Raw genomic sequence first — 115,343 nt, forward strand, 5'->3', positions numbered from 1 at the left:
TCGTCGCGCGCGGCGACGACATGATCAAGACGTCCGGCTATCGCGTGAGCCCGACCGAAGTCGAGGACGTGCTGTTCGCACTGCCCCATATCCGCGAGGCGGCCGTGTTCGGCGTGCCGCATGCATCGCTCGGCGAGGCGATCGCCGCATGCGTCGTGTCGACGCTCGATGCCGAAGCATGCCGCGCCGACATCGCGCGCGCCTGCCGCGACGCGTTGCCGACCTACATGAGCCCGCTCGTCGTCGAGCCGCTGCCGGCGTTGCCGCGCAACCCGAACGGCAAGATCGACCGCCCCGCGCTGAAAAACCAGTATCGCGATGCGTTCGCGCCCACGAACGAGGAGACCGCCGCATGACCCTGTCGACGCTCGATGAAACCTGCCTCGGCGCGCGCCGCATCGCCGAGCCCGGCACGCTGGCCCTGTCGGGCGGCGTCGTGGTGCTGCCGCCCGCCGTCGTGTTCAGCGCGATCCAGGCGCAGGAACGCCATCCCGGCTACCGGCACCTGCTGCTGCCGCAGGCGCGCTTCGCGCGGCCGCGCGGAATGGGCGCACTGACGCCCGACGAAGGCACGCGCCTCGCGCCGGGCGGCCGGCCCACGCTGCGGGTCGCGCCGCCCGGGCGCAGCCTCGCCGATCTCGCCGCCGACGCGGCGCTCGACCTTCGCGACCAGCTCGGCTCCGGGCAACTGGCCCGCACGACCCACGTGATCGTCGCGAGCTGCGCGCTCAACGAAGGGATCGGCGATTCGGTCGTCGGCCGCATGCAGTACGAGCTCGGGCTGCAGCGCGTGACGCCGTTCGCGCTCGGCCAGAACGGCACGCTCGGCTGGTATTCGGCGCTGATGCTGCTCGACGGGCTGCTCGACGAAGGCGACCAGGCGCTCGTGATCCTCAGCGACAAGTGGCTCTACCCGTTCTTCCGCCAGTTCGGCGACCTGGTCGGCTACGGCGACGCGGCCGCCGCGCTGCTCGTGTCGCGCGCCGGCCCGGCGCCCGAGCCGGCCGACTGGGGCGGCGTGCGGTCCGTCGCGATGGAATTCGGGCCGTCGATCGCCGATCCGTGGGCCGACGCGCCCGGCACATTGCGCGACGCGCTCGCGCCGGTCGCCGCGCGTGCGATCCGCCGCGCGCTCGACCTGGCCGGGCTGCGCGCCGGCGAGATCGACTGGTGCGTGCCGCCCGGCTTCGATCCGGGCTTCGCGGCGCGCGTGGCCGACGCCGCGTCGATCCCGGTCGCCGCCCGCATCCAGCATGAAGCGGCCGGCCACCTGTCGTCGGCCGAATCGGCCGCTGCGCTGATCCGGCTCGCCGGCGCACTCGACGAAGGCGAGCGCCGCACGGTGCTCGTGTGGGATGCGGCGCTGCATGGCGCGGCGGCGGCAGCCGTCGTCGACCTCGCCGGCGGCCTCGATGCCGCGCTCGATATCGAAGGAGACGCGTGATGAGCGCCTACAAGGTGAGCCTGCGCGAGCTGCGCTTCTTTCTGTGGGAACTGTTCGAAGCCGACAAGCGGTTCCTCGCGGAACACGGCCTGTACGGCACGCACGACCGCGCATCGATCGACGCGCTGCTCGAACGCGCACGCGATTTCGCGCTCGACCTCGGGCGCAGCTACCAGCAGGCGGACGTCGAGGGCTGCACGCTGCTCGACGACGGCCAGGTGCGCATTCCGTCGCATTTCCACGCGCTGTGGGCGCGCTTTCGCGACGAATGGTCGAACACGCTGTTCGGCACCGCGCACGGGCTGCCGCCGATCGTCACGCAGATGATCTACGAGATGTTCATGGGCGCGAACCCGTCGTTCATGACGTACGGCGGCTTCACGCGCCCCGCGATCAAGCTGCTGCAGATGCACGGCACGCCGCATCAGAAGGCGCTGATCGCACCGCTCGAGGCGTACCGCTGGGATGCCTGCTTCTGCGCGACCGAACCGCAGGCCGGCACCGACCTCACCGCGGTCGCGCTGCGCGCGACGCCGCTCGAACGCGACCTCTACGCGATCGACGGCGAGAAGGTCTACATCTCGGCCGGCATGCACGAGCTGACCGAGAACACGCTGTATTTCGTGCTCGGCCGCATCGACACCGCGTCGCCGGACTCGTTCTCGCTGTCGTGCCTCGTCGTGCCGCGCTTCTGGCCGGACGAGGAGACGGGCGAGCTGCAGTCGAACCATGTCGACTGCATCGGGCTGCCGCGCAAGATGGGGCTCAAGGGCTGCGCGAACACGCACCTCGTATTCGGTTCGAACGGCACGACCAAAGGCTGGCTGCTCGGCGGCCGGCGCAACGTCGGCCTGTTGCAGTTGATGCCGCTGATGAACCAGGCACGGATGAGCACCGGGATGTTCGGCGTCGGCGTCGCGTCGAGCGCGTACCTGCATGCGGTCGAGTATGCGGGCCGCCGGCTGCAGGGCCGGCCGATCGAACGCGCGTCGAACACCCACGCGGCGCGCGTGGCGATCGTCGAGCACGCGGACGTGCAGCGCATGCTGGTCGACATGAAGAGCCGCGTCGACGGCTGCCGCGGCCTGCTCGGCAAGCTCGCCGCGACCGCCACGCGCGCGGCGATGCTCGAAGCGACGCCCGACGCCGACCCGGCCGAGATCGAGCGCCACCGCAAGCTGCAGCTGCTGCTGACGCCGATCTGCAAGGCGTTCATCTCCGACCAGGCATGGCGGATCTGCGAAACCGCGATCCAGGTGCACGGCGGGCTCGGCTATACCGATGCGAGCCCCGTCGAACAGAACGCGCGCGACGTGAAGATCCTGTCGATCTGGGAAGGCACGAACTACATCCAGGCACAGGACCTCGTGCGCGACAAGCTCGGCTTCGGCCGCCATTCGCGGCTGATCCAGTACTACCGCGACGAACTCGACGTGTTCCTCGCGCGCCAGCATCACACCGGCACGCATGCGGAGCTGCGCCCGCTGTTCGATACGCTGCGCACGGGCGCCGACCGGATCGCCACCGCGCTCGACGACATCGCGCGCGACGTGCAGGACGGTCACACGCACCGCAGCAGCCAGTTCTACACGCGCTTTCTCGAGATGTTCGGCGTCGTCACGTCGGCGTGGGTGCTGCTCGAATCGGCGACGATCGCCGCGCGCCGGCTCGACGCGCCGGACACCGCCGACACGCCGGCCGAACTCGCGTTCTATCGCGGCAAGCTGAAAAGCGCGCGCTATTACTTCGCGAACGTGCTGCCCGTGGTGGACCAGCACGCAGCCGTGATCGCTGCGATGGCGCATGCGGCGATCAGCGTCAGCAGCGACGAACTCGCGCAGGTGGAATGACATGGAGACGACGCTCGATTCCGGTACGACCGCTTCGACTGCCGCAACCACCTCGGCGGGCGAAGCGCCACGCAACCTGCTCGGCCGCCCCGCGACGCGCCATCGCGGCACCGACATCGACGGCGCGACGCTCGAACCTGAAGCGCTGCGCGTGCGCGATCTCGACCTGAACGCGCTGATCGGCGGGACGACGTTCGAAGGCGCGCTCGCGCACCTGTGGTTCGACGTCGCGCCCGGCAGCGCCGCGCATCGCGCACACGAAGCGGCAATCGGCACGCGGCTCGCGGCGTTCGCCGATGCACTGGCACCCGGGAGTGCCGCGCAATCCGTCGCCGCGGATCTCGGCGCGGCGGGTGTCGCGCCGGTGTTTGCCACGGCGTCCGGCCTGCTGCGCGGCTTCGACGACGTGACGGCCCGCATGCATGGCGACGCGCCGGACGACGCCGATCTCGACACGATGCTGCTGTGCGCGGCCGCCGCGCCGTTCCTGCTGCACGCGGCGATCGAAGGCCGCCCGTTCGCCGCACGCCATGAAGCAGCCTGTGGATCTTTGGACGGTGCGACGACACAAGCCCAACGCATGCTCATGCTGACCGGCGCGACGCGCAACGACGCAGCGGCTCAAGCGGCGATGGACATGCTGCTCGTCGCGTGGCACGCCGGCTTCGGCTACATCACGCCGACCGTGCTCGCGCCGCGGATCGCGATCGGCACCGGCGTCACGCTCACGCAGGCGATCGCGTCCGGTTTCCTCGCGAGCGGGCCGTCGCACGTCGGCGCGGCGCTCGAAGCGATGCAGTGGCTCGCCGCGCTCGTGCAGTCGGTGCCGGGCGGCACCGGCGCACCGCCTGCCGCGCTCGACGCAACCGGGCGCGCGGCGATCGACGCCACGCTCGACGCGAAACGCACGCTGTACGGCTTCGGCCATCCGCTGTTCGTCGCGGATCCGCGTCCGCCGCACATGCGCGCGCGGTTCGCGGCGCAAGGCTTCGATGGCGCCTACATGACGCTGTTCGACGCGTGCTGCGCGCAAGCCGACGCCCGCCGCGCGTTGCGCCCGAACATCGATTTCCTGACGGCCGCGACGCTGCTCGAACTCGGTGTCGCCGCGCCGTCATGGGGCGTCGGCGTCGGGCTCGGCGCGCGCATCGCGGCGATGGCCGCGCATGCGGTCGAGCGGCGTCGCCGCCCGTCTTTCGGCGTCAACAGCGCGACCGCGCGACGGCTGCTGGCCGCCGTGCCGGTCGGCTGGCTGTGAACCCTCATCCCTCCGCACTCCGCAAAAGGACCGTCATGCTGCTCAAGAACCTGCGCCCGGCGAACGACTACGATCGCTTCGCCACCGAAACGCTCGAACCGTGGGACCTGCTGTTCATCAGCCGCATCCGCCAGCTCGCCCGCGGAATGACGCCCGGCGTGATCGCCGACATCGGCACGGCCACCGGCGTCGTGCCGGTGCGGCTCGCGACCGACCCGGCGATGCGCGGCTGGCGCTACGTCGGCATCGACCTCGATCCGGCGATGCTCGACGAAGGCCGCCCGCGCATCCACGAACTCGATCTCGACGACACGATCGAGATGCGCGTCGGCGATGCGCTGGCACTCCCGTTCGACGACGGCACGCTGACGATGGCCGTCGGCCGCGCGACGCTGCACCACCTGCCGGACAAGGCATTGAGCCTCACCGAGATGTATCGCGTGCTGGAACCGGGCGGCATCGCGCTCGTGCACGACATGCGCCGCGACGCGCCGCAGCACCTGCTCGACCGCTTCACCGAGATGCGCGCCGCCGCCGACTATCCGCCGACCCACGTCGAGGAAAAGATCACGCTCGACGAAGCGCATGCGCTCGTCGCCGAAGCCGGTCTCGCGGCAGTCGCGTCGATCTACAGCCCGAGCGCCGGGCTCGGCGCGCTCGGCTTCGAGATCCTGCTGAAGAAACCGGCGCTGGCCTGAGTGATGACCGACCTCGCCTTCCTCGCCGCGCACGCCGCCGTGCGGCTCGGTGCCGACGACGTGCACTGCGCGGCGGTCGCGCCCGGCGCGACGCTGCCGCTGTGCGTGACGCCGCGCAGCGCCGAACTCGCGACCTCGCCGGAGATGTTCGTCGCGTGGTACCGCTCGCGGCTCGACACGATCGACACGCTGCTCGACGCGTGCGGCGCGCTGCTGTGGCGCGGCTTCGCGGTGCCCGACACCGCCGCGTTCGGCCAGCTCGGTGCGCTGTATCCACCGCACGCGAACGGCTATACGGCCGGCGCCGCGCCGCGCAAGCAGATCGACGGCCAGGTGTACGAGTCGACCCGCATGCCGCCGCCGTTCAAGATCGGGCTGCACCAGGAGATGGCCTACATGCCCGCGTTTCCGCGCCTCGTCGCGTTCTATTGCCGGCAGCCGGCCGACGCGGGCGGCGAGACGCCGATCTGCGACATGCGCCGCGTGACGGCGCGCGTGCCGGCCGCACTGCGCGAACGGTTCGCCGAACGCGGCGTGATGTACCTGCGCAATTTCGCGGCGCCCGGCGCGCGCGCGGACAGCCTCGCCGCCCATCCGGGCATGCCGTTCGCCGAATACCACCGGCCGTGGGACGACGCGTTCGGCACGACCGAGCGCGACGAGGTCGAGCGGCTGTGCGCGGAGCGCGGCGTCGGCTGCCGCTGGCTCGACGACGGCAGCGTGACGGTGTCGCACGTCGGCAGCGCGCTGCGCACGCATCCGCGCACCGGCGAAACCGTGTGGTTCAACCAGGCGAGCGCGCAGCACCCGAACCCGCGCTCGATGGGCGAGCTCAGCTACCGCTACCTGCAGCGCATGTACGCCGGGCGCGCGGCGTTCCCGTACGAGATCCGCTATGGCGACGGGTCGCCGATGCCGTTCGACGATCTCGTCGCGATCTACGACGCGTTCGACGACGAGGAGCGCGCGTTCCCGTGGCAGGCCGGCGACGTGCTCGTCGTCGACAACATGCTGGTCGCGCACGGCCGCAACCCGTACCGGGGCGCGCGCGACACGCAGGTCATGCTGTTCGACTGACAGGAAGCCGACGATGAGCGATTCGTTCCTCGCCTCCGTGCGCGCGCTGTTCGGCCCGCACACCGCGTTCGACCGGCCGCTGCGTGCCGGCACGCAGCCGCTGCCCGATGCGCACTCGCCGGGTGCTGCGCTCGGCGCGCGCGCGATCGACGTCGCGGCCGGCGATTTTCATTTCTCCGCACGGCATGTGCGATTCCGGCTCGGTGCAATCACCGCGATCGTCGGGCCGAACGGCTCCGGCAAGACCACGCTGCTCGAAACGCTGCTCGGCTTCCGGCGCGGCGGCACCGACGTGCGCGTGCTCGACGTGCCGGCCGCGCGCTTCATGCGCGATACGCCGTCGTTGCGGCGCATCGGCGCGCAATTGCAGAAGGTCGAGTATCCCGACCATCTCCGCGTGTCGGAGATCGTCGCGCTACACCGCGCGATGTACGTGCGTGCGGACGCCGCGGTCACGGATGCGCTCGGCATCGCCGAACTCCTCGACAAGCCGTGCCGCGCGCTGTCGAAGGGGCAGCGCCAGCGCATCGATCTCTACGTCGCGCTCGCGCACCGGCCCGAGCTGGCCGTGCTCGATGAACCGTTCACGGGCCTCGACCGTCGTTACGCGGGCGTCGTGATCGACCTGCTGCGCCACCGTGCACGCGGCACGAGCGTCGCGATGATCTGCCACGCCGAGGAAGAGCTGGCCGTCGTCGACGATCTCGTGTGGGTGCGCGACGGCGGCGTGCGCTACCAGGGCGACAGGGACACGCTGCGCGCCGAGCTCGTCGGCGAGGCGCGCGCGGTCCTGCACTGCCGCGACGAAGCCGACGCACGCGCGCTACGCAAGCGGCTCGCGGCGCTGCCGGGCGTGACCGGCGTGCGCGTGTCGGCCGCGCATGTCGTCGAGGTGTTCGGCGATGCGACGCTGCATCCGAACGTGCACCGCATCGTCGGCGAACAGGGCATCCAGCACCTCGCGCTCGCGCCGAGCACGCCGGGCGACCTGCTGCGCCTCTGTACCGAGGGCCCCATCCATGACTAAGGTGTTCCTGATTCTCGTGCGCAACGAGCTGCTCGGCTATCTGCGCAGCCGCTCGTCGCTGTTCTGGACACTCGTGTTCCCGGTGTTCCTGCTGAGCGTGATGCTGTTCGCGTTCGGCGGCTCGGGTTCGCTCGGCACCGCGGACATCGCGTTCGTCGTCCCCGGCGGCGCGACCCCGTACAGCCGCGCCTGCGAAGCGCAGATCGTCGACAGCCTCACACACAGCGACACGGTGAAGGCGACCTTCGACGGCCGCGGCGCGGCGGCCGACCGCGTGACCGTCGTGCTCGGCCACGACGAGCGCACGCCGGCCACGATCCGCTACGACTTCAACGGCTCGCTCGCGGTCAAGGCCGCATCGCGCGTCGTCGAGATCGCGCTCGCGCGCTGCGCCGCGCAGCGGCTCGGGCTGCCCGCCGCGCAGGCGCGCTTCGAGAACGCGGCACCCGCGCGCCGCCCGTTCGACTATGGCGCGTTCTTCGCGACCGGCATTCTCGTGATGGCGTTCATGGCGATCGGCCTCAACTCGACGACGACCGCGATCGCGTCGCTGCGCGAACGCAATACGTTCAAGCTGTACGTGTGCTTCCCGGTCTCGCGTGGCGTGTTCCTCGCCGCGCTGATCGTCGCGCGGATGATCATGATGGCGCTGTCGGCGCTCGTGCTGCTGACCGTCGCGCGCGTCGCGTTCGGCATCGCACTGCCGATCGCGACGCCGGACGGGCTGCGCGCGCTGCCGATCGTGCTGCTCGGCGCGGCGATGGTGCTCAGCATCGGCGTACTGCTCGCGAGCCGCGCCAAATCGCTGGCTGCCGCCGAACTCGCGTGCAACGTCACCTACTACCCGCTGCTGTTTTTCAGCGACCTGACGATCCCGATGCACGACGCGCCGGCCTGGCTGAAGGCGGTGCTCGCGTTCCTACCGACCAACCAGTTCGCGGTCGCGCTGCGCGGCGCGCTGGTCGACGGCGCCCCGTATGCGCAGCTCGCGCCGCAACTGCTCGGCATGACCGCGAGCACCGCGCTGTTCCTGTTCGCCGCCGCGCGGCTGTTCCGCTGGCACGACGCGTGACGCGTCGCCCGCTGTTTCACTGTTTCGATGTTTCGACGAAGGAGAATCCCCCGATGAAATCGAGCAATCCCATCACCGACTACCTGCTGCACGCGAGCAACTTCCTGCCGGCGATCGTGTTCCTGTTCTACGGCCGGCTCGGCCCCGAGCAGCCGGACGTGCGCTGGACGCATGCGTTCCTGATCGGCGGCGTGCTCGCGCTCGTGCATGGTGCGTGGCTGATCCGCCGCGCGGACCGCAACAGCATCGCGATCGGCGTCGACCTGTTCCTCGTGATCGGCGCGGTGCTCGCGCTCGTGTCGCCGACAGGTAGCCGTTTGTGGGGCGAGGAGCTCGGGCCGGCCGCGATGCTCGTCTGCGTGCTGGTCGTCGGCATCGTGCATACCGCGTGGTCGGACGGCGGGTTCGTCGACGGCACGTTCGTCGACCATGCACGCGCACGCTCGCTGTCGATCGTGCTGCTCGCAGTGACCGTCGTCGCGCTCGCGGTGTCGATCGCGATGCGCCACAGCCCGCTGTGGGGCGGCGTCGTGCCGCTGATCGCGCTGGTCGTCGTGCGCGGCCGGCTGCGCAAGCAGCTCGTGCGGGCCGGCTGACGATGAGCGCGCTGCCCGACCGCGCCGCGCAGCGGCACGCGCTCGCCGCGACGCTCGGTGACGGCTGGCTCGACGGGGCATCTTCCGACGAGTGTTCATCGTATGTAACGGACGTGACGCTCCACGGCGGTATCGCGCTCGGCGTCGCACGGCCGGGCTCGACCGCCGACACGAGCGCGCTCGCCCGAGTCGCCGTCGCGCACCGCATCGCGTTGATCGCGCAGGGTGCGCGCACCGGGCTCGTCGGCGCCGCCGTGCCCGATCGCAGCGGTACGCAATGCGTGGTGTCGTTCGACCGGATGCGCGCGGTACGTGCGTTCGACGCGGCGAATCGCAGCATCACGGTCGAGGCCGGCGTGCGGCTGTCCGACATCAACCGCGTGGCGGCCGAAGCCGGCCTCTGCCTGCCGATCGATCTCGGCAGCGATCCCACGGCCGGCGGCCTCGTCGGCGCGAACGCGGGCGGCAGCCGCCTGATCAAGTACGGCGACGTGCGCCGCAACGTACTCGGCGTCGAAGTTGTGCTCGCCGACGCGGCGGGCACCGTGATCGACGCGCTTGCGCCGCTACGCAAGCGCAACGCGGGCTTCGACGTCACGCAGTGCTTCATCGGTGCGAACGGCGCCAACGGGCTCGTGACGGCCGTGTCGTTCGCGCTCGCGCCTGTAGAACGATCGTCGTGCGCGGCGTTCGTCGCGTTCGCGTCGTACGACGCGGCGCTCGCCGGCCTGCTCGCGTTCGAGCGTGCATTCGGCGAGATGCTGTCGGCATTCGAATTCATGTCGGCTGCCGCCGTCGGCTGTGTCGCTACCGCGTTTCCGGCGGCACGCATTCCGTTCGAAGCCGACGCTGCCGCGTGCTATGCGCTCGTCGAGATCGCGACCGGCATGCCGGGGCTCGATGCGCTGCTCGAGGAACGCACGATCGCGACACTCGACGCGCTCGCGGGCGAACACGTGGTGCTCGACGCGGCCTGCGCGCCGGCCGAACGGTTCTGGCGGATCCGCGACGCACTGCCTGCCGCGGTGGCGCAGGACGGCATCCCGCTGTCGTTCGACGTGTCGTTTCCGCGCGGTGCGCTGGCCGCGTTCGTTGCCGACGCCGAGCAGTGGATCGCGACCGCGCACCCGTCGCTGCGCTGTCACACGTTCGGGCATTTCGGCGACGGCGGCTGCCATCTCGTCGTGTCGATCCCGCACGCCTGCGCGGAGCGCTACGGGCCGCTGCAGCAGGTGGCGCTGCGCGGCGCGCTGTACGACCGCGTCGTGCGGGCCGGCGGCTGCTTCAGCGCCGAGCATGGCGTCGGGCCGGTCAACGTCGCGTACTACCGCAAGCATGTGCCGGCCGCTCAACGGCAAGTCGCTGCCGCCGTCCAGCACGCCGTCGACCCGCTGGGTCTGATCGGGCGTGTCCGCTATTGATGCGCCGTCAAGCGGCGCCACGGAGAATTCGCATGATCCTTCGACATCCGCCCGGCCCGGGTACCGATTCCGAACCGGATGACGAACCGACGTTCGCCGGCATCCCGGCCACGCTGCCCGACTCGGGGGTCGTGGTCAACGTGCGAGGGGTGGCGTACGTGATCCAGCTGCCGCCGCGCGATCATGCGCGCCCGGCGCTGTGGCGCGAGCTGGCGGATTGGCGCGACGACCGGTCGGCGGGCAGCAACGGCGAGCCGGAGGCGCGGCAGGATTGAGCGTCGATGTGCGTTCCGGTGCCTTGAAAGGCCACCGCAGAAACGACCGCGGCGCCGGACAACCTCGGTCGTCCGGCGCCGCGTCGGGCGAAGCACGCGATTCGAAAATCAGAACACCGCGTGCCCGCTGATCAGGCTCGGCAGCCACGTCGAGAAGAACGGCAGGTACGTGACGATGTTGATCGCACTGAAGATCGCGAGGTAGTACGGCCACGCCATCTTCGTGGTCTCGCCGATCGACACGTTGCCGATCGCGCAGCCGACGAACTGCACCGAGCCGATCGGCGGATGCACGAGGCCGAGCGAGCAGTTCAGCAGCAGCATGATCCCGAACTGCACCGGCCCGACGCCGCACGCCATCGCGATCGGCAGGAACAGCGGCGTCGTGATCAGGATGTGCGCGGCCATGTCGACGAACGTGCCGAGGAACACCTGGATGATGTTGATGTACAGCAGCATCAGCCACGGCGCGGCGGTCGACTGCTTCAGCAGCCCTTCGATCGCATCCGGGATCTCCAGGTACGACATCTGGAAGCGCAGCATGTTGGACACCGCGATCAGCAGCAGCACGACGCCCGTCGTGCGCGCCGCATGCGACAGCGCGCGACGCAGCTTCTCCGCCGTCAGCGTCCGGTAGACCACCGCGGTCAGCACGAGCGAGTACACGACGGCGATCGCGGCCGCTTCGGTCGCGGTGGCAATCCCCTTCGCGACGCACACGAGGATGATCGCGATCACCATCAGCCCGGGCACCGCGCCGACGAAGCTGCGCAGCACCGCATACCAGCCGGGGAACGCGGGCAGCGCGGACGAACCGTCTTCACGGCGCGGATAGCCGTGACGCACGGCCTGCCAGTATGCGGCGGCCAGCACGAAGCCCATCACCCACAACACCGGCAGCAGCCCCGAGAACAGCAGGTCGCCGATCGACACGCCGCTCACCGGCTGGCCGTGCAGCATCCCGGTGATGCCCTGCGCGGCGAACGCGTAGATGATCATGTTGGTCGACGTCGGCATCAGCGCGCCGGCGAGCGACGCATGCGTCGTCACGTTCACCGCGTACGCGGCGCTGTAGCCTTCGCGCTTCATCAGCGGAATCACCACGCCGCCCATCGCCGACGTATCGGCGGTCGGCGAGCCCGACACGCCGCCGAACAGCGTACAGGCGACGACGTTCGCCATCCCGAGGCCGCCGCGGAAGTGGCCGACCGTCGCCTGCGCGAAGCGCAGGATCCGGTCCGCGATGCCGCCATGCAGCATCAGTTCGCCGGAGAAGATGAAGAACGGCACCGCGAGAAACGAGAACGCATTCATTCCCGAGATCATGGCCTGCATCGCGGTCGCGATCGGCAAGCCTTCGACCAGATAGGTCAGCACGCAGGCGATGCCGAGCGCGAACGACACGGGCACGCCCAGCACGAGGAAAATCAGAAAGCTGACGGACAGGATCGCGAGTTCCATGGCGTTATTGTCCCGGCGTAGAACGACGAAGCGCGAGCAGGTGCTCGAGCGAGAAGAGGATGATGGCGATCGCCGCGGGCATCGCGATCAGGTAGCGCACGCCTTCGGGCAGCCCGATGATCGGGATGCGGTCGCCCATCGTCTCGGCGGCCATGCTGCCGCAGCCGATCATGATCATGATCGCGAACGCGATCAGGCTCAGGTGCTGGATCGCGATGACGACCGTGCGCGCCTTCGGCGACAGCCGGCGCACGAGCGAATCGAGGCCGATATGGCCACCGTCGCGCACCTTCATCGCCGCCCCGAACATCGCGATCACGATCACGAGCAGCAGCGCGATCGGCTCCACGAAATCGGGCGCGTTCTCGAACACGTAGCGCATCACGACCGCGTAGAACACCAGCACCGTCAGCACCGCGAGACACGCCGACGCGATCACGGCCAGCACGCGGAACAGCACGTCGTTCACGCAGCGCAACAGCGGCGCGGCATGCGGGCGTGGCGCTGTTGCGCCGTCCGGGGCGGCGGCCCCGCTGCCCGAGGCGGTTGCGCCGTTCAGGGAAGTGCGACGTGTCACTTGGTGGCCTCGATCTCGTCGACGATCTGCTTCATCTGCGGCGTCTTTTCATACTTCGTCCACAGCGGCTGCATCGCCTTCACGAACGCCGCGCGGTCGATCTGCGCGGCCGGCAGGATCTTCGCGCCGCCCTTCGTCACCAGCTGCTGCGCGGACGCTTCGCGTGCCGTCCAAAGCTTCTGGTAATACGGCACCGAATCGGCCGCCGCCTTCCTGATCGCCGCCTGCTCCTGCGGCGACAGCGTGTCCCAAACCTTCTTCGAGAACACCAGCACTTCCGGCGTCATCGCGTGCTGCGTCTCCGAGTAGTCGGGCGCCACTTCGTAGTGCTTGGTTTCCTCGTACGACGGCAGGTTGTTTTCGGCTGCGTCGACGAGGCCCGTCTTCAGGCCCGTGTACACCTCGGCGAACGGCATCGGCGTCGGCGTGCCGCCCATCGCCTTGATCTCGTCGACCATCAGGTCCGACGGTTGCACGCGCACCTTCAGCCCCTTCATGTCCGCCGGCGAGCGCACCGGGCGCTTCGCGTAGATCGAGCGCGCGCCGCTCTCGTAGAACGTCAGCGCGATCATCCCCTTCGCGGTGAACGCGTCGAGGATCTTCTGGCCGGCCGGGCCGTACATCGCCTTGCGGAAATGATCGACGTCGCGGAACAGGAACGGGAACGACGGGATCAGCGATTCCGGCACGATCTCGTTGAACGACGCGCCGTTCACGCGTGCCATGTCGATCGCGCCGATCCGCACCTGGTCGACCGTGTCCTTCTCCGAGCCGAGCGCGCTGTTGCCGAACACCTTGATCGAATCCTTGCCGCCCGTCTGCTTCGACAGCTCGTCGCCCATGAACTTCACGGCCATGTTGGTCGGGAAGTTGTCGCCGTGCACGTCCGCCGAGCGGAACACGCGCGCCTGCGCAGACATCGCGAAGCCGGCCATCAGCGCGACGGCCAGGGCGATACGGGAGCGGTTGAATCGGTGCTTCATCGTCAGTCTCCTTGATGGTTGTGCTCGTTGTTGCGCGGCGATCCGCCGGCATGCGCATTCTTCGGCGCCGTGCTCGCTGACCGCAGAGTCATACGTCGTATGACGTGTTGACGCGAATGTACGTCGGTTAATCGTTTAACTCACTTGGTGCATACCCGTAGAGCGGCTGTCGTGGCGGGGTTGGGGTGCATTTCAGGGAATCGTTTTCTCTGTTTAGGCGAGTTTGGGCGAAACGTTTTCTGGGAAGGGGTTTGTGTTCAAGCCGGGCGACCGACCGGCCACTTCCATCGGAACCGGAAAACAAACTTTCGCTTCGCTTTCCGTTGTCGTAGGATGACTGATCACAATTGCGACCGGTCGGCACGATGTGAGGAGCGCATGCCGGCCATGCACCGCCGCGCACGTCACGACCAGGAAGGAACACACAGAATCCGGGTACCGGCTGGCGCCTACGCCTACCCCGCCGTAGGGCGCCAGAGTACGTGCGACTGGCGCCACGGTGTTGCGACTCAGCGTGACCAAGTAACTGCGACCGCTCTACGCATTGCCGACAACACCCCGTGATGTCGCCGCCCGGACTCATACCGCATAAGTCGCATGTTCGCGTAGGGCGCACGGCTGGCACCATGCTTGTCGGACTTTCGACCAAGTCGATGTAACCGGCTTGGCTCGGAACTCCAACGGCGGCTCCGGGCCACGAGCAGTCGCTCGACGCTGCAGCCCAGATCACCGACAATTGGATGTCGATAGTCCACTCGAACGTTGCTATGAACGCCAGGAGTTCCCGCTTCTTTGTCGCTGGTTGTATTGAGGAGCCTGTTTTTGTCCTGGATGGGGTCGCTTCGGAATGGTTGTTCGTTTCAAAATTCTGGCAAAGGGCAAACACCTTGCTCGGGACAATGTTCGATCAGTTCGAAGAGGAAGTGGCCGAGCCCGCGATACTTGGCCAAATCGCATGTGAGCTGGCACATCAAATTTGCGAACTTGTGGAGCGGGAAGACGAGACTATTAGCTTCGTCTACAGATGGACCCCACAAGGGGACGTCCATGTTCTGGAGACGCGTCGAGCGACCCTTATCTCGCAGTTAGAAGCAGTCCGTGACTTCCTTCTCCTGGCGGCCAAAAATGATGAAGCACTCGAGTTGAGCCTTTAGGTAGATCAACAATCAGATGGCTTGCCTCTCCGGATGCAGCAAAATTTCTTGGTGTCGGAGTGACCGAAGTTGGGCGGTGGAATTGTCCGCTGCGGGTCGACTGCTGTCGACTCATACTGGGGAAGTGGCAATTCATGCACAATGTCGAACCGTCGCCCTTTTGGCGGGAGTCGGCGTTCAAACAGCGTGAGGTCCGCACACCATGGTGCGTTCGTTCACACTTTCGCACGGACGGACTGCCCCAACCGAGCTGCGACCCAGCGATAGCGCTACCACTTTTGCTACACGCTCCTCACGTGCGTGGGAACCGCGTACAAGCCCTTCAACTCATGTGAACGTTCTTGTCATGCCAGAAGATTTCGAAGTTCACGGCCCGCACGATCATGCAGTAGAGCACCCCGCGGCGCATGAAGAAAGCCACGGAGCGGCGCGCATCGCCGTGATGACTGCTGTCCTCGCCTGTGTCGGCGCGATTTCCGCATACCAGAGCGGTGCGGAAGAGAATTTCGCGTTGCTGCACAAGAACGAGGCCGCGATCCAGAAAACCGAGGCGGCTAACCTGTGGGCCTATTACCAGGCAAAGGGCGAGAAGCAGAATCTAGCCGAGCTCGGTGCAGCGTTGAGCCAGGAAGCATTGCCGCAAAGAAAGCGTTTCGAAGCAGACGCGGCGCGGTATCGCGAAGAGAAGGAGCCGATCCGCAAGCGCGCCGAAGCGCTCGAGCAAGAGGTTGTGAAGAGCAATGCTGCAAGCGAGGAGCGGCTACACCGGCATCATCGTTGGGCGCAGGCCACTACCATCATCCAGATCTCGATCGCACTTGCTGCGATCACGATCCTCACGCGGCGGAAATGGATGCAACACCTGTCGATGGGTGCTGCCGCGATCGGCGTCGTACTGGCAGGGCTGGCGCTCTTTGGTGTGTAGCGGCCCGACGAGCGGGCACTTGTGGGCCAAGAGCGGTCGTCGACACCACGGAGGTCGCAGGGGAGCGGAAAGACCTATCCTGCACAACTTCCATGGGCTAAACCTGACACGTCATGAACGCAAATCTAGGTATTGTTCTTCATAAAAGCGAACGGGAATCGACGCTACGACAATTGCCTCCCGAGACAAGATCCTGGGGCGATGAGGTCGTGGAGGTTGACGCACCCAATCGCTATGCATTTCCAGGCCTTGATGGCGTCGAATTTCATATTTATCCAGTCACCGACTTCATTCGGAGCCGGTTGCCAGCAAGTGAAAGGTCTGCAAGCCTGGAGTATGCCTGGATGACCGGCGCTGCCTTGAGCAGTTACGCATCTTGGAGCCAGACACACCACGACGAAGCGGCATTCGTCCCGCTCGAACTCGGTTTCGTCACGTTGCTACGTCAACTTTGTTTTTGGGCCGTATTGTTTGCCCCCGAAGGGGAAAGGGTTGGCGAGATTGCCGCCCTTAGCGCGGAAGATACGGTGCGCCTTCTGAGGCATGGTGTGCAGAGCATAGCTGAATGCCCAGGGTTTTTAGCGCTGAGCGAATAGCCTGTCAGCGTTGCCGAATGGACGTCCGCTTTGGGTCAGCTGCAGTCACCTGAGTACAACGAAATGCCACTACGTTGGCGCCGCAGTAAGCCAATCGCACGACCTCCGACGCACCGCCCCAGCACCGGTGGCGCGACTAGACGTAAGTCGCCGATTTTCTGCGCACGCCGTTGCCGATACCCTGGCCCCCTACGCCCACGCTTGCCCCACCCCGCCCCCTCACGTCTGCATAACCAGCGACGTCAACTGCGCCGCCCGCCCCACCGCCGTCTTCGCATAGATCGACTTGATCTGCGTGCGGATCGTGCCGATCGACACGCCGCGCAACCCGGCGCATTCCTGCGGCGACAACCCGTCGCAACACAGCAGCACCGCAAGATCAGCCTCGGCCGACGACAGCCCGTAAAACACGCGCAGCCGCTGCGCACGGGCCGACGGCGAACGCAGGTCGGCGGCCGTCATCAGCGTCGCGACGCCCGGCCGCTCGCGCATCAGCCGCGACTGCTCGGGCACCGGCATCAGCGCCAGCGGCAACGGTTCGCCCGTTGTGCGCCGTAGCAACAGCCCGCCGCGCGCGTACGCGTGCCGCCATTGCGCATCGTCGACGCAGCCTTCCGGCGCGAATCGCCCGTTCACGACCCGCAGCGCCGGTTCCGCCGCGATCAGCTGATCGGCCGCGCGATTTGTGTAGCGCAACTCACGCTGCGCGCCGAGCAGGAAGACCGGCACCGGAAGCGCATCGAGCGCCGATTCGGCGGCGGCCACGCGCGCCTCGAGCTCGCCGATCCGCGCCTGGATCTGCAGCGCACGGCTGATGTGCATCCCCATGTTTTCGATCGCGTGGCGCTGATCGTCGGACAGCCCCTGCGATTCGAGGCCGCCCTGGACGCTGAGGAATGCGCCCGAGCCCTCGCTGCGATGGATGTACAGGCCCGAAATGCTGCCGAGCCCGAAAGGGTGAAGGAATTCCTGATAGAACGCGCTGTGCGCGCGCTGGTGCGCGGACAGGTGCTTGACGTCCTCGAACCAGCGGCCCGCCGGCCAGTCGGCGGCGACCGGCACGACCGGGTCGTACCGATAGAACTCGGTGTTGTAGGTGTGATAACACGCGGCGACCCATGACGCGTCGTCACCCGCCGCCTGCTCGATCGCCGGCACCCGCGCCGCATCGTCGAATGACAGCAGCGTGACCATGCGCACGCCGACGCACGATCGCAGCCCGTCCAACACCGTTTCCCATCGCTGATCGCCCAGCGCCGCAGCGTAGACGTCATCGATCCATGCGGATGGAATCAACCCGTTCATTTGCATCTGGCCACCCCGCGCCGTGCGTTTTTGTCGAACGTCTTCTGCGCATCTTAGTCAATCGGCGCCCGCGTTTAAATCACTCGTTCGCGTTTGATCGAAATACCACGTTTGTTACCGTCTATCGTCAGACGTAATGGCCGTTATTCCGGCCCGCACGGTGCCGGCCGCTTTTCATCCGGATCACGGTATGCCATGATGCAGCGCATGACGATTCGAAACACCACGCTCTCGCTGCACCATCACCACGGACGCACGCTGTTGCGCCGTGGCTCGTTTCGCATCTAGCAATTGCATCGGGTGAATGCCCGATCAAGACGACAACCAAGGCGCCTCCGGCGCCTTTTTTGTTTTTTGCCGCCTTGAAAGCGGACCGCGCCGATCAATCGAACCCGTATGGAGTGTTTTCAATGCAACAGCCCTGGAAAGACATCGCCTTGTCGGATTTACCGCTTCGCGAGGATCTCAAGTTGCGGCACGCGTACGGGGCGCCGCAACTCGCTGTGCCGGTCTGCCTGAACGTCAACGAGAACCCCTATCCGCCGTCGCCCGCGCTCGTCGAGCGCATCGCGACCGCGGTGGCCGACGCCGCGCGCGCGGCGAACCGCTATCCCGACCGCGACTTTGCCGAGCTGCGCGCGCATCTGGCGGCGTATCTGATGCACGACACCGGCGTGGCGGTCGACGCATCGAGCGTCTGGGCGGCCAACGGCTCGAATGAAGTGATCCAGCAGATCCTGCAGGCATTCGGCGGCCCCGGGAGATCGGCGCTGGCCTTTACGCCCGCGTATCCCATGTATGACGAATACTGCCGCACGACTTTCACGCGCCTGCATACCTTGCCGCGCACCCGGGATTTCGCGCTGGATCTGGATCAGGCCCTCGACAGCATCCGCGAGCACCAGCCGAGCGTCATCCTGCTGACGTCGCCGAACAACCCGACCGGCACCGCGCTGCCGGTCGACGATATCCGCGCGATACTCGACGTCGCGCCGGGCGTGGTGGTCGTCGACGAGGCCTATGCGGAATTCCGGCGTCACGGCGTCCCCAGCGCGGTGACGCTGCTGCCGGAGCATCCCCGGCTCATCGTCACCCGCACGCTGAGCAAGGCGTTCAAGTTCGCGGGCGGCCGCGTCGGGTATTGCGCGTGTGCGCCTGCGATCGTCGAAGGTCTGAAGCGGGTTCGATTGCCCTACCACCTGTCCGCGTTCACCCAGGCGGCGGCCTGTGCGGCGCTGGTCGCGCGCGACGAGATGCTGTCGCAAGTCGAGGCGATCAAGGCCGAGCGCGATTCGACCGTCGACTGGCTGCGTGGCCTGGGCCTCACGGTGGCCGATTCCGATGCCAACTTCGTGATGTTCGGCGAGTTTGCGGATCGGCACCGGATCTGGAGCGGCCTCCTGCGTCACGGGGTCCTGATTCGGGAGTCCGGCCCGCCGGCGTATCTTCGCGTGTCGATCGGCACCGGCGCGGAGATGGCCGCGTTTCGTGCGGCGCTGCTCGACGTGATGGCGCTCGAATAAGCGACCGGCCATCCGGTCGACGACACGATGAAGCGCATGCCCGCGCCGTATCCGACGATGTGCTTACTTCATCGTCGAAAACCGCATTTCCATCGCGTTGATCTTCGCGAGCACCGCTTCGCTGAGCGTTCTGACGTGGCGCGGCACGTCGGGTGCCGACAGCAGCTCCTCGATTCGCCCGCGCCAGTAGCTCGGATGCCGCACGCGCCCCGCACCCGACATCGACACATCGTCAGCGTTCGTCTCGCTGTCCAGGAGAGCCACCATTCTCTGAATGTGAGAAAGCTCTCGTTCCGCATAGTCTCGTGCCAGCATATTGATTGAAATTCCCCGAAATACGACAGCAGGCCTTCCGTCATCAACGCGCCATCGTGTTGCGGTGTAAAGCATTCACCGCACACGTCTGTCGCCATCGTACGCAGGCGCTGTGTCAGTAAACCGCATGGGCATTTGCTGATTTCGATACGGAATGGGGAGCCTGTCCGATTGTTCCGACGACTTCCGGCCCCGATGCCCTGTGGTCAATCGTAGGCTGACTGTTGGGCGATGACATCTCCCAAAGTGGGGATGCGGGGCGATATTGGCGGGGCGGTATTTTCCGGAATTGTCAGGTCGTCGGGCGGTGCGCGGAAGGCATGCGGTTGCCGCCTGAAGCTTCGCGAGATCCTCCTCGACGAGCAGCCTGTCGAAGTCCCTTGGCGGCAATTGCTTGCTTTGCTTTCCGTATCGCCGGCGCGTGCTTTCACCGGCAGGCGCGTCGTGCGTCGAGTATGGGAATGTTTCGCGCAACTACACACTCACGAGACATGGTCCGCTGAAGTCAGATACCGACATCGCCCTGCTTCAGCCCGAAAACGAAATCGACTTCCACCGACGCCCCTTTGGGCAATTGCAGCACGCCGACCGACGTACGCGTATGAACGCCTGCGTCGCCAAGCACCGCGTACAGCATGTCGGATGCGCCGTCGGCGACTTCGCTTTGCATCGTGAAGCCGGGTGCGCTTCGCACATACACGGTGATGCGCGGCACGGTTGCTATCGCGTCGAGCGTGCCGCGGTGCTTCCTGATCAGCGACAGCGCACGCAGCACCGATACGCCGGCGGCCCGGCGACCTTCGTCGAGCGAAACGGATTCCCCCACTACGCCCACGAAATGCACCACGTCGCCGATCCGCGGAATCTGGCCGGCAATGTAGGCCGTGTTCCCGTCCACCAGAATGGGCGTGTACTTTCCGCCGATCCTGATTTCCTCGTCCGGATTGAAGCCGAATTCGGCCGCGACCTGCATCAGCTTATCGTCTCTGTTCATTGGTGAATTCCCCGATACTTCAGAAAAATGTAAAGAATAATTAAGTCTCGTCCGCTTGTCTCGACGAAAAAATCCCGCCGCGTCCGATCAAAGCGACGTGCCGCCGCCGTTAAAAGTTTCCGGGTAATCCTCTACGCTTTCTCATACATGACACACTTTTCAGGTGTTCGAAGCAGTCCTGCATTGCTTTATCGATGACAAATCTCGTAGTCGAAGAGAATTTCCTCAAAACTTTCCGCTGAAACCGCTATCATATGTGTACTCAACCTGAAGAGTGATACATGGCAACGTACAAGGAACTGAAAGCCCAAATGGAAGCTTTGGCCGAGAAAGCCGAAGCTGCACGTGCCGCGGAATTCCAGGCGATCGTCGACGACATCCGCACCAAAGTTGCGGAATTCGGCATTACCGAGAAAGACATTTTCGGTACGCGTCGTGGTCGACCGGCCAAGCAAGCGGCCGCCCCCGTGCAGGCAAAGTATCGCGACCCGAAGACCGGGGCAACCTGGTCGGGCCGCGGTCGCGCGCCCGCATGGATCAAGGACGCGAAGAATCGCAATCGATTCCTGATCCAGGAATAAGATTCTCGACGCGCACCGGCGCGCGCACGAGCGCGCCGTCCTGCTATTTGGGCATCGATACCGGCGGTATTTAAAAGCCGTTCCGGTGTGGTGAAGATTTGCGCCATCCGGCGCGTGGTTGCACGCTACGCGCCGGATTTCGTGTCGCCCAAACTTTCCTGATTCAAGGTTCGTAATAAATCGCAAGCCAGACGGATTGCGTTGCTTCGTGCGTCCATGCAACGCGATGTCGGCAATGCGGCTCGATCAGCACGTAGTCTCCGGGATGCATTTCATGGCGCGTCGGGCCTTCTTCGAATTCGAGTACGGCTGCGCCCGACAGCAATACGACCCATTCGGCGCGTGAGTCGTCATACCAAAAGCCATCGGGGCTCGTGTGCCCCATCGACACGATTCGCTCTACGTTCAGACGCTGCCCGGTGACGAGGCGGTCGATTTGTTCATCGTTGCCGCGCTGGCCATCGGTGGTGAAAAGATTGCCGGTTTGAAGTTGCATGGGGTGGCCTCGTCGATGATCGTCGGGGAAAGAATCGTGCGTTGAGTGACGCAGACTTTCACCTCCGTCTAACGATCACCATTGACGCTGACTCGTTTCATCGGAAACAGCATCATAGCGTTCCACATGCCTGAAATCGGCCGTGGATTCAACCCGTCGACACATCGAATTGATGAACGCGCTCAGCAGATGTATCGAAGTCCCGTATCGCTCGCGGACGTTCACACGCGATCCAGCGGAACGGTAAGCAGGTCGATCACCGCTTGCGTCTCGGGGCGCACGCCGCGCCACCACGCAAAGGCTTCCGCCGCCTGCTCCACCAGCATGCCAACACCATCGGCTACACCGGCGACCCCGGCATTGCGCGCCAGTCGCAAGAACGGTGTGAGGTGCTTGCCATAGGCCAGTTCATAGGCTGTACCACGCGGGCTGAATACGCCGGGCGGCACGGGCGGCAAATCGCCGGTAAGACTCGCGGACGTCGCGTTGACCACCAGATCGAAGCGCCCCATGCGATCGAGTTCCCCGTAAGCGCACGCCGTGATCGGCCCATACGAAGCCAATTGCGATGCCAGCGCTTGCGCTTTCTCGACATGACGATTAGCCACCACCAGTTGTGCGGGGCGCGCGCCCAGGAAGGGAAGCAACGCGCCGCGGGCCGCGCCGCCGGCGCCCAGCAGCAACACACGCTTGCCCGCGAACGGCGTGTGAAGATTCACCTCGATATCACGCAGCAGACCGATGCCGTCGAAGTTGTCTGCGAGAATCCGGCCGCCCTCGAACTTGAACGCATTCGCCGCGCCTGCAAGCGTCGCGCGCTCGCTGCGCTCATCGGCCATGTCGAATGCCGCAAGCTTGAACGGCGCCGTGATGTTCATGCCCTTGCCGCCGGCCGCGATAAATGTCCGCACCGTTGCCGCGAACGCGTCATCCGGTTCGCACGGCCCCTCGATAGCCGTGTAGTGCATCGCCTGTTGCGTCGCTTCGGCGAAAAGACCATGAATCAGCGGGGATTTCGTATGGCCGATCGGATTGCCGATCACCGCATAGGTATCGCTCATCGTCGCCTCACTTGTCGAACAGCACGCCGTCGGTTTGCATCGCATCGATCTCGGCGGGCGTGAAACCCAACGATTGCGCGACTTCGCTATTGTGCTGCCCCAGATCGGGGGCAACCTCGCGGATCGTGGTATCGCACGCGGAAAACCGGAACGGCAGATTCGGCAGGCGCAGCGTGCCGTAACGCGGATGCTCCTGCTCGACGATCATGCCGCGTGCCTGGATTTGCGGATCGGCGATCACTTCGTCGATACGTTGCACCTTCGCGCACGGCACATCGATGCCGTCGAGCAGTTCGAGAATCTGCGTCACCGTGCGCGCGGCGACCCACGGCTCGACCACGCCGAGAATGTCCAGCCGATGAGTATTACGACCCACGCTATGGTGAAACCGCTCGTCGCTGCCGAAGCCGCGCGGCCCGCCGCTCGCTTCGATCAGCGACGCGAAGCGCTTCCACGCATCGTCCACCTGCGCGGCGATCACCAGATCGCCATCGATCGCGCGAAACACCCCATACAGCGTCGAGCCGGGCATGTCGTGCCCGGTCTGTTCGGGCAGCACATCGGCAAGCGTGTAGCACTGGACCGCATATTCGTGCATCGAGACGAGCGTGTCGTAAAGCGCCATGTCGATGTGCTGCCCTCGCCCGCTTTTCACGCGGCCGAGCAGCGCCGCATTGATGGCCGCGACCGCATGAATGCCCGTGTACATATCCCCGAGCGAAATACGCAGCAGCGGTGGACGGTCTCCCGGCGTGCCGACCATCTGCATGATGCCGCTCTTGGCCTCGGCGATCAGGCCGAAACCCGCGCGATGCGCGTCCGGCCCCGTGTGGCCATACGCGGAAATGGAGCAGTACACCAGCCCTGGATTGCGCGCGGAAAGCGCTTCGTAGCCGAGCCCGAGTTTGTCGAGCGCGCTGGGCCGGTAATTCTCCACGAATACGTCGGCCGAATCGCAGAGCCGCTCCATGAAGGCCTTTCCGCGCGGGTCCTTCATGTTCACGCTGACACCGCGCTTGCCCATATTGAGCTGCAGAAAATAGCCGCTCGAGCGATCGTCAAGCACGGTCGCGTGCTGGCGTCCCGCGTCGCCGCTGCCGGGTCGCTCGACCTTGATCACTTCCGCACCCAGCGCCGCGAGGCAACGCCCCACATACGGACCCGCGAGAAAGTGGCTGTAGTCGACGACACGAATCCCTTCCAGTGGACGCGCCTGTTTCATCGTTCGGCTCCCGGCCGGCGCGGCACCATCAGACGATGCTCGCCTCGCTGCACGACTTCGCCGTGCTGATTGATCAGCTCCGAAGGAAGCGTCACGATGCCCCAATCCGGGCGGCTCTTGCTCGGGCGCATCGCGCCGATGCGAAACTTCACATGCAACACGTCATCGACCTTGATCGGCAGAACGAAGTCCCAGCTCCAGCCCAGCGACATGCCCGGCACAAAGCGATAATCGCTGCGGGTCTTCAGACCATCGGCAATCGAAAGACCAAACAATCCATGCGCGACGAGGCAGCCAAAGTGGCTCGCGTTCGCATACGCTTCATCGACGTGCACAGGAGTGTGATCGCCGGTGAGATCGGCATACGCGAGAATACGTTCCTTCGTGACGATGTAGTTCGGGCTCACGCATTCGTCGCCTTCGCGTGCGTCGTCCCAGTATTTTTCGACGATGGTCATGTCATGCCTCCGCGCGCGGATCGATGGCGAGCGCCTGCTCCACGCAGTGCGCGGGTTTCGCCTGAATGAATTCGATGGCGAGACCATCGGGCAAACGCAGCCAGTTCGCACCTTGCGGCATGGGCTGCACGTCGTGGCGTCGGGCGGCGGCGAGCGACGCTTCGACGTCCTCGCACATGATGCCGAGATGGCCGAGCCTTCCTTCGGGGCCCGAAAAATCCGGCTGGTGAATGAACTGCATGCCGCCGAGCGTCCAGTACTGGCGCGGCGCTTCGGTCGTGCCGTCGACCTCGCGCATCGTCATGCCGAACACGTCCTCGAAAAAACGGATGTGCCAGTGGATGTCGCGCACGAAGATGGCGACGTGTTCGAGATAGGCTTTCGGTTGGCTCATGCTGGCGCCTCCGCTTTCCGGCGGTCGACCATCGCGCGCTCGATGCCCTTGATGCACGCAACCAGCGTGGCGTTGACCGGCGTCGGCACACCGTAACGCGCGCCCCAGCGCACGACCGAGCCGTTGATGAAGTCGATTTCGGTCATGGACCCTTTTTCGAGGCTTTGCAGCATCGACGTCTTGAACGCAGCGGGCAAGCCCTCGGCGGCAAGCGACCACGCCTGCTCCGGATCGGTCATCGACAGGGTGACGCCTGCCGCCTTCGCGGCCGCGATTGCTTCCGCGACGGCCGCCAGCGAAGTGGCCTTGAGCAGCGGCTCGTCATAAAGCTGGCCGTAAGTCAGCGACGTGATGCCGGTCAGCGCGCCCGTCGCGACGTTCACGAGCAGCTTGTCCCACATGGTGCCGACGATGTTGTCGCTGACCTGCGTGTCGAGGCCCGCGTGGCTGAATGCGTCGGCAATACGTCGAACGCGATCCGTCACGCGTCCGTCCAGTTCGCCGATGATGGTGTGCTTGCCCACGACGCCCGACTCGATATGCCCGATGCCGCGCAGTACGCCGCCCACATAGGTCTTGCCCGCGAGCACGCGTTCGCGGCCCACGGCGTCGGCAAGAATGTCTTCGTGACCGAGGCCGTTTTGCAGTGACAGCACCTGTGTTTCCGGTCCCACCAGCGCTTGCGCGCCGCGAATCGCCGCATCGGTGTGGAACGATTTGACGAGCACGATCACGACCTCGGCCACCCCTGCTTCGTCCGGCCGGGTGGTCGCGCGGACTTGCACCTGGCGCGTGCCGCTTGCGTCATCGACGCGCAGGCCGTGGGCCCGCATCGCATCGACATGCTCGGGCGAGCGGTCGATCAGCCAGGTCTCGTGGCCGCCTTCGGTGAGCGTCGCGCCAATCGCGCAGCCCAGCGCGCCGGCACCCAGAATGGCAATTTTCAAGTGCGTCTCCTTAACGTGTGACGTCACGATAGGAGCCGCCGCATCATGTCGCAATACAATGGATACAATGACATCATTGCCATACGCAATATCGTTGACCTGCGATGATTCCGACCGATCTGCCCGACCTCAAGCTGCTGCAGTTGTTCGACCTGCTCTACGACACGCGCAGCGTCACGCGCGTGGCCGAGCAACTCGGTCAGAGCCAGCCGACCGTCAGCATCTGGCTCGCGCGGTTGCGCGAGCATTTGCACGATCCCCTTTTTATCCGGACGCCCGGCGGCATGGCGCCCACACCGCAAGCGGATGCGCTGATCGGCCCATGTCGGGAGATTCTCGAATCGTTGCGGCGCTTCTCGGCCTGGGAAATCGCCTTCGATCCGGCGACCGCGCAGAGACGTTTTCGCATCTGCATGACCGATGCGAGTCACGTGACGCTGCTGCCGCGTCTGCTCGCCTATGTCCGCGCGCAAGCGCCTCGCGTGCGCCTGGAAGCCGCGCGGATCGACGGCCACACGGAACGCGCGCTCGAATCGGGCGAGGCCGATCTTGCGATCGGATACGTGCCGTGGCTGAGCGGCGGCATCTATCAGCAACAGCTATACGAGCAGGATTGGGTGTGCCTGGCGAATCGCCATCATCCGCGTATTCACAAGCGGCTCGGCGTCAAGGCCTATCGCACCGAAGGCCATGTGGCGATCACGGGGGGAACGGGCACGGCGCTGCTCGAGCAGGCGCTCGTGCGGGAACGCATTGAACGGCAGGTGGTGCTTGAATTGCCCGGTTTTCTGGGGCTCGGCGCCATTGTGCAGACCACCGATCTGATCACGACCTTGCCGCGCCATATCGGCGAGACGCTGGCCCAGGCCAGCGATCTTTCGGTACATCCCTGCCCCATTCCCGTCGAGAGCTTTGCCGTTCGGCAACACTGGCACGCGCGCTACCACCAGGAGGCCGGCAATCGCTGGCTGCGTTCGGTCGTCGCCCGGCTGTTCAGCATGTCTGGAGCGGACGTTACAGGCTGACGGCGTTACCGTTTCGGCATCGATGTCTGCGGGTCCGTCGCAACGATCGCGCGCACGGTCGCGGCAGGATGGGCGCCGTGACGGAAAGCGACCGTTGGCATGGCCGTCGAACATCGGTGATGGCCGCGCCGAAACAAGCCGCCCCTCATGCGTTTCGGGTATTGCGGCCGATGCAATGCCGCCAAGAACACCCGATACCTTTCAAGGCATTTCGATTGCCTTCCACACGAAAAGCATCGCGATCGATCCGCACCGCGGGAATAAAACCATCCCGGCTCCGGTATATCGGGGCGTCAGGCCGCTCACCACGCCGAACGAGCCGGTGCACGACGCCCAACCGAAACGGAGAGACCGCAATGTCACACCCCAACCACGCCGCCTACACACGCTTCGCGATCGCCATGCACTGGTCGATCGCCATCTCGATCCTGTTGAACCTGATGATCGGGATCTACATGGATACCTTTCCGCACAACTCGTCTCAGTTCAACGGCATCCTGTTCTATCACGCATCGATCGGCAGCCTGATCTTCATGCTGACCGTGCCGCGCCTCGCGTGGCGTGCGACACATACGCCGCCGCCGCTGCCGGCCAGTGTTCCGGCATGGCAGGCCCGGATCGCCGGTGCACTGCACGGCGTGCTGTACCTGCTGCTGTGTCTCGTGCCGCTGACCGGCTACGTGCACCGCCTCGCTGGCGCCCATCCGGTCAGTTTCTTCGGCATCACGGAATTGCCGGTGCTGATTGGCCGCGACGAACCGCTGCGACTCCTGACCGATTCGCTGCATCGCGCGCTGGTGCTGACGCTGGGCTTGCTGCTGGTCATGCACGTCGCGGCCGGGCTGAAACACAAGTTCGTCGATCGGGACGGTGTCGCGGAGCGGATGGGAATCTGAGCGCGACCTGGCGGTTGATGTCCGCCGGAAGCGGGTCCTCGATCATTGGAAACGCCAGCAACCGCCTTTCACCGCTGAACGCAATGCGGATGCGGATGCGGATGCGGATGCGGGATCATCGTCCCGCCATGCAGCGACTTCGTCACTGTCTGCAGAACGAACGACCGATAAGGGGAATTTTCAGCTCCCGACACCCGCTCGAGGGGGGTCGCTGCCAAAGGAATGCTGCTTTGCCGGAGTAGTGCAGCCACTACTCCGGACTTCCACGCCGACGATCAGAAGCCGTGGTACATACCGATGTTGACTTGAACCTGGTTGCCGCCCGATGCGGTGTTGCCAAAGTCCGCAACGGAAGCCTGAGCGCCCTTGGCATGAACGTACCCGCCCATCGCGTACAGCGCGGTGCTCTTCGACAGCGAGTACGTCGCACCCAGCGACACCTGGTTGATCGACGCCATCGTGCGGCCTTCGGCAGCCAGCGCAGGCGTGGCCGCGGAGCCGTACACATACGTGTATCCGGTCGCCAGCGACAGCGCCGGGTTGACCTGGTACTGCAGAAGGGCACCCAGCACGTTAAAGTGGATCGACGGTTGGCCGGCGTTGCCCTGGTACTGGGCGTTCGAGTAGCGCAAGCCCGCCGTGTAAGGACCAATCTGGTACTGAGTCGCGACTTGCGCGATGCCCGCGCTCTTGAATGCATTGCCGCCGTTGTAACCCGAACTCGGATAGCCCAGCGCACCGCCGAAACTGGGTTGCGCCGTGGCGTTCGTCCACCCGTTCGCACCCTGGTTGACAGCACGGAAGTAGCCGCCGGCGACCGTCAGACCACCCTGAGCGTAGTTCGCGGCCACCGACCACGACTGACCCGAACCCGTCGAACCGGCCACGCCGCCGAACGAGTACGCGCCTTCAGCCTGGAAGCCGTGGTAAAGCGGTGAAATGTACTTCACGGCGCTGTTCTGGTTCGTCGTGTTGTCGTTGTTGTCCACGTCGCCCGGGGTCGAGAACGTCGACGCCGAAATGGCGTCGCCCGTCAGGACCTGAACCATTTCCGTCACGGCGTCGAGCTGGCGCCCCAACCGCACGGTACCGTACTGATCGGAAGAGAGGCCCACGTAGGCCTGGCGGTTGAACAACGAACGCGTGGAGCCGATGGGCCCCTGGCCGCCTATGCCGCCCGTACCAATGTTGAAGCCGTTTTCGATCTTGAAGATCGCCTTGAGGCCGCCACCGAGATCTTCCGTCCCCCTGAGGCCCCACTTGTTCGAACCTGCGGCACCACCATCGAGGCCGAACCGCTTGTGGCCATTGATGTTCGACGTGTAGCCGATACCTGCATCGAGCATGCCGTACAGGGTGATCGACGACTGCGCCATTGCTGCCGACGACGCTGCGAAGGCGGCAACAGCGATAACGCTGACCTTGATTTTCTTGTTGTTCATCTGTATTTCACTGTCAGGAGTGGTTGCGGGATTGTTTGAAACGGGTTTTGTTGTATTCGAATGCAGATGACGGCGCACGGCCCGCGCGTCGTCTCAGGTTGCAACAGCCGGCTTCATGTTCTCCAGATCGGCATATTCGACTCGATCATTTCGTTATCCTCAAAATTTCATGCAGGAAGGCGCCTCGCATCTCGACCTGTCCGGCATGCCCTCGATTGGAACCATCGCGGCGTCCCGCCTGGACGAAAGCCGCTGCCTTGCTTCCGTTGCCGCTCCAGCTGCTATCGAATTCGCCGTCCGGACGAACAGACGTGCCGAATCCGCGAAGCCGAAAAACTCGAGCGGATCACCGCGCGGAACCGAAGGTTTCTTCGATGGCAATTCGAAGAAACGCTGCATCGTCACGTGCCACACTCGCGCCATCCCCACGAGCGAGGTCGGCGAAGACGAAACCGGGCCACGCTCCACCCGCGACAACAAGCGGGTTGGGAATGCCGACCGCCGTCGCAGGCTGATCGAGCGTCCGGTTCAGCCGCTGGCGAAGCACGCGAACTTTTCGCCGAGCGCCAACGCAACCGGGACGCGCTTTGCAGGTGCGAAAAACCATATCAGGAACATAAATCGTCGTCAAAATTTGTTTGATATAAGTTAATCGCGTTTGATACCCTTGCGGACTACCGGGATTTCCCTGATAGGAATTGGCACCGGGATGAAGTGATGGAAAAACCGAGCCGTCGGACAAAGGTCTCGTGCGAAACGGGCGCGCCAGGCGGGAGTGGCAGACGTTCTCTACCGTGATATCGCGTCGCTCCTGAAATGGCCGCGGGACATCGCCATTCAGGTGGGCATCGCGCGGATACGCGTCTTCTACGCCGGGCGCCGGCCGGACGCAACGCTCGAAGCGGCCTCGGCGAAACGGTTCGCATCGCTGATCGAAGCGAATTAATTACTGAATGCATTGCAGTTATTCGGGTCACGGGATTGCCCAATGCAATGCGGGATACAGGACGCTGGCACGCCCCCTATCTAATTCGGAACGTTGGCTATTCAACGTCGACGCAATGTCATTGCCTGGATCGCCACGTGCAAGGGTCAGCGTTCACGCGCCATTCCGGGATGCGCCCACGCCCCGTCAGCTGCGTTGCGGATGACGCCCTCGACAGGTTGTTCAAAACGGGGGAATGGAGATGGGGCGTCGCAAATGATGAGACCACCATCCTGCAACCGTCGATCGTGTCGAACATGAAACGTAGCGGCCGCCCAATCCATGCGGCGGCCGCGGAAGCGACGTTGCCTACTTCTTGACCACCGGAACGGTGAGCGAACTGACGAGTGCCGTCACCGGTGCCAGCAGACCGCCACCCGTCACAGCGCCGCCCCCTTGCCCGGAATTGCCGTTCAGCGAGACAGCCAGTGCCGGGACTACGCCGGCCACCGAGCCGACTGCCGAACCGACAGAATGCACCGCCGCGTTGACGATCGTCGCGCCGCCGGAGACAAGCGTGCCGACTGCGTTGGTCGCACCGCCGACTGCACCGGCTGCCGTGCCGCCGTTGAGTGCGACACTCAGTGCCGGCAACGTGCCTGCGATCGCGCCGGTCGTACCGGTTACGGTGTTCGCCAGCGTGCCCGCGAGGCCGGTCGTCACCGTCGCGAGGGATCCGGCTGCACCGCTTGCGCCATTGATGACGCCGGTTCCGGAACCGACGATGCCGCCGACACCGCTCGTTGCAGGTCCGATCAGCGACGTAACGGCCGATGCGATCGGCGTGATCGCCGCCGTGCCGCTGCCGGCGATTCCGGTTACCGCGCCGGACGCCGCACCGATTGCACCGTTGGCGGCACCGATCGGCAGCGATCCGCCGAGGGTGCCGAGGGTGCCGACGATGCTGGTGATCGGCGTGATCAGCGCGCCGCCAGTGCCCGCGACACCGGTGACGGCGTTGACGACTCCCGTGCCGGTGTTGGCGACCGTGCCCACGACGCCGCCCAGGCCGCCGATCGCACCCCCGCTGCCGCCAACCCCGCCCAGTGCCCCCGTCAACGTGCCGACTGCTCCGGTTGCCGTGTTGGCTACCGTGCCAACGACGCCACCCAGGCCGCCTGCCCCGCCACCAGTCCCGCCGATGCCGCCCAAGGTGCCCGTTACGGTACCGATCGCGCCGGTCGCCGTATTGGCTACCGTGCCGACGACACCGCCCAGGCCACCCGTCGCACCACCCGTCCCGCCGATGCCACCCAGGGCTCCCGTCAACGTACCGACTGCACCGGTTGCCGTGTTGGCTACTGTGCCGACGACTCCGTCCAGGCCGCCTACCGCACCACCACTGCCGCCCACGCCACCCAGGGCACCCGTCAACGTGCCGATCGCACTGGTCGCCGTATTGGCTACCGTGCCAACGACGCCGCCCAGGCCACCCGTCGCACCACCCGTCCCGCCGATGCCGCCCGAGGCTCCCGTCAACGTACCGACTGCACCGGTCGCCGTATTGGCTACGGTGCCAATGACGCCACCCAGACCACCCGTCCCGCCGATGCCGCCCAAGGCGCCCGTCACCGTGCCAACCACACCACCGAGACCACCAGTCGATCCACCGCTGCCACCCAGCGCGCCAGTGACCGTGCCAACCGCACCGGTTGCCGCATTGGCTACCGTGCCAACGACACCGCCCAGACCACCCGTTGCGCCACCAGTCCCGCCAATGCCACCCAAAGCTCCCGTCACCGTGCCGACCACACCGCCGAGGCCGCCGGTCGATCCACCGCTGCCGCCGACGCCTCCCAGCGCACCCGTCACCGTGCCGACGGCACCGGTCGCCGTATTGGCTACGGTGCCAATGACGCTACCCAGACCACCTGTTGCGCCGCCCGTCCCGCCAATGCCGCCCAAAGCTCCCGTCACCGTGCCAACCACGTCACCGAGACCACCAGTCGAACCGCCGCTGCCACCCACGCCACCCAGCGCACCCGTCAACGTGCCGACTGCACCAGTTGCCGTATTGGCTACCGTGCCAACGACACCGCCCAGACCACCCATTGCGCCACCAGTCCCGCCGATGCCGCCCAACGCGCCAGTCACCGTGCCAACCACGCCACCGAGACCACCAGCCGGATCACCACCGCCCACGCCACCCAGCGCACCGGTGACCGTGCCAACCGCACCAGTTGCCGCATTGGCTACGGTGCCAACGACGCCACCCAGACCACCCGTTGCGCCACCAGTCCCGCCAATGCCACCCAAAGCTCCCGTCACCGTGCCAACCACGCCACCGAGACCACCCGTCGATCCACCGCTGCCGCCCACGCCACCCAGCGCACCCGTCAACGTGCCGACCGCGCCGGTTGCCGCGTTAGCTACCGTGCCAACCACGCCACCGAGCCCACCAGTCGAACCACCGCTTCCACCCACGCCACCCAACGCGCCAGTGACCGTGCCAACCGCACCGGTCGCCGCGTTGGCTACCGTGCCAACGACACCACCCAGGCCGCCCGTTGCACCACCGGTCCCGCCAATACCACCCAACGCGCCAGTCACCGTGCCGACCACACCGCCGAGCCCACCAGTCGGATCGCCGCTGCCGCCAACGCCACCTAACGCTCCTGTCACCGTGCCAACCACGCCGCCGAGACTACCAGTCGAACCACCGCTGCCACCCACGCCACCCAGCGCGCCAGTGACCGCACCAACCGCACCAGTCGCCGCATTGGCTACCGTGCCAACGACCCCGCCCAGACCACCCGTCGCACCACCCGTCCCGCCGATGCCGCCCAAGGCGCCCGTCACCGTGCCAACCACGCCGCCGAGACCACCCGTCGATCCACCGCTTCCACCCACGCCACCCAGCGCGCCAGTGACCGTACCGAGCACGCCCCCGATACCGCCCGTAGCGCCACCGCCACCGCCACCAATCCCGCCGAGTGCCCCCGTCAAGGAACCGGCCACGCCCGCGACCGGCGTGAGCAATCCGTCACCCAGATTGATGGCCGCACTCCCCGCCGCCGACCCTGCCGCCCCGATCGCGATACCGCCGGCATTCGTCGGGCTGCCAACCGAGACGATCGCGTTCCCCCATCCCGTCACGGTGCCGACGAGCCCCCCGGCCGCCGACGAACCGCCGCCGATGATCACACCATCGGCATTGCTCAGGCTTCCCGGCACGGACGTCACGACCACCGCCTCCGACGCGCTGGCGGCCACGCTGAACAAAGCCGCGACCGACAAGGCGATGCCCGTCAATTTCACGTTCATTTTCGTTTTCATGAAGACCCTCATTTCGGTTGAACAACCGCGGAACAGCTCGAACGACGACGCCTGGACCTGCCGCCCGAAGGTGGCGCGAATCGTTTGCGGATCGCCCGATACGACACGTGTTGAAACGGGTTTGAACAGGCCGGTGCAGCGGAATGGCAAACATCGCGACAAACACTTCATGCCAATTGATCTGCATCACGAAACATCAGTCATGCGAATTGAATCACCAACCATGAAACCATCGATCAACCATCGGCCGCTCACGACGACGACATCGCGAGCGGCCTCCCCCTTAAAACTTCCACAGCAGATTGCCGTACAGCGCGTGGTCGCTGAAGCTTCCACCGATCTGGCCGCTATACGACAACCCCAGCGACAGGTTCTTCGTGACGGCCGCATCGACCCCGACCTCGAGCACCGCGGCATCGCGCGCGACCGGCACGCCGACCACGCTGAACGGTGAACCGCCGCTCGCGAACGCCAGCGTCGAACCCGGCTGCGTATTGCCGAACGCATGCCGCCAGCCGACGGTGCCGAACGCGGTGACCTTGCCCTTCGTCGTGACCGCGAGATCGGTCGAGGCCCGCACGCCGAGCGTCGAGAAGCCGAGGCCGGTCGTGCTGGAATCGCCCTGCAGGGCAGCCGCGCCACCGTTCTCCCTGAAGCTGCCGGTATGCAGGCTCGCATACGCGAGTCCGACGAACGGTTCGAGTGCGACGTTGCGGATGGCGGTCGAGTAACCGATCTCGGTGAACACCTGCGTCGCGTTCGCGTCGTAGCTGGCGGTGTCGTGGTCGGAGAAGCCGCCGAACGACGGATTGCGCTCGCTATGCACGCGGTACCACGACTGCGCGAGGCCGCCGCGCACGTTCCACGCGTCGTACCGGCCGCTGGCGTACAGCGCGATCGTCTCGCCGTTCACCTTCGCCGACTGGTTCTGGTCGGCATTGAGCAGGGTGCGCGACGCGCCGCCCGCGATACCGACGCGCCAGTGGCTGCTGACCTCCGCATCCGTCCCGACAACGAAGCCATACAGGTTGCGATCGACCGACGCGACGCCGTCGCCGTCGAACCGGCTATGCGAGCCGTACAGCCGGCCCCACACCGCCGGCTTGAACGACTTGGCCGGTGTACAGCCGTTCTCCGACGCCAGGCGCCGGTCGAGCGACGCCGCGTGATCGTCCGCCGACACCGGCGCCTCGCAGCCGCACAATGCGCCGCCGGGCTGCGAGCCGAGACGCGCGCGATCGAGCACCGCGTCGCGCACGTAGCGGCTGTCGGACAGCAGCACGCTTCTCGTGCTCGGATGCAGATCGCCGTCAAGCTGCGCGAACGCGCGGTTGGCAGTCGGCGCATCCGACGTCAGCACGGTGTCGAACAGCGGATTGCCGGCGCCGAGCGTGCCGATCGCACCGGCCACCGACTGTCCGTCCGGCGTCGTCGCCACCGACGAGAACGGCGTGCCGTTCGGTGTCAGCGACATCAGCACCTGCGCCGGGTTGTACGTGAGCGTCGGCGTGAGGAACGCATACGTCGAGTTCACCGCGCTGAACTGCCCTTGCACGCCCGCACCGGCATTCACGATGGTGTAGAGCTTGCCCGGCTGGTACTGCCCGGTCGCCGCGACGACCTGCACCGACCCGCCGTTGAGCGTCGTGGTGCCGGTGACGTCGAGGCCGCCGCTCTGCTGCGGCGTGGCGCCGACCTGCAGCGTCGAACCGGGCTGGAACGTCGCATTGCCCGCCACCTTCAGCGGCTGCCCGAGCTGCATGACCGACGCGGTCCCGCCGCCCGACACGACGAGGCCGCCGATCGTGCCGGTCCCGGTGACGGTCGCGCCGTTGCCGACGGTCACCGGCGAGCTGGCCAGCGAACCGGTGATGGCGAGCGTGCCGCCGGCCACGGTCGTCGGCCCGGACAACGTGTTCGTGCCGCTCAGCAGTTGCGCGCCCGTGCCGGCCAGCGTCAGCGGCCCGGTGCCCGACAGCGTGCCCGCGAACGTGCTGGTGCCCGCGGTGTTGACCGTCAGCGGCGTATTGCCGAGGTTCACGTTCGAGCCCGTCGCCCCCGACAGCGTGCCGATCGACTGCGGCACGGCCGAGCCCGCCAGGTTCAGCGTCGCGCCGCTGCCCGCGAGGATCATCGGGCTGGTCGGCGCAAGGCTGCCGGCCCCGGTGAGCGCCAGCGTGCTGCCGCTGCCGATCGTCGTGCCGCCCGTGTAAGTATTGGCGCCGCTCAGCGTCTGCGTGCCGCCGCCCTGCACCGCGAAGCCGCCGGTGCCCGCGATCGTGCCGCCGAAGGCGCCGCCTGCCGGGCCGGCCACCGTGAGCGTGTTGCCGCCGAGATTCACGGTCGAACCCGCCGTGCCCGACAAGGCACTTGTCGTCTGCGGGCTGCTCGCGTGAGCCACGTCGAGCGTCGCGCCGGTGCCGACCAGCGTCACCGCGCTGCCGGACGACAGCCCGCCGATGCCGCCGACCGCCAGCGTGCTGCCGCTGCCGATCGTCGTGCCGCCCGTGTAGGTGTTGGCACCGGTGAGCGTCGTCGTCGACGGGCCGCTGACCGCCAGGTTGCCGCCGCCCGAAATCGGCCCGCTCAAGCCGAGGTTGTTGGCGCCGCCGACCGTCAGCGTCGAACCCGTGCCGAGATTCACCGCGTTGCCGAGCGTCGTGCCGGCCACACTGGTGCCGAGCGTGCCGCCGTTGCCGCCGACGCTCAGCGAGCCGCTGCCGAGTGCCGTCGGCGTGCCGGCGACCAGCGTGCCGCCGCCCGTGACGCTGGTCCCGCCGGTGTAGGTGTTGGCACCCGACAGCGTCGTCGTCGCCGGGCCCGTGACCGACAGATTGCCGTTACCGGAAATCGCGCCGGTCAGGCCGAGGCTGTTCGGGCCGCTTACCGTCAGCGTGGAACCCGTCCCGAGGTTCACCGCATTGGCCAGCGTCGTGCCCGGCGTGCCGGCTGCCAGCGTGCCGCCTGCGCCGCCGGTGTTCAACGCACCGGTCCCGAGCGCCGTATTGCTGCCCGCGACCAGCGTGCCGCCACCGGTCAGGTTCGTGCCGCCCGAATACGTGTTCGAACCGGTCAGCGTCTCGGTGCCCGTGCCGCCCAGCGTCAGGCTGCCGCCCGTGCCGGCGATCGTGCCGCCGTACGTGCCGCTGCCCGACCCGCCGAGCGTCAGGTTGTTGCCGCCGAGGTTCACCGTCGAACCGGCCACGCCCGACAGCGCGCTCGTCGTTTGCGGCGTCGTCGCGCCGCTGACGTCGAAGGTTGCGCCCGCACCGGTCAGGCTCAGCGGACTGCTCGCCGACAGGCTGCCGCCTGCGCCGATCGCCAGCGTGCCGCTGTTGATCGTCGTCGCACCGGTGTACGTGTTGCTGCCCGTCAGCGTTTCCGTCCCCGTGCCGGCCATCGTCAACCCGCCCGTCCCGCCGACCGTCCCACCGAACGTGCCGCTGCCCGAACCGCCAAGCGTCAGCGTATTGCCGCCGAGGTTCACCGCCGACCCCGCGACGCCCGACAACGTGCCGGTCGACTGCGGCGTCGTGGCCGCGCTCAGATCGAGCGTCGCGCCCGTGCCGGACAGATCGACTGCGCTGCCCGACGCCAGGCTGCCGCCAGCGCCCACCGCCAGCGTGCTGCCGTTGCCGATCGTCGTGTTGCCCGTGTAGGTGCTCGTACCGGAGAGCGTCGTCGTCGACGGGCCGGTCACGACCAGGTTGCCGCTACCCGAGATCGCGCCGGCGAGGCCCAGATTGTTCGCACCGCCAACCGTCAGCGTCGAACCCGTGCCGAGGTTGAGCGCGTTCGTCAGTGTCGTGCCCGCGACGCTCGTGCCGAGCGTGCCGCCCGCGCCGCTCGTGTTCAGCGCCCCCGTGCCGAGTGCCGAACCGTTGCCGGCGAGCAGCGTGCCGCCACCGGTCAGGTTCGTGCCGCCCGTGTAGGTGTTCGTCCCCGTCAGCGTTTCGGTGCCCGTGCCCGACAACGTGAGGCTGCCGCCCGCACCGGCGATCGTGCCGCCATACGTGCCGCTGCCCGGGCCGCCGAGCGTCAGCGCATTGCCGCCGAGGTTCACCGTCGAACCCGCTACGCCCGACAACGCGCCCGTCGACTGCGGTGCCGTAGCCGCGCTCAGGTCCAGCGTGGCCCCCGCCCCCGCCAGATCGACCGCGCTGCCCGACGACAGGCTGCCGCCCGCGCCCACGGCCAGCGTGCTGCCGTTGCCGATCGTCGTGCCGCCCGTGTACGAGCTCGCGCCGGTGAGCGTCGTCGTCGACGGGCCGGTCACGGCGAGATTGCCGCTGCCCGAGATCGCGCCGCCGAGGCCCAGGTTGTTCGCCCCGCCGACCGTCAGCGTCGAACCCGCACCGAGATTCACCGCATTGCCGAGCGTCGTGCCGGCCACGCTGGTGGCGAGCGTGCCGCCCGCGCCGCTCGTGTTCAGCGCTCCCGTGCCGAGTGCCGAACCGCTGCCGGCGATCAGCGTGCCGCCACCGGTCAGGTTCGTGCCGCCCGAATACGTGTTGTTGCCCGTCAGCGTTTCGGTGCCCGTGCCGCCGAGTGTCAGGCTGCCGCCGTTTCCGGCGATCGTGCCGCTGTAAGTGCCGCTGCCCGACCCGCCCAGCGTCAAGTTGTTGGCACCGAGGTTCACCGTCGAACCCGCCACGCCCGACAACGTGCCGGTCGTTTGCGGCGTGGTCGCGCCGCTCAGGTCGAAGGTTGCGCCCGCACCCGTCAGGCTCACCGGCGTCGTCGCCGACAGGCTGCCGCCCGCGCCGATCGCCAGCGTGCCGCTGTTGATCGTCGTCGCGCCGGTATACGTGTTGGCCCCCGTCAGCGTTTCGGTGCCCGTGCCGGTCATCGTCACGCCGCCCGTGCCGGCGATGTTGCCCGCATAGGTGCCGCTGCCCGTGCCGCCGAGCGTCAAGTCGTTGGCGCCAAGGTTCACCGTCGAACCCGCCACGCCCGAGATCGCGCCAGTCGATTGCGGCGACGTGGCGCCGCTCAGGTCGAGCGTCGCGCCGGACGTCGTCAGGCTGACCGGGCTGCTCGACGACAGGCTGCCGTTACCGCTGATCGCCAGCGTGCCGCTGTTGATCGTCGTCGCCCCCGTGTACGTGTTGCTGCCCGTCAGCGTTTCGGTGCCGGTGCCCGACAGCGTCAGTCCACCCGTGCCGCCGATTACACCCGCATACGTGCCGCTGCCCGACCCGCCGAGCGTCAGCGTATTGCCGCCGAGGTTCACGTTCGTGCCCGTTCCGCCGGACAGCGCGCCCGTCGTCTGCGGCGAGGTTGCCGCGCTCAGGTCCAGCGTCGCCCCGGTGCCCGACAGGTCGATCGCGCTGCCCGACGACAGGTTGCCGCCCGCGCCCACCGCCAGCGTGCTGCCGCCGCCGATCGTCGTGCCGCCCGTGTAGGTGTTCGCACCGGACAGCGTCGTCGTCGACGGGCCCGTGACCGCCAGGTTGCCGCTGCCCGAGATCGCACCGCCCAGGTCGAGACCGTTCGCGCCGCCGACCGTCAGCGTCGAACCCGCGCCCAGGTTCACCGTGTTGCCCAGCGTCGTGCCGGGCGTGCCCGCCGTCAGCGTGCCGCCCGCACCGCTCGTGTTCAGCGCGCCCGTGCCGAGTGCCGTGTTGCTGCCCGCGACCAGCGTGCCGCCGCCGGTCAGGCTCGTGCCGCCCGTGTACGTGTTGTTGCCCGTCAGCGTCTCGGTGCCGCTGCCCGACAGCGTCAGGCTGCCGCCCGCGCCGGTGATCGCGCCGCCGTACGTGCCGTTGCCGGTGCCACCGAGCGTGAGGTTGTTGCCGCCGAGGTTCACCGTCGAACCGGCCACGCCCGACAGCGTGCCCGTCGTCTGCGGGGTCGTCGCGCCGCTCACGTCGAACGTGGCGCCCGCACCGGTCAGGTTGACCGGGCTGCTCGCCGACAGGCTGCCGCCCGCGCCGATCGCCAGCGTGCTGCCGCCGCCGATCGTCGTTGCGCCCGTGTACGTGCTGTGGCCGGTCAGCGTTTCGGTGCCCGTGCCCGACAACGTCAGCCCGCCCGTGCCGCCCACGGTGCCGCCGAACGTGCCGTTGCCCGAACCATTCAGCGTCAGCGTGTTGCCGCCGAGGTTCACCGTCGTGCCCGAGACGCCCGACAGCGTGCCCGTCGTCTGCGGCGTCGTGGCCGCGCTGACGTCGAGCGTCGCCCCCGTGCCCGACAGGTTGACCGCGCTGCCCCCCGACAGGCTGCCGCCCGCGCCCACCGCAAGCGTGCTGCCGCTGCCGATCGTCGTGTTGCCCGTGTACGTGCCGGTACCGGTGAGCGTCGTCGTTGCCGGGCCGGTCACCGACAGGTTGCCGCTGCCGGCAATCGCGCCGCCGAGGCCGAGATTGTTCGCACCGCCAACCGTCAGCGTCGAGCCGGTGCCGAGATTGATCGCGTTGGTGATTGTCGTGCCGGCCACGCTGGTGCCGAGCGTGCCGCCCGCGCCGCTCGTGTTCAATGCGCCCGTGCCGAGCGCCGAGCTGCTGCCCGCGAGCAGCGTGCCGCCGCCGGTCAGGTTCGTGCCGCCCGAATACGTGTTGTTGCCCGTCAGCGTCTCGGTGCCCGTGCCGCCCAGCGTAAGGCTGCCGCCCGCACCGGCGATCGTGCCGCCGTACGTGCCGTTGCCCGTGCCGCCCAGCGTCAGGTTGTTGCCGCCGAGGTTCACCGTCGAACCGGCCACGCCCGACAGCGTGCCGGTCGTCTGCGGCGTGGTCGCGCCGCTCACGTCGAACGTGGCGCCCGCACCGGCCAGGTTGACCGGGCTGCTCGCCGACAGGCTGCCGCCTGCGCCGATCGCCAGCGTGCCGCTGTTGATTGTCGTCGCACCGGTGTACGTGTTGGTGCCGGTCAACGTTTCGGTGCCCGAACCGGACATCGTCAGCCCGCCGGACCCGCCGATCGTGCCGGCATAGTTGCCGTTGCCGGCACCGGCGAGCGTCAACGTATTGCCGCCGAGATTGACGTTCGTGCCGGCGACGCCCGACAGCATCCCGCTCGTCTGCGGCGAGGTCGCCGCGCTCAGGTCCAGCGTCGCGCCCGAGCCGGAGAGGTTGAGCGCGCTGCCCGCGGACAGGCCACCGCCCGCGCCCACCGCCAGTGTGCTGCCGCCGCCGATCGTCGTGTTCCCCGTGTACGTGTTCGAACCCGTGAGCGTCGTCGTTGACGGGCCGCTCACCGACAAGCCACCGCTGCCGGAAATCGCACCGCCGAGGCCAAGATCGTTCGCACCGCCAACCGTCAGCGTCGCACCCGCGCCGAGATTCACCGTGTTGCCGAGCGTCGTGCCCGCCACGTTCGTGCCGAGCGAGCCGCCCGCACCCGAGACGTTCAACGCGCCCGTACCCAGTGCGCCGCCGTTGCCGGCAATGAGCCCGCCGCCGCTCAGCGTCGTGCCGCCCGTATACGTGTTCGGGCCCGTCAGCGTCGTCGTGCCCGAGCCGGTTTGCGCGAGGCTGCCGTCGCCGGCAATCGTGCCGCTCAGGCCGAGGTTGTTCGCGCCGTTCAGGCCGAGCGTCGCACCCGCGCCGAGATTCACCGCGTTGCCGAGCGTCGTGCCGCTCACGCTGGCGTTCAGCGTGCCGTTGCCGGTCACGTTCAGCGCGCCGGTGCCGAGCGCCGTATTGCTGCCCACACTCAGCCCGCCGCTGTTCAGCGTCGTGCCGCCGCTGTAGGTGTTCGAGCCGCCGAGCGTGGTCGTGCCCGTGCCCGACTGCGCCACGCCGCCCGCACCGGAAATGATGCCGCTGAGGCCGAAGTCGTTGATACCGCCGAGGTTCAGGGTCGAACCGCCGCCGAGGTCGAACCCGTTGGCGAGCAGGATGTTGGCCGTGCTCGCGTTGAGCGCGCCGCCGGTGCCGCTCACGTGGACCGTGCCCGTGCCGAGCGCCGTGCTGCTGCCGACGGACAACCCGCCACCGCTCAGCGTCGTGCCGCCCGTATAGGTGTTGGCGCCGGTGAGCGTCGTCGTCCCGCTGCCGGTTTGCGCGAGACTGCCGCCGCCGGAGATGAGCCCGCCGAGGCTCAGGTCGGCCGCACCGTTCAGGCCCAGCGTCGCGCCTGCGCCGAGATTCACCGCATTGCCAAGCACCGTGCCGGCGACGTTCGCCGCCAGCGAGCCGCCCGCTCCGGCGAGGTTCAGCGCACCGGTGCCGAGCGCCGTGTTGCTGCCCGCGATCAGCGTGCCGCCGCCGGTCAGGTTCGTCCCGCCTGAATAAGTGTTGTTGCCCGTCAGCGTCTCCGCGCCCGTACCGCCCAGCGTCAGGCTGCCGCCTGCGCCGGCGATCGTGCCGCCGAACGTCGCGTTGCCCGAGCCACCGAGCGTCAGCCCGTTGCCGCCGAGGTTCACCGTCGAACCGGCCACGCCCGACAGCGCGCCTGTCACCTGCGGCAACGTCGCGCCGCTGAGGTCGAACGTCGCGCCCGCGCCGGCCAGATTCACCGCGCCACCCGCCGACAGGCTGCCGCCCGCGCCGATCGCCAGCGTGCCGCTGTTGATCGTCGTCGCGCCGGTGTAGGTATTGACACCCGTCAGCGTCTCGGTGCCGGTGCCGGACAGCGCCAGCCCGCCCGTGCCGCCGATCGTGCCGCCGAAGGTGGTGTTGCCCGCGCCGCCCAGCGTCAACGTGTTGCCGCCGAGGTTCACCGCCGAGCCGGCCACGCCGGCCAGCCCGCCCGTCGCCTGCGGCGACGTGGCCGTGCTCAGGTCGAGCGTCGCGCCCGCGCCGGCCAGGTCGAACAGACTGGCCGCCGACAGGCCGCCGCCCGCGCCCACCGCGAGCGTGCTGCCATTGCCGATCGTCGTGCTGCCGGTGTACGAGCCGAGCCCCGTGAGCGTCGTCGTTGCCGGGCCGTTCACGGCCAGGTTGCCGCCGCCGGAGATCGCGCCGCCCAGCCCGAGATTGTTCGTACCACCAACGGTCAGCGTCGCGCCCGTGCCGAGATTCACTGCGTTGCCGAGCACGGTGCCACCAACGTTCGTGCCGAGCGTGCCGCCCGCGCCCGCCACGTTCAGCGCCCCCGTGCCGAGCGCCGCGCCGTTGCCGGCGATCAGCCCGCCGCCGCTCAGCGTCGTGCCGCCCGAGAACGTATTCGCACCGAGCAGCGTCGTCGTGCCGCTGCCGGTTTGCGCGATCCCGCCGTTGCCGTCGATCACGCCGCCCAGGCTCAGATCCGCCGAGCCGTTCAGGCCGAGCGTCGCGCCCGCGCCGAGATTCACGGCATTGCCGAGCAAAGTGCCGGCGACGTTCGTCGCCAGCGTGCCGCCCGCGCCCGCCACGTTCAGCGCACCCGTGCCCAGCGCCGCGCCGTTGCCCGCGATGAGCCCGCCGGCGCTCAGCGTCGTGCCGCCCGAGAACGTGTTCGTGCCGGTGAGCGTCGTCGTGCCCGTGCCGGTTTGCGCAAGGCTGCCGTTCCCGGCGATCGTGCCGCCCAGGCCCAGGTCGGTCGCGCCGTTCAGCCCCAGCGTGACGCCGGTGCCGAGATTGACTGCATTGCCGAGCGTCACGCCCGGCACGCTCGCGCCGAGCGACGCCGTGCCGTTGACGTCGAGGGCGCCCAGGCCGAGCGCCGTGGCGCTGCCGACCACCAGGCTGCCGCCGGTCAGCGCCGTGCCGCCCGTGAACGTGTTGTTGCCGGTTAGTGCTTGCGAGCCGGTACCCGACAGCGTCAGCCCGCCCGCGCCGCCGATGTTGCCGGCGAAGACGCCGCTGCCGCTGCCGGCCAGCGTCAGGTGGTTCGCCCCGAGATCGATCGCCGCCCCCGCGACGCCCGACAGCGTGCCGATCGACTGCGGCGTGGTCGCACCGGCCACGCTGAAGTGCGCGCCCGCGCCGGTCAGGTTGACCGGGCTCGACGCGGCAAGGCTGCCGCCCGCGCCGATTGCCAGCGTGCCGCTGCCGATCGTGGTGCCGCCCGTGAACGTCTCGGCCGCGGTCAGCGTCGTCGTGCCCGGGCCGCTGACATTGAGGCCACCGGTGCCCGAGATGATCCCGCCCAGCCCGAGGTCGTTCACGCCGCCCACCGTCAGTGCGGCGCCCGCGCCGAGCTGGATTGCATTGCCCAGCACCGTGCCGCCGACCGTCGCGCCGAGCGAGCCGCCCGCACCCGTCACGTTCAGCGCGCCCGTCCCCAGCGCGCCGCCATTGCCGGCGAGGAGCCCGCCGCCACTCAGCGTCGTACCGCCCGAGAACGTATTGGCACCGAGCAGCGTCGTCGTTCCGCTGCCGGTTTGCGCGATCCCGCCGTTGCCGGCGATCACGCCGCTCAGGCCGAGATCGTTCGCACCACTCAGCGCCAGCGTCGCGCCCGCGCCGAGGTTCACCGCGTTGCCCAATACCGTGCCGTTCACGCTCGCGCCGAGCGCACCGCCCGTGCCCGCGACATTCAGCGCACCGGTGCCGAGCGCCGCGTTGTTGCCGGCGAGCAGCGTGCCGGCGCTCAGCGTCGTGCCGCCGCCGAAGGTGTTCGCGCCGGACAGCGTGGTCGTTCCGGTGCCGCTCAGCACGAGCCCGCCGGTGCCGTTGATCGTGCCGTTCAGGCCGAGGTCGTGCGCGCCATTCAGCGTCAGCGACGCGCCGTTCAGGTTGATCGTGTTCGCGAGTGCCGCGCCGGCGGCCAGGTCCGCGCTCAGCGAGCCGCCGAGGCCGCTCACGTTCAGCGCGCCGCCGATGCCGAGCGCCGTGTTGCCTTCGACGATCAGGCTGCCGCCGCCCGTCAGGCTCGCGCCGCCGGTGAACGTGTTCGCGCCGGACAGCGTCGTGGCGCCCGCGCCGCCGAGCGCCAGGCCGCCGGCACCGGCGATCGTGCCGCTCAGGCCCAGATCGGCCGCGCCGTTCAGGCCGAGGGTCGCGCCCGCGCCGAGGTTCACCGCATTGCCGAGCACCGTGCCGCTCGCGTTGGTCGCGAGCGAACCGCCCGTGCCGGTCACGTTCAGCGCACCCGTGCCCAATGCCGCGCCGTTGCCGGCGACGAGCCCGCCCGCGCCGAGCGTCGTGCCGCCTGTGAACGTGTTCGTGCCGAGCAGCGTCGTCGTGCCCGCGCCGGTTTGCGCGAGACTGCCGCTGCCGCCGATCGTGCCGCCGAGGCTCAGGTCGGCCGCGCCGTTCAGGCCGAGCGTCGCGCCCGCGCCGAGATTCACCGCATTGCCGAGCAGCGTGCCGCTCGCGTTGGTCGCGAGCGAACCGCCCGTGCCGGTCACGTTCAGCGCACCCGTGCCCAATGCCGCGCCGTTGCCGGCGACGAGACCGCCCGCGCCCAGCGTCGTGCCGCCGGTGAACGTGTTCGCGCCGAGCAGCGTCGTCGTGCCCGAGCCGGTTTGCGCGAGGCTGCCGCCGCCACCGATCACGCCGCCGAGGCTCAAGTTGGCCGCGCCGTTCAGGCCGAGCGCCGCGCCGGCGTCGAGGTTCACCGCGTTGCCCAGCAGCGTGCCGCCGACGCTCGTGCCGAGCGAGCCGCCCGCGCCGCTCACATGCAGCGCGCCGGTGCCGAGCGCGGCACCGTTGCCCGCGATCAGCCCACCGCCGCTCAGCGTCGTGCCGCCCCCAAACGTGTTGAGGCCAAGCAGCGTCGTGGTGCCCGAGCCGGTTTGCGCGAGGCTGCCGCTGCCGCCGATCGCGCCGCCCAGGCCGAGGTTGGCGGAACCGTTCAGGCCCAGCGTAACGCCGGTATCCAGATTCACCGCATTGCCGAGCACCGTGCCGCCGACGCTCGTGCCGAGCGTGCCGCCCGCGCCCGTCACGTTCAGCGTGCCGGTGCCGAGCGCCGTGCCGGTGCCGACGACGATCCCGCCGCCGCCCGTCAGATTCGTTCCGCCGGTGAATGAATTGGCGCCGTTCAGCGTCAGCGTGCCGGTGCCGCTCGCGTTCAGCGCACCGCCGCCGCTCAGCGCACCCGACAGCGCGAGGCCCGTCGCGCCGTCGACCGTCAACGCGGTGCCGAGCGCCACGTTGTTGAGCAGGTTCACGCCGGCCGCGCCGGCCTCGAGGGTGCCGCCGCCGGCGACGATCGTTCCCGTCCCCAGCCCGCCGCTATTGTTGAGGATCGCGGTGCCGCCGGTCAGCGACGCGTCCGACGCGGTCGATGCGCCGTTGATGTGCCACGTGCCGCCCTGGACCCCGAGATGGGTGAAATTGCCGAACGTATCGACCGCGACGGTGCCGTTCGCCGCGCTGCCGGTAGCCGTGTTCAGCTGCAGGTTGAGCGTGTTGTTGCCGCCGAGGCCCGCATCGACACCGAGGCCGACCGACGATCCGGTCAGCGCATTGAACGTATTCGACGTACCGACGGCCGCGCCGAGCGACACGTTCCCCGTGACGGTTCCCGCGTTGGTGAACGTATTGCCGGTGCCGGCCAGTCCGCTCGGGGCCAGCACCACGGAGCCATTGATCGCGCCGCCGCTCGCGTTGGTGAAATTGACCTGCGCGCCCCCCGATGCCGTAACCACCTGCGCGGCCGGGCCCGCGGTGAAGCCGAGAATGCCGGTCGTGCCGATCGTGCCGGCATTCGTGATGTTCGTCGTCCCGCCGATGCCGTTGTAGACGGTCAATGCCGGCCCGTTGCCCAGCAACCCGCTGGTCGAGCCCATCATCACGCCGGTGCTCGCGTTCGTGACGTTGACCGTGCTCGGGGACAGCACATTGCCGACGACCGTGCCGTTCGACACGACGCTCAGGCCGGCCAGCGAAGGGTCGATCGTTCCGTTGTTGGTCAGCGTGACGCCGCTGCCCGTCAGCGACATCGCGGTCCCGCCGAACAACGGCACCACCGAAACGGTCGCGCCTTGGGCGACCGTGACGTTGAGGCCGTTCGTGCCGTTCGCGTAACTCGAGGTCGCGCCGGTACAGGTGACGGTGGGTGTTCCGGTGCAGGCGGCCAATGCTTCTGCGGGAATGACCCCGGCGCCGACCAGCGCGACCAGCATGCCGGTCGGAACGAGGAATTTCGGACGTGCATCCGCGCGCTTTTTATTCGAACCCATGCGCATACGCATAATCACACCTTCCCATAAAGAGAATCGACGACCCGAATCCTTCCCGCCATTGGGAATACGGAAAGAAAATACCGGAATGCGTTATTCGATTTTTCTGGATAAATGCCGCCCCGTCATCAAACCAAAACGGATGACCGGATTGACAACTGGCGAGAATTAATCAACTGGTATTATTTAATCAGCATTTTTTACTTTTAATCCCCCTGACCGGCAAATCTTCCACTTATTAGAAATCGCTGTTTCCCGCAGATCAAAACGTGACCGGAGAACCCGCGCTGATTACGCGCCTCTATATCCAGGTCAAACGGCAGACGCAGCCAAAGTTCCTGCGCGGCAAGCCTTGCGCCACGAAAACAAACGCCGGAATCTCCCTCCGGCATTCAATCGGGGAACTGTTGTTTCATATATGGAATCACCTGTCTCCACCGTTCGATTCGCACTCCCCGCCTTGATCGCGAGTCCAATATAGGCTCGACTCGCAAACGTTTTCCATGGGGCCAGCGAGTTTTTGTCAAAACTCAACATTCTTTCTGAGACATTCGCACATTCGTATACTGTTTGTAAATTTTATATTTTAACTAATTAGCCTGAATTATTAAGAAAGGCAAAAAAAGCCGATTTTCGAGATGCTGATTTTTTCTCGAATCTGCTTTAATTGGTTCACATCCGTCGCATTGCGGTTTTGTCTCGCGAACGATAACGCGGTGTCCAAGGGAGGACTTCACGATGGTGACGTTGAACATCAACAACCGGGCGGCGGACATCGATGCCGATCCGTCGACGCCGATGCTCTGGGTGCTGCGCGACAACCTCGGCCTGACCGGCACCAAGTTCGGCTGCGGCACCGGCGACTGCGGCGCGTGCACCGTGCACGTCGACGGTCGGGCCGTGCGTAGCTGCACGCTCGCGCTGTCGTCGGTAGGAAGTGCGCGCATCACGACGTCCGAACACCTCGCCGACGATGCGATCGGCAAGGCCGTCCTCGACGCGTGGGTCCGCCACGACGTCGCCCAATGCGGCTATTGCCAGAGCGGCCAGATGATGAGTGCGGCAGGGCTGCTGCGCGGCAACAAGGCGCCGACTGATGCCGACATCGATCGCGCGATGGCCGGCAACCTGTGCCGTTGCGCCACCTACCAGCGCATCCGCGCCGCGATTCACGACGCGGCCAGCGCGCTTGCCTGAGACCGCCGGGAGACTGTGACCATGCGTATCCGCACTGCCGGGCGCCCGGCGAACACCCCCGCCCCCGCCGCTGCCTCCGACGCTTCGACCGTCACCGGAGCCGGTGCTCCGATGCTCGGCCGGCGCGACTTCCTGAAACTCACGATGGCGGCGAGCGGCTGTCTCGCGCTCGGCATCAAGCCGACGCGCGCCCGCGCCGAAGCCGGCATGACCCTTCGGACCTCGCCGCCTCAAGCATTCCTGATCATCGCACCGGACAACACGGTGACGGTGGCCGTCAACCGGACCGAGTCCGGCCAGGGCGTCAGCACCGCGCTGCCGATGGCGCTGGCCGACGAACTCGATGCCGACTGGCGCAACGTGCGCACCGTACTCGCGCCGGCGGGCGAACCGTACAAGGATCCGGTGACCGGGATCCAGATGACGGGCGGCTCGACGTCGATCAACCATTCGTTTACGCAATACCGCGAACTCGGCGCGTCCGCGCGCGCGATGCTCGTCGCCGCGGCCGCCCGGCGCTGGAACGTCGATCCGGCCACGTGCCGGACCGCGCAGGGCATCGTGACGTCCGGCAGCCACACCGCGACCTACGGCGAACTCGCGGCGGACGCGATGGCGATGCCGGTGCCGCAGCACGTGCCGCTGAAGTCGCCCGACCAGTTCCGCATCATCGGCAAGCCGACCCCGCGCGTCGATTCGCGCGCCGTGCTCGACGGAACGCTCAAGTACGGAATGGACTGGCGCCTGCCGGACATGATGGTGGCCGTGGTCGCGCGCCCGCCGCGCTTCGGCGGACAGGTGGCAAGCTACAACGCGGTGGCGGCCCGGGCCGTCAAGGGGGTGGTCGAGGTCGTCGAAATCCCGACCGATCGCGGCGGCACCGGCGTGGCCGTGATCGCGAACGGCTACTGGCCTGCCAGGCTCGGTCGCGACGCGCTGCAGGTCACGTGGAAGGACACCGGTTCGACCGTCACGTCCGCCGAACAGATGCAGGCATACAAGCAGCTCGCCGGCACGCCCGGCACCGTGGTGCGCACGGCCGATGCCGGCAACGCGCCGCCGGCGGCCACGCGCATCCGGCAGGACTACGAATTTCCGTACCTGGCTCATGCGCCGATGGAACCGCTCAGTTGCACGGTCGACGTCGGCCCGCCGAGCTGCGCGTGCGGGATCAAGATCTGGGGCGGTTCGTCGATGCAGACGACCGATCGCGCCGCGGTCGCGAAGGCACTCGGTGTCGCGCCCGAGAAAGTCCAGATCTTCACGATGATGTCGGGCGGTGACTACGGCCGGCGCTCGACGCCCACGTCGGACTACGTGATCGAAGCCGCCCATGTGTCCGCCGCGTACCTGGCAGCCGGCCACCTGGGCCCGGTCAAGACCATCTGGACGCGCGAGGACGACCTGCGCGGCGGCTATTACCGCCCGATGGTGCTGCATCGGGTCGACATCGGCGTCGACGGCAGCGGCGCGGTGCGGGACTGGCAGCACGTCGTCGTCGGCCAGTCGGTGCTGAAGGGTTCGCCGCTCGAGCGCACGACGATTCGCAAAAGCGGCACCGATCCCGACCTCACCGAAGGCGTGGCGAACAGCCCGTACGGTTTCCCGATGCAGGTCTCGGTCCATCAGCCGGACGTCGACGTGCCGGTCCAGTCATGGCGCTCGGGCGGCAATACGCACACGGCGTTCGTGATGGAGACGCTCGTCGACGAACTCGCGCACGCGGCCCGCCAGGATCCGGTCGCGTACCGGATGGCGCGGCTGTCCGGCCCCGAGCACACGCGCCATCGCCAGGCGCTCGCGCTGGCCGTCGACAAGTCGGGCTACGGCGCGCGCACGCTGCCCGCCGGGCATGCGTGGGGCGTCGCGATGCACGAAACCGCCGGCACGGTCGTCGCGTATGTCACCGAGGTGTCGATCGAAGCCCAGCAACCGCGCGTGCACCGCGTGACGGCCGGCGTGCATGCCGGCCGCATCGTGAACCCGACCGGCGCGGAAGCGCAGATCCAGGGCGGTGCGCTGTTCGGCCTCGCGACGACCAAGCCGGGTTTCGCGATCGACGTCGAGCATGGTGCGGCCCGCAACGCCGGCTTCGCCGACTACTCGCCGGTGCGGATGCAGGAAGCGGCGCCGGTGGACGTGTTCTTCGTCCCGTCGGACGCGCACCCGACCGGGTTGAGCGAGGCCGGCGTGCCGCCGATCGCACCGGCGGTCGCCAACGGCGCGTTCGTCCTGACCGGCGAGCGGATGCGCGCGTTGCCGTTCGCGCCGATGCTGGTCGCGTCGACCGCGCCCGTGATGCCGGCGGCGGCGGCGCCAGTGGAAGACGATCCGTACGCCGACCTGCCGGCCGGCGGTTGCCGGATGCCGCACAAGGCGAAGACGGCCACCGTGAAGCCGAAGGTCATTCAAAGCCAGGCTGGCGTCGGGCAAGGCAGCTCGGTGCCCAGGTTTCTCCGTCCCAAGCGGAAGGCAGGCATCCCGTGCCTCGACGATCTCAAGAAGCCGACGACGACCTGATGCCCGTGATCGGTTTGGCGAGCCGAATGCCGGAATGGGAGGAGGCGTGCGCGCGGCCGCGTTCATCGGATAGGTCACTGACGTTGAGGGCTCGCCCCGCGAGCCCGAATCCCGCGCGCCGCCGCCTGCCCCAGATTCCGCCAGGCCATCACCGCACCCGCCACCAGCAACAGAACCGAAACGATCAACGCCCGCTCCATCCCAAGGACAAACGCCACACCCCCTGCCTCACGAACGAAGAAGCCGAACAACGCGACGCCCATCACGCCGCCCACCTGTCGCGCCGTATTCAGCAACCCCGACACCACGCCTGACCGCGCGCCGCTCACGGCAGCGAGCGCCGCGTCCGTGATGGTCGGTATCGTCAACGCGATGCCGCTGCCTGCCAGCAGCATCGGTATCGCGAGCAACCCGTTGGATTGCGCGGCGATCGCCGGCCACATCGCCAGATAACCGAACGCTGAAATCGACAACCCGGCCGTCGCCAGCGTGCGCGCGCCCAGCCTGCCGGTCAGTCGTCCGGCGACGATGCTCATGACCATCAGCACTCCCATCATCGGCAGAAACGCGACACCCGCGCGCACGGGCGTCATATGCCAGACCGACTGAAACAGCAGGCTCAACGTAAAGACGATGCCGTAGAAAACCAGGTTCGCGATCGCACCGATCACGATCGAGCTGCGGACGATCCGGTCCTGCCACAACCCGGCCGGCAGCATCGCGTGCGGATTGCGCGCTTCCAGCCGGACGAACGCGATGCCCAATGCAACGCACGACGCGAACGCACTCACGATGACCGGACTGCGCCATCCCAGCGCACTGATCTCCGTCGACGCGAACGTGAGCGCCGCCAGCGCAAACGCACCGGTCAGTTGCGCGGGGAGATCGAGACGCCTGCCGCCCTGCGCTTGCGTGTCGGGCGCGAACCGCCACGTCATCCAGATACCGGCGATGCCGACCGGCACGTTGACCAGGAAAATGCTACGCCAGCCGACTGCGGCGATGAGCAACCCGCCGGCCAGCGGCCCCGCAGCCAGCGCGATGCCGCCGCCGGCGCCCCACCAGCCGATCGCGCGGCTACGCGCTGCCGCGTCGTCGAAGGCGAGACGCAGCACGGCCAGCGAGTTCGGCACCAGCAGCGCAGCGCCGATCCCCTGAACGAGACGCCAGGCGATCAACGCGCCGATGGCATGCGCGGTGCCGCACCCGATCGACGACAGCGCGAAGATCGCGTAACCGGCAATGAACACGCGCTTTGCCCCCAGCCGGTCGCCGAGCGCGCCCGCCATCAGCAGGGTCGCCGCGAACACGAGCGCATACGCGTTGACGACCCATTGCAGGTCGGTGAGCGCGGCGCCAAACGCCGTTCGCAACGCATCGAGCGCAACGTTGACGACGCTGACGTCGATCAGGACGACCGCATAACCGAGGCACGCCGCGGTTTGAACCCGCCGCGGATGAGGGGTGGATGAGGTCTGCATCGGCAATCCTTCGCATTCGGAGGATTGAAGCGTAGAGGATCGCCTTCTGTGCGAATATTCCGCAAAACAGCACAGCAGCCTGGAGAAAATGCACCGATGTTCGACTGGGAAAACCTGCGTTACTTCGTTGCCGTCGCTCAAGCGGGGAGTCTTTCCGCCGCCGCCCGGCGATTGAACGTCGACCACGCGACAGTCAGCCGTCGCCTGGCCGCACTCGAATCGGAATTGAAGATGCGCGTGATCGACAGGTTGCCGCGCGCGTGCCGGCCGACTGCCGCCGGCCGGCAGATCCTCGAATTCGCCGGGAAAATGGAGGAGCACGCGTTTGCAATCGAGCGCCTCGCGCTCACGGAACACCTGCCGATGCACGGCACCGTGACGATCAGCGTGCCGCCCGTGCTCGCCAACAATTTCTACGCGAATCATCTGTATGCGTTCGCGCAAATGCATCCGGGCATTCGGCTGTCGATGGCCAGCCAGGCGCAAAGCGTATCGCTCGCCCGTCGTGAAGCGGATATCGCCGTGCGCCTGTTCCGCCCCGAGGAGCCGCAAAACGTGACGCGCAAGCTGGGCGAGATGGCTTTCGGGCTCTATGCGAGTCGCGACTACGCGCACGCGTCGACGCCTGACGATTGGGCGTTCATCTGCTACGACGCGCAATTCGCGGAAATGCCGCATCACAAGTGGCTCGAGTCGATCGCTCGAGGTCGCCGCATCGCGTGCGAAGTCAGCGATATCACGACGCAGCAGGTCGCGGCCCGCACGGGCATCGGCGTAGCGGGCCTGCCCGTGTTCATGGGTGATGACGATCCGGGGTTGCAGCGCTTGCCGTTCGACGGGGAACCGTACGCCCGCGACATCTGGCTGGTCGTGCATGCCGATCTCCGGCATTCGCCGTCGATTCGCGCGGCGATCGACTTCATCGCTGACGTGACGGGCAGGACCTTCGCGCCGGATTCGAGGCAGTAGCGACTGCGTATCGCCGTGGCGTGCGATACCGGGCGATGGGATCGATCGCGATGCCTGCGCCGAGCCTCACCACGCCCCTTCCTGCGGGCGCGCGGCGTCAACCCTATCTGCACACACACGCGCCATCAAACCACCGCCCTCAACCACCCCAGCACCTCCGCCTGCGCACTCCCCGCCGCCACCGGTTCCGGCGTCAACAAGCAGTAATCCGAACCATCCTCGACGAACCCCATCGGCGCGACGAGCACACCGCTTTCGATGTCATCGCGAACGAGGTGCCACGGGCCGATCGCGACACCGAGCCCCGCAACCGCCGCCTGCAGACTGAAATAGAAATGGTCGAACGTCTGCCCGCGCCCGCCCGCGGCCGGCTGGTTCGCCGCCACCGCCCATTCCTTCCACGCGTCCGGCCGTGTCCGCGTGTGCAGTCGCGGAACATCCGCCTTCAACGATCGACTGCCACGACGCGCGGAAAACCATGCATCGACCTTATCCGGCCGGCAGACCGGCCCCACCTGCTCCGCGAACAGCCGCTCCGCGTGATAACCCGCCGGCCACGCAAAGTCATTGCGTCGAATCGCCATGTCGATGCCGCTGTCGAATGAGAACGGACCGCCTGCGGCAGCCAGGTGAATGTCGACGCCCGCATGCCGCGCCTGAAAATCCGGCCAGCGCGGAATCAGCCAGCGCATCAGGAGCGTCGGTTCGCACGACAGCACCCAGCGCCGCGCCCGGGCAGCCTCGGTACGCAATGCCTGCGCGGCGTGACGCATCAGCCCCAGCCCGTCATGGACGGCCTGCGCCAGCTTGCGGCCCGCATCGGTCAGGAACACGCGACGGCTGCGCCGCTGGAACAGCGCGACGCCCAGGTCGTCCTCGAGCAATCGCACCGCGCGGCTGACCGCGCCATGGGTCAGGCACAGCTCGTCGGCCGCACGACTGAAATTCTCATGACGCGCCGCCGCCTCGAAGCAACGCAGCGCCATCAGCGATGGCAGGTTCGTGCGAACGGACTGTGAGTCAATCTCACCATGCTGGTCAGAAATCATCGCTTTTCCCGATGGAACATGACCCATAAGATTGCGCCATCAAGCCATCAATCGCAAGGACAAGACGATGACCGAACTGATAGTTGTAGTCACCATCACGCTGCTGGCCGTGATCAGCCCGGGGCCGGACTTCGCGATGGTCACGCGCAACAGCCTGATGCTGTCGCGCCGCTCGGGCGTGCTCACCGCGCTGGGTATCGGGCTCGGCGTGACGGTTCACGTGAGCTACACGCTGCTGGGCGTCGGCCTGCTGATCCGCCAGTCGCTGTGGCTCTTCAATGCGGTCAAGCTGGTCGGCGCGATCTACCTGGTCTACCTCGGCGTGAAGATGCTCATGACGAAGGCCGGCAACGGGCAGGCGGATGCACCGGCCGCACCGTTGTCCGACCTGGCCGCGCTGCGCACCGGCTTCCTGACCAATGCGCTGAACCCCAAGACCACGGTGTTCATCGTCAGCCTGTTCATGCAGGCCGTGCGGCCCGACACGCCGTTGATCGTGCAGATCGGCTACGGCGCGTTCATCGCCGTCGCGCATGCCGGCTGGTTCAGCCTGGTGGCCCTGTGCTTCTCCGCGACGGCCGTCCGCGATCGCCTGCTGGCGCTGCGGCACTGGATCGACCGCACCTTCGGCTGCCTGCTCGTGGGCTTCGGCGTCGCGCTCGCCATCGCGCGCGGCGGGCGCTGACTCGACACGGCGCGCCACGCGCCGATGCAACCGACCGGCGCGCTTCGCGGGCGCGCCTGCGCGCCGGATGCGCCACTCGGTCGCTTTAGAACGTCCGCGCGATCGTGCGGGCTTCGTCGATCGCACGACTGCGATCGACCGCGCCGTCTGGACCGGACAAGGTGCGCTCGACGACGATCCCGGTGACGTCCTTCACGCCCACGAACTTGAGCCAGGTCTCCATGTACGGGCGCTGAAGATCGAATTCGGCCGCCGGCGTAAATGAGCCCGGCGACTGATAACCGAGCCCACGCGCGTAGACCACCGCCGCCTTTTTCCCGGCCAGCTTGCCGGCGAAACCTGTGCCGTCGAACGTGAACAGCACATCCTTCTGCGAGATCGCATCGATCAGGTGCTTGAGTTTGTACGGAATACTGAAATTCCACAGCGGCACGCCGAACAGGAGCTTGTCCGCCTCGTGGAACGGCGCCGCGAGCTGCTCGATCCGTTGCCATGCCGCCGCCTGAGCCGGCGTCAACGCGTTGCCGCTCAGTCCTGCATATTTCGCGGCCAGCGCGGCTTCGTCGAATTCGGGTATCGCCAGATTCCAGATGTCGAGCTTCTGTATCTCGTGATCGGGATGCGTGTGGCGGTACGCATCGAGAAAGGCATTGCACACGTCGATGGACGCCGAATAGTCCTTGTTAGGTGAGCCTTCGATATAGAGCACGCGTGTCATGAAACCGGTCCTTGCCGAAAGTGACAGCGACGCGCGGGATGCGCGATCGCCCACTGCCCTTCGCAGCCTATCGGATCGACCTATAATCCGGAAACGATATGAATTGATCGAATTAACCCGAATTGGTGATCAATGAACCCGCCGCTCGACACCTCACTGCTTCATACGTTCGTCGCCATCGCCGACGTGCGGAGCTTTACCGGCGCAGGTCGCAGGCTGCATCTCAGCCAGTCCGCGGTCAGCGCGCAGATCGCTCGCCTCGAGGAACAGGTCGGCCGGGCGCTGCTCGCCCGCAATACGCGCAGCGTGACGCTCACCGAGCATGGCCGGATGCTGCTCGGCTACGCGCGCGCGATGCTCAACCTGAGCGAGGAAGCGCGGACGAAACTGGGCAGCGGCAACGCAGTCGATGTCACGCTGCGCATCGGCGCATCGGAGGATGTGGCGGGAGGCTGGCTGCCCGACGTGATGCGCCGTCATGGCGCCGCGCGGCGCGGCTTGCGGCTGAATCTGACGGTCGACATCGGCGACAGCCTGTTTCAACGGCACGCCAACCGCGAATTCGATCTCGTGATCGGCAGCCGATGCGCGCACACGGGCCAGGGCGCGACGTTGTGGCGCGAGCCGCTCGTCTGGGCGTTCGCGCGCCACGAGCCGCTGCCGGAAGGCGATGTGCCGCTCGCGTGCTTCCCCGATCCGTGCCCGTACCGGGGCGCGGCCGTCAAGGCGCTCGCGCTGGCCGGCATGCCCTATTTCATCGCGTGCGAAAGCCCGAGCGTCACGGGCATCCGCGCGTTCGCGCGCGCCGGCATCGCGATTGCGCCGGTGCCGCGCAGCGCGATCGACGACACGCTCCGCGAGCTGGGCGTGCCAGAAGGCTTGCCGGCGCTGCCGGACATGGAATTCGTGATGATGCATGACGCGGGAATGCCGGCCGCCGCCGAATTCGCCGCGACGCTTGTCGATGAAACCGCCATTCGCAACGGGGCCGGCGCGCGCAACCGGCCCTAGCGGGCAGTTCGGTCACGGCCGAGGTTCGATCACAGGCACTTACCGACCCATGCACGTTCGACCACAACGGCGCGCTGTGTGCGAAGCGGCCGCGCGCCGGTCGCGGTGCGTCGCCGGCCTCAGCGCTTCGCGCTCAATCCCGCCCGCGCGCCCGCCGGTTCCCGGCTGCGCCCGAGCAGCGCCGCCAGCGACAGATCCGCGAGCTTGCCGAACGGCGCACGCAGCAGGCTCGGCAGGTTCCAGCGCCCCAGCACGAACACGCCCTTCGCATGGCTCATCGCGCGGAATCCCTCGATGCCGTGATACGCGCCCATCCCGCTCGGACCGACGCCGCCGAACGGCAAGTCTTCCTGCGCGACATGCAGGAGCGTGTTGTTGATGCCGACATTGCCCGACGTGGTGCGCTTGAGCAACGACTCGCAGTCGCTGTCTCGCGCGCCGAAGTAATACAGCGCAAGCGGCCGCGGACGCGCATTCACGTAGTCGACGACTTCGTCGATCGTGCGATACGTGCGCACCGGCAGGATCGGCCCGAAGATTTCTTCCTGCATGACGGTCGTATCGTCGCCGGCGCCGACGATCAGCGTGGGCGCGAGCGTGCGCTTGCGGGTGGCCGCCTGCTGCGGATTCACGCCCGCCTCGATCACGCGCGCGCCCTTGCTGCGCGCTTCGTCGACGAGGCGCTTCAGGCGATCGAAATGCCGGTCGCTGACGATCGACGTGTAGTCGGGGCTGGTCGGCCCGCCCGGATAGAAGCGCGCGACTGCCGCATCGTATTGCGCGACGAACGCGTCGAGGTCGTCTTCATGTACCAGCGCATAGTCGGGCGCGACGCAGGTCTGCCCGCCGTTCGACAGCTTGCCGAACACGATGCTGGACATCGTCCGGCCGTCGACGTGCCCTCTCGCGACGATCGCCGGGCTCTTGCCGCCGAGCTCGAGCGTCACCGGCACCAGGTTGTCGCTGGCCGCCTTCATGACCTTGCGGCCCACCTGCGTGCTGCCGGTGAACAGCAGATGATCGAACGGCAAGCCGCTGAAGGCGGCGCCGACTTCCGGGCCGCCGAGCACGACCGCGACTTCCTCGCTCGGGAAAGTTTCCGCGAGCATCCGGCGCATCACCTCGCTGGTGCGCGGCGTCAGTTCCGACGGCTTGAGCATCGCGCGGTTGCCCGCGGCCAGCGCGGTGGCCAGCGGAATGAACGTGAGCGCGAACGGGTAATTCCACGGCGCCATCACGCCGATGACACCCAGCGGCTGGTATTCGACGTGCGCCTGCCCGGCCCGGTAAAAGATCCCGACGTGCCGGCGCTGCGGCTTCATGAAGCGACGCAGGTTGCGCGTCAGGTAGTCGATCGCCTGGATCACGCCGACCAGTTCCATGATCGCGGTCTCGTGTCGCGAGCGATGCCCGAAATCGGCGCTGACCGCCTCCTCCACTTCGCTGCGATACGCGAGCACCACCGCACGCAGCCGCGCGAGCCGCGCCTTGCGCTGCGGCACGCTCGGCGGCCCCTCGCTGACGAATGCGTTGCGCTGGCGAGCCAGCAACGCCGCCGGGTCGAAGCTCGAGCTGGATTCTGCGGAAACGGCCATGGTGCACCTCACGAGGTTGCGTCGATGTGGACACTGTCAACTTGCATGCGGCGGATCATAGGCTCACAATGTGTTCCCTGTCAACATGGGAGCAACGCGATGTCGTCGGATGAGGCTGCGGACGCCGGGCAAAAGGCTTATCACCACGGGGATCTGCGGCGCGCGATCATCGACACGGCGCTCGACACGCTGCAGGAGCAACAGGGCTGGCAGTTCACGCTGCGCGAAATCGCGCGGCGCGCGAACGTCAGCCACTCGGCGCCGTACCGGCATTTCCCGGACAAGGCCGCGTTGCTGCACGAGCTCGCGCTGATCGGCTTCGATCGGCTGAACGCAGACCTCGCCGCGTCCGTCGATCCCGCGGCGGATGCACCTGACGTGCTGCGCGCGCTCGCTTACGCCCATCTCGCGTTCGGGCAGCGCAACCCGGATCTCTATCGACTGATGTTTGCCGCGGATGCCGGCGAGCCCACGGACATCCATCTCGATCCGCGCGTGCAGGCGCCGTTCCTGCTGGTCGTCGAGATCCTGGAACACGGCCAGCGCGCCGGCACGATCCGCCCGCGCCCGGCGCTCGGCCAGGCGACCGCCTGCTGGGCGCATCTGCATGGGCTGACGATGCTGGCGATCGACGGGCGGCTGGTGCGCGAGAAGGTCGGCGATCACGCGATCGAAGATGCGCTGACCACCTTGCTGGACGGTCTCATGCTGCCCGTCAGCCCCGCGCGGTCCGCGAAGACGAAAAGGCCTTGACCTTCAACTTCGCTTAAAGGTTATGGTTTGCGTCGGCAGCGTATCGAGGCCATGAGTATGGGTACTGCCATCCGACAATCCGGCGGCGCGTCGACGACGTCCGCCCGTGGCCGATGAAAGGGAACCGCATCATGAGCAAGCGCATCCTTCACGTGGTCAGCAATGTCGCGCACTACGCCGATCCGTCGCAACCGACCGGCCTGTGGCTGTCCGAGCTGACCCATGCCCATCACATCTTCGCGGCGAAAGGCTATGAGCAGCGGCTGGTGAGCCCCAAGGGCGGCGTGTCGCCGCTGGAGCCGCGCTCGCTCAAATGGCCGCACGCCGACGCCGCCGCGAAAGCGTGGCGCGCCGATAAGGCCAATGAAGCGCTGCTCGCCACCACCGCGCGCCCCGACGAGATCGATCCGGCCGATTTCGATGCGATCTACTTCACCGGCGGCCATGCGGTGATGTGGGACTACCCGGACGACGCGGGGCTGCAGCGGCTCACGCGCGAGATCTACGAGCGCGGCGGTGTCGTGTCGTCGGTCTGTCACGGCTACTGCGGACTGCTGAACACGACGCTGTCGGACGGCTCGCTGCTGGTGGCCGGACGCCGGATCACCGGCTATTCATGGGTCGAGGAAATCCTGGCCGGCGTCGCGAAGAAGGTGCCCTACAACGTCGAGGAGCAGATGCAGCAGCGTGGCGCACGCTACGAGAAGGCGCTGCTGCCGTTCACGTCGAACGTCGTCGTCGACGGCCGGCTCGTGACCGGCCAGAATCCGCAATCGGCGAAGGCGACCGCGGAACAGGTCGTCGCGTTGCTGTGATGGGATGCGCCGGCGCAATGCCGCTAGGCGCGGGGCGACCGGCGGCGCACGACCGCATCATCGCGATCGGCGGCGGCAGTCGCAGCCTCGCCGTCACTGCCCTCCGCCGCATGCCCCGGCGGGACGCGCGACAGCAATTGCTTCGCATGGGTTGCACAATCGACCGACTCCGGTTTCGCGGCGATGGCGGCGATCAGCGACACGATCTGCGCCTTGCTTTGCGCGAGCCGCGCCTCCAGCGCCTCGATGTCCCGCACCTTGCCGCACAGCGCATCCAGTAACGAAGCGCAGGGCCACTGCGCGAGGTCGGCCGGCATCAGCGTGCGAATCTCGTCGAGACTGAAATCCGCCTTCTGCGCGGCCGTGATCAGGTCGAGCACCGTCACCGCTTCCTGCGGATAGGTGCGATAGCCGTTCGCTTCGCGCTCGACGAGCGTCAACAGACCGATGCGTTCGTAAAAGCGGATGCGCGAAGGGGTCAGGCCGGTGCGTTCCGCCAGTTCCCCGATCTTCATGTTCCGATACTCCCCGGCCGGATCGCATCCGGCCATCTGTCCCGTCGTGACTGTCCGTTGTCTCCCGATGTTGTTTCGCAATCCGATCTTTATCGGCTTCCTGTCGAATGGCGAGCGAACGGCGCGCGCTCAAATCACTTCGAAATGCAGGCCCGCGTGGTGAACCAGACGCTCGATATAGCGCGCGTCGAAGATCGTCGCGGGCGTCCAGAAACCGCCGCCGCGGCCGGTCTTGACGCCGTCGCCAACGCAATCCAGCGCGAGACTGATCGCGGCCTGGCCGAGCATCTTGCCAGTGGAGCCGTAGCCCGGATCGCGGTCGCCGGTGACTTTCACGCGCAGGGTCTTCCCGTCGTCGGTACGGCCGAAGAAACGCAGATCGTAGCGGCCGGCCAGTTGCGCCGCGGCGCTCGGCCCCTCGCCGGGTTTCGGCAGCAGGAAGCGCTCCATCAGGCCGCGCACCGGCTTGATGATGACACCCACCATGAACGCGCCGAGACCGGCCACCATCGTCACCGCGGTCAGTCGGCCCTTGAGGCCCGTACCCGTCATCACCGCTTCGTCATACGTGAAGCGGCTGCCGTACGCGTTGCCGGCGAGCGCATTGGAGCGATGCACGACACGCTCGTTGATCGCCGCCATCACGAACGGGGCGATCCACGCGTCGAAGTCGCGATCGAATGCGGCGGATCGCACCGCATGCTGGCGGGCCGTGAAGCCATGCCCCTTCGGGCACAGCGAATACGGATCGAGCAGTTCCCGGCGCAACGCGGGATCGGCCGCCGCTTCCCGGACGACGTTGATCACGCTCGCCACCGTGCCGCCCGACGCGCCGCCCTTCAGCGTTTTCACCCGCATCTTCACCTGCGCGGCCGGCACGCCCCACTTCTGTTGCGCCTGCTGCTGCAGGAAGAACACGCCCATGTCCGACGGCACCGAATCGAAACCGCAGCAATGGACGATGCGCGCGCCGGATTGCCGGGCCGCGGGCTCGTACCTGTCGATCATCCGCTTGATCCATTGCGTCTCGCCGGTGAGGTCGCAGTAGTCGGTGCCGGTTTCCGCGCAGACCCTGACCAGCGGCTCCCCGTAAAGCGCATAGGGGCCGACGGTGGACACGACCACCCGCGTCTGCGCGCAGAGCGCGCGAAGCTGCGCTTCGTCGGCCGCGTCGGCGACGATGATCGGCACCGACTGCCCCGCCGCGCCCAGCGTATCCCTGACCCGCCTGAGCTTCGCTTCGGAACGGCCGGCGATGGCCCAGCGCAGCGTTTCGCCGCTGCCTGACAGGTACTCGGACAGGTAGCGGGCGAGGATCTGCCCGACGAAACTGGTGGCGCCAAATACGACGAGATCGTGGGTCGGACGGGTCATGGGCGATTCCTTCGGCGCGGGCGTGCCGCGAAGTGGCGTGGCGTCAGCGTGGTTTTCCGGGTTCATCGAAGGCCTTCAACGGGGTCGGCAGGTTCAGCACCAGCTGCGCGTCCTTCACCACGTCGAGACGCAGGAGGGTGGACGCGCCCAGCCCGTCGAGCAGCTGGCTCAGCGGGCCGCCGTGCCGCACGAGCTCGACGTTGCGCGGCAGCGGGCGCTGGGCGAACGATAGCGCATTCGTCTGCACGAATGTCTGGTGCCATTCGCCGTCGATGCGGTTGATCATCGTCGACGTGCCCATGTGCGACTGCGACGCGACGTTCGTCAGCTCGGGCATCGGCACGCTCAGGCTCAGGTCCGGCCGGCCGCCGGGGCCGGCAATGCGGGCGGTGGCGGTGGCACCGAGGCTCACGTCGATAGCGGCGAGCCACTTGGGCAGTTGATAGCCGTGCACGCCGCGCACCCGCGCGATTTCCGTGGTGACCGGCAGCGCGAGCACGTGCGCGAAGAAGCTCCGGCGCCGCATCGAGTCGATCAGCTCGAGCGCGTGCGACCCGGTCGCGCCGGGCCGGCGGATCACCACCGCGACCGACACTTCGTCATACGGATCGTTGTCGCACACCGAATACGAGAAGAAGGTCAGCGCGACCAGCCCGTACCCGGGGAGCGCGCGCAGCGGCTCGAGCGGCACCGGCAGCGTGGTCCGCAGGCGTTCGAGCGGGGCAAGGAACAGCAGCTGAATGCTGCTGGAACGGTAGTAGAAATTCGGCGCCCAGGTCGGGCCAACCCGCGACGCGACCTGACGCTTCGGAATCCGACGGAAAAAGTCGATGTCCCCCGCCGCGGGATCGCGCGCCACCTCGTCGAGGTCAGGATTCATCCGGAACCGGTCGTAGTACCCGCCTTCGGGCACGTCGACCTTGTGTGGGCCGAATTCGGCCTGTGTAAACCGCCTGTCCATGTTCGTTGCCTCTCGTCGATGATCGACCGTGGCAGGCAACGCCCGATGCCCGCTGACTCACTGCCGTCAGCAAGCACTCTAAGATTTAAGTCAACTTTAAGGTCAAGGCCCCGAGTAGAGGGGCACGTCGGATTGCGTTTGAGCGACTGGCCGGCGGGCGTCCCGCGGGAGCCCAATCACTTGGCGCCCATGCGACGGCGCTTGCCGCGTATCGATAGCTCGCGTGGCTTACGCAACCGCACCCATCACCCGGCGTGTGCACGCCCGGCCATCCTTCCGCTCGAATCGCAGACTGAAGGTCGTCCACTCCGCAAGGCCGGAGGCCGGACGGTGCTAGTCGAGCCCGCGAAGAAAATCGGGAACCGCTTCATCGATCGAGGCAAGATAGCCGGCCATCGCGCCGGCGACCTTGCGCACGGCAGGGCGTGCCGTCATCCGCTCACGCCACACGAGCAGGCGGGGCGTTTCGTCCGTCATCGGTGCGCCCTTGCGCGCGCCGAACAACTGCGCCATGTAGAACGCGATGTCGGCATAGGAATACGTTCCGGCCAGAAACGCGCGATCCGCCAGCACGTGCTCCATACGCCGATAGTATTGCGCCGCCGCGGCGCGTGCAGCCTGTGCGGCCGGATCGTCCGGTGTCTCCTCCAGCCCCATCAGCCGGACGACATGCGGAAAATAGATTTCGTCGCTGCAGTGTTCGAGCTGACGCGCGATCGCGCGCGCCGCCGGATGCGCCGGCCATAGCGCGGGATCGGGCTTCAGATCTTCGAGATACTCGAAGATCTGCGTGGAATCGAAGAGTTCCAGATCGCCGTCGATCAGCACCGGCACCTGCCGCTTCGGGTTGATCCGCAACACGTCCGGATGTTTGGGATCGTAGCCGCGACGCTGGCTGAACGGCACCATCACCAACTCGAAGTCGATGCCCTTCTCGTGCGCGGCCATCTCGACCTTCGCGCCAAACATGCTCAGCGGCCCGGAAATGATCTTCATCGTTTGATCCTCTGTGGTGTCCTGATGCGCAACCCGCGTCGATGCAACAGATCGGGAATGCGGAAAAGCATAAGCCCGAAAACACGACACCTCATGTCACGTATTTGCGGTAACGTGTCGTTCATGAAAGCGAGCCGCCTGTTGTCGATCATGATGATGCTGCAAGCGCGCGGCCGGATAACCGCACCGGCGCTCGCCGAAGCATTGGAAGTATCCGAGCGCACGATCCTGCGCGACATCGACCAGCTCTCCACGGCCGGCGTGCCGATCTGGGGCGATCGCGGCCGCAACGGCGGCTTTCAGTTGAGCGATGGCTGGCGTACCGATCTCACCGGCCTTACCGAGCACGAAGCGCACGCGCTGATTCTGGCGGGCTTGCCCGGGCCGGCGAGAGAACTGGGCCTCGACGGCATGGCGACTTCCGCGCGGCTGAAGATGATCGCGAGCCTGCCGCCCGGCTCGCGCGAGCATGCCGATCGCGTCGCCAGCCGGCTGCACGTCGACACCGTCGACTGGTATCGCGCGCAGGAAACGCCGGCATTCCTGCGTGAAGTGGCCGATGCGGTGTGGGGTACGTATCGTATCGACGTGAAATACCAGAGCTGGCGCGGCGTGTCCCGCCGCGCACTCGAGCCGCTCGGCCTGGTGCTCAAGGGCGGCGCGTGGTACCTGGTTGCCAAGGTGGCCGGCAAGCCCGGCGCACTCACGTTCCGGCTCGCGAATATCCTCGAACTCGATGCATCGCGCCGCCGCTTCAAGCGGCCCGCGCGATTCAACCTCGCGACGCACTGGCGCGACGCGATGGGCCGGTACGAAGCCGACCTCAATCGGCTGACCGCCCATATCGCCGTGTCGCCGCGCGGCGAAACCTGGTTGGCCAACGCGCGGATCAAGGCCGAGCCTGTCGCGCAGGAACAAGGCGACACGGAGGTGCCGCCGGGATGGAAGACGTTCCTGATGCCGATCGAATCGATCGAGCACGGCGCGCGGAAACTGCTGGGGTTCGGCGCGCACGTGAAGATCCTCGGGCCGCAGGCGCTCAAGGAGCAGTTCATCGACGAGTTGGCGCAGGTGCAGGCGCTTTATCAGCCAGGTGACGATTGAAGCATCGCGTTGCGCACCGACGTGGTCACGACGATTCGAAACAATGGAACCGTTGAGTCTTCGTCAAGTTTGAAGTCGTGCGTTTCAATGCAACGTAGGTTTCGCGGGCAGAGCAGGATGATCCTCTCGCGTCGACACGACCGTCATCCGCATCGGGCCCTGCGCGTCGGACACCGTCGGGATCTGAAGGCCGCATCGGCACAATCAGATTTCGTCGGAAAACTCGTCGAGAAAGCGCTGCAATCGATCGCGGCGCACGATCGCCATACGCGTGCCGGTGAAGGTCTGAAAACCGGTTGAAAGCCTCAGCAGTTTCGTACGGAAGTGATCGATCGCGAATCGCGTGTCGTCGAGTTCCCGTGCAGATGCATGCGGATCGGCCGGGTCATACAACGCGCTGCCCAGCCGGCCCGCGACATAGAAACACCGTGCGACGCCCACCATGCCGATCGCATCGAGCCGGTCGGCATCCTGCAGCACCTTGGCTTCAATCGTCTTCGGCGCGACGCAGGCCGAAAAACTGTGCGCCTCGACCGCGTGCGCAACCGCGTCGATCTTCGCATCCGGCCAGTCCAGCGACTTCAGCACCTGCCGGGCCTTTTCCGCCGACAGCCGCGATGCCTGCGCGCGAAGTGGCGAATCCTTCTCCACCGCCACGCAGTCGTGCAGCAGCGTCGCCGCAAACAGCACCTGCGCGTCGCCGCCCTCCTGCGCGTGGATCGCGGCCGCGTTCTTCCATACGCGTTGCAGATGCGACGTGTCGTGCGAGCCGTCGCCATTGGCATCGCGCCAGTGCGCCAGCAACGCGTTGGCCAGATCCTGAAAGGGTGCGAACGCAGGGAAAGTCATCGGGGAAAGCGGTCGAGGTCGGGATGCCGATTATCGCCGCAAGCGCCGCACGGCATACGATCCGCAATCCGATCCGCCGTCGATTCCGGCCTGTCAGGCAAACCGTTACCTCCGGTGGCACCCGGTTGACTTATAGTGCGGGTTGCCAATTCGACGAGGAGCGCTGCAATGACACTGCTGGCCAATGGTCCGTTTGAAGTGAAGCTGAATCCGGAATCCCTGAGTGCCGTCGCGGAACCGACCGGCCTCGGCCGCATGTCGCTGGACAAGCAGTATCACGGCGACCTGGAAGCCGTCAGCCAGGGAGAGATGCTCGCGTTTCGAAGCAGCGTCCAGGGCTCCGCCGGGTATGTGGCGATGGAAACCGTGCAAGGCGCGCTGGGCGGCCGCCACGGCAGTTTCGTCCTGCAGCACAGCTCCACCATGACGCGCGGGCAGCCGCAGCAGTCGATCACCGTCGTGCCCGATTCCGGCACCGGAGAATTGCTGGGGCTCGCCGGCTCGATGATCATCATCATCGACAACGGCCTGCATTCGTACCGCTTCGACTACACGTTGCCGGAATCGCCTCGGTAAGCCGGCTGATGCAGCCGATGCGGCTGCTTCGTGGTGTCGCCGCGCCGGGGCAATGACGCCCGCCATGCCGCATTCATCTGCCCGATACCCGGCAATCGCACTTCGACGCAAGCATGGCCGGTTTCGCTCGTGAACACGCAGATGCGTTCGACCGCGGTGACGCACTCATCCGTCACCGAGCCATGACACCACGATCGTCACGCGTTCAGTTCCATGCATGGCGCGCCGGCCGTACGCCGTTCAGGTAGTAGTTGCCGACGAGGTGATATTTCCAGCGCACCGGATCGTGCAGCGTATGCGTGCGTGCATTGCGCCAGTGCCGGTCGAGGTTGTGCTCGGCCAGCGTCGACTGCGTGCCCGCCAGCTCGAACAGCTTCTCGCCCGCGAGCAGCGCGATCTCCGTCGTCAGCACCTTCGCCTCGCCCACCGCCACCGATGCACGCGCGACGTCGTCCTCGGTCACGTCGCCGCGCGCCGCGATCTCGTCGAGCGTCCGCGCCGCGCGCTCGAGCAGCGCCTCCGCCGCATGCAGCTGGATGTGCAGATGGCCGACCTCGCGAATCGTCAGCGGATCGTCTGCCGCCCGCTCGACGCCGCTGTCGACCCACGGCCGCGTGCGCGAGCGCACGAACGCCAGCGTATCGTCGAGCGCGGCCTTCGCGATGCCCGCGTCGATCGCGGCCTGGATGATCTGCGACAGCGGGCCGTTCAGCGTCGGCAGGTCGGACACGCGCTGCGCCGGCAGCACGTGCGACGCCGGCACGCGCACGTTGTCGAGCACCACGGTGCCGCTCGCGGTGGTCCGTTGCCCGAACCCCGACCAGTCGTCGATCACGGTCAGCCCCGGCGCGGGCTGGCGAATGTACGCGAGCCAGGCGTGGCCCGTGTCGTCGAGGCCGAGCACCGGCACGTAGTGCGCGAACAGCGCGCCGGTCGAATAGAACTTGGTGCCGTCGACGACGTAATCGTCGCCGTCCCGCCGCACGCGCGTCTTCAGGTCGAGCACGTGCTTCGTGCCTTTCTCCGAAAAGCCGTTGCCGAACCGCTTGCCGCTCAGCACTTCCGAGAACAGATGGCGCTTCTGCGCATCGGTGCCGGTCAGCGCGATCACGTCGACCAGCCCGAAATGATTCTGCGGCAACTGACCGAGCGACGGATCGGCCGCCGCGACGATCTTCACCACCTCCGTCAGCGTCACGTGCGACACGCCCGCGCCGCCGTATGCCTTCGGCACGGTGATGGCCCACAGCCCCGACTGCGAGAACCATTCGATCTCGTCACGCGGCAGCCGGCGCTCCCGGTCGCGCTCGGCCGCCCCTTCCGCGAGCCGCTTCGCAAGTGCATGCGCGGCCGCGATGGCCTGCGCGTCATTGGCGATCACGTGCGCCGCTTGCGGTTGCGTATCGGCCGGCCGTTCCTGGATCGTGGCGCTCGTCTCTGACATCGGGCTCTCCTGCTGATTGACGGAAGCATTCAATCTAGCAGCGCCGCGCACGCCGGCAAACCGAGCGATTCGCACAACGATATTCCTTCGCATGACAAACGATGCGGTGCGCGGCCCGCAATGCACCGCGCGTCAGCGACGATATCGACGTCCTGGCATCGACGCCACGCCGCCTCGCCCGCGTAATGCCCGGTGACGATAACGATGTACGAATCCGTTATTGGATCGTCCGAAGCAGGCTTCCTATACTGGCCTGCCGGCATCGACGGCCCTGCCTTTCAAGGATCACCGCATGACTTCGTCTCCCGCAGCAACCGAACTTTCCACCGGCGCCGACTATGACGCGCTTGCCAGCCGCTTCAGGCCGATCTTCGAACGCATCGCGGCCGGCACCGCGGAACGCGAACGCCGCCGCGAGCTGCCGCACGAGGCGATCGGCTGGCTGAAGGCCGCAGGCTTCGGCGCCGTGCGGCTGCCGGTGCGCGATGGCGGCGCCGGCGCGTCGCTGCCGCAGCTGTTCCGGCTGCTGACCGAGCTCGCTACCGCCGATTCCAATCTGCCGCAGGCATTACGCGGGCACTTCGCGTTCGTCGAGGACTGGCTGAACGCGCCGCCCGGCGCCGATCGCCAGACGTGGTTCGACCGCTTCGCGACCGGCCAGCTCGTCGGCAATGCATGGACGGAAACCGGCGACGTGGCGCTCGGCCAGACCATCACCAAGGTATCCGAAAAGAATGGCCGGCTCGTGCTGAACGGCCGGAAGTTCTACAGCACCGGCAGCCTGTTCGCCGACTGGATCGACGTGTTCGCGCAACGCGCGGACGACGGCAGCGACGTGATCGTCGCCGTCGCGACCGCGCAGCCCGGCGTGATCCGCGAAGACGACTGGGACGGCTTCGGCCAGACGACGACCGGCAGCGGCACCACGCGCTTCGAAGATGCGACGGTCGACGCGCGGGACGTGATCGACTTCGCGCGCCGCTTCAAGTACCAGACGGCGTTCTACCAGCTCTTCCACGTCGCGACGCTGGCCGGCATCGGCCACGCGATCGTGCGCGACGCAGGCGACCTGGTGCGCCGCCGCACCCGCGTGTACAGCCACGGCAACGCCCCGCGCGCGGCCGACGACGCGCAGCTGCAGCAGGTGATCGGCGAGATCGCGTCGTGGGCCTATGCGGCCGACGCGCTCGCGCTGCGCGCCGCGCAGCCGCTGCAACGGGCCTACGAAGCGCACTTCGATGGCGACGAGGCGGCCGAGCACGATGCAAACGTCGCGGCCGAGATCGAATCCGCACAAAGCCAGCTCGTCGTGTCGGACCTCGTGCTGCGCGCGGCGACGCGCCTGTTCGACGCGCTCGGCGCGTCGGCGACCCGCAGCACGACGGCGCTCGATCGTCACTGGCGCAACGCGCGCACCGTGTCGTCGCACAATCCGCTCGTCTACAAGGCGCGGATCGTCGGCGACTGGGTCATCAACGGGCGCACGCCGCCGTTCGTCTGGCAGATCGGCAACGGCCCGGGGGCGAGTTCAAACGCGAACACGCACGCAGAAACAGGAGCCGCCCAATGAGCAAGACCATCCGCTTCAATGCGTTCGAGATGAACTGCGTCGGCCACCAGTCGCCCGGGCTGTGGGCCCATCCGCGCGACCGGTCGTGGCAATACAAGGATCTCGACTACTGGACCGACCTCGCCCGTGTGCTCGAACGCGGGATTTTCGATGCGATCTTCATCGCGGACGTGATCGGCTACTACGACGTCTACAAGGGCAGCAATTACCACGCGCTGCACCAGGCCGCGCAGATCCCGGTCAACGATCCGCTGCAGCTCGCCGCGCCGATCGCGATGGCGACCGAGCATCTCGGCATCGGCATTACCGCATCGACGACGTTCGAGCACCCGTACACGTTCGCGCGCCGGCTGTCGACCGCCGACCATCACACGAAGGGCCGGCTCGCGTGGAACATCGTCACGTCCTACCTCGAAAGCGGCGCGAAGAACGTCGGCGACAACGGCCTGCGTACCCACGACGACCGCTATGCGGTCGCGGCCGAATATGTCGAGGTGCTGTACAAGCTGTTCGAGGGCAGCTGGGAAGACGGCGCGGTCGTGCGCGATCGCGCCGGCCGCGTGTTCACGCATCCGGAGAAGGTGCACGAGATCGGCCACAAGGGCCGTTTCTTCGACGTGCCCGGCTACCACCTGTGCGAGCCGTCGCCGCAGCGCACGCCGGTGCTGTTCCAGGCCGGCGCGTCCGGCCCCGGCAAGGCATTCGCCGCGCAGCACGCGGAATGCGTGTTCGTCGCCGCGCCGACCCGCCCGCAGCTCGCGCGCTACGTGGCCGACGTGCGCGCACAGGCCACGGCCGCCGGGCGCGACGCGAGCAAGGTCCTGATCTACAACCTCGTCACCGTGATCGTCGACGAAACCGACGAGAAGGCGCAGGCCAAGTTCGACGAATACCGCAAGTACGTGTCGTACGACGGGTCGCTGGTGTTCATGTCCGGCTGGACCGGCATCGACTTCGGCCAGTACGCGCCGAACGACCCCGTCCGGCGCGTCGAAACGAATGCGATCGTGTCGGCGGTCGAGCACCTCGCGGGCGGTGACACCGCGTGGACGATCGAGGAACTGGCGGCCTGGGGCGGCATCGGCGGCCTGGGGCCGGTGTTCGTCGGGTCGGCGGAAACCGTCGCGGACATCCTGCAGGAATGGGTCGCCGCCACCGACGTGGACGGCTTCAACCTCGCGTATGCGGTGGCGCACGAAACCTTCGAGGATGTCGTGCGTTATCTCGTCCCCGAGCTGCAGCGGCGCGGCGTGTATCCGACCGGCTATGCGCCGGGCACGCTGCGCGAGAAACTGTTCGGCGGGTCGGCGCGGCTGCCGGACGAGCATCCGGCCGCGCAGTATCGCGACATCGAGCAGGTCAAGCGCGATGCGGAGCGGGTAGCTGCCTGAGCGTGACGACCATTCGGCGGCTGGTCGGCCCGCAGTGTGCGGGCCGGCCGGCTTCACGATGAGCAACAACTGGTGCGTCGGGCCACCACGCGCCCAGCACGCCGCCACCTGATCACCCCTCTCTCCTCATTCGACACCCGATGCGGGCTGTGCTTCCGCGCTCGTCCATCGAGCGGGCGAAACGTGCGGCTGCGGCAACCCACGACGACGCGCGCACGCACCCACCGTGCGCGCGTTTCCCTGAGGAAGACTAACCTCGACCGCGTTCAAACAGCGCCGTCGTCGTCGATATCCCGCGCCGTCGGCTCGTAACACACGATCAGCAGGAACACGATCGGCGTGGCGGCGCTGATCGCGACGACCCAGAACATGTCCGTGCCGAGCCGCGCCTGCAGGATCGGCAGCACGAACAGCGCGAGCGCCTGGCCGATGCCGCACAGCGAACGCCCGAAGCCGACGCCGGTGCCGCGGATCGCCGCCGGATACGACAGCGTCGGATAGATCATCATCTGCGCGCCCGGCCCGAACCCTTCTGCGAACAGCCAGGTGCCCAGCATCAGCAGCACGAAGCCGATCGCGACTGCACCATGCGGATGCCCTGCCAGCGCGAGCGCCACGAGCGCGACGAACTGCAGCGCGAAGCCCGCGATCGCGACATGGCGCGACGCATGGCGATGGGCGAGACGCATGCCCAGCAAGCCGCCGGTAAACGCAAACAGCACGTTCAGCGCCAGCGACGCCGCGATCGTTTCGAACACGCCCGCACCCAGAAACTGCGACAGGATCGACGGCAGGAAGAACGCGATCGCCGTGTATTCGAACGGGATGCACAGGTTCATCACGCTGGCGACGATCGTGCGCCCCAGGTACGGGCGCTGGAACAGCACACGAACGCGCACGGGCGGCTGGCTCGGCGCGCGTCGGGCATCTTCCGCTTCGTGTGCATGAATCCCGTACGACTCGCGCAGGATCCGCGCGGCGTTGGCCAGGTCACCCTGGTTCGCGGCCCACAGCGGCGACTCGTTCATGAACCGGTTCCGGAACAGGATGATGACGAGCGCCGGCACCGCGCCGAAGATCAGCGACGCGCGCCACAGCCACCCCGCATGCTCGGCGGGCAACAGGAAATACAGCCCGAAGATCAGCAGGAAGCAGACCGACGACGCCACGTACCACATCGGGCACCACGCCGCGAGCCGCGATGCCTTGTTGCCGCGCCCGTTGAACTTCGAGAATTCCGCGAGAAATGCCATCGCGACGGGCAGGTCGATGCCGACGCCGAGCCCCATCACGAAGCGCGCGCCGATCAGCACCCAGACGTTCGGCGCCAGCCCGGCCGCGATCGCCGCGACCACGAAAAACAGCATGTCCGCCATGAACACCTGGTAGCGGCCGATCTTGTCGGTCAGCCATCCGCCGATCAGGCTGCCGAAGATCGTGCCGATCATGATCGCCGACCCGACCAGCCCGGTCAGCGCCGGCGTCAGGCCGAACTCGCGCGCCACGTCGTCGATCCCGTAGGACAACGTCGTCAGGTCGTACGCATCGAGAAACACGCCGCCCAGCGCCAGCAGCACGATCATCCGGGCATGGCTGACCGAGCTGTCCACCGTGTTGATCAGCCGCGCGACGTCGCTTGCCGAACGAATGGGCGAGGAAACCGGTGTCACGGCGTTCAGATCGATCGAACTCATCGCATTCCTTAGTTTTTCGCCAAATGATCGGCGATGTCCGCATGGAGCCGGAAGTCGGGCGTATTCATTCGCGACCGGCAGAGAACATAAGCAGCCGAGCGCTTCCCAACACGCGACGCCATCACGTTCCGGCAGCACGCATTCTGTTCTCCCGATTCCGTAATCCCAAGCGATATAAATCGATAAATTAATCGGCCCGCGTCATAAAGTTGCTCGCCGTCCACGCTTATCAGCCGCGTGCATGTTCAATCGCGAATTGCTTCGTTCACGGCGCGCCGATGCTTCGTTACATTGACCGGTCACCCTGCCTGTTCGCGGCGCCTTGCCGCCCTTCCGGAGAATCCCCGATGAAGCTGTCCTGGTCCCGCGCGTGGCAATCCGCGGCCCTCGTCGTTGCCGCGTTCGCCAGTCTCGTTTCGGTGCACGCACGCGCCGCGACGCCCGCGGAGATCCGCGTCGACTACGCGTACTACTCGCCGGAGAGCATGGTGATCCGCCACTTCGGCTGGCTCGAAGACGAATTCAAGGCCGACCGCACGTCGATTCGCTGGGTGCTGAGCCTGGGCAGCAATCGTGCGCTCGAATACCTGAACAGCGGTGCGGTCGATTTCGGATCCGCCGCGGGCCTCGCGTCGGTGCTCGCGCGCGCGAACGGCAACCCGATCCATACGGTCTACGTGTTCTCCCGCCCCGAGTGGACCGCGCTGGTGGTCCGCAAGGATTCGCCGATCCGCTCGCTCGCGGATCTGAAGGGCAAGAAGATCGCCGCGACGCGTGGCACCGATCCGTTCCTGTTCACGCTACGCGCGCTGCACACGGTCGGCCTGACCCGCGACGACGTCGAGATCGTCAACCTGCAGCATCCGGACGGGCGCACCGCGCTTGCGAACGGCCAGGTCGATGCGTGGGCCGGCCTCGATCCGCACATGGCCGCGGCGCAGCTCGACGACGGCGCGCGCCTGCTCTATCGCAATGTCACGTTCAACACCTATGGTTTCCTGAACGTCCGCGACGCGTTCGCCAGCCAGTACCCGCAGGCGGTCACGCGCGTACTGAAGGTCTACGATCGCGCGCGCCAGTGGATCGTCGCGCATCCGGCCGACACCGCGCAGATCGTCGCCGACGAATCGAAGGTGTCGCTGCCGGTGGCGAAACTGCAGCTGCAGCGCAACGACTTCAGCGATCCCGTTCCGGGTGACACCCAGCGCGCGGCGCTGAAGGCGGCCGCCCCCGTGTTGACGGCCGAACAGCTGACCAAGCCCGGCGTCGATCCCGCGAAGATCGTCGATACGCTGATCGATCCGTCGTTCGCGCGCCCGCTCGTCGACGCATCGCGCTGAGCTGCCGCCCATGACCGACACCGCCGCCCGCGACGACACGCTCGCGCCCCGCCGCCCCGCTTCGCCAACCGCCGGCCGGCGCGATCCGCTCCGCCGGTGGCGGATCGCGGGCCTCGCGCTGCCGTTCGCGGCGCTCGCGTTGCTGGAGGTCGTCGTGCGGCAGGGCTGGCTGCCGAATCATCTTGTCCCCGCACCGAGCGAGATTCTCGACACGCTCGCCCGCCTCGGAGTCACACGCGTGGCGCGCCATGTCGGCGCGAGTACGCTGCGGGTCGCGGCGGGGTTCGCGGCGGGCGCGGGACTCGCGCTCGTCGTCGGCGCGGCGATGGGCCTGAGCCGCCGGATCGACGCACTGTTCGAGCCGACGTTCCAGGCGCTGCGCGCGATTCCGTCGCTCGCGTGGGTGCCGGTGTTGCTGCTGTGGCTCGGCATCGACGAAGCACCGAAGATCACGCTGATCGCCATCGGCGCGTTCTTCCCGGTCCATCTCGCGGTGGTCGCCGGCATTCGCGACGTCGACCGCAAGCTCGTCGAACTCGGCGCGGTGTACCGGCTCGGCCCGTTCGCGCTGTTCCGCCGCATCCTGCTGCCGGCCGCGCTGCCGCAGATCGTCACCGGCTTGCGCACCGGCCTCAGCCTCGCGTGGATGTTCATGGTCGCCGCGGAGCTGATCGCGGCCACGCGCGGGCTCGGCTTCCTGTTGAGCGACGGCCGCGAAACCGGCCGCCCGGATCTCGTGTTCGGGGCGATCCTGCTGCTGGCGCTGCTCGGCAAGCTGACCGACGGCGCGATGGCGCGCATCGAGTCGCGCTGGCTCGGCTGGCGCGACGCATTCGACCCCACGCCACGTAAGGGGTCTCTATGAGCACCCGTTCTTCCGTACCCACGGCGGCGCGCTCCGCGACTCCGCTGCTCGACGTGCGCATCACCCGCAAGCTTTACAGCGATCGCACGATCCTCGCCGACGTCCCGCTGCAGGTCGCGCGCGGCGAGATCGTCTGCGTGGTCGGTCCGAGCGGTTGCGGCAAGAGCACGCTGCTGCGGATCGTCGCCGGCCTCGACACCGATTACCGCGGCAGCGTGAAGCTGGGCGGCGTCGCGCTCGACGGCCCGTCCCCGCGCGCCGGCGTGATCTTCCAGGAGCCGCGGCTGCTGCCGTGGCTATCGATCGCGGACAACGTCGGCTTTGCGGCCGGCCCGCGCGGCGGGCGCGAGCCGGCCGTCGCCCGGCTGCTCGACGAAGTCGGCCTGGCCGGGGTCGCCCGGCAACTGCCGGCCACGTTGTCGGGGGGAATGGCGCAGCGCGCGGCGATCGCGCGCGGGCTGTTCGGCGAGCCCGACCTGCTGCTGCTCGACGAACCGTTCAGCGCGGTCGATGCGATCACCCGGATGCGGCTGCAGACGCTGCTGCTCGATGTCGTCGCGCGGCACCGGACGGCCGCGATCGTCGTCACGCACGATCTGGACGAAGCGCTGTATCTCGGCGATCGCGTGCTGATGCTCGCGCCCAATCCGGGCCGCATCGACGACGAGATCCACGTCGGGGTCGCCCGGCCGCGCGATCGGCGCGACCCGACGCTGGCCGTGCTGCGCGCGCGGCTGCTGGACGCATTCCAGCAGCTTCAGGATCGTGCCGACGAGACGACGCGCCGAACGCGCGACCTTCAGGCCTCCGAAGCCTGACTTCGCGCCGGCCCATTCACGACGGGCGTCGCCCGGCCACGATTCGGCACGCGTTCAGCGCCGGGGGCGACGCATCCGTCATCGAATACCGGTGCTGCAGGAATCGCAGCCGTATCGGAGCGCCGCCAGGGTGCGCGAGGTATCGCGCGCCTGCTCACCGCTCAGCGAGGTGACATGCTGCAACCCACCGGGCGCACTTCAACCGTGCGTATGCCGCAACTCGCCGTCGATCGTCTGCGGCAGTCTCAGCAGGTTGAAGATCGGGCAGATGGCCTCGACCGCCTGATGCAGTGCCCGAATCGTCTCCGGCGGTTCGGGCGACACGATATCGAGCGTGTAGCGAAGGTTATGCGGGAACACCGGCACATGCTCGAACCCCGGTTGCTGCGCGAGCGGATGCTGGTCGCCGGTCACCTCGACCTCGATCGAGTCGATCTTCAGGCCGCGCTCCGCGGCCTGGATCAGCGTGATGTGCGTCAGGCAACTGCCGAGCACGCCGAGCTGCAGCTCCGGCGACGCCGGCCCGAGGTTGTAGCCCGCGAAATCGGGCGGGCTGTCGCTGATCACCTGGAAGTCGCGAATGCGGATCTCCCGCACGCCGCTGCGGCCCAGCGCGCGCACGGTCGCTTTCAGCGGGGTCGCCTTGAGTTCGGGATTGCTGCGGGCGGCTTCCTTTTTCGCGAGCCACGCGTCGCGCTTTTGTTCGAGATAGTCGTTCAGTGTCGTCATGTCGGGCCGATACGGTCGCAATGACTGGCCACGCATACGGCGGCCAATCGAGAGGAGCTTCATGCTATTCCCTTCCGCGACCGCCACTAAACGATCAATCCAGCAAAGCAATTCGCCGGATGTGATGTCACATTGCGGCATGCGCGCTCGGCAATTTTCGGCTGTCGTTCATCTCCTCGAGTTATCCACAATTTCCGTGCATAACCCTGTGGAGAACGTTGAAGAAATTCCCCGTCCGCCTTGACCGGCAAGGATCGCGGCGACGCCGTGCTGCCTCGCGGCCCCTGAACGCAGACCGCGTCGCATCGCGTTCGGCGATCGGCCGATCGTCGTGCTTCACCGCGCCGGTGCAGGGATCGCGTCGACACCGGCAGTCAGGGAGTCCGCACCAGAAATGTGCCGCTTCGACGCCGGCGCACCGCGTTGGCGGCAAGCCGGCCCGTCGATCCCGCTCCCGGTCGCCCGTATCGGTGCATCAGGCGAGGGCTTCGTCACGCAGACGGAATTGCGCAACCGCCGCACTCAGCCGCGCGCCCTGTTCGTCGAGCGACAGCGCCGCGGCCGCGGCTTCCTCGACCAGCGCGGCATTGCGTTGCATCGTCTGCTCCATCTGGATGACCGCGGCGTTCACCTGCTCGATGCCCGACGCCTGCTCCTCGAACGCCTGGCCGGTTTCGCTCATGATCATGTTGACGCGCTCGACCGCCGCGACGAGCTCGGCCATCGCCGAACCGGCCAGCGCGACGAGGCCGCTGCCGTCCTCGACACGCTGCGCGGAATGGCCGATCAGTTCGCGGATCTCCTTCGCCGCCGACGCACAGCGCTGCGCGAGCCCGCGCACCTCGGTCGCGACGACCGCGAAGCCGCGCCCCTGCTCGCCGGCGCGCGCGGCTTCGACGGCAGCGTTCAATGCAAGGATGTTGGTCTGGAATGCGATGCTTTCGATCACGCCGACGATCCCGGAGATCCGCGTGGAACTGAGCGAAATCGCCGACATCGTCTCCACCACGCGCTGCATCGCCTCGCCGCCGCGCGACGCGATGCCGGCCGCGCCTTCGACATAGGTGCGCGCATCGCGCGCGTTGTCCGCGTTCTGGCGCACGGCCGCCGTCAGCTGCTCGACGCTCGCCGCCGCCTGTTGCAGCGAAACGGCCTGCTGCTCGGTGCGCGCCGACAGGTCGACGTTGCCGCTCGCGATCGTGCGGACGTCGCCGACGATCGTCTCGGTGCTCGCGCGCACCTGGTTCACGGTGACGACGAGGCCGTCCTGCATCCGCTTCAGTGCATGCAGCAGATAGGCCATCTCGTTCTCGCCGGGCACGACGACCGTTCCGGTCAGGTCGCCTGTCGAGATCTTCTCGAACTGGCCGACCGCGAGCTTGATCGGCTCGATGATCGCCTTCGCAAGCACGCGCTGCGCAAGGAAGCCGACGACGAGTGCGAGGGCCGCGACCGCCGCCATCCCCCACACGATCCGGTGGAACTGCACGCCGGCCGCGTCATAACGCGCCTTTTCGCGCGCGACCTGGAACGCCTCGAGCGCATCGATCGCCTCCTGGTAGGCGGCGAACAGTTCGGGCGGCGCGGTACGTTGCGTGTCGAGGAAGCCGAAGCCGTCGTCGCCGTCGAGTTGCGAGAGCGCCTTCAGGAACACGCCGTCGAGCAACGCCCGACGGCGATTCTGCAGCGTGTCGAACAGCGCCTGCTCGTCGGCGTTGCGCGCGTGCAGCCCCGCATAGGCATCCAGTTCGTCGTTGCTCTGCTTGAGCAGCGTGCGGAGTTTCGCGATCTCTTCCTTGCCCGAGTGGCCGGCGCTGATGATCTGCGCGACGTCGCTCATGCGTTCGCGCAGCACGAGCATCCGCTCGGAGCTGGTCTTCAGGTGCAGCAGCGACGCGGTGTCGTCGCGGTACATCGCCTCGAGCGAACCGTTGCCCATATAGAGGGCCGCGATGCTCGCGCCGACCACCAGCACGAGCAGCACGGTATAGCCGGCGATGGTCGCGACGAGGCCACCACGGATAGTGAGTTGTTTTCGCATGACGTTCCCTTGCGCCGGCCGGGCGCGGCCAGCGGCGGATGTGGACTCCGGATCACGAAAGACGCGCGCCGTGTCGCAACACGGGGCGCATGGGCTGCGAACGGGTTAACGGCGGGGGGAACAGGGAGGTTTTACCGATACGCGACGTGAATCTTGACGATTGCGACAGGGGCAGGGGTAAAGCGGTACGTGACGAGTGCGCGAAGCCGTGCCGATGATCATCCGGGAGTGAAGAAAGGCATCCTGATCACTTCGACGCACCCGGACGGGTATCTAGCCGCCGTTCGTCAGCCTCGAACGAATCTCGTCCACCGACAGGTCGCGCTGATGCGTCGCGATCTGCCATCGATTCCCCCACGGATCCTGCACCATCGCCCGCCTGTCGCCGTACGGCATGTCGGTGGGGGCTTCGAGCGCGATCGCACCCGCTGCAAGCGCCCGCCGATAGGTCAGGTCGGCATCCTCGACATACACATACAGGAATGCCGGCATCGGCTCACGCAGGCCATCTTCCCCGCTGATCATCACGACGGAATCGCCGATCCTGATTTCCGCAGGCAACCCCGGGCGGTACTCGCCCCGCGCGTGAAATACCGTCCGGATGAATTCGATCAGGTTTTGCGGATCCGGCACGACGATCCGGGGCGTGACGGTGTGCCATCCATCGGGCTGGAACCTGGCCATGTCGGGCAGCCTCCGAAGAGATTTCCGGGGGTATTGTGCGCCGCGCTCTTTCTGTCGGCAAAGGGGGCGACGCTGCGCTCCGCGGTGTTCACGCTGCCATCCATTCAGATAGGGACGGATTCGACATGGCCGACCACGCGCGTCCCCTCTTCCTACGACATACATCCGCGCGGCCTCATGTTTAACTCATGCCGAGCCGGATCGGGCGCATTCCGAACCCGGGCGGCACGCACACCTTGAATTTCCATGAAGCCAATCAGTGCTTCGATGACTTCCGACGTGCTTGACGCACGGCTTGTGCACAGCGACGACGAACCGGCTATCGACGTGTAAGCCAACACGTGCGTCGCTGCCGCACCCGTTGCTCTCCAAGTGAGGCTTGCCGACGCATCGCCATGCCAACAACGACTGGAACCTGAATGGTGAAAAACGCCGAACACGTGAATTTGAATAGCGCCATCGCCTGTGCGCCGGCAGCCAACGAGCCGCTCGAGTCCCCACCCGCATGCGTCTGATCTGTTTTCCCTATGCGGGCGGCTCGGCCGCCGTCTATCGCGCGCTGCAAGCGTCGTTACCCGGCATCGAAGTGTGCCGTCATGAACTTGCCGGCCGAGGCAGCCGCCTGTCCGAGCCTGCCGTCCGCGACATGGCGACGCTGGTCGACACGTTGCTGCGCGACCTGGACGACTGCTTCGATCGTCCCTTCGCGCTGCTCGGACACAGCATGGGCGCGGCCATTGCGGCCGAACTGGCGCTCCGGCTTCCCGCCCACGCACGACCGAACCTGCGGCATCTGTTCGTGAGCGCGCGTGCCGCACCGGGCCAGGAGCGCCACGATCGGCGCATGCAGGCGCTGGACGATCGCGCCTTCATCGATGCGCTGCGCGGGATGGGCGGCACACCGAGAGCGGTGCTGGACAACGGCGAACTGATGGCGCTGCTGATGCCGGCGCTGCGTGCGGATTTCACGCTGATCGAAAACCACCGGCCCGTGCCCGGGCCCCGGCTGGCAGTGGACATCACCGCGTTCGCGGGCCGGGCAGATAAAGAGGTGCCCGTCGATGCCGTTGAAGGTTGGGGCGCCGCGACGACCGGGCGCTTCGATTTTCACGTCTTCGACGGAGATCATTTCTTTCTGAGAAACGAAATGCGGACGATGGCCGGCATCATCGCGGCGCGCATGCGGCGTGCGGCGCTCGCCGCGTCGAGCGCGCTGCAGGCATGACGGGCCGATCCTCGCGATCGGCGTGCCGGCCGGTGCCGTGATCGTCGAATGAAAACGCCCGCGCGCCTGATCCGCTCCCCTGCCGGCGCCGCGGGCCGGCCACGCATGCGGGGAGGCCGCGTCGCTTCCCTGCGCGCGATACCTGGAGTGCCATTGTGCAACGTAATCGAAAGCGAATCCTCGTAACGGGTGGTGCGGGTTTCCTCGGTTCGCATCTTTGCGAGCGTCTCGTCGAACTCGGTCACGACGTCTTGTGCGTCGACAACTATTTCACCGGCACGAAGCAGAATGTGGCGGCGCTGCTCGGCAACCCGAGCTTCGAGGCGCTGCGCCACGACGTGACCTTTCCGTTGTACGTGGAGGTGGACGAAATCTACAACCTCGCCTGCCCCGCCTCGCCGATCCACTATCAATTCGATCCCGTGCAGACCACCAAGACCAGCGTGATGGGCGCGATCAACATGCTGGGGCTCGCCAAGCGCACGCATGCGCGCGTTCTGCAAACCTCGACGAGCGAGGTGTACGGCGACCCCGACGTGCACCCGCAACCGGAAAGTTACCGCGGCAACGTCAACCCGCTCGGGCCGCGCGCCTGCTACGACGAAGGCAAACGTTGCGCGGAGACGCTGTTCTTCGACTATCACCGCCAGCAGAACGTGCGAATCAAGGTGGTCCGCATCTTCAACACGTACGGGCCCCGCATGCATCCCAACGACGGCCGCGTGGTGTCCAACTTCATCGTGCAGGCGCTGCGCGGCGACGACATCACGCTGTATGGCGACGGCAGCCAGACCCGGGCATTCTGCTATGTCGACGACATGGTCGACGGTTTGATCCGGATGATGGCCACGCCCGCGGACCTCACCGGCCCGATCAACCTCGGCAATCCGCACGAGATCGCGGTCAGCGAACTGGCGCAGATCATCCTGCGCCTGACCGGCTCGAAGTCGCGGCTCGTGTTCCGTCCGCTGCCGAAGGATGATCCGACCCAACGTTGCCCCGACATCAGCCTCGCACGCGCCCACCTCGACTGGGAGCCGACGATCGGGCTCGAAACGGGGCTGCGGCGGACCATCGATTATTTCTGCTCGACCCTCGCTGCCTGATGTCGCGCCTGGAAGCCCCGCTTAGACGATCGGAAGGCAATGGCATGACGGGGTGACGTCGCCTGGCCGATGTCCCATTTTTACGTGACAGACGGGATACGGAGACCATGCTCCAATCCGGTCGTACCGTTAACACCATTGGCCAGGATGAAGCGATTCTCGTGCGCCAGTGTCCATCAATCCGCCTCGCAAGCCGGATCTTCGCGCATGGAAAAACTCGAGTATCTTAAGCAGGTCGAATCGAACGCGCGAACCTACGCAAGCTCTTTCCCGCGGCTGTTTACCCATGCCAAGGGCATCCGCGTACGCGACGCCGACGGGCAGGAATACATCGACTGCCTGTCGAATGCGGGCACGCTCGCGCTCGGACACAATCACCCGGAAGTCAATGAAGCCGTGATGCGGTTTCTGTCGTCCGATCAGATGCAACAGGCACTCGACCTGGCGACGCCGGCCAAGCATGCGTTCGTCGAGCAGCTTTTCTCGCTCCTGCCCGGGAAGATCGCCGAATCCGGCAAGATCCAGTTTTGCAGCCCCAGTGGTGCGGATGGCGTCGAAGCGGCGATCAAGCTGACCCGGCACCATACGGGCCGCCCGACGATCATGGCGTTCCACGGCGCCTACCACGGCATGACGGCCGGCGCACTCGCCGCGTCGGGAAACCTCACGCCCAAGTCGGCCGGCGGCAACGGACGCGACGTTCATTTCCTGCCCTATCCCTATGCCTTTCGCTGCCCGTTCGGCACCGACGGCTCGGCGACCGATCAACTCAGCATCAACTACATCCGGACCGTCCTGTCCGATCCCGAGAGCGGGATCACCAAACCGGCGGCGATCATCGTCGAAGTCGTGCAAGGCGAAGGCGGCTGCATCCCCGCTCCCGACACCTGGTTGATCGAGTTGCGTGAGCTGACGCTGCGGCATGAAATCCCGTTGATCGTCGATGAAGTGCAGACCGGACTCGGTCGAACCGGCGCGCTGTTCGCGATCGAGCATTCCGGCATCCGGCCGGACGTCCTGGTGCTGTCGAAGGCATTCGGCGGCGGCTATCCGTTATCGGTGGTGGTCTATGACGAGCGCCTGGACACCTGGCCGCCCGGCGCGCATGCCGGCACCTTTCGAGGCAACCAGATTGCGATGGTGGCCGGCTTGTCGACCATGCGCATCGTCGAACGGGAGAATCTGTCGGCACACGCGGACCGGGTCGGCAAACTGCTGGTTGCCGGCCTCGAGGGGCTTGCCGAACGCTTTCCGTGCCTGGGCCAGATTCGCGGCCGCGGCCTGATGATCGGCGCCGAAGTCGTCGTGCCCGGCACCCATGGCCGAGCCGGCCCGCCCCACACGGAACGGGCCAAGGCCATCAAGCGGAACTGCCTGCGAAACGGGCTCATCGTCGAAACCGGCGGCCGCAACGGCGCGGTGCTCCGGTTCCTGCCGCCGCTGATCGTTTCGGAAGCGGATATCCACGAAATCCTCAATCGCTTCGAGCATGCCGTGGAAACGGCCTGCCGTGCATAGCCGCACCGCGGCGCGGCCCGTTCGGCTTCGCCGTGATCCACGTACAGGAAAGGACTATTGACGATGCTGGGCATGACGGAACGCAAGCTGCTTGCCGACGGTAGCTCGCCGTGGCTGCTGGAACCCGTGTCGAACGGGCGTGATCTCGCGCAGGCGGTGAACGCCAACCGGGCGGCACTCGAATCCCGGCTCCTGGAACATGGTGCACTGCTGTTTCGCGGCTTCGACGTTTCATCCGTGGGCGGCTTCGAAGCGTTTGCTCACGCGATTTCGGCCCATCAGTCCGACTACGTCTATCGTTCCACGCCGCGCACCTCGATCGGCAACGGCATCTTCACCGCGACCGAGTATCCGCCGAGCGAGACGATCGCCCTTCATTGCGAAAACGCATATCAACGAAGCTGGCCGCTGAGAGTCGCATTCTGTTGCCTGACGCCGGCCGCGACCGGCGGCGAAACGCCGATTGCCGACATGCGGGAGGTGAGCCGCCGGATCGGGCCGCGCCTCCTGGATCACTTCGAAGCGAAACAGGTCCGCTATGTCAGGCACTACCGGCGGCACGTCGACATTCCGTGGGAAACCGTGTTCCAGACCCGCGACCGCAGCCAGGTTGCCGCCTTCTGCGCGGACAACGGCATCGAGCATGAATGGCTCGACGACGACACGTTGCGCACCGCCCAGGTCAACCAGGGGGTGGCCTACCATCCGGTCACCGGCGACCGCGTGTTCTTCAATCAGGCCCATCTGTTCCATCTCTCGAACCTGGAAGCCTCGCTCGCCCGTTCGATCGTCAGCCTGTTCGGCGAGGATCGCATTCCGCGCAATGCCTGCCATGGCGACGGGAGTCCATTCGATCTCGCCGACCTCGAGCAGATCCGCACCGCGTTCCGCGAATGCGCGATCACGTTCCCATGGCAGCGAGGCGACGTCCTGCTGGTCGACAACATGCGCTTCGCGCATGGCCGCAACCCGTTCGAAGGCGAGCGCAAGGTCGTCGTGTCGCTGCTGGATCCGTACGCGCCCGACCTCGAAGGAAGCGCCGATCGTTAGCAAGCACGAGCGTGCACCTCAATAACAAGCCGTATTGATCCGGTGCGCGAAACGCCGTGTCCTTGGATTACGGGGCAGACGTCGGATTAGAGCGATGCTCTAATTTCAATACCGTCCGATGAAGCACGCTTGGCGGGATCGCCACGACCGGTCCTGAGATATTCAACGTTTAGAAGACAACGAAGGTTGAGCATGCTTCCCGATACAAAATTCAGGACTGTTACAGAAATTCTGTTGTTTCGCGGCAAGGTCGAACCGGAGAAGACCGCATTCATTTTTCTCGAGAACGGCGAAGCGGAACTGACCCGGCTCACGTTCGGCGACCTCGACAAGCGGGCGCGCGGCATCGCCGCCAGGCTGCAGGACATCGCACAACCGGGCGATCGCGTCCTGCTGGTTTATCCGCCCGGTCTGGAATTCATCTGCGCGTGGGTGGGATGCCTGTACGCCGGCCTGATCGGCGTACCGGCGTATCCACCGCGCAGGCACCGCCCCGCCGATCGTCTCAAGGCCATCGTCGCCGACGCCGGGCCGGTCGTCGCGCTGACCGATGCGGCCACGCTCGACGGCATCGCGCATCACGCGGACGGCTATTCCGACACGCTGGAACTGAAGATCCTCGCGACGGACCAGCGCTTCGACGCACCGGCCGAACACTGGCGCGCACCGGACATCACGCCGCAGACGCTGGCGCTTCTGCAATACACGTCAGGTTCCACCGGTACGCCGAAGGGCGTGATGATCAGTCATGCGAACATCCTGAGCAACATGGCGGTCATCGCCGAGGCGAGCGATGCCGATGCGTCGACGGTGTTCGTCAGCTGGCTCCCGGTGTTTCACGACATGGGGTTCTTCGGGAAGGTGCTGCTGCCGATCTATCTCGGCGTGCTGTCGGTGCTGATGGCGCCCGCGGCGTTCGTGCAGAAGCCCATCCGCTGGCTGCAGGCCATCACGAAGTATCGCGGCACGCATTGCGCCGCGCCGGATTTCGCGTATGACCTGTGCGCGCGCAAAGTCTCCGATGAAGCGCGCGCGCAACTCGATCTGAGCAGCTGGCGGGTGGCATTCAACGGCGCGGAACCGGTGCGCGCGGAGTCGGTGGCGCGGTTTTCGCGCGCCTTCGCCGCATGCGGCTTCCACGCGCACACCATGCGCCCGGTCTACGGGATGGCCGAGGCGACGTTGTTCATCTCCGGTCAGCCGGCACGCTCGCTGCCGCGCGTGGCGGACTACGACGCCGACGGCCTCGGACGAGGCGTGGCGACGAGAAGCGACTCCGGCAAGCGCCACGCGCTGGTCTCATGCGGTCGGACCTGGGCGGAGCACCGCCTGCGGATCGTGAATCCGGATACCGGTGAGCGCTGCGCGCCCGGCCGGATCGGCGAGATCTGGCTGACGGGCCCGAGCGTCGGCGTCGGCTACTGGAACCGTATCGAGGAAACTGAACGCACCTTCCGCGCGAAGCTGGATGGCGACGACGCGCGTTACCTGCGCACGGGCGATCTCGGTTTCGTTGATGGCGAGGACCTGTTCGTCACCGGCCGTTTGAAAGACCTGATCATCGTCGCCGGCCGCAATCACTACCCGCAGGATCTCGAACAAACCGCGGAGGGAAGCCACCCCGCGCTGGCGCCGAACGCATCGGCGGCTTTCTCGATCAACGTGGATAACGTGGAGCGGATCGTCGTCGCCTGTGAAGTGCGCCGGGAAGCGCTCAACACGCTGGACGCGGAAGCCGTAGCCGCGGAGATCCGGCGCACGCTCGCCGAAGTGCATGACGTCGATCTGTATGCGGCTGTCCTGTTGAAGCCCGCCACGATCCTGCGCACGTCCAGCGGCAAAATCCAGCGGAGCCGGATCAGGCAGGCATTCATCGATGAACAGGGGCTCGCGATCGCGGGCGAGTGGCGGCGTGCGTTCTCCGCGCCGCCGGCCGCCCCGCAGACGGCCACGCCACGCGACACGCAAGCGCTGGTGCAATGGTGCGTCGAGCGTGTCTCGCGTCTGTCGGGAATCGATGCCGGCAAGATCGACCCCAATGCGCCGTTCAGCATCCACGGGCTCGATTCGAAGGACGCCATCCAGCTCTCGGGCGAGTTGCAGGACTGGCTCGGGCGGCCGGTTTCCCCGACCGTCGTCTACGATTTTCCGAGTATTTCACTGCTGGCGCGCCATTTGAGCGGCACCGGGAACGCCATGCCGAACCAGGCGCCCAGCCCGGCCGCGGCACGCGCGGATATCGCGATCGTCGGCATGGGATGCCGTTTCCCCGGCGCCGGCAATCCCGACGCATTCTGGCAGCTGCTGCTGGAGGGCCGGGACGCGGTCGGCGCGTCGACGCAGCGCGGCGCCGACCTTCCGCCCGCCGGACTGCTGGAACAGGTCGATCAGTTCGATGCGGCATTCTTCGGCATCAGCGCCCGCGAAGCCGAATCGATGGATCCGCAACAGCGTCTGCTGCTGGAGGTGGCCTGGGAGACGCTCGAGCATGCGGGGGTCGCACCCGGCAGTCTCGCCGGCGGCCGCACCGCGGTCATCGTCGGCATCAGCAATTCGGACTACATCCGGCTGGCGCAGGACGAAGTCGCGGACGTCGGCCCTTACGTCGCGACGGGCAATGCGCTCAGCGTCGCCGCCAACCGCATTTCCTATGCGCTCGATTTGCGCGGCCCGAGCTGGGCGGTCGATACCGCGTGTTCGTCGTCGCTCGTCGCCGTGCATCAGGCGTGCCGCGCGCTGCAGCGCGGCGAGTCCGATGCGGCGCTGGCCGGCGGGGTCAACCTGATTCTGGCGCCGCAATTGAGCGCCTCTTTCACGCAAGCTGGCATGCTGTCGCCGGATGGTCGATGCAAGGCGTTCGATGCGACAGCGAACGGCTATGTGCGCGGCGAAGGCGTGGGCATGGTGCTGCTCAAGCGGCTCGACGATGCGCTCGCGAACGGCGACACCGTGTTCGCCGTGATCCGCGGCTCCGCGGTGAACCAGGATGGACGCAGCCATGGCCTGACCGCGCCCAATGGCCCGGCCCAACAGGCCGTGATTCACAGTGCGCTGCGCGATGCCGGCGTACGCGCGCAGGACATCGGCTTCGTCGAGGCGCACGGGACGGGCACGCCGCTCGGCGACCCGATCGAATTGAACGCGCTGGCGGCCGTCCTGAACGAATCCCGCCGGCCGGACGAGCACTGCTGGATCGGCTCGGTCAAGACCAACATCGGCCACCTGGAATCGGCGGCGGGCATCGCCAGCCTGATCAAGACCGCCCTTGCGCTACACCATCGCGCCATTCCGCCGAACCTCCATTTCCGGTCGATCAATCCGCAAATCGCGCTCGACGGCTCGCCCTTCCGCATGCCGCAGCAGGTCACGCCGTGGCATTCGGAACACGGGCCGCGCGTGGCCGGCATCAGTTCGTTCGGCTTCGGCGGCACCAACGCGCACCTGATCCTGTCCGAAGCGCCCCGGCCCGCGGAGATCGAAGCCGACCCGGCAACGCCCGAGGCGCGCGTCGTGACGCTCTCCGCGCGCACGCCGGAAGCGTTGCACGCGCTGGCCGCGTCCTATGCGGCCTACCTCGACGCCCATCCCGAGGCCCGTGTTCGGGATGTCGCATTCTCGGTCAATACCGGGCGCACTCACTTCACGCGGCGCGCGGCCATCGTCGCATCGAGTCTCGATTCGTTGCGTTCGCAACTTGGCGCCGTTTCGTCCGGCGAGCCTGCGGAAACACCGCCTGCGGTGACATTCCACTTTTGCGCCGACGACGGCGGCAGCGCCGACGCGGTTCGGCAATTGCGCTCGGCCTGCCCCGCTTTCGGTGCGCTGATGCAGCGGCAATCCGAGGCGCCCGGGCTCGCCCCCGCCGAAGCCGGGTTCGCGGCGTTCCAGCGCGCGCTCGCGCAACTGTGGATGTCGTTCGGCATCACGCCGGACGCCGTCAGCAGCACCGGCGACGGGCATCGCGCCGCAGCCTCGTGGGCGGACGTGCCGCAGACGCCGGACGGCGGTGCGGCGGGAAACCACGTCGTGATCGACATCGGCGCGCACACGGCCGCGTGGGACGCGATCCTGCACACGCTCGCCGCGCTGTACGTACGCGGCGCGTCGATTAACTGGGATGCCGTGGAGCAGGGCGCACCGCACCGCCGGCTCGCCTTGCCGACCTACCCGTTCGAGCGTCGCGGCTTCTGGATCACGCCACGTGCGCCCCGGCATCCGTTGCTCGGGCGCCTCATGGAGCAGCACGCGCATGCGCCGGCCACGTGGATCTGGCAATCGCGTCTCGATGCGCCGGCCACCACCTTTCTCGACGGTCATCGCGTCAAGGGCTCGCCCGTCTTGCCCTATTCGGCCTTCGTGGAAATGGCGCTGTCGGCCACGTCGGAAATCGGTGCTGCCGGCCATACGACGTTGAAGGATCTCGCGCTGCATGCGCCGTTGCCGCTGCATCCGCATGCATCGCGCACCGTGCAGACCGTGCTGAGCCGCCGGTCCTGGGGACCGTTTTCGTTTGCCGTCTATCACCGGATCGACGACACCCGCGCCGCCGCGACATGGCAGATGTGCGCGAGTGCCGAAATTCACGAATCGGATCGGAGCCACGCATGAAATTCGGCCTGATGTTCTTCGCCAGCAGTGAAGAGGCGTTGTCCGGCAACAAGTACCAGCTCGTGATGGAAAGCGCGCGTTTCGCCGATGCGAACGGGTTCTCCAGCGTCTGGGTGCCGGAGCGCCATTTCACCGAATTCGGCTCGCTGTACCCGAATCCCGCCGTCCTGCACGCCGCGCTCGCGGCGGCCACCCAACGCGTGAAGCTGGTCGCGGGCAGCGTGGTCGCCGCGCTGCACAACCCGATCCGGATCGCGGAAGAATGGTCGATGGTGGACAACCTGTCGAACGGCCGCGTGGGCGTGTCGTTCGCGTCCGGATGGAATCCTGACGACTTCGTGTTCGCCCCGGACAAATATGCGAGCCGGCAGGACGACATGCTGGCGACGATACGCACGGTCCAGCATCTTTGGCGCGGCGGCATGCTGGATGCGACGAACGGCGTCGGCAAGCCGGTGCAGTTGCGCATCTATCCGACGCCGGTGCAGCCGGAGCTGCCCGTGTGGGTGACCGCCGCGAGCAATCCGCAGACGTTCGTGCGCGCCGGCGAAGCGGGCGCCAACCTGCTGACCCACGTGCTCGACCAGGATCGCGACCAGCTCGCGCACAAGATCGCCCTCTACCGCGACGCGCGCGCGAAGCACGGCTTCGATCCGGCGGCCGGCACCGTGTCCGTGATGCTGCACACGTTCGTCGGCGACGATGCGGCGCAGGCGCGCGAACAGGCGCGTGTGCCGTTCTGCAACTACATCCGCAGCAATATCGGGCTGTTGAACGGGCTGGCGCAGAGTCGCGGCCAGTCGGTCGACGTGCGCGCGATGGGCGCACGCGAACTGGACGAGTTCGTCGAGTTTCTCTATGAACGCTTCGCGCAATCGCGCGGGCTCATCGGCACGCCGGAAACCTGCGTCGGCTTGGTGCGGGATCTCGCGTCGATCGGCGTGGACGAAGTGGCCTGCCTGCTCGATTTCGGTCCGCCGGTCGAGCGGATCCTCGGCAATCTTCCGCAGTTGCGCCGACTGCGGGAGATGTGCGCTCCGAGGCAAGCCGCCGCGCCGATGCGATTCGATGCCGCCCAGGTGCAGGCTCGCTGCCCGGACACGACGTCGGGCGCGGACTTCAACGGCGAAATCCGGCAGCACGGCGTGCAGATCGACGGCGTGTTCGACGCGATCCGGCAGATCTGGCGCACGACCGGCGAGGCGCTGGGGAAAATCAGCCTGCCGGCCGACGCGCTGGCGTCGTCGCCCTATCAGATCCACCCCGCCTTTCTCGACGCGTGCAGCCGCGTGCTCGCCGCCGCCATCGACCCGGACGCGCTGGAGGCCGGCGACCTGTACCTGCCCAGTTCGATCGGTGCGGTGCGGATTCATCAGCCGCCGTCGTCGGCCGACGCATGGAGTCACGCCACGCTGCGCAAGCCGGTCGGGCACGGTGCGCTGGAGGGCGACATCCGCGTCCATGACCTCGCCGGGCGACTGCTGATCGAGATCGATGCGCTGCGGTTGCAGCAGGTGCGCGCGGGCCGCGCCGCCGAGCGGCACGACTTCGCCGCGCTGCTTTATCAACGCGTCTGGAGACCGTCGAACGTCGACGCGGCCACCGGCGGTTCGGCGCACGGCGAATGGCTGATTCTCGCGGACCGTGGCGGCGTGGGCGCGCAACTGTCGGCGCTGCTGGAAAGCGCAGGCGATACGTGCACGCTGCGCTTCGCCGACGCGACGCCGGACCTGCCCGCGCCCGATCGCCCGCTGAAGGGCGTCATCCACCTGTGGAGTCTCGATCTCGCGCCCGCCGACATCGCGGCGAGGCGGCGTGCCAGCGCGAGCGTGCTGCACCTGGTCAGGGCGCTTGCGTCACGCGCGCCGTCGGCCCGGCAGGCGCGTCTGTGGCTGGTGACGTCGGGCGCGATGAATGTTCTGGATGGCGAATCGATCGCGGTGGCGCAGGCCCCGCTATGGGGATTGGGTCGGGCGATCGCGGTCGAGCATGCGGCGCTGTGGGGCGGGCTCGTCGACCTCGATCCCGCGCAGCCGTCGGCAGCGCACATCGTGCAAGCGGTACAGGCGGGCGGCCGGGAAGACCTGATCGCGTTTCGCCGCGACCAGCGCTACGTCGCGCGCATCGCCCGCGACAATCGCGAATTCGTCAGCCACCGGCCGATCCGGTTCCACGATGACGCGACGTATCTCGTGACCGGCGGGCTCGGCGGGCTCGGCCTGCGGCTCGCGTCCTGGCTCGCCGACCACGGCGCCGGGAAAATCGCGCTGCTGGGGCGCGGCGAACCATCCGCCGCGCACGAGAAAATCCTGCGCACGCTCGACGCGCGGTTCATTCGCGCCGACCTGTCGCGTCGCGAGGACGTCGAGCAGGCGCTCGGTGAAATCGCGCAGTCGATGCCGCCGCTCAAAGGGGTCTTTCACCTCGCCGGCGCGCTCGACGATGCGCTGCTGATACGCCAGGACGACGACCTCTTCCATCGCGCCGGCAGCGGCAAGGCCGACGGCGCCTGGTATCTGCACGAGCTGACGGCCGGCTTGCCGCTCGACCATTTCGTGCTGTTCTCGTCGATGGCCGCGCTGATCACCATGCCGGGCCAAGGCAACTACGCGGCGGCGAACAGCTTCCTCGACGCCCTCGCACAGCATCGGCGCGCACAGGGGCAACCGGGGCTCAGCGTCAATTGGGGGCCGTGGGCGGAGATCGGCCACGCCGCCACCGACTACGGACGCCGCGCGCACGAACAACTCGGCGCGCTCGGCGTCGGCACGCTGCCGCCCGAGCTGGCCATCGCGACGCTGGAACGGCTGATGGCGTCCGGCGTCGCCCAGTCCGGGGTCGCGCAAATCGACTGGCCGACCCTATTCCGGGTCGATGCGCCGGCTGCCGGGTCCGCGCTGTTTTCCGAGCTGGCGCAACCGGCCGCGCAGCCCGTGCAGCAGGACACGGCGTTGCTGCGCCAGCTGCATGCATGCGCGCCGCGCGAGCGGGTCGAGCGCGTCACCGGCACGCTCGCGGCGATGCTCGCCGAGACCTTGCGTCTGTCCGGCCCCGATGCCATCGCGCCCGAGCAATCGCTGCTCGATCTCGGCCTGGATTCGCTGGTCGCGCTCGAACTGACCGATCGCCTCACCAAGGTGTTCGGCAGGCCGTTTCGCGCGACGCTGTTCTTTTCCTATCCGAACCTGCGGGCGCTCGCCCAGTACGTGCTCAACGAACTGTCGCCGTCGCTCCCCGCGCCGGTCGTCGACGAAGCATCCGACGACCTCGACGAGGACGACCTTTCCGAACTGATCGCCCAGGAGATCGGCGCCCAATGAACGCCAAGGCCACGCATGCACTGAAAGCCGCGCTCGACGAATTGCGCCTGCGGCGCGCGGAAATCGCGGCGCTGCGTTCGGACCGCAACGAGCCGATCGCCGTCATCGGCATGGCTTGCCGCTTCCCCGGCCGCAGCGATACGCCGGACGCGTTCTGGCAACTGCTCGACGGCGCGCGCGATGCCGTCACCGAAGTGCCGGGCGAACGCTGGGACATCGATCGCTACTACGACCCCGATCCGTCCGCGCCCGGCAAGATGGCGACCCGCCACGGCGCCTTTCTCGAACGCGTGGATCAATTCGATGCGGCGTTCTTCGGGATCGCGCCGCGCGAAGCGACCTACCTCGATCCGCAACAACGGCTCCTGCTCGAAGTGGCGTGGGAGGCGCTCGAGAACGCCCATCTCGCGCCCGAGCGCTTCCGCCAGTCCGCCACGGGCGTGTATGTCGGCATCACCTGCTTCGACCACGCGATCCAAGTGTCCAACGCGGCGATGCCGTCGAGCAGCTACGCGGGCACGGGCAGCGCGCTGAACATGGCCGCGGGCCGGCTGTCGTTCGTGCTGGGCCTCACCGGCCCGAGCATGGCGATCGACACCGCCTGCTCGTCGTCGCTGGTGTGCCTGCACCTGGCCTGCGAAAGCCTGCGCTCGCGCGAAACCGGCATGGCGCTCGCGGGCGGCGTCAACCTGATGCTGTCGCCCGAGGTCATGGTCAGTTTCTCGCAGGCGCGCATGCTGTCGCCGGACGGCCGCTGCAAGACCTTCGACGCGGCGGCGGACGGCTACGTGCGCGGCGAAGGATGCGGCATGGTGGTGCTCAAGCGCCTCGCCGACGCGCTCGCCGACGGCGACCGGGTGCTCGGCATCGTGCGCGGCACGGCGGTCGACCAGGGCGGCGCGGGCGGCGGGCTGACCGTGCCGAGCCGCGATTCGCAGGAACGGGTGATCCGCCGCGCACTGAACCAGGCCGGTGTCGCGCCCGGCGACGTCTCCTATGTCGAGGCCCACGGTACCGGGACGTCCCTCGGCGACCCGATCGAGGTCGAAGCGCTGGCCGGCGTCTACGGCGCCGGGCGCGCGGCGGACGAGCCGCTCGTGATCGGTTCGGTCAAGACCAATATCGGGCATCTGGAGTCGGCTTCCGGCATCGCTGGCCTGATCAAGGTCCTGCTGTCGTTCGAGCACGACCGGATTCCGGCGCACCTGCATTTCACCCGACCCAATCCGCATACGCCGTGGCAAGAGATCCCGATCCGCGTCGCGGCCGATCCGGTCGCGTGGCAGCGCGGGGAACGCAGGCGCATCGCCGGGGTGAGCGCGTTCGGATTCAGCGGCACCAATGCCCACGCGATCGTCGAGGAGCCGCCCGTCGCGCCGGCACACGCCGCGCAGCGCGCGCTGCTGCTGCTGTCGGCACGATCCGAAGCGGCGCTGGCGGCGCTCGTGCAGCGCTACGAGCGCGCGATCGACGGCGCGACGCCGCAGGAGCTGGCCGCCATCTGCCGCGCAGCCGCCACCGGACGGAGTCACTATCCGTTTCGCGCGGCCTATGTAGCGGGCGTGAGGGCAGCGTCGGGGGCAGCGGCGCGCTCGGGCAAGGCGTTGCGCGTGGGCTTCGGGTTCGGTGCGGCGGACACCGGCGCCGCACGCGCGCTCCACGCGTCGGAACCGCTGTTCCGCGATGCGTTCGAGCGTTGCGCGCTGCCGCTGGAGGCAATCGATACCGACGCGGGCCGCTTCGCGATCCAGTTCGCGTGGGCGGAACTGTGGAAGGGCTGGGGCATCCGCCCGGCCGTCGTGTCGGGCCACGGTATCGGCGAATATGTCGCGGCCTGCGTGGCGGGCGTCTTGAGCGTGGCCGACGCGCTGCGCGTCGTGGCCGCCCGTTCGGATGCCGAAGCGTTGCGCACTGTGCTTCAGGACATCTCGCTCGCACGGCCGTCGGTCCGCCTGATTTCCGGCTGTCTCGGTGCCGAAGTGACCGACGAGGTGACACACCCGCAGTACTGGTTGCAACTGGCCGGCGCATCGGATCAAGCCGACGCGCCGCACCCGCCGGAAGGGCTCGCCGACGACTGGCTGCCGCCGCCCTGCGCGGGCGATGCACTGGAACACGCACTCGCGGCGCTGTACGTGCAGGGCGCGCAGTTCGACTGGCGCGCGCTGTTCCCGGCGCCCGCCCAGCCCGCCACGACGCTGCCGAACTACCCGTTCGAGCGGCAGCGCTTCAGCCTGGAGAAGATCCCGTCGCCCGTCGTCGGCATGGATGCGGGCAGCATCGACGCCGCGGTGCGGCACCTCAAGTCGTCCGGCAAGTACCCCGAGGACCTGCTGAATGCGTTTCCTGACCTGCTCAGGACGGCATTCGCCTCCGCCGAAACCACCGCGTCGAACGAAAGCCCGCTCTATCACGTGGTGTGGGAGCCGCAGGCCGCGTTGCCGGCGGCACCGGTCGCCGCCGACGCGTCCCCGTGGCTGATCTTCGCGGACGCGAGCGGTGCCGGCGAGCGACTTGCGGCGCTGCTGCGCGCGCACGGCGCAGCCTGCTCGCTGGTGCGCCCCGGCCCCGCCTTTGTCGCCGACGCGGAAGCGGGCTGGCAGGTCGCGCCCGAGCGGCCGGACGACTTCGTCCGCCTGCTGAACGAGACCGCCGCCCCCGGCCAGCGCATCGTCTTTCTTTGGGCGCTGGACGAAGCCGTCGGCGAGACGCGCATGTCCATGGCGCTGCTGCATCTCGTGCATGCGGTGGTCGGCGGCGAGCGCGAGTGGACGCCGTCGACCCGCCCCAGGATCTCGGTAATCACGCGCGACGCGGTGGAAGCCGGCGCAGCGCCGCAGGTATCCGGGCTCGCGCAGGCTGCGCTGTCGGGCCTGGCTCGCGGGGCGATGATCGAGCATCCGGAATGGTTCGGCACCGCGATCGATCTCGACCCGGCCGCGCCGGAAGACGAGACGCAGGCGCTGCTCCACGAGCTGCTCGGCGAGAGCCGCGAGGAACAGGTGGCATTGCGGCACGGCGCGCGCCATGCCGCGCGCCTGAGCCCGCTCGCGCCAGCCGAAACCGCCGCGCTGCCGGTCGACCCGGACGCGGCCTACCTGATCACCGGCGGGTTCGGCGCACTCGGGCTGCACACCGCCCGGTGGCTGGCGGCGCGCGGCGCACGCACGCTGATCCTGGTCGGCCGGCAAGGGGCCGCGAGCGACGAGAGCCAGCGGGCGATCGCCGAACTGCGCGAGCGGAACGTCACGCTGCGCTGCGAGCGCGTCGATATCGCCGACCCCGCGGCGGTCGCCGCTTTCTTCGCCGCGCTCCGGCGCGACGGCGTGCCGCTGCGGGGCATCGTGCACGCGGCCGGCGTCGTCGGCTACAAGCCGATCATGCAGGTCGGGCGCGACGAACTGGACGCGGTGCTGCAACCGAAGGTCGCCGGCGCGTGGCTGCTCCATCAGCATAGCGGGCACTTCCCGCTCGATTTCTTCATCCTGTTTTCGTCGATCGCGTCCGCGTGGGGTTCGCGCGAGCAGGCGCACTACAGCGCCGCGAACCGCTTCCTTGATGCGCTCGCGCATCATCGTCGCAGCCAGGGCCTGCCGGCGCTGAGCGTGAACTGGGGGCCGTGGGCGGATGGCGGCATGACGTTCCCCGAGGCGGAAGCGCTGCTGCGGCGGGTCGGCATCCGGTCGCTGGCGGCGGATCGCGCGCTCGACGTGCTGAATCGGCTCCCCGCCGTGCCCCAGGTCGGCGTCGTCGATATCGACCTGGCGTTGTTCCAGGGCTCCTACGAGGCGCGCGGACCCAGGCCGTTCCTCGACCGCGTACGGGTGGCTCAAAGCCCGTCAAGCGCGCCTGCGATGCCGGCGTTGAGCGACGCATCGCCGCGCGAGCGCAAGCGCCTGCTGGCGGACAGCATCGATCGCGCGGTGGCCCAGGTGCTCGGCTACGGCGCGGGGACGCTGGATCGCGATCTCGGCTTCTTCGAGATGGGCATGGATTCGCTGATGGCGCTCGACGTGCGCACGCAGCTCGAAAATGCGCTGGGCATCCCGTTGTCGGTCGCGCTGTTGTTCGATCATCCGACGGTCAACGCCCTCGCGGATTTCCTGGCGGAGCAGGCGTCCGGCACGGCGGCGGACGCGCATGCGGCGCCGGCACAGGCCGTGCCACCGCAGCAGCAGCCGCAACCGATCGCGCCGGCCATCGAGTCCCGCGACGCCGGCACGCCGGAGCCGATCGCGATCGTCGGCATGAGTTGCCGGTTTCCGGGCGCCGCGCACGATCTCGACGCCTACTGGAACTTGCTGAACGACGGGGTGGATGCGATCTCCGAAGTGCCGCGCGAGCGCTGGGATGTCGACGCGTACTACGATCCCGATCCTGAAAAGCCGGGGCGCATGTATTGCCGCTTCGGCGGTTTTCTCGACGACGTCGACCAGTTCGATCCGGCGTTCTTCCGCATCACGCCGCGCGAAGCGAACGCGATGGACCCTCAGCAGCGCCTGTTGCTCGAAGTCAGTCACGAAGCGCTGGAGCATGCCGGCATTCCGGTCGACAGTCTCAAGGGCAGCCGCACCGGCGTGTTCGTCGGCATCACCACCAACGATTACGCGAACCTGCAGCTTCGCAACGGCGGCGGCAGCGGCATCGACGGCTATTTCTTCACCGGCAATCCGCTGAACACGGCGGCCGGCCGCATCTCCTACGGACTGGGCCTGCAAGGGCCGAGCATGGCGATCGATACCGCGTGCTCGTCGTCGCTCACCGCGATCCATACCGCCAGCCAGAACCTGCGCAGCGGCGAGTGCGATCTCGCCATCGCGGGCGGCGTCAACCTGATCCTGTCGCCGGACAACTCCATCGCCGTCTCGCGCACGCGGGCGCTGGCGCCGGACGGCCGCTGCAAGACCTTCGACGCGTCCGCGGACGGCTTCGTGCGCAGCGAAGGCTGCGGCGCGCTGGTGCTCAGGCGCCTGTCCGACGCGCTCGCCGCCGGCGATCGCGTGCTGGCCGTGCTGCGGGGTTCGGCCGTCAACCACGACGGCGCGTCGAGCGGCTTTACCGCGCCGAACGGACGGGCGCAGGAAGCCGTGATCCGCCAGGCGCTGGGCGGGCTGCCCGCCGCGTCCATCGATTACGTGGAAGCGCACGGCACCGGCACCCCGCTGGGCGATCCGGTCGAGTTGCAGGCGCTGGCGACGGTATTCGGCGCGGGCCGCGACGCGAGCCGGCGGCTGCGCGTCGGCTCGGTGAAAACCAACATCGGCCACACGGAATCCGCCGCCGGCATCGCGGGCGTCATCAAGGTCGTGCTGTCGCTGAACCACGACCGCCTGCCCGCCCACCTGCATTTCCGCGAGCCGAGCCCGCTGGTGCAGTGGGACACGCTGCCCCTCGAGATCTGCGCCGAGGCGAGCGCGTGGCCGCGCGGCGAGCGGCCACGGCGAGCCGGCGTCAGCGCGTTCGGCGCGAGCGGCACCAATGCCCATCTGGTGCTCGAAGAAGCGCCCGCGCCGGCGCGGCAGGCAACGCCGTCGACGCACAAGGTGCATCCGCTGGTGCTGTCGGCCAAGACCCCTGCGGCGTTGCGCGAGCTTGCCGGGCGCTATCAGCGGCGGCTCGAAGCCGAACCCGGTCTCGACATCGCGGCGGTGGCCTTTTCGGCGGCGACCGGCCGCTCGCATTTCGCGCATCGGCTGGCGTGGCCGGTGACGTCGCTCGACGACGCCCTCGACAAGCTGCGCGCCTTCCACGCGAAGGAACCCGCCGGCACGACGCAGCCCGCGCCCCGCGTGAAGATGGCCTTCCTGTTCACCGGCCAGGGTTCGCAATACGCCGGCATGGGCCGCCGCCTGTACGACGCGTATCCGGTGTTCCGCGACGCCATCGACCGCTGCCGCGCGGTGGCCGATGCGCTGCTCGACAAGCCGTTGCTCGAGGTGCTGTCGGCCCCGGGCGAGGACATCCACCAGACCGGCTACAGCCAGCCGGCCCTGTTCTCGCTGCAGTACGCGCTCACCACGTTGCTGGCGTCGTTCGGCGTGGTGCCCGACGCGGTGATGGGCCACAGCGTCGGCGAGTACGCGGCGGCGTGCGCGGCCGGCGTCTTCTCGCCGGAAGACGGCCTGCGGCTGATCGCCGAACGCGGCCGGCTGATGCAGGCGTTGCCCCGCGACGGCGAGATGGCGGCGATTTTCACCGACCTCGCCACCGTCGAGCGCGCGATCGAAGCGTGGCCGCACGAGGTCGCGGTAGCGGCCGTCAACGGCCCGGCGAGCATCGTGATCTCCGGCAAGCGCGAACGCATCGCGATGCTGGTCGACGCGTTCGCCGCGCAAGACATCCGGTCCGTGCCGCTCAATACGTCGCACGCGTTTCACTCGCCGCTGCTCGAGCCGATGCTGGACCGCTTCCAGGCCGCGGCGAAAGCCGTGCCCGTCGCCCGTCCGGCGATCCCGTTCTATTCGAATCTCACGGGCGCCGTGATGGACGACGCGCCCACCGACCTGTACTGGCGCCGGCACTGCCGGGAGCCGGTGCAGTTCGCGCGCAGCGTCGAGCGCCTCGCCGAAGCCGGTTTCAACGTGCTGGTCGAAATCGGCCCCAAGCCGGTGCTCGTCAACCTGGCCCGCGCGTGCTGTGCGCCGGACGCCGGGATCCAGTTCCTTGCCCTGCAGCGGCCGCAAGTCGAGCAGCAAGCGCTGATCGAAACGCTGTCGAGCCTGTATGCCCGCGGCGTCGAGGTCGACTGGGCCCCGACCGAAACACCCGCGCCCGCGCGTATCGCATTGCCGTCCTATCCCTTCCAACGCAGCCGTACCTGGTTCCAGAAAGCGGACACGTCCATGACTCAGACAAGCGCATCACCCCTCGCCGCAGCACCGACGCACCATCGCAGCGGCGAGGTGCTCGAATGGCTTCGCGGCAAGATCGGCGAATTGATCCAGGCCGATCCCGACACCATCAACATCGAACTGCCCTTCCTGGAGATGGGCGCCGACTCGATCGTGCTGATCGAGGCCATCCGGCACATCGAGGCGGAGTACGGCGTGAAGCTGGCCATGCGCCGCTTCTTCGAAGACCTGGCGACGGTGCAGGCGCTCGCCGAGTATGTCGCGGACCACCTGCCGGCGGCCGCTACGTCGACCGCGGCCGAGTCCGTGGCCGTGGCAGAGCCGTCCACGGCGGCGGTCGCGGACGCGGCCGCACCGTCCGCGCAGGCGCTTGCGCCGCTCGCCGCCGCCCCGGTGGAATGGGTAGCGGCCGAAGGCGGCTCCACGGTCGAGCGCGTGTTGCGGGAGCAGAATCAGCTGCTGTCCCATGTGATGAGCCAGCAGATGGAACTGCTGCGCACGTCGTTGACCGGCCAGGCCGGCGTCCGGCCGGCGACGGTCGCCGCGCAAGCCGTCGCGAGCACGGCGAGCGTTGCACCCAAAGCGACGATCGCAGCCCCGGCCGCCGCGCCCGCGGCGAAGCCCGCGCCTGCCGCCGCCGCGGCGCCCGCGGCCGACAATGCGCCGCCCAAGCCGATGATGCCGTGGGGCAGCCCGGTCCAGCAGCGGGCGCGCGGCTTGTCCGCCGCGCAGCAGGAGCATCTCGAGGCGCTGATCGTGCGCTACACGACGCGCACCCGGAAATCGAAGGACTCGGTGCAGGCGTCGCGCCCGGTGCTGGCCGACAGCCGCGCCACGGTCGGCTTCCGCTTTTCGACCAAGGAGATGCTGTATCCGATCGTCGGCGATCGCGCGGCCGGTTCGCGGCTGTGGGACATCGACGGCAACGAGTACATCGATTTCACGATGGGCTTCGGCGTGCATCTGTTCGGCCACACGCCGGATTTCATCCAGCACCAGGTCACCCGCGAATGGCAGCGCCCGCTCGAACTGGGCGCGCGCTCCAGCCTCGTCGGCGAAGTGGCCGCGCGCTTTGCCCGCGTGACCGGCCTCGATCGCGTGGCGTTCTCGAACACCGGCACCGAGGCCGTCATGACCGCGATGCGGCTCGCGCGTGCCGTGACCGGGCGCGACAAGATCGTGATGTTCACGCATTCGTATCACGGCCATGCCGACGGCACGCTCGCCGCGGCGAACGCGGACGGCGTGACGGAAACCATCGCCCCCGGCGTGCCGTTCGGCTCGGTCGAGAACATGATCCTGCTCGACTACGGTAGCGACGCCGCGCTCGAGGCCATTCGCGGGATGGCGTCGACGCTCGCCGCCGTGATGGTGGAGCCGGTGCAGAGCCGCAACCCGTCGCTGCAGCCCGTCGCATTCCTGAAGGAACTGCGCCGCATCACCGAGGAGGCCGGCGTCGCGCTGATCTTCGACGAAATGATCACCGGCTTCCGCGTCCATCCGGGCGGCTCGCAAGCGATGTTCGGGATCAGGGCCGATCTCGCGACGTACGGCAAGATCATCGGCGGCGGCTTGCCGCTGGGTGTGATCGCCGGCACCAGCCGCTTCATGGATGCGATCGACGGCGGCATGTGGACCTACGGCGACCACTCGTTCCCTGCCGCGGACCGCACCGCGTTCGGCGGCACCTTCTGCCAGTATCCGCTCGCGATGGCGGCCGCACTGGCCGTGCTGGAGAAGATCGAACAGGAAGGCCCGGCGCTGCAGGCCGCGCTCAACGAACGCACCGCGCAGATCGCCGGCACGTTGAATGCGTTCTTCGCGGAAGCCGAGGCGCCGATCAAGGTCACGTGGTTCGGCTCGATGTTCCGCTTCGAATTCACCGAGAACCTCGACCTGTTCTTCTATCACATGCTCGAAAAGGGCATCTACATCTGGGAATGGCGCACCTGTTTCCTGTCCACCGCGCATACGGACGAGGATATCGACCGCTTCATCCGCGCGGTGAAGGACAGCGTCGCCGACCTGCGCCGGGGCGGCTTCATCCGGCCGCACTCGAAACACGGCACGGTGGCCGCGCTGAGCGAAGCGCAACGCCAGCTGTGGGTGCTGTCGGAAATCGATCCCGAAGGGTCGCTCGCGTACAACGTCAACACCACGCTCGAACTGAACGGCCGGCTCGACGAAGCCACGATGCGCGCGGCCGTCCAGAGTCTGGTCGATCGGCACGAGGCGCTGCGCACCACGGTGATGGCGGACGGGTCGGGCCAGATCGTGCATCCGTCGCTGACACTCGAGATCCCGCTGATCGACACGGAGCAGGACGCATGGCGGGAGCAGGAAAGCCGCCAGCCGTTCGATCTCGTGAACGGCCCGCTCTTTCGGGCCGCGCTCGTGCGCCTGGGCAGCGAGCGTCACCTGCTGGTGATGACGGCCCATCACATCATCTGTGACGGCTCGACGTTCGGGGTCCTGCTCGAGGACCTGGCCCGCGCGTATGCCGGTGCGGCGCCGGCCGACGCGCCGCTGCAGTTTCGCGCGTACCTGAAGCAGCTCGACGGCCAGCGCCACAGCCCCGAAATGAAGGCGAATCGCGAGTACTGGCTGGCGCAATGCGCGTACCAGGCGGCCCCGCTGAATCTCCCGGTGGACTACCCGCGGCCCGCGGTGAAGACGTTTCACGGCGGGCGCGTGTCGCTGCATCTGGACGCGGCGGCGGCCGCGACGCTGCGCACCGCGGCCCGTCAGAACGGCTGCACGCTCTACATGGTGCTGCTCGCGGGCTTCAATCTGTTCCTGCACCGCGTCGCCGGCCAGCAAGCGATCGTCACCGGCATCCCGGTGACCGGCCGCTCCGTGGCCGGCAGCGACCGCCTCGCCGGCTACTGCACGCATCTGCTGCCGCTGCGCTCGACGCTGCCGGAGCAGGCCACCGTGGGCAGCTTCCTGGCCGGCACCCGGCAGAACCTGCTCGACGCGCTCGAGCACCAGGACTATCCGTTCGCCGAGCTGGTACGCGAAATCGGCGCACAGCGCGATCTCAACGCCGCGCCGCTGGTATCGGCGGTCTTCAACCTCGAACCCGTGTCGGCGCTGCCCGAACTGCCCGGCCTGACGGTCGGCCTCGTGGCGCCGCTGATCCGCCATACCGCGTTCGACCTGAACGTCAACGTGCTCGACGCGGGGCAGGCACTCCTGATCGATTGCGACTACAACACCGATCTGTTCGACGCGAGCACGGTGCAGCGTTTCCTCGACATCTACCGGACCCTGCTGACGCATCTCGCGGACGATGCGTCGGCCGCCGTTGCCAAGCTGCCGTTGACGAGCGATGCGGAGCGGAACCGGGTGACCGTCGAGTGGAACCGCACCGACACGGATTTCGGTGAAGCCGCCGCGCAACCGCTGCATCGCCTGTTCGAACAGCAGGTCGAGCGCACGCCCGATGCCGTCGCCGCCGTCTTCGATGACCAGACGCTCACCTACGCCGAACTCAACCTGCGCGCCAACCGCCTCGCCCACCACCTCGTCGCGCTCGGCGTCGGCCCCGATGCACTCGTCGGCGTCGCGATGGAGCGCTCCCTCGACATGAGCGTCGCATTGCTCGCGATCCTCAAGGCCGGCGGCGCTTACGTCCCCGTCGACCCCGACTACCCCGCCGAGCGCGTGCGCTTCATGATCGACCACGCGCAGTTGCGCTGGCTCCTCACCCAGCAGCATCTGCGCGACGCGCTGCCCGAGACCGACGCACACGTGATCGTCGTCGATAGCGACTCGCTCGACCTCGATGCCGCGGCGACGTCCAACCCCGCGCCCGCGCTCAACGGCGACCACCTCGCCTACATGATCTACACGTCCGGCTCGACCGGCCGGCCCAAGGGCGCGCTCAACACCCATCGCGCGATCACCAACCGCATCCTGTGGATGCAACACGCCTACGCGCTCGACGCTGACGATACGGTGCTGCAGAAGACCCCGTTCAGCTTCGACGTCTCGGTCTGGGAACTCTTCTGGCCGCTCGTCACCGGCGCGCGCCTCGTGTTCGCCCGCCCCGGCGGCCAGCGCGAGACCGATTACCTGGTCGACCTCATCGAGCGCGAACGCATCACCACGCTCCATTTCGTGCCGTCGATGCTGCGTGCGTTCCTCGACCATCCCGACCTCGACGCGCACTGCGCATCGCTGCGCCGCGTCGTGTGCAGCGGCGAGGCGTTGCCCCACGACCTGCAGCAGCGTTGCCTGGAGCGCCTGGACGTCAAGCTGTACAACCTCTACGGCCCGACCGAGGCCGCCGTCGACGTGACCGCGTGGGAATGCCGGCGCGACGATCCGCACCGCATCGTCCCGATCGGCCGGCCGATCGCCAACACCCGCCTCTACATCGTCGATGCGCAGATGCAGCCCACGCCGATCGGCGTGCCCGGAGAATTGCTGATCGGCGGCACACCGGTCGGGCGCGGCTATCACGGCGAACCCGAGCTGAGCGCCGAAAAGTTCATCGCCGACCCGTTCTCCGCCGACCCGCTCGCGCGCCTCTACCGCACCGGCGATCTCGCGCGCTACCGGCCCGACGGCAACATCGAGTTCCTCGGCCGCATCGATCACCAGATCAAGCTGCGCGGCCTGCGCATCGAACCCGGTGAAATCGAGGCGGCGCTGACTTCGCACCCGCTGGTCGATGCCGCCGTCGTGGCGCTGCGCGGCGTGGACGACGGCGCGAGACTGGTCGCATGGCTGTGCTCGTCGCACCCCGAAGCCGAACTGGTCGACGCGGTGCGTGGCCACCTGCGGCAGCGGCTGCCCGATTACATGGTGCCCGCCGCGTTCGTCGTCGTGAGCGCGTTCGAGCAGTTGCCCAACGGCAAGCTCGATCGCGCCAGACTGCCCGAACCCCGCGACGGCCTGGACTACGTGGCGCCCGTCAACGCGCTCGAAGCGCAGTTGACGGCCATCTGGCAGGAAGTGCTCGGCCACGCGCGGATCAGCACGACCGCCAATTTCTTCGAGCTGGGCGGCAATTCGCTGCTGGCGACGAAGGTCGTCGCGCGCATCCGTCGCGACCTGCATGCGAAGCTGGAAATCCGCAGCCTGTTCGCACTCCCCACCATTTCGAGCCTCGCGAAGCGCATCGCCGATACGCAGCCGATCGACTACGCGCCGGTGACGCCGCTGCCGGCGCAGGCAAGCTACGCACTCTCCCCGGCCCAGACGCGGCTGTGGGTGCAGGATCGCCTCCATGCGGCGCAAGCCGGCGGCCCGCTGCCCACGTCGCTGCTGTTCGAGGGCGTGCTGGACGTGGACGCGCTCGTGCGGGCGTTCCGCGCGTTGAGCGAGCGTCACGAGATCCTGCGCACGCGTTTCGTGCTGGAAGACAACCAGCCGGTCCAGCAAGTCCTGCCGCCCGGCGAAGCCGCGTTCCCGGTCGAGGTCGTGGATCTGCAGGAGGCCGAGGACCGCGATGGCCAGGCCGCGTCGATCCAGGCGAGCGAACGGCTCGCGCCGATGGATCTCGCCGCCGGCCCGCTGTTCCGCGTCAAGCTGCTCAGGCTCTCCGAAGTCCGTCACGTCTGCATCTGCACGATGCATCACATCGTGAGCGACGGCTGGTCCACGGAGGTCCTGCTCGACGACCTGTCGGCGCTCTACGACGCATTCGTCCAGCGTCGCGGCGATCCGCTGCCCGCCCTCCCGATCCAGTACAAGGATTACGCCGGCTGGCTGAACCGCCTGCTCGCCGGGCCGGACGGCGCGCGCATGAAGGACTACTGGCTGACCAAGCTGGGCGGCGGCCTGCGCGCGCTGGACCTGCCGGGCGACGTCGCGCAGCCGGCCGCGCCGAGCTGGAAATCCTGGCGTTTCGAGCTGCCCGCCGCCGAGACGACGGCGCTGGAATCGCTCGGCAAGCGCCACGGCGCGACCTTGTTCATCGCGCTGCTGTCCGCGATCAAGGCGCTGTTCTACCGCCGTTCCGGCCAGGAGGACATCGTCGTCGGCACGCCGGTCGCGGGCCGCGAGCTGCCCGAACTCGAGTCGCAGGTCGGCCCCTACCTGAACGTGCTGGCGCTGCGCGATCGCGTCGCGGGCGACGACCGGTTCGACACGCTGCTTGCCCGCGTGCGGGACACCACCCTCGAAGCGTTCTCGCACCCGCTGTATCCGCTGGACCGCCTGCTCGACGCGCTGCACGTCAAACGCGTGGCGGGACGCAATCCGCTCTTCGACATCGGCCTGACGCTGCAGAACCAGCGGCACGGCCCCGTCGATCGCTATGCGGGACAAGTGCATATCGCCGAGCTGCCGGATCACGACCCGCAGGGCGCGGACACCGAAGCCGCGACGGACTTCTGGTTCCTGGCCGAACCGCGCGCCGAGGGCCTCGCGATCCGCGTCGTCTATCACGCGGGGCGGTTCAGCGAGGCGCTGGTGCAAGGCCTCGCCAACGAGCTGACGTCCGTCATCGGCGAAGTACTGGCCAATCCGGGCGTTCGCATCCGGAACCTGACCCTGGGGCAACGCGCGCTGCACGCCGACGCCCGCCAGCCCACCGTCGAACTCAGCGCATTCTAAGGAGCCTTCGTTGACCATTTCGTCGAGCACGCAGGTCTACCTGCGACACAACATCCAGTTCGAACCGCTGATCAACAGCTGGTACGCGTGGTATCACACGCTGCCGCCGTTGACCGCCGCCCTCAACGTGGCGGAGCGGTTCCTGCCGCTGCTGAAGTCCTATGCCGCATCGCCGATGATGCATGCGGCGGCCTGCAAGGACCCCGCGATGCGCGGCGGGCCGTTCCTCGACCTGGGCGGCCAGCGCGTCGATGAAATCCGCGCGCTGATCGAGCAGACCACCCAACGCGCGGCCCGGCAACTGGAACTGGCGAAGGCCTACAAGGCGTTCTCCACGCTGCTGCTGGAACAGGCCACGGGGATGGCGTCGGACCCGCTCTACCCCGCGATTCCGGAGGTGTTGAAGGGCTATGTCGAGATCTACTACGACCTGAACCACAACCCGTCCTTCCGGGTGTTCGAAAGCCTGCTGTACGCGAGCCCGTTCTATGCGCGCGATGCGCAGAGCATCGCGCTGTCGGCGATCGAGGAGCACACGCCGCGGCCGTTCATCCTCAGCACGCCCCGGCTCCGCGACGATCGCACGGTGTTCTGCAACATGGCGTTCGACGACCGCGCGCTCGACGCGCTGTTCCGCATGCGCGACACGCCCGGCAGCTACGCGAAGATCGTCGACCTGATGCGCGTGGCGGAGCAGGACGAGCCGCTGTTCCGCACGTTCTTCACCGAGGAGGCGCCCGCGCCGAAACCGGATCGTTCGTTCGACGGCGACGACATCCGCATCCGCTACTACGGCCACGCGTGCGTGCTGATCCAGAGCCGCGGCGTGAGCATCCTGATCGATCCGGTGATCAGCTACGGCTACGACACCGCGCTGCCGCGCTACACGTTCGCCGACCTGCCGGACCAGATCGACTACGTGCTGATCACGCACAGCCATCACGATCACATCGTCCTCGAGACGCTGCTGCAGCTTCGCCACAAGGTCAAGACCGTGGTGGTCGGCCGCAATCTCGACGGCTTTCCGCAAGATCCGTCGATGGAACTGGCGTTGCGCAAGCTCGGCTTCGACGACGTGCTGGAAGTTCGGGATGCCCAGGAAATCAAGCTGCCCGGCGGCGCCATCACCGCCATTCCGTTCCTGGGCGAACACAACGACCTGGCGATCCACAGCAAGCAGAGTTTCATGATCCGCTTCGGCTCGCGCTCGGTGCTGTGCATCGCCGATTCGTGCAACCTGGACCCGCGCCTCTACGAGCATGTGTTCCGCCTCGCCGGCAAGCCGGACACGCTGTTCGTCGGGATGGAAACCGAGGGCGCGCCGCCGTCGTGGGTCTACGGCCCGCTGTTTCCGAAGGCGCTGCCGCGCGACATCGATCAATCACGCCGGGCGCGCGGCTGCCAGTTCGGCGAGGCCGCCGCGCTGGTGGACGATTTCGCGTTCAACGCGGCGTATGTCTATGCGATGGGTCAGGAGCCGTGGCTGAACCACCTCCTCGACAACACCTTCGACGAAAACTCGCCCAGCCACATCCAGTCCACCCAGTTCGTCGCGCACTGCCGGGCCAAGGGCATCGCGTCCGAAATCCTGTACGCGAAGAGGGAGATCGTGCTTTGTCAGAACTGAATCTCAACGCGCTCTCGACGAGCGGGCAATACCAGGAACACGTGGCGTTCTGGACCGACGCGCTCGGCCGCCTCGACGAAGATTTCCGCCTTCAGCAGGCGTGGCAGGCGTATGCGCTGCCGCTCGGCCCCGAGCCGGCCCTGACGTTCGCGCTCGACGGCGACGCGGCGCCGGTACTGGAGAGGCTGGCAGCCGGCAACGCGCTGGGTGCGTTCGTCGTGCTGCTGGCCGCGCTGTTCCGCGTGCTGGGGCGCTACGACGGTGCGGCCGGCCTGTTCGTGACGTCGCCGCCCCTGATCGCCGGACCCGCGAGCGGCGCCGCCGAGCCCGTCCCGCTGCTCGACGCCGGCGCGCCCGGCCCCTCGGTTCGCGCGTACCTGAACCAGTTGCGCGACGCGGTGCAGCGCAGCTATTCGTACCAGGATTTCCCGATCGCCGCCCTCGCGCACAAGCTGCATGGCGAACGGCGCGCGACCAACGTCGGCGTGCGCTTCGACGGCCTTCACGAAGCCTGGGCGTCGGCCGACCACGACCTGTCGATCGAGATCCGCCATCGCGAGCGCTACGAGATCGTGCTGACGGGCCGGCCGACGGTGTTCACGCTGCATTATCTGCAGCATCTCGCGCGGCACCTGCACAACGTCGTGGCCGGCTTCGGCGCACTGGACGCGCCGCTCGACACCGTCTCGCTGCTCGACGACGACGAGCGCGCGCGCCTGCGTTCGCAGGCAGCGCCCGTCGCGGTAGAGGGCACCTTCCTGGAACAGTTCGCGCAACGGGTCGCGGCCGCGCCGGACAGCGTCGCGGTGGTGACCGCCGACGCGTCGCTGACCTATGCCGAACTCGACGACCAGGCGTCCCGGCTGGCGAGCTTCCTGCTCGCGGAATACGCGATCGAACGCGGCGACGTGGTGGGCGTGGTGGCCGATCGCTCCGAGCGCTGGATCGTCGGCCTGCTCGGCGCGCTCAAGGCGGGCGCGGTGTATCTGCCGCTCGACCCGGAATTTCCGCGGGAGCGGCTGCGCTTCATGATCGAGGATGCGAAGGTCAAGGCGCTGCTGACGCACTCGGAACACCTGCCGTTGCTCGCCGACTTCTGGGCGATCCCGATGTTCGCGCTCGACTTCCAGCTCGACACGCTGGCACCCGCGTCGGCATCGGCGCCGGTCGAGGTCCGGCCGGACGATGCGGCGTACATCATCTACACGTCCGGCTCCACGGGCGTGCCCAAGGGCGTCGTGCTCGAACACGCAGGGCTCCTGAACATGGCTCGGTACCATGTGGACGCATTCGGTTTCGATGCGGCCGACCGCTTCGTGCAGTTCTACTCCCCGGGCTTCGACGGCTCGATCATGGAGATCTTCGTCACGCTGCTCGCGGGCGCGCGCCTGGTGCTGGCAAAGCCCGCCATGATCCGGGACGTGCCGCGTTTCGTCGACTACCTCGCGCAGCAGGGCGTCACCACGATCAACGCGACGCCGGCCTATCTCGCCGCGCTCGACTGGCAAGCGCTCGGCACCGTGACCCGCGTCATCAGCGCGGGCGACAACGCCCGTGTGGCGGATCTGCGCGAGCTGGCCCGGACCCGCACGTGCCACAACTCGTACGGCCCGACCGAGGCAACCGTGTGCATCGCGGACTACGTGGTCGACCCGGCCGTCACCTACGGGGCCCGCCTGCCGGTGGGCCGCCCGATCCGCAATACGCACCTGTACCTGCTCGACGAACACGGCGGGCTGGCCCCCGAAGGCTGCACGGGCGAGATCTGCGTGTCCGGCATCGCACTGGCGCGCGGCTATGTCGGCCGGGACGACCTGACGGCCGCCGCGTTCGTCGACCATCCGTTCGAGGCGGGCGCGCGCCTCTATCGCACCGGCGACCTCGGCGTCTGGCTGCCGGACGGCAACCTGGAAGTCACCGGCCGGCGCGACACGCAGGTGAAGATTCGCGGCTACCGGATCGAAACGGGCGAGATCGAGGCGGCGCTGAGGCAGCACGCCGGCGTCGCCGATGCGATCGTGTTCGTGCGCGAGGACGCGCCGCAGCACAGGCAGCTGGTGGCCTGCGTCGCGACGGCTGCGGCCAGCGTCGCCAGCCTGCGGGAACACCTGAAGGAGCGTCTGCCCGAGTTCATGGTGCCGGCGTCGATCGTGACGCTCGAGCGCCTGCCGCTGACGCCGAACGGCAAGCCCGACCGCAACGCGCTCGCCGCGCTGGAACTGGCGCCCGTGCCGAGCGAAGCCGCGTACGTCGCACCGGCCAATGACGTCGAGGCGCGCCTGGGCAGGATCTGGTCCGACGTGCTGGGCCGCGAGCCGATCGGCGTGCACGACAATTTCTTCGAACTGGGCGGCGACTCGATCCTGATCATCCAGGTGATGTCGCTGGCCCAGCAAGTCGGGCTCAAGTTCACCGCCGACCAGTTCTTCGCGCATCCGACCATCGCCGAGCTTGCCCGGGTGGCAGTGGACGCGCCGTCGCTGCGGATCGCGCAGGAGCCGGTGGTCGGCCCCGCCCCGCTGACGCCGATCCAGCACTGGTTCTTCGCGCAGGACGTCGCCGATCCGCACCACTACAACCAGTCGACGATGATCGAGGTGCCCGCGTCGCTGCGGCCGGACACGATCGAGCGCGCACTCGCGGCCGTCACGACGCATCACGACGCGCTGCGGCTGAGTTTCGAGCGCGTCGCCGGTGCGTGGCAGCAAGCGCATGCGGCGCCGCCGCTGGCCGTTCCGCTCGGCGTCACGTCGCTGGCGGACGCGGCGCCTGCCGCACGGCAGGCCGCGATGCTCGCGACCGCCACCGGCATGCAGGAAAGCTTCACGCTGTCGGCGCCGCCGCTGCTGCGCGCGCACCTGTTCCGGTTCGGCCCCGACGCGCCGCAACGCCTGCTCGTGGTCGCGCATCACCTGGTGATCGACGGCGTCTCGTGGCGCATCCTGTTCGAGGACCTGTACACCGCGTGCCGCCAGCTCGAAGCGGGCGAAGCGGTGCAGCTCCCGGCCAGGACGACGGCGTGGCGCGACTGGTCGACGCGCCTGTCCGAACTCGGCGCGACCGCGCTCGACGGACTGGGGCTCGACTACTGGCTCCACGGGAACACCGGCGAGCCGGCGTGCTTCGACGACATGCCGGTCGGCACCCGCGCCGACGCAGGCTCGACGGTCGTCGAGTTCGACGCCCAGCAGACGCTCGCGCTGTTGCAGGACGTGCCGCGCGCGTTCAACACCCAGATCAACGAAGTCCTGCTGACGGCCCTGCTGCTCGCATTCGGCGACTGGACCGGCAACGCATCGCTGGTCGTCGATCTCGAAGGCCACGGCCGCGAGGCCCTCTTCGACGGCGTCGATACGTCGCGCACGATCGGCTGGTTCACCACCCACTATCCGGTGTTCCTCAACGCCGGCGACGCCACCGTGGCGGTCGACGCGCTGCGCCACGTCAAGGAGCAGCTGTGCGCGGTCCCGATGCGCGGGCTCGGCTACGGCATCGCCCGCTACCTCGGCCGCGACGCCGGCATCGCGGCCGCGCTGGAACGGCAGCCGCCGGCGCCGGTGCGCTTCAACTATCTCGGCCAGGTCGATCGCGTGCTGGCCGACGACACGGGCTGGAAGCCGGTGCTCGACTTCCAGAGCCCCGAGCACAGCCCGCGCGCGCGTCGCGGCCATCTGTTCGAGATCGACGGGATGGTGTTCGACGGCCGCCTGCGCCTGACCTGGCACTACAACCGCGAGGCCTGCGCACCCGATGTCATCGAGCAGCTGACGCAGTGCTACCGCAGCCGTCTGCTGTCGATCGTCGCGGCCAGCGACGACGGCCCGCGCGCGCTGAGCCCGTCGGATTTTCCGGCCGCGCGCATCAGCCAGGCAGCGCTGGACGCCCTCGTCTCAAGGATCAAATCGTGACATCCCCGACCATTGCCGATATCTACGCGCTCTCCCCGATGCAGGCGGGGATGCTCTTTCATGCCGTGCACGAGCCCGGCGCGAGAAGCAGCTTCAACCAGCTCAGTTGCCGGATCACCGGCAGCCTCGACACCGCGCGGTTTCATGCCGCATGGCAGCAGCTCATCGATCGGCATCCGGTGATGCGTACGTCGTTCCATTGGGAGGAATTCGACACGCCCATGCAGGTCGTGCACGCGCACGCCACGCTGCCGTGGGGGCAGGACGACTGGCGCGACCTGCCGGAACACGAGCAGCGCACGCGGTGGCAAGCGCACCTCGAAAGCGACCTGGCCGAGGGCTTCGCGCTCGATCGCGCGCCGCTCGTGCGCTGTCGCCTGGTGCGCGTGGCCGCCGACGCCTTCCTGTTCAGCTGGAGCCACCATCACATCCTGGCCGATGGCTGGTGCCTGTCGCTCGTCATCGACGAGATTTTCCAGGTGTACGGCGCGCTCGCGCGCGGCGTGCCGCCGGCGCTCCCGCCGGTGCGCCCCTATCGCGACTACATCCAGTGGCTGCAGCAGCACGAGCCGCAAGCCGCGCAGCAATACTGGACGCGCTATCTCGAAGGGTTCCGCTCGCCGACCCCGCTGCCCACGGCCGCACGCGCGGACGCGGGCGAGCGCTTCGGCCAGGGCCTCGCGCAAGTGCAGGCCGACCTGTCGGCCGACCTGAGCGCGCGCCTGCGGCAATTCGCGGCCCGCCATCACGTCACCCTCAATACGCTCGCGCAAGCGGCCTGGGCGCTCGTGCTGTCGCGTTACAGCGGGGAGACCGACGTGGTGTTCGGCGCCGTCGTGTCCGGGCGCGGCGCCCCTCTGCCGGGGATCGAAACCATGCTCGGCCTGTTCATCAATACGGTGCCGGTGCGGGTGCGGGTCGACCCGAGGCAGCCGCTGGTGCCGTGGCTGAAGATGATCCAGGCGCGCGTGGCCGCCCGCGCGCCGTTCGAGCACACCCCATTGCCCGACATTCAGCGCTGCAGCGAAGTGCCGCCGTCGACGCCGCTGTTCGAGAGCAACATCACGTTCATGAATTACCCGCTCGACGCGTCGCTCACGCATGGCGCGCACGGGCTGGCGGTCGACGAGGTGCAGCTCTACAACCGCGCCGACATTCCGCTCGAATTCGTGGTGACGGCGCGCGACGACTGGAAGATGGAACTGTCGTTCGACCCGCGGCGCTTCGACGAAGACACGATGCAGCGGATGCTGGGCCACGTGGCGGCGACGCTCGACGCGTTCGCGGCCGAGCCGAACCGGCTGCTCGGCCGCGTGCCGATCTTGCCCGAGGCCGAACGCCGGCAGTTGCTGGAGACCTTCAACGACACCGCCGTGCCGTTCGACGCCGCGCATACCGTGGTGCATCGCCTGGAGCAGGCGGCCGCGGACCACCCCGAGCGGCCGGCGGTGGAGTACCGCGATAGCGTCCTGAGCGCAGGCGAACTGAACGCGCGCGCCAACCGCATCGCGCACCGCCTGCTGGCTGCCGCCGAGCTGGGGCCGGACGCGCTGGTCGCGATCTGCATGCACCGGTCCGCACGGCTGATGGAGGCGATCCTCGCCGTCTGGAAGTGCGGCGCCGCCTATATTCCGATCGACCCCGACTATCCGGCGGCGCGCATCCGCACGATTCTCGAGGATTCCGGCGCCGCCCTCGTGATCACCTGCGACGGGCTCCTCCCTCCGGAGCTGGCCGCGATCGCGCCGGTCGTGTCGCTCGACGCCGTCACCGATATCGACAACGACACCAATCCCGGCCGCCCCGTGTCGCCCGACAGCCTCGCGTACGTGATCTACACGTCCGGCTCCACCGGCAAGCCCAAAGGGGCGATGGTCGAGCACGCCGGCATGCTGAATCACATGCTCGCCGAGATCGACGAGTTCTCGATCTCGGCGCATTCGGTGATCGCGCAAACCGCGCCGCATTGCTTCGATATTTCGGTCTGGCAATTTTTCACGGCGCCGCTCGTCGGCGGCAAGACCGTGATCGTCGACGACGACTGCATTCGCGATCCCGCGCGTTTCGTCGCGTACCTTGACACCACGCGGATCAGCCTCCTCGAACTGGTGCCGTCCTATCTGTCCGCCGTGCTCGACCGCGCGTCGGAACGGCCGGCGCTGCTGCGGCACCTGCGGCACCTGCTCGTCACCGGCGAGATGGTCAGCCCGGCCCTGGTGAAACAGTGGTTCGACGTGTTCCCGGCGATTCCGCTGGTGAACGCGTACGGCCCGGCCGAAGCGTCCGACGACGTCGCGCAGCACCGCATGACGTGCGCGCCGGCCACGCCTTACGTACCGGTCGGCAAGCCGATCCGCAACGTGCGCCTCTACGTCGTCGACCCGCAGATGAACCTGTGCCCGATCGGGATTCCCGGCGAGCTGTGCGTGTCCGGCGTCGCCGTCGGCCGCGGCTATCTGAACGACGAGGCCGCCACGCGGGACGCGTTCGTCGAGGATCCGTTCCATCCGGTGCGCGGGGTCCGCCTGTACCGCACCCGCGACATCGGCTGCTACCTGCCCGATGGAACGATCGTGCTCCACGGCCGCCAGGACCACCAGTTGAAGATCCGCGGCTACCGCATCGAGCTCGGGGAGATCGACAACGCGCTGGCCGCCATTCCGGAAATCCGCCAGGCGGCCGCGCTCGACTATCGCGACGAGGCCGGCCGCGCCGCGCTGTGCGCGTATGTCGCGTTCCGCGACGGCGCGTCGCTGAGCGACGCCGCGATCGCCGCCGCGCTGTCCGCCACGCTGCCGGACTACATGGTGCCCGGCATCTACGTGGTGCTCGACGCGCTGCCGCTGAGCGGCAACGGCAAGATCGACCGCAAGGCGCTGCCGCCGCTGGACCGCGCGCGACTCGCCGCCACCGCGCACGCGCCGACGCCGCCGCGCACGCCCACCGAGACGCTGCTGTGCCGCATCTGGGGCGAGGCGCTGGGCATTCCGTCGCCCGGCATCCACGACAACCTGTTCGCGCTGGGCGGCGATTCGATCCTGAGCATGCGCATCGTGTCGCTGGCCGCGAAGGCGGGCCTGAAGCTCACCACCCGGCTCATCTTCCAGCATCCGACGGTGGCCGAACTCGCCGCCGTGGCCACGCGCGGCACGGTCGGCGCGGCGACGTTCGTCGCGTCGTCCGGCCCGCTGCCGCTGACGCCCATCCAGAAGCGTTTCTTCGCGCAGCACCAGGACGACCCGAACCAGTACAACCAGGCGGTCCTGCTCGACGTGCCGGCGGATGTCGATCCGGTCCTGCTGCGCCAGGCGCTGCGGCACGCGGTCAAATGGCATGACGCGCTGCGGCTGCGCTTTCGCGCAGGCGCGTCCGGCTGGAGCCAGGAAGTCGTCGACGATCCGGAAGTCCCCGTCGTCGTGTCCGACATCGCGCGCGATCAGCTCGCGCAGCACGTCGCGCAAGCGCATGCGAGCCTGAATCTCGCAGACGGCCCCGTCGTGCGCGCCGACCTGTTCCGCCTGGACGCAGGCCGTTCGCTCCGCCTGCTGCTGGTCGCCCATCATCTGGTGGTCGACGGCGTGTCGTGGGGCGCGCTGCTCGAAACCGTGTACGACGCCTATACCCGCCTGCGCCACGGCAAGGCGCCCGAATTCGCGGGCGGCAGCGCCACCTGGACCGCCTGGACCCGGGCGATCTCGACCTGGGCCGGCTCCGGCGCCGCCGACGCCGACCTCGCTCACTGGCAGGCGCTGGCGCGTTCCGCGCTGCCGGGCCTGCCGCTCGATCGCGATGCGCCTGCCGACGCCAATACCGTGGCGTCCGCCGAAACGATCGTGGTCGAGCTCGGCGAAGCCGCGACGACGGCGTTGCTGGGCGCCGCGCCCCGCGCGTACGACGCGCAGATCAACGACGTGCTGCTGGCCGCGCTCGCGCGGGCCGTCAGCGACTGGAGCGGATGCGCCGACGTCCTGCTGGATCTCGAAGCGCACGGGCGCGAGGAACTGATCGACGACCTCGACATCTCGCGCACGGTGGGCTGGTTCACGTCCGTGTTCCCGGTCATGCTGACGGTCGATGCCGGTTCGCACGATCCGGCCGACCTGGTCGCATCGGTCAAGGCGCGACTGCGCGCGGTGCCGAATGCGGGCATCACCTGCGGCCTGCTGCAAGACCGGCTCGACGGCCCGCTTCCGCGGCCGCGACTGCAGTTCAACTACCTGGGTCAGACCGACCAGCTGTTCGCCGCCGCACGCGACTGGAAACAGGCCGCGGAGCCGAGCGGGGACGGCCGCCACGCGACCCAGCGGCGCGAGCACCTGCTCGACATCAACGCGTACGTGACCGGCAACCGCCTGCACGTGGCGTGGGAATTCAGCCGGGCCTGCCACGACGCGGACACCATCCTGCGCGTCGCGCAAGCCTACATCTCGGCGCTCGAATCCTTGGTCGCCGGCCATGCCGTCCCGTCCGCGTCGACCCGGCCCGCGACCGGCTTGCCGCAGGCGCCGGCGTCGGTGCGGCCGGACGAGGTCGCCGACGTCTACCCGCTGACACCGACCCAGCAGGGCATGCTGTTCCACAGCCTGTACGAACCCGCGTCGGATGCGTACTTCAGCAGCCTGAATTTCCGGATCGACGGGGCGCTCGACGTCGAACGGTTCCGCCGCGCGTGGGAGACCGTGGCGCACCGGCACGACATCCTGCGCACCGCGTTTCACTGGGAAGACATCGAAAGCCCCGTGCAGGTCGTGCATCGCCGTGTCGACTTGCCGTGGCATGAAGAGGATCTGCGCGCGGTGTCCGCCGCGGAGGCCGAGCAGCGCTGGGACGCCTACGTGGCGCAGGACCGGGCGCGCGGCTTCGACTTTGCCCGCGCGCCGCTGATGCGGCTCGCGCTGTTCCGCGTGGGCGAGCACGCGTGGCGCTTCCACTGGAGCCATCACCACATCCTGCTCGACGGATGGAGCTCCGCCCGCCTCCTGAGCGAAGTGGCCGCCGCCTATCAGGCGCCGCCGGCCGAAGGCGCGCCGCAGCGGGACGCGCCGCCCGCCTTCGCCGATTACGTGCGCTGGCTGGCGCGCCAGGACGCCGCCGCCGCGGAACGTTTCTGGAAGACGAAGCTGGCGGATTTCCCGGCGACGACGCCGCTCGTGCTGGGCCGCCCCGAACTCGACGGCACGGCCGCGCCGGGCGCGTACGTGGAAGAGGCGCTGCTGCTCTCCGAAAGCGCCACGCAACGACTCGTCGCGTTCGCGCAAACACGCCGCCTCACCCTGAATACACTCGCGCAGGGCGCGTGGGCGCAATTGCTGAGCCGCTACAGCGGCGAATCGGACGTCGTGTTCGGCACGATCGTGTCCGGTCGTCCGGCGTCGCTGCCGGCGTCGGACGAAATGGTCGGGCTGTTCATCAACACGCTGCCGGTGCGGGTGCGCATCGACGCGCGCCCGACGTCCGCGTGGCTGGCGCAATTGCAGCTGGATCTCGCGCA

The 115,343-nt window shown here is 67.7% G+C and carries 73 protein-coding genes (2 of these 73 cut by a window edge); 44 read left to right on the top strand and 29 right to left on the bottom strand.

What is annotated here, in order from left to right; genetic code table 11:
* The 11 genes in view from CFB43_RS36115 to CFB43_RS36165 are tightly spaced (at most 53 nt apart) and all read left to right on the top strand, a layout consistent with a single transcriptional unit that may run on beyond the window.
* Nucleotides 1-356, top strand: the 3' portion of a protein-coding gene (locus CFB43_RS36115; protein WP_089498831.1) for an acyl-CoA ligase (AMP-forming), exosortase A system-associated. It extends 1,219 nt beyond the left edge of the window; 356 of the gene's 1,575 nt are visible here — the last part of the coding sequence; the start codon falls outside the window, past its left edge; it ends in the stop codon at nt 354-356.
* Nucleotides 353-1,444: a hypothetical protein gene (locus tag CFB43_RS36120; RefSeq protein WP_089498832.1), complete on the top strand. Its 1,092-nt coding sequence runs from the start codon at nt 353-355 to the stop codon at nt 1,442-1,444. The genes CFB43_RS36115 and CFB43_RS36120 overlap by 4 nt, the downstream gene beginning before the upstream one ends.
* Complete coding sequence (locus CFB43_RS36125; protein WP_179254981.1) at nt 1,444-3,294, top strand: acyl-CoA dehydrogenase; 1,851 nt, start codon at nt 1,444-1,446, stop codon at nt 3,292-3,294. The genes CFB43_RS36120 and CFB43_RS36125 overlap by 1 nt, the downstream gene beginning before the upstream one ends.
* Before the next feature lies 1 nt (nt 3,295).
* Nucleotides 3,296-4,552 (top strand): citrate/2-methylcitrate synthase, encoded by a 1,257-nt coding sequence (locus CFB43_RS36130; protein WP_089498834.1) that lies wholly within the window; start codon nt 3,296-3,298, stop codon nt 4,550-4,552.
* Nucleotides 4,553-4,587: 35 nt separating this feature from the next.
* A complete protein-coding gene (locus CFB43_RS36135) occupies nt 4,588-5,250 on the top strand; it encodes a class I SAM-dependent methyltransferase (protein ID WP_039347774.1) in 663 nt (220 codons plus the stop codon).
* Nucleotides 5,251-5,253: 3 nt separating this feature from the next.
* Nucleotides 5,254-6,327, top strand: coding sequence for a TauD/TfdA family dioxygenase (locus tag CFB43_RS36140; RefSeq protein WP_089498835.1), 1,074 nt, complete (start codon nt 5,254-5,256; stop codon nt 6,325-6,327).
* Nucleotides 6,328-6,340: 13 nt separating this feature from the next.
* On the top strand, nt 6,341-7,354 hold the full coding sequence (locus CFB43_RS36145) for an ATP-binding cassette domain-containing protein (protein ID WP_089498836.1): 1,014 nt from the start codon (nt 6,341-6,343) through the stop codon (nt 7,352-7,354).
* Nucleotides 7,347-8,426 carry an ABC transporter permease gene (locus CFB43_RS36150; protein ID WP_089498837.1) on the top strand — a complete coding sequence of 360 codons (1,080 nt, stop codon included), beginning with the start codon at nt 7,347-7,349 and terminating at the stop codon, nt 8,424-8,426. The genes CFB43_RS36145 and CFB43_RS36150 overlap by 8 nt, the downstream gene beginning before the upstream one ends.
* A 53-nt stretch (nt 8,427-8,479) precedes the next feature.
* On the top strand, nt 8,480-9,022 hold the full coding sequence (locus tag CFB43_RS36155) for a hypothetical protein (protein ID WP_059590725.1): 543 nt from the start codon (nt 8,480-8,482) through the stop codon (nt 9,020-9,022).
* Between the two features lie 2 nt (nt 9,023-9,024).
* Nucleotides 9,025-10,443 carry an FAD-binding oxidoreductase gene (locus tag CFB43_RS36160; protein WP_089498838.1) on the top strand — a complete coding sequence of 473 codons (1,419 nt, stop codon included), beginning with the start codon at nt 9,025-9,027 and terminating at the stop codon, nt 10,441-10,443.
* Nucleotides 10,444-10,475: 32 nt separating this feature from the next.
* Complete coding sequence (locus tag CFB43_RS36165; RefSeq protein ID WP_089498839.1) at nt 10,476-10,718, top strand: hypothetical protein; 243 nt, start codon at nt 10,476-10,478, stop codon at nt 10,716-10,718.
* 108 nt (nt 10,719-10,826) lie between these two features.
* Here the strand turns inward: CFB43_RS36165 and CFB43_RS36170 are convergent, their stop codons facing one another.
* The 3 genes from CFB43_RS36170 to CFB43_RS36180 are packed head-to-tail and all read right to left on the bottom strand — an operon-like array spanning nt 10,827 to nt 13,739.
* Nucleotides 10,827-12,179: a TRAP transporter large permease gene (locus tag CFB43_RS36170; protein WP_089429834.1), complete on the bottom strand. Its 1,353-nt coding sequence runs from the start codon at nt 12,177-12,179 to the stop codon at nt 10,827-10,829.
* A 4-nt stretch (nt 12,180-12,183) separates the two neighbouring features.
* A complete protein-coding gene (locus CFB43_RS36175; RefSeq protein ID WP_089498840.1) occupies nt 12,184-12,756 on the bottom strand; it encodes a TRAP transporter small permease in 573 nt (190 codons plus the stop codon).
* On the bottom strand, nt 12,753-13,739 hold the full coding sequence (locus tag CFB43_RS36180) for a TRAP transporter substrate-binding protein (RefSeq protein ID WP_089429836.1): 987 nt from the start codon (nt 13,737-13,739) through the stop codon (nt 12,753-12,755). The genes CFB43_RS36175 and CFB43_RS36180 overlap by 4 nt, the downstream gene beginning before the upstream one ends.
* A gap of 767 nt (nt 13,740-14,506) precedes the next feature.
* On the opposite strand from CFB43_RS36180, the gene CFB43_RS36185 reads away from it, so the two are divergent.
* From CFB43_RS36185 to CFB43_RS36195, 3 genes are all read left to right on the top strand, one after another.
* The gene (locus CFB43_RS36185; RefSeq protein ID WP_089498841.1) at nt 14,507-14,893 is read left to right on the top strand and encodes a hypothetical protein; all 387 of its coding nucleotides are present in this window, start codon (nt 14,507-14,509) and stop codon (nt 14,891-14,893) included.
* Between the two features lie 346 nt (nt 14,894-15,239).
* On the top strand, nt 15,240-15,818 hold the full coding sequence (locus CFB43_RS36190) for a DUF4337 domain-containing protein (RefSeq protein WP_089498842.1): 579 nt from the start codon (nt 15,240-15,242) through the stop codon (nt 15,816-15,818).
* A 113-nt stretch (nt 15,819-15,931) separates the two neighbouring features.
* On the top strand, nt 15,932-16,414 hold the full coding sequence (locus CFB43_RS36195) for a hypothetical protein (RefSeq protein ID WP_089498843.1): 483 nt from the start codon (nt 15,932-15,934) through the stop codon (nt 16,412-16,414).
* 219 nt (nt 16,415-16,633) lie between these two features.
* On the opposite strand, the gene CFB43_RS36200 is transcribed toward CFB43_RS36195, so the two are convergent.
* Nucleotides 16,634-17,644, bottom strand: coding sequence for a helix-turn-helix transcriptional regulator (locus tag CFB43_RS36200; protein ID WP_256990219.1), 1,011 nt, complete (start codon nt 17,642-17,644; stop codon nt 16,634-16,636).
* Between the two features lie 485 nt (nt 17,645-18,129).
* Here CFB43_RS36200 and CFB43_RS36205 point away from each other — a divergent pair, with 485 nt between their 5' ends.
* Nucleotides 18,130-19,242: a histidinol-phosphate transaminase gene (locus CFB43_RS36205; protein WP_089498845.1), complete on the top strand. Its 1,113-nt coding sequence runs from the start codon at nt 18,130-18,132 to the stop codon at nt 19,240-19,242.
* A gap of 63 nt (nt 19,243-19,305) precedes the next feature.
* Here the strand turns inward: CFB43_RS36205 and CFB43_RS36210 are convergent, their stop codons facing one another.
* Nucleotides 19,306-19,557, bottom strand: a complete 252-nt coding sequence (locus CFB43_RS36210; RefSeq protein WP_089444442.1) for a hypothetical protein — start codon at nt 19,555-19,557, stop codon at nt 19,306-19,308.
* A 505-nt stretch (nt 19,558-20,062) separates the two neighbouring features.
* Nucleotides 20,063-20,551: a RidA family protein gene (locus CFB43_RS36215; RefSeq protein ID WP_089498846.1), complete on the bottom strand. Its 489-nt coding sequence runs from the start codon at nt 20,549-20,551 to the stop codon at nt 20,063-20,065.
* A gap of 281 nt (nt 20,552-20,832) precedes the next feature.
* Between CFB43_RS36215 and CFB43_RS36220 the strand changes: the two genes are divergently transcribed.
* Entirely contained in the window at nt 20,833-21,132 is a 300-nt protein-coding gene (locus tag CFB43_RS36220; protein WP_011350136.1) for an H-NS histone family protein, read from the top strand.
* A 163-nt stretch (nt 21,133-21,295) separates the two neighbouring features.
* On the opposite strand, the gene CFB43_RS36225 is transcribed toward CFB43_RS36220, so the two are convergent.
* The 6 genes from CFB43_RS36225 to CFB43_RS36250 all read right to left on the bottom strand — a co-directional run bounded on the left by CFB43_RS36225 (nt 21,296) and on the right by CFB43_RS36250 (nt 25,710).
* Nucleotides 21,296-21,628, bottom strand: coding sequence for a cupin domain-containing protein (locus tag CFB43_RS36225; protein WP_089498847.1), 333 nt, complete (start codon nt 21,626-21,628; stop codon nt 21,296-21,298).
* A 221-nt stretch (nt 21,629-21,849) separates the two neighbouring features.
* Nucleotides 21,850-22,689, bottom strand: a complete 840-nt coding sequence (gene aroE, locus CFB43_RS36230; protein ID WP_089498848.1) for a shikimate dehydrogenase — start codon at nt 22,687-22,689, stop codon at nt 21,850-21,852.
* A 7-nt stretch (nt 22,690-22,696) separates the two neighbouring features.
* Nucleotides 22,697-23,911, bottom strand: a complete 1,215-nt coding sequence (locus CFB43_RS36235) for a CaiB/BaiF CoA transferase family protein (RefSeq protein ID WP_089498849.1) — start codon at nt 23,909-23,911, stop codon at nt 22,697-22,699.
* Nucleotides 23,908-24,369 carry a MaoC family dehydratase gene (locus CFB43_RS36240; RefSeq protein ID WP_089498850.1) on the bottom strand — a complete coding sequence of 154 codons (462 nt, stop codon included), beginning with the start codon at nt 24,367-24,369 and terminating at the stop codon, nt 23,908-23,910. Before CFB43_RS36240 ends, CFB43_RS36235 begins: the two co-directional genes overlap by 4 nt.
* A 1-nt stretch (nt 24,370) precedes the next feature.
* Nucleotides 24,371-24,763 carry a VOC family protein gene (locus CFB43_RS36245; protein WP_089498851.1) on the bottom strand — a complete coding sequence of 131 codons (393 nt, stop codon included), beginning with the start codon at nt 24,761-24,763 and terminating at the stop codon, nt 24,371-24,373.
* The gene (locus CFB43_RS36250; protein WP_089498852.1) at nt 24,760-25,710 is read right to left on the bottom strand and encodes a ketopantoate reductase family protein; all 951 of its coding nucleotides are present in this window, start codon (nt 25,708-25,710) and stop codon (nt 24,760-24,762) included. The genes CFB43_RS36245 and CFB43_RS36250 overlap by 4 nt, the downstream gene beginning before the upstream one ends.
* Before the next feature lie 104 nt (nt 25,711-25,814).
* Between CFB43_RS36250 and CFB43_RS36255 the strand changes: the two genes are divergently transcribed.
* Together CFB43_RS36255 and CFB43_RS36260 are read left to right on the top strand one after the other, a co-directional pair.
* Nucleotides 25,815-26,735: a LysR family transcriptional regulator gene (locus tag CFB43_RS36255; RefSeq protein ID WP_089498853.1), complete on the top strand. Its 921-nt coding sequence runs from the start codon at nt 25,815-25,817 to the stop codon at nt 26,733-26,735.
* Nucleotides 26,736-27,091: 356 nt separating this feature from the next.
* A complete protein-coding gene (locus tag CFB43_RS36260; RefSeq protein WP_179254982.1) occupies nt 27,092-27,631 on the top strand; it encodes a cytochrome b in 540 nt (179 codons plus the stop codon).
* Nucleotides 27,632-27,906: 275 nt separating this feature from the next.
* Here the strand turns inward: CFB43_RS36260 and CFB43_RS36265 are convergent, their stop codons facing one another.
* On the bottom strand, nt 27,907-29,073 hold the full coding sequence (locus CFB43_RS36265) for a porin (RefSeq protein WP_089498855.1): 1,167 nt from the start codon (nt 29,071-29,073) through the stop codon (nt 27,907-27,909).
* Nucleotides 29,074-29,242: 169 nt separating this feature from the next.
* Here CFB43_RS36265 and CFB43_RS39250 point away from each other — a divergent pair, with 169 nt between their 5' ends.
* Together CFB43_RS39250 and CFB43_RS38685 are read left to right on the top strand one after the other, a co-directional pair.
* Complete coding sequence (locus CFB43_RS39250) at nt 29,243-29,725, top strand: hypothetical protein (RefSeq protein WP_144023184.1); 483 nt, start codon at nt 29,243-29,245, stop codon at nt 29,723-29,725.
* Between the two features lie 123 nt (nt 29,726-29,848).
* A complete protein-coding gene (locus CFB43_RS38685; protein ID WP_179254983.1) occupies nt 29,849-30,019 on the top strand; it encodes a hypothetical protein in 171 nt (56 codons plus the stop codon).
* A 348-nt stretch (nt 30,020-30,367) separates the two neighbouring features.
* Here CFB43_RS38685 and CFB43_RS36270 read toward each other — a convergent pair whose 3' ends face one another.
* Together CFB43_RS36270 and CFB43_RS36275 are read right to left on the bottom strand one after the other, a co-directional pair.
* Nucleotides 30,368-33,334, bottom strand: a complete 2,967-nt coding sequence (locus CFB43_RS36270; protein WP_089499075.1) for a beta strand repeat-containing protein — start codon at nt 33,332-33,334, stop codon at nt 30,368-30,370.
* A 283-nt stretch (nt 33,335-33,617) separates the two neighbouring features.
* The gene (locus tag CFB43_RS36275; protein WP_089498856.1) at nt 33,618-46,340 is read right to left on the bottom strand and encodes an autotransporter-associated beta strand repeat-containing protein; all 12,723 of its coding nucleotides are present in this window, start codon (nt 46,338-46,340) and stop codon (nt 33,618-33,620) included.
* Nucleotides 46,341-47,066: 726 nt separating this feature from the next.
* On the opposite strand from CFB43_RS36275, the gene CFB43_RS36280 reads away from it, so the two are divergent.
* Both CFB43_RS36280 and CFB43_RS36285 read left to right on the top strand, forming a co-directional pair.
* The gene (locus CFB43_RS36280) at nt 47,067-47,525 is read left to right on the top strand and encodes a (2Fe-2S)-binding protein (RefSeq protein WP_089498857.1); all 459 of its coding nucleotides are present in this window, start codon (nt 47,067-47,069) and stop codon (nt 47,523-47,525) included.
* Between the two features lie 21 nt (nt 47,526-47,546).
* Nucleotides 47,547-50,045, top strand: coding sequence for a xanthine dehydrogenase family protein molybdopterin-binding subunit (locus tag CFB43_RS36285; protein ID WP_089498858.1), 2,499 nt, complete (start codon nt 47,547-47,549; stop codon nt 50,043-50,045).
* 74 nt (nt 50,046-50,119) lie between these two features.
* On the opposite strand, the gene CFB43_RS36290 is transcribed toward CFB43_RS36285, so the two are convergent.
* Nucleotides 50,120-51,667 carry an MFS transporter gene (locus tag CFB43_RS36290; protein WP_256990198.1) on the bottom strand — a complete coding sequence of 516 codons (1,548 nt, stop codon included), beginning with the start codon at nt 51,665-51,667 and terminating at the stop codon, nt 50,120-50,122.
* On the opposite strand from CFB43_RS36290, the gene CFB43_RS36295 reads away from it, so the two are divergent.
* Entirely contained in the window at nt 51,623-52,495 is an 873-nt protein-coding gene (locus CFB43_RS36295; protein ID WP_089498860.1) for a LysR family transcriptional regulator, read from the top strand. The two genes, CFB43_RS36290 and CFB43_RS36295, sit on opposite strands and share 45 nt — an antisense overlap.
* Before the next feature lie 125 nt (nt 52,496-52,620).
* Here the strand turns inward: CFB43_RS36295 and CFB43_RS36300 are convergent, their stop codons facing one another.
* Complete coding sequence (locus CFB43_RS36300) at nt 52,621-53,544, bottom strand: LysR family transcriptional regulator (RefSeq protein ID WP_089498861.1); 924 nt, start codon at nt 53,542-53,544, stop codon at nt 52,621-52,623.
* 67 nt (nt 53,545-53,611) lie between these two features.
* Between CFB43_RS36300 and CFB43_RS36305 the strand changes: the two genes are divergently transcribed.
* Nucleotides 53,612-54,229, top strand: a complete 618-nt coding sequence (locus CFB43_RS36305; RefSeq protein WP_089499076.1) for a LysE family translocator — start codon at nt 53,612-53,614, stop codon at nt 54,227-54,229.
* Between the two features lie 85 nt (nt 54,230-54,314).
* Here the strand turns inward: CFB43_RS36305 and CFB43_RS36310 are convergent, their stop codons facing one another.
* Nucleotides 54,315-54,947 (bottom strand): FMN-dependent NADH-azoreductase, encoded by a 633-nt coding sequence (locus tag CFB43_RS36310; RefSeq protein ID WP_089498862.1) that lies wholly within the window; start codon nt 54,945-54,947, stop codon nt 54,315-54,317.
* 132 nt (nt 54,948-55,079) lie between these two features.
* Here CFB43_RS36310 and CFB43_RS36315 point away from each other — a divergent pair, with 132 nt between their 5' ends.
* Nucleotides 55,080-55,958: a LysR substrate-binding domain-containing protein gene (locus CFB43_RS36315; protein WP_089498863.1), complete on the top strand. Its 879-nt coding sequence runs from the start codon at nt 55,080-55,082 to the stop codon at nt 55,956-55,958.
* 119 nt (nt 55,959-56,077) lie between these two features.
* Here the strand turns inward: CFB43_RS36315 and CFB43_RS36320 are convergent, their stop codons facing one another.
* A complete protein-coding gene (locus CFB43_RS36320; protein ID WP_089498864.1) occupies nt 56,078-57,553 on the bottom strand; it encodes a coniferyl aldehyde dehydrogenase in 1,476 nt (491 codons plus the stop codon).
* A gap of 99 nt (nt 57,554-57,652) precedes the next feature.
* On the opposite strand from CFB43_RS36320, the gene CFB43_RS36325 reads away from it, so the two are divergent.
* Both CFB43_RS36325 and CFB43_RS36330 read left to right on the top strand, forming a co-directional pair.
* Nucleotides 57,653-58,306: a TetR/AcrR family transcriptional regulator gene (locus CFB43_RS36325; protein WP_089498865.1), complete on the top strand. Its 654-nt coding sequence runs from the start codon at nt 57,653-57,655 to the stop codon at nt 58,304-58,306.
* A gap of 131 nt (nt 58,307-58,437) precedes the next feature.
* Nucleotides 58,438-59,121: a type 1 glutamine amidotransferase domain-containing protein gene (locus CFB43_RS36330; RefSeq protein WP_089499077.1), complete on the top strand. Its 684-nt coding sequence runs from the start codon at nt 58,438-58,440 to the stop codon at nt 59,119-59,121.
* A gap of 23 nt (nt 59,122-59,144) precedes the next feature.
* Here the strand turns inward: CFB43_RS36330 and CFB43_RS36335 are convergent, their stop codons facing one another.
* From CFB43_RS36335 to CFB43_RS36350, 4 genes are all read right to left on the bottom strand, one after another.
* Entirely contained in the window at nt 59,145-59,636 is a 492-nt protein-coding gene (locus CFB43_RS36335; protein WP_089499078.1) for a MerR family transcriptional regulator, read from the bottom strand.
* 129 nt (nt 59,637-59,765) lie between these two features.
* The gene (locus tag CFB43_RS36340) at nt 59,766-61,010 is read right to left on the bottom strand and encodes a saccharopine dehydrogenase family protein (protein ID WP_089498866.1); all 1,245 of its coding nucleotides are present in this window, start codon (nt 61,008-61,010) and stop codon (nt 59,766-59,768) included.
* Between the two features lie 43 nt (nt 61,011-61,053).
* The gene (locus CFB43_RS36345) at nt 61,054-61,971 is read right to left on the bottom strand and encodes an acetoacetate decarboxylase (RefSeq protein WP_089498867.1); all 918 of its coding nucleotides are present in this window, start codon (nt 61,969-61,971) and stop codon (nt 61,054-61,056) included.
* A 333-nt stretch (nt 61,972-62,304) separates the two neighbouring features.
* Complete coding sequence (locus tag CFB43_RS36350; RefSeq protein WP_089498868.1) at nt 62,305-62,967, bottom strand: glutathione S-transferase family protein; 663 nt, start codon at nt 62,965-62,967, stop codon at nt 62,305-62,307.
* Here CFB43_RS36350 and CFB43_RS36355 point away from each other — a divergent pair.
* Nucleotides 62,908-64,071 (top strand): helix-turn-helix transcriptional regulator, encoded by a 1,164-nt coding sequence (locus CFB43_RS36355; protein ID WP_256990199.1) that lies wholly within the window; start codon nt 62,908-62,910, stop codon nt 64,069-64,071. The two genes, CFB43_RS36350 and CFB43_RS36355, sit on opposite strands and share 60 nt — an antisense overlap.
* A gap of 204 nt (nt 64,072-64,275) precedes the next feature.
* Here CFB43_RS36355 and CFB43_RS36360 read toward each other — a convergent pair whose 3' ends face one another.
* Nucleotides 64,276-64,920 (bottom strand): HD domain-containing protein, encoded by a 645-nt coding sequence (locus CFB43_RS36360; RefSeq protein ID WP_089498869.1) that lies wholly within the window; start codon nt 64,918-64,920, stop codon nt 64,276-64,278.
* Nucleotides 64,921-65,088: 168 nt separating this feature from the next.
* Between CFB43_RS36360 and CFB43_RS36365 the strand changes: the two genes are divergently transcribed.
* Nucleotides 65,089-65,496 (top strand): DUF3224 domain-containing protein, encoded by a 408-nt coding sequence (locus CFB43_RS36365; protein ID WP_089498870.1) that lies wholly within the window; start codon nt 65,089-65,091, stop codon nt 65,494-65,496.
* Nucleotides 65,497-65,701: 205 nt separating this feature from the next.
* On the opposite strand, the gene CFB43_RS36375 is transcribed toward CFB43_RS36365, so the two are convergent.
* Complete coding sequence (locus CFB43_RS36375; RefSeq protein WP_089498872.1) at nt 65,702-66,940, bottom strand: SfnB family sulfur acquisition oxidoreductase; 1,239 nt, start codon at nt 66,938-66,940, stop codon at nt 65,702-65,704.
* Between the two features lie 292 nt (nt 66,941-67,232).
* Here CFB43_RS36375 and CFB43_RS36380 point away from each other — a divergent pair, with 292 nt between their 5' ends.
* On the top strand, nt 67,233-68,510 hold the full coding sequence (locus tag CFB43_RS36380; RefSeq protein ID WP_089498873.1) for an acyl-CoA dehydrogenase family protein: 1,278 nt from the start codon (nt 67,233-67,235) through the stop codon (nt 68,508-68,510).
* Nucleotides 68,507-69,901, top strand: coding sequence for an LLM class flavin-dependent oxidoreductase (locus CFB43_RS36385; RefSeq protein ID WP_089498874.1), 1,395 nt, complete (start codon nt 68,507-68,509; stop codon nt 69,899-69,901). Before CFB43_RS36380 ends, CFB43_RS36385 begins: the two co-directional genes overlap by 4 nt.
* A gap of 266 nt (nt 69,902-70,167) precedes the next feature.
* Here CFB43_RS36385 and CFB43_RS36390 read toward each other — a convergent pair whose 3' ends face one another.
* Nucleotides 70,168-71,595: an MFS transporter gene (locus CFB43_RS36390; protein WP_089498875.1), complete on the bottom strand. Its 1,428-nt coding sequence runs from the start codon at nt 71,593-71,595 to the stop codon at nt 70,168-70,170.
* A gap of 347 nt (nt 71,596-71,942) precedes the next feature.
* On the opposite strand from CFB43_RS36390, the gene CFB43_RS36395 reads away from it, so the two are divergent.
* Genes CFB43_RS36395 through CFB43_RS36405 form a run of 3 tightly spaced genes read left to right on the top strand, consistent with a single transcriptional unit; the run spans nt 71,943 to nt 74,618 of the window.
* A complete protein-coding gene (locus tag CFB43_RS36395) occupies nt 71,943-72,935 on the top strand; it encodes an aliphatic sulfonate ABC transporter substrate-binding protein (protein WP_089498876.1) in 993 nt (330 codons plus the stop codon).
* Between the two features lie 10 nt (nt 72,936-72,945).
* Nucleotides 72,946-73,800 carry an ABC transporter permease gene (locus tag CFB43_RS36400; RefSeq protein WP_179254984.1) on the top strand — a complete coding sequence of 285 codons (855 nt, stop codon included), beginning with the start codon at nt 72,946-72,948 and terminating at the stop codon, nt 73,798-73,800.
* Nucleotides 73,797-74,618 (top strand): ABC transporter ATP-binding protein, encoded by an 822-nt coding sequence (locus CFB43_RS36405; RefSeq protein ID WP_089498878.1) that lies wholly within the window; start codon nt 73,797-73,799, stop codon nt 74,616-74,618. Before CFB43_RS36400 ends, CFB43_RS36405 begins: the two co-directional genes overlap by 4 nt.
* A 198-nt stretch (nt 74,619-74,816) precedes the next feature.
* Here the strand turns inward: CFB43_RS36405 and CFB43_RS36410 are convergent, their stop codons facing one another.
* From CFB43_RS36410 to CFB43_RS36420, 3 genes are all read right to left on the bottom strand, one after another.
* Complete coding sequence (locus tag CFB43_RS36410; protein WP_089429879.1) at nt 74,817-75,347, bottom strand: OsmC family protein; 531 nt, start codon at nt 75,345-75,347, stop codon at nt 74,817-74,819.
* A 475-nt stretch (nt 75,348-75,822) separates the two neighbouring features.
* Complete coding sequence (locus CFB43_RS36415) at nt 75,823-77,388, bottom strand: methyl-accepting chemotaxis protein (RefSeq protein WP_089498879.1); 1,566 nt, start codon at nt 77,386-77,388, stop codon at nt 75,823-75,825.
* A gap of 273 nt (nt 77,389-77,661) precedes the next feature.
* The gene (locus tag CFB43_RS36420) at nt 77,662-78,072 is read right to left on the bottom strand and encodes a VOC family protein (RefSeq protein WP_089498880.1); all 411 of its coding nucleotides are present in this window, start codon (nt 78,070-78,072) and stop codon (nt 77,662-77,664) included.
* A gap of 505 nt (nt 78,073-78,577) precedes the next feature.
* Between CFB43_RS36420 and CFB43_RS36425 the strand changes: the two genes are divergently transcribed.
* From CFB43_RS36425 to CFB43_RS36470, 10 genes are all read left to right on the top strand, one after another.
* The gene (locus tag CFB43_RS36425) at nt 78,578-79,297 is read left to right on the top strand and encodes a thioesterase II family protein (RefSeq protein ID WP_089498881.1); all 720 of its coding nucleotides are present in this window, start codon (nt 78,578-78,580) and stop codon (nt 79,295-79,297) included.
* A 155-nt stretch (nt 79,298-79,452) separates the two neighbouring features.
* Nucleotides 79,453-80,403: a UDP-glucuronic acid decarboxylase family protein gene (locus CFB43_RS36430; RefSeq protein ID WP_089498882.1), complete on the top strand. Its 951-nt coding sequence runs from the start codon at nt 79,453-79,455 to the stop codon at nt 80,401-80,403.
* A gap of 207 nt (nt 80,404-80,610) precedes the next feature.
* Nucleotides 80,611-81,921, top strand: coding sequence for a diaminobutyrate--2-oxoglutarate transaminase family protein (locus CFB43_RS36435; RefSeq protein WP_089498883.1), 1,311 nt, complete (start codon nt 80,611-80,613; stop codon nt 81,919-81,921).
* A 63-nt stretch (nt 81,922-81,984) separates the two neighbouring features.
* Nucleotides 81,985-82,971, top strand: a complete 987-nt coding sequence (locus CFB43_RS36440) for a TauD/TfdA family dioxygenase (protein WP_089499080.1) — start codon at nt 81,985-81,987, stop codon at nt 82,969-82,971.
* Nucleotides 82,972-83,163: 192 nt separating this feature from the next.
* Nucleotides 83,164-87,579, top strand: coding sequence for a beta-ketoacyl synthase N-terminal-like domain-containing protein (locus tag CFB43_RS36445; RefSeq protein ID WP_089498884.1), 4,416 nt, complete (start codon nt 83,164-83,166; stop codon nt 87,577-87,579).
* Nucleotides 87,576-90,899, top strand: coding sequence for a bifunctional LLM class flavin-dependent oxidoreductase/SDR family oxidoreductase (locus CFB43_RS36450; protein WP_089498885.1), 3,324 nt, complete (start codon nt 87,576-87,578; stop codon nt 90,897-90,899). Before CFB43_RS36445 ends, CFB43_RS36450 begins: the two co-directional genes overlap by 4 nt.
* Nucleotides 90,896-104,317: a hybrid non-ribosomal peptide synthetase/type I polyketide synthase gene (locus tag CFB43_RS36455; RefSeq protein WP_089498886.1), complete on the top strand. Its 13,422-nt coding sequence runs from the start codon at nt 90,896-90,898 to the stop codon at nt 104,315-104,317. Before CFB43_RS36450 ends, CFB43_RS36455 begins: the two co-directional genes overlap by 4 nt.
* A gap of 10 nt (nt 104,318-104,327) precedes the next feature.
* Nucleotides 104,328-105,944, top strand: a complete 1,617-nt coding sequence (locus CFB43_RS36460; protein ID WP_089498887.1) for an MBL fold metallo-hydrolase — start codon at nt 104,328-104,330, stop codon at nt 105,942-105,944.
* Nucleotides 105,932-109,852, top strand: a complete 3,921-nt coding sequence (locus CFB43_RS36465; protein WP_089498888.1) for a non-ribosomal peptide synthetase — start codon at nt 105,932-105,934, stop codon at nt 109,850-109,852. Before CFB43_RS36460 ends, CFB43_RS36465 begins: the two co-directional genes overlap by 13 nt.
* Nucleotides 109,849-115,343, top strand: the 5' portion of a protein-coding gene (locus CFB43_RS36470; protein ID WP_089498889.1) for a non-ribosomal peptide synthetase. It continues 3,595 nt past the right edge of the window; the window shows 5,495 of its 9,090 coding nt (coding positions 1-5,495); the start codon lies at nt 109,849-109,851; its stop codon lies off the right edge, out of view. The genes CFB43_RS36465 and CFB43_RS36470 overlap by 4 nt, the downstream gene beginning before the upstream one ends.

It is taken from the genome of Burkholderia sp. AU15512 (genome assembly GCF_002223325.1).
Taxonomy (GTDB): Bacteria; Pseudomonadota; Gammaproteobacteria; order Burkholderiales; family Burkholderiaceae; genus Burkholderia.

Coding starts and splice junctions, on each gene's coding strand:
- CFB43_RS36120 (WP_089498832.1), top strand. CDS start 353: ATGACCCTGTCGACGCTCGATGAAACCTGCCTCGGCGCGCGCCGCATC.
- CFB43_RS36125 (WP_179254981.1), top strand. CDS start 1,444: ATGAGCGCCTACAAGGTGAGCCTGCGCGAGCTGCGCTTCTTTCTGTGG.
- CFB43_RS36130 (WP_089498834.1), top strand. CDS start 3,296: ATGGAGACGACGCTCGATTCCGGTACGACCGCTTCGACTGCCGCAACC.
- CFB43_RS36135 (WP_039347774.1), top strand. CDS start 4,588: ATGCTGCTCAAGAACCTGCGCCCGGCGAACGACTACGATCGCTTCGCC.
- CFB43_RS36140 (WP_089498835.1), top strand. CDS start 5,254: ATGACCGACCTCGCCTTCCTCGCCGCGCACGCCGCCGTGCGGCTCGGT.
- CFB43_RS36145 (WP_089498836.1), top strand. CDS start 6,341: ATGAGCGATTCGTTCCTCGCCTCCGTGCGCGCGCTGTTCGGCCCGCAC.
- CFB43_RS36150 (WP_089498837.1), top strand. CDS start 7,347: ATGACTAAGGTGTTCCTGATTCTCGTGCGCAACGAGCTGCTCGGCTAT.
- CFB43_RS36155 (WP_059590725.1), top strand. CDS start 8,480: ATGAAATCGAGCAATCCCATCACCGACTACCTGCTGCACGCGAGCAAC.
- CFB43_RS36160 (WP_089498838.1), top strand. CDS start 9,025: ATGAGCGCGCTGCCCGACCGCGCCGCGCAGCGGCACGCGCTCGCCGCG.
- CFB43_RS36165 (WP_089498839.1), top strand. CDS start 10,476: ATGATCCTTCGACATCCGCCCGGCCCGGGTACCGATTCCGAACCGGAT.
- CFB43_RS36170 (WP_089429834.1), bottom strand. CDS start 12,179: ATGGAACTCGCGATCCTGTCCGTCAGCTTTCTGATTTTCCTCGTGCTG.
- CFB43_RS36180 (WP_089429836.1), bottom strand. CDS start 13,739: ATGAAGCACCGATTCAACCGCTCCCGTATCGCCCTGGCCGTCGCGCTG.
- CFB43_RS36185 (WP_089498841.1), top strand. CDS start 14,507: ATGAACGCCAGGAGTTCCCGCTTCTTTGTCGCTGGTTGTATTGAGGAG.
- CFB43_RS36190 (WP_089498842.1), top strand. CDS start 15,240: ATGCCAGAAGATTTCGAAGTTCACGGCCCGCACGATCATGCAGTAGAG.
- CFB43_RS36195 (WP_089498843.1), top strand. CDS start 15,932: ATGAACGCAAATCTAGGTATTGTTCTTCATAAAAGCGAACGGGAATCG.
- CFB43_RS36205 (WP_089498845.1), top strand. CDS start 18,130: ATGCAACAGCCCTGGAAAGACATCGCCTTGTCGGATTTACCGCTTCGC.
- CFB43_RS36210 (WP_089444442.1), bottom strand. CDS start 19,557: ATGCTGGCACGAGACTATGCGGAACGAGAGCTTTCTCACATTCAGAGA.
- CFB43_RS36215 (WP_089498846.1), bottom strand. CDS start 20,551: ATGAACAGAGACGATAAGCTGATGCAGGTCGCGGCCGAATTCGGCTTC.
- CFB43_RS36220 (WP_011350136.1), top strand. CDS start 20,833: ATGGCAACGTACAAGGAACTGAAAGCCCAAATGGAAGCTTTGGCCGAG.
- CFB43_RS36225 (WP_089498847.1), bottom strand. CDS start 21,628: ATGCAACTTCAAACCGGCAATCTTTTCACCACCGATGGCCAGCGCGGC.
- aroE (WP_089498848.1), bottom strand. CDS start 22,689: ATGAGCGATACCTATGCGGTGATCGGCAATCCGATCGGCCATACGAAA.
- CFB43_RS36235 (WP_089498849.1), bottom strand. CDS start 23,911: ATGAAACAGGCGCGTCCACTGGAAGGGATTCGTGTCGTCGACTACAGC.
- CFB43_RS36240 (WP_089498850.1), bottom strand. CDS start 24,369: ATGACCATCGTCGAAAAATACTGGGACGACGCACGCGAAGGCGACGAA.
- CFB43_RS36245 (WP_089498851.1), bottom strand. CDS start 24,763: ATGAGCCAACCGAAAGCCTATCTCGAACACGTCGCCATCTTCGTGCGC.
- CFB43_RS36255 (WP_089498853.1), top strand. CDS start 25,815: ATGATTCCGACCGATCTGCCCGACCTCAAGCTGCTGCAGTTGTTCGAC.
- CFB43_RS36260 (WP_179254982.1), top strand. CDS start 27,092: ATGTCACACCCCAACCACGCCGCCTACACACGCTTCGCGATCGCCATG.
- CFB43_RS36265 (WP_089498855.1), bottom strand. CDS start 29,073: ATGAACAACAAGAAAATCAAGGTCAGCGTTATCGCTGTTGCCGCCTTC.
- CFB43_RS39250 (WP_144023184.1), top strand. CDS start 29,243: ATGCAGGAAGGCGCCTCGCATCTCGACCTGTCCGGCATGCCCTCGATT.
- CFB43_RS36270 (WP_089499075.1), bottom strand. CDS start 33,334: ATGAAAACGAAAATGAACGTGAAATTGACGGGCATCGCCTTGTCGGTC.
- CFB43_RS36275 (WP_089498856.1), bottom strand. CDS start 46,340: ATGCGTATGCGCATGGGTTCGAATAAAAAGCGCGCGGATGCACGTCCG.
- CFB43_RS36280 (WP_089498857.1), top strand. CDS start 47,067: ATGGTGACGTTGAACATCAACAACCGGGCGGCGGACATCGATGCCGAT.
- CFB43_RS36285 (WP_089498858.1), top strand. CDS start 47,547: ATGCGTATCCGCACTGCCGGGCGCCCGGCGAACACCCCCGCCCCCGCC.
- CFB43_RS36295 (WP_089498860.1), top strand. CDS start 51,623: ATGTTCGACTGGGAAAACCTGCGTTACTTCGTTGCCGTCGCTCAAGCG.
- CFB43_RS36300 (WP_089498861.1), bottom strand. CDS start 53,544: ATGATTTCTGACCAGCATGGTGAGATTGACTCACAGTCCGTTCGCACG.
- CFB43_RS36305 (WP_089499076.1), top strand. CDS start 53,612: ATGACCGAACTGATAGTTGTAGTCACCATCACGCTGCTGGCCGTGATC.
- CFB43_RS36310 (WP_089498862.1), bottom strand. CDS start 54,947: ATGACACGCGTGCTCTATATCGAAGGCTCACCTAACAAGGACTATTCG.
- CFB43_RS36315 (WP_089498863.1), top strand. CDS start 55,080: ATGAACCCGCCGCTCGACACCTCACTGCTTCATACGTTCGTCGCCATC.
- CFB43_RS36320 (WP_089498864.1), bottom strand. CDS start 57,553: ATGGCCGTTTCCGCAGAATCCAGCTCGAGCTTCGACCCGGCGGCGTTG.
- CFB43_RS36325 (WP_089498865.1), top strand. CDS start 57,653: ATGTCGTCGGATGAGGCTGCGGACGCCGGGCAAAAGGCTTATCACCAC.
- CFB43_RS36330 (WP_089499077.1), top strand. CDS start 58,438: ATGAGCAAGCGCATCCTTCACGTGGTCAGCAATGTCGCGCACTACGCC.
- CFB43_RS36335 (WP_089499078.1), bottom strand. CDS start 59,636: ATGAAGATCGGGGAACTGGCGGAACGCACCGGCCTGACCCCTTCGCGC.
- CFB43_RS36340 (WP_089498866.1), bottom strand. CDS start 61,010: ATGACCCGTCCGACCCACGATCTCGTCGTATTTGGCGCCACCAGTTTC.
- CFB43_RS36345 (WP_089498867.1), bottom strand. CDS start 61,971: ATGGACAGGCGGTTTACACAGGCCGAATTCGGCCCACACAAGGTCGAC.
- CFB43_RS36350 (WP_089498868.1), bottom strand. CDS start 62,967: ATGAAGATCATTTCCGGGCCGCTGAGCATGTTTGGCGCGAAGGTCGAG.
- CFB43_RS36360 (WP_089498869.1), bottom strand. CDS start 64,920: ATGACTTTCCCTGCGTTCGCACCCTTTCAGGATCTGGCCAACGCGTTG.
- CFB43_RS36365 (WP_089498870.1), top strand. CDS start 65,089: ATGACACTGCTGGCCAATGGTCCGTTTGAAGTGAAGCTGAATCCGGAA.
- CFB43_RS36375 (WP_089498872.1), bottom strand. CDS start 66,940: ATGTCAGAGACGAGCGCCACGATCCAGGAACGGCCGGCCGATACGCAA.
- CFB43_RS36380 (WP_089498873.1), top strand. CDS start 67,233: ATGACTTCGTCTCCCGCAGCAACCGAACTTTCCACCGGCGCCGACTAT.
- CFB43_RS36385 (WP_089498874.1), top strand. CDS start 68,507: ATGAGCAAGACCATCCGCTTCAATGCGTTCGAGATGAACTGCGTCGGC.
- CFB43_RS36390 (WP_089498875.1), bottom strand. CDS start 71,595: ATGAGTTCGATCGATCTGAACGCCGTGACACCGGTTTCCTCGCCCATT.
- CFB43_RS36395 (WP_089498876.1), top strand. CDS start 71,943: ATGAAGCTGTCCTGGTCCCGCGCGTGGCAATCCGCGGCCCTCGTCGTT.
- CFB43_RS36400 (WP_179254984.1), top strand. CDS start 72,946: ATGACCGACACCGCCGCCCGCGACGACACGCTCGCGCCCCGCCGCCCC.
- CFB43_RS36405 (WP_089498878.1), top strand. CDS start 73,797: ATGAGCACCCGTTCTTCCGTACCCACGGCGGCGCGCTCCGCGACTCCG.
- CFB43_RS36410 (WP_089429879.1), bottom strand. CDS start 75,347: ATGACGACACTGAACGACTATCTCGAACAAAAGCGCGACGCGTGGCTC.
- CFB43_RS36415 (WP_089498879.1), bottom strand. CDS start 77,388: ATGCGAAAACAACTCACTATCCGTGGTGGCCTCGTCGCGACCATCGCC.
- CFB43_RS36420 (WP_089498880.1), bottom strand. CDS start 78,072: ATGGCCAGGTTCCAGCCCGATGGATGGCACACCGTCACGCCCCGGATC.
- CFB43_RS36425 (WP_089498881.1), top strand. CDS start 78,578: ATGCGTCTGATCTGTTTTCCCTATGCGGGCGGCTCGGCCGCCGTCTAT.
- CFB43_RS36435 (WP_089498883.1), top strand. CDS start 80,611: ATGGAAAAACTCGAGTATCTTAAGCAGGTCGAATCGAACGCGCGAACC.
- CFB43_RS36440 (WP_089499080.1), top strand. CDS start 81,985: ATGCTGGGCATGACGGAACGCAAGCTGCTTGCCGACGGTAGCTCGCCG.
- CFB43_RS36445 (WP_089498884.1), top strand. CDS start 83,164: ATGCTTCCCGATACAAAATTCAGGACTGTTACAGAAATTCTGTTGTTT.
- CFB43_RS36450 (WP_089498885.1), top strand. CDS start 87,576: ATGAAATTCGGCCTGATGTTCTTCGCCAGCAGTGAAGAGGCGTTGTCC.
- CFB43_RS36455 (WP_089498886.1), top strand. CDS start 90,896: ATGAACGCCAAGGCCACGCATGCACTGAAAGCCGCGCTCGACGAATTG.